Annotated in this window: 79 protein-coding genes and 1 rRNA gene (1 of these 80 cut by a window edge); 54 read left to right on the top strand and 26 right to left on the bottom strand. The window is 56.5% G+C overall.

Annotated features, from left to right (window positions below; all coding sequences use genetic code 11):
* The 5 genes from rrf to aceK form a co-directional block, all read left to right on the top strand.
* Window positions 1–103 (top strand): 5S ribosomal RNA (gene rrf / locus UR289_RS17665); the annotation flags it as partial.
* A gap of 179 nt (window positions 104–282) precedes the next feature.
* Window positions 283–1,212, top strand: coding sequence for a homoserine O-acetyltransferase MetA (gene metA, locus UR289_RS17660; protein WP_024906663.1), 930 nt, complete (start codon window positions 283–285; stop codon window positions 1,210–1,212).
* A 270-nt stretch (window positions 1,213–1,482) separates the two neighbouring features.
* Complete coding sequence (gene aceB / locus UR289_RS17655) at window positions 1,483–3,084, top strand: malate synthase A (protein WP_219940405.1); 1,602 nt, start codon at window positions 1,483–1,485, stop codon at window positions 3,082–3,084.
* Window positions 3,085–3,115: 31 nt separating this feature from the next.
* A complete protein-coding gene (aceA, locus tag UR289_RS17650; RefSeq protein WP_024906665.1) occupies window positions 3,116–4,420 on the top strand; it encodes an isocitrate lyase in 1,305 nt (434 codons plus the stop codon).
* Between the two features lie 51 nt (window positions 4,421–4,471).
* Window positions 4,472–6,211 carry a bifunctional isocitrate dehydrogenase kinase/phosphatase gene (gene aceK / locus UR289_RS17645; RefSeq protein WP_087823754.1) on the top strand — a complete coding sequence of 580 codons (1,740 nt, stop codon included), beginning with the start codon at window positions 4,472–4,474 and terminating at the stop codon, window positions 6,209–6,211.
* A 68-nt stretch (window positions 6,212–6,279) separates the two neighbouring features.
* On the opposite strand, the gene iclR is transcribed toward aceK, so the two are convergent.
* Complete coding sequence (iclR, locus tag UR289_RS17640) at window positions 6,280–7,110, bottom strand: glyoxylate bypass operon transcriptional repressor IclR (RefSeq protein ID WP_045888359.1); 831 nt, start codon at window positions 7,108–7,110, stop codon at window positions 6,280–6,282.
* Window positions 7,111–7,303: 193 nt separating this feature from the next.
* On the opposite strand from iclR, the gene metH reads away from it, so the two are divergent.
* Both metH and UR289_RS17630 read left to right on the top strand, forming a co-directional pair.
* Window positions 7,304–10,987 (top strand): methionine synthase, encoded by a 3,684-nt coding sequence (gene metH, locus UR289_RS17635; RefSeq protein WP_033144373.1) that lies wholly within the window; start codon window positions 7,304–7,306, stop codon window positions 10,985–10,987.
* Window positions 10,988–11,103: 116 nt separating this feature from the next.
* Window positions 11,104–12,735 carry a Na/Pi cotransporter family protein gene (locus UR289_RS17630; RefSeq protein ID WP_064673010.1) on the top strand — a complete coding sequence of 544 codons (1,632 nt, stop codon included), beginning with the start codon at window positions 11,104–11,106 and terminating at the stop codon, window positions 12,733–12,735.
* Here UR289_RS17630 and UR289_RS17625 read toward each other — a convergent pair.
* Window positions 12,732–13,019, bottom strand: a complete 288-nt coding sequence (locus tag UR289_RS17625) for an addiction module antidote protein (protein WP_033144375.1) — start codon at window positions 13,017–13,019, stop codon at window positions 12,732–12,734. The two genes, UR289_RS17630 and UR289_RS17625, sit on opposite strands and share 4 nt — an antisense overlap.
* 2 nt (window positions 13,020–13,021) lie before the next feature.
* Entirely contained in the window at window positions 13,022–13,324 is a 303-nt protein-coding gene (locus UR289_RS17620; protein ID WP_033144376.1) for a type II toxin-antitoxin system RelE/ParE family toxin, read from the bottom strand.
* 197 nt (window positions 13,325–13,521) lie between these two features.
* On the opposite strand from UR289_RS17620, the gene rluF reads away from it, so the two are divergent.
* A complete protein-coding gene (gene rluF / locus UR289_RS17615; RefSeq protein ID WP_033144377.1) occupies window positions 13,522–14,394 on the top strand; it encodes a 23S rRNA pseudouridine(2604) synthase RluF in 873 nt (290 codons plus the stop codon).
* On the opposite strand, the gene UR289_RS17610 is transcribed toward rluF, so the two are convergent.
* The 3 genes from UR289_RS17610 to lysC form a co-directional block, all read right to left on the bottom strand.
* On the bottom strand, window positions 14,395–14,667 hold the full coding sequence (locus UR289_RS17610; RefSeq protein ID WP_023309994.1) for a DUF3811 domain-containing protein: 273 nt from the start codon (window positions 14,665–14,667) through the stop codon (window positions 14,395–14,397).
* A 50-nt stretch (window positions 14,668–14,717) separates the two neighbouring features.
* The gene (gene panS / locus UR289_RS17605; protein ID WP_039264165.1) at window positions 14,718–15,662 is read right to left on the bottom strand and encodes a ketopantoate/pantoate/pantothenate transporter PanS; all 945 of its coding nucleotides are present in this window, start codon (window positions 15,660–15,662) and stop codon (window positions 14,718–14,720) included.
* A 93-nt stretch (window positions 15,663–15,755) separates the two neighbouring features.
* Window positions 15,756–17,105: a lysine-sensitive aspartokinase 3 gene (lysC, locus tag UR289_RS17600; protein WP_023309996.1), complete on the bottom strand. Its 1,350-nt coding sequence runs from the start codon at window positions 17,103–17,105 to the stop codon at window positions 15,756–15,758.
* 374 nt (window positions 17,106–17,479) lie between these two features.
* Here lysC and pgi point away from each other — a divergent pair, with 374 nt between their 5' ends.
* The 6 genes from pgi (at window position 17,480) to psiE (ending at window position 23,859) form a co-directional block, all read left to right on the top strand.
* Complete coding sequence (gene pgi, locus UR289_RS17595) at window positions 17,480–19,129, top strand: glucose-6-phosphate isomerase (protein WP_048977787.1); 1,650 nt, start codon at window positions 17,480–17,482, stop codon at window positions 19,127–19,129.
* Between the two features lie 367 nt (window positions 19,130–19,496).
* Complete coding sequence (gene yjbE / locus UR289_RS17590; RefSeq protein WP_008503423.1) at window positions 19,497–19,739, top strand: exopolysaccharide production protein YjbE; 243 nt, start codon at window positions 19,497–19,499, stop codon at window positions 19,737–19,739.
* Window positions 19,740–19,802: 63 nt separating this feature from the next.
* Window positions 19,803–20,441: a YjbF family lipoprotein gene (locus tag UR289_RS17585; protein ID WP_047059420.1), complete on the top strand. Its 639-nt coding sequence runs from the start codon at window positions 19,803–19,805 to the stop codon at window positions 20,439–20,441.
* Window positions 20,438–21,175, top strand: coding sequence for a capsule biosynthesis GfcC D2 domain-containing protein (locus UR289_RS17580; protein ID WP_069303514.1), 738 nt, complete (start codon window positions 20,438–20,440; stop codon window positions 21,173–21,175). The genes UR289_RS17585 and UR289_RS17580 overlap by 4 nt, the downstream gene beginning before the upstream one ends.
* Window positions 21,175–23,271, top strand: a complete 2,097-nt coding sequence (locus UR289_RS17575; RefSeq protein ID WP_039264160.1) for a YjbH domain-containing protein — start codon at window positions 21,175–21,177, stop codon at window positions 23,269–23,271. The genes UR289_RS17580 and UR289_RS17575 overlap by 1 nt, the downstream gene beginning before the upstream one ends.
* A gap of 177 nt (window positions 23,272–23,448) precedes the next feature.
* Window positions 23,449–23,859 carry a phosphate-starvation-inducible protein PsiE gene (gene psiE, locus UR289_RS17570; RefSeq protein WP_021242727.1) on the top strand — a complete coding sequence of 137 codons (411 nt, stop codon included), beginning with the start codon at window positions 23,449–23,451 and terminating at the stop codon, window positions 23,857–23,859.
* A gap of 97 nt (window positions 23,860–23,956) precedes the next feature.
* On the opposite strand, the gene malG is transcribed toward psiE, so the two are convergent.
* The 3 genes from malG to malE all read right to left on the bottom strand — a co-directional run bounded on the left by malG (window position 23,957) and on the right by malE (window position 27,722).
* Window positions 23,957–24,847 carry a maltose ABC transporter permease MalG gene (gene malG / locus UR289_RS17565; RefSeq protein ID WP_023310002.1) on the bottom strand — a complete coding sequence of 297 codons (891 nt, stop codon included), beginning with the start codon at window positions 24,845–24,847 and terminating at the stop codon, window positions 23,957–23,959.
* 14 nt (window positions 24,848–24,861) lie between these two features.
* Complete coding sequence (gene malF / locus UR289_RS17560; protein WP_029740622.1) at window positions 24,862–26,406, bottom strand: maltose ABC transporter permease MalF; 1,545 nt, start codon at window positions 26,404–26,406, stop codon at window positions 24,862–24,864.
* 125 nt (window positions 26,407–26,531) lie between these two features.
* On the bottom strand, window positions 26,532–27,722 hold the full coding sequence (gene malE / locus UR289_RS17555) for a maltose/maltodextrin ABC transporter substrate-binding protein MalE (protein ID WP_039264157.1): 1,191 nt from the start codon (window positions 27,720–27,722) through the stop codon (window positions 26,532–26,534).
* Between the two features lie 370 nt (window positions 27,723–28,092).
* Between malE and malK the strand changes: the two genes are divergently transcribed.
* From malK to ubiA, 5 genes are all read left to right on the top strand, one after another.
* The gene (malK, locus tag UR289_RS17550; RefSeq protein ID WP_023310005.1) at window positions 28,093–29,202 is read left to right on the top strand and encodes a maltose/maltodextrin ABC transporter ATP-binding protein MalK; all 1,110 of its coding nucleotides are present in this window, start codon (window positions 28,093–28,095) and stop codon (window positions 29,200–29,202) included.
* 71 nt (window positions 29,203–29,273) lie between these two features.
* The gene (locus UR289_RS17545) at window positions 29,274–30,611 is read left to right on the top strand and encodes a maltoporin (RefSeq protein WP_072210885.1); all 1,338 of its coding nucleotides are present in this window, start codon (window positions 29,274–29,276) and stop codon (window positions 30,609–30,611) included.
* A 112-nt stretch (window positions 30,612–30,723) separates the two neighbouring features.
* Window positions 30,724–31,677: a maltose operon protein MalM gene (gene malM / locus UR289_RS17540; RefSeq protein WP_320711086.1), complete on the top strand. Its 954-nt coding sequence runs from the start codon at window positions 30,724–30,726 to the stop codon at window positions 31,675–31,677.
* A gap of 180 nt (window positions 31,678–31,857) precedes the next feature.
* Window positions 31,858–32,355 (top strand): chorismate lyase, encoded by a 498-nt coding sequence (ubiC, locus tag UR289_RS17535; RefSeq protein ID WP_023334136.1) that lies wholly within the window; start codon window positions 31,858–31,860, stop codon window positions 32,353–32,355.
* Between the two features lie 12 nt (window positions 32,356–32,367).
* A complete protein-coding gene (gene ubiA / locus UR289_RS17530) occupies window positions 32,368–33,237 on the top strand; it encodes a 4-hydroxybenzoate octaprenyltransferase (protein ID WP_033144387.1) in 870 nt (289 codons plus the stop codon).
* An 87-nt stretch (window positions 33,238–33,324) separates the two neighbouring features.
* Here the strand turns inward: ubiA and zntA are convergent, their stop codons facing one another.
* Together zntA and UR289_RS17520 are read right to left on the bottom strand one after the other, a co-directional pair.
* Entirely contained in the window at window positions 33,325–35,496 is a 2,172-nt protein-coding gene (zntA, locus tag UR289_RS17525) for a Zn(II)/Cd(II)/Pb(II) translocating P-type ATPase ZntA (RefSeq protein WP_320711085.1), read from the bottom strand.
* Window positions 35,497–35,572: 76 nt separating this feature from the next.
* On the bottom strand, window positions 35,573–36,199 hold the full coding sequence (locus UR289_RS17520; protein ID WP_029741976.1) for a lysoplasmalogenase: 627 nt from the start codon (window positions 36,197–36,199) through the stop codon (window positions 35,573–35,575).
* Window positions 36,200–36,328: 129 nt separating this feature from the next.
* Here UR289_RS17520 and UR289_RS17515 point away from each other — a divergent pair, with 129 nt between their 5' ends.
* Window positions 36,329–36,688, top strand: a complete 360-nt coding sequence (locus UR289_RS17515; RefSeq protein ID WP_087823768.1) for a DUF2500 domain-containing protein — start codon at window positions 36,329–36,331, stop codon at window positions 36,686–36,688.
* A gap of 64 nt (window positions 36,689–36,752) precedes the next feature.
* On the opposite strand, the gene UR289_RS17510 is transcribed toward UR289_RS17515, so the two are convergent.
* Both UR289_RS17510 and rsmD read right to left on the bottom strand, forming a co-directional pair.
* Window positions 36,753–37,034, bottom strand: coding sequence for a DUF1145 family protein (locus UR289_RS17510; RefSeq protein ID WP_010436509.1), 282 nt, complete (start codon window positions 37,032–37,034; stop codon window positions 36,753–36,755).
* A complete protein-coding gene (rsmD, locus tag UR289_RS17505; RefSeq protein ID WP_196355176.1) occupies window positions 37,018–37,620 on the bottom strand; it encodes a 16S rRNA (guanine(966)-N(2))-methyltransferase in 603 nt (200 codons plus the stop codon). The genes UR289_RS17510 and rsmD overlap by 17 nt, the downstream gene beginning before the upstream one ends.
* A gap of 127 nt (window positions 37,621–37,747) precedes the next feature.
* Between rsmD and ftsY the strand changes: the two genes are divergently transcribed.
* From ftsY to livJ, 6 genes are all read left to right on the top strand, one after another.
* Window positions 37,748–39,208: a signal recognition particle-docking protein FtsY gene (ftsY, locus tag UR289_RS17500; protein ID WP_064672999.1), complete on the top strand. Its 1,461-nt coding sequence runs from the start codon at window positions 37,748–37,750 to the stop codon at window positions 39,206–39,208.
* Window positions 39,209–39,210: 2 nt separating this feature from the next.
* Window positions 39,211–39,876 carry a cell division ATP-binding protein FtsE gene (gene ftsE / locus UR289_RS17495; protein WP_025758973.1) on the top strand — a complete coding sequence of 222 codons (666 nt, stop codon included), beginning with the start codon at window positions 39,211–39,213 and terminating at the stop codon, window positions 39,874–39,876.
* Window positions 39,869–40,924 (top strand): permease-like cell division protein FtsX, encoded by a 1,056-nt coding sequence (ftsX, locus tag UR289_RS17490; RefSeq protein WP_032662628.1) that lies wholly within the window; start codon window positions 39,869–39,871, stop codon window positions 40,922–40,924. The genes ftsE and ftsX overlap by 8 nt, the downstream gene beginning before the upstream one ends.
* Window positions 40,925–41,175: 251 nt before the next feature.
* Window positions 41,176–42,033 (top strand): RNA polymerase sigma factor RpoH, encoded by an 858-nt coding sequence (gene rpoH, locus UR289_RS17485; RefSeq protein WP_023310018.1) that lies wholly within the window; start codon window positions 41,176–41,178, stop codon window positions 42,031–42,033.
* 136 nt (window positions 42,034–42,169) lie between these two features.
* Window positions 42,170–43,435, top strand: coding sequence for a 4-aminobutyrate--2-oxoglutarate transaminase (locus tag UR289_RS17480; RefSeq protein WP_029741816.1), 1,266 nt, complete (start codon window positions 42,170–42,172; stop codon window positions 43,433–43,435).
* A 197-nt stretch (window positions 43,436–43,632) separates the two neighbouring features.
* The gene (gene livJ, locus UR289_RS17475; protein WP_074147346.1) at window positions 43,633–44,733 is read left to right on the top strand and encodes a branched chain amino acid ABC transporter substrate-binding protein LivJ; all 1,101 of its coding nucleotides are present in this window, start codon (window positions 43,633–43,635) and stop codon (window positions 44,731–44,733) included.
* A gap of 177 nt (window positions 44,734–44,910) precedes the next feature.
* Here the strand turns inward: livJ and panM are convergent, their stop codons facing one another.
* Window positions 44,911–45,294 carry an aspartate 1-decarboxylase autocleavage activator PanM gene (panM, locus tag UR289_RS17470; protein ID WP_210867590.1) on the bottom strand — a complete coding sequence of 128 codons (384 nt, stop codon included), beginning with the start codon at window positions 45,292–45,294 and terminating at the stop codon, window positions 44,911–44,913.
* Window positions 45,295–45,718: 424 nt separating this feature from the next.
* Between panM and livK the strand changes: the two genes are divergently transcribed.
* The 10 genes from livK to ugpQ all read left to right on the top strand — a co-directional run bounded on the left by livK (window position 45,719) and on the right by ugpQ (window position 55,988).
* Window positions 45,719–46,828 carry a high-affinity branched-chain amino acid ABC transporter substrate-binding protein LivK gene (livK, locus tag UR289_RS17465; RefSeq protein WP_039264148.1) on the top strand — a complete coding sequence of 370 codons (1,110 nt, stop codon included), beginning with the start codon at window positions 45,719–45,721 and terminating at the stop codon, window positions 46,826–46,828.
* A gap of 46 nt (window positions 46,829–46,874) precedes the next feature.
* A complete protein-coding gene (gene livH / locus UR289_RS17460) occupies window positions 46,875–47,801 on the top strand; it encodes a high-affinity branched-chain amino acid ABC transporter permease LivH (RefSeq protein WP_008500099.1) in 927 nt (308 codons plus the stop codon).
* The gene (gene livM, locus UR289_RS17455) at window positions 47,798–49,075 is read left to right on the top strand and encodes a branched chain amino acid ABC transporter permease LivM (protein WP_023310023.1); all 1,278 of its coding nucleotides are present in this window, start codon (window positions 47,798–47,800) and stop codon (window positions 49,073–49,075) included. The genes livH and livM overlap by 4 nt, the downstream gene beginning before the upstream one ends.
* Window positions 49,072–49,839: a high-affinity branched-chain amino acid ABC transporter ATP-binding protein LivG gene (livG, locus tag UR289_RS17450; RefSeq protein ID WP_320711076.1), complete on the top strand. Its 768-nt coding sequence runs from the start codon at window positions 49,072–49,074 to the stop codon at window positions 49,837–49,839. The genes livM and livG overlap by 4 nt, the downstream gene beginning before the upstream one ends.
* A gap of 1 nt (window position 49,840) precedes the next feature.
* Window positions 49,841–50,554, top strand: coding sequence for a high-affinity branched-chain amino acid ABC transporter ATP-binding protein LivF (gene livF, locus UR289_RS17445; RefSeq protein ID WP_008500102.1), 714 nt, complete (start codon window positions 49,841–49,843; stop codon window positions 50,552–50,554).
* Between the two features lie 445 nt (window positions 50,555–50,999).
* Window positions 51,000–52,316, top strand: a complete 1,317-nt coding sequence (ugpB, locus tag UR289_RS17440; protein WP_023310025.1) for a sn-glycerol-3-phosphate ABC transporter substrate-binding protein UgpB — start codon at window positions 51,000–51,002, stop codon at window positions 52,314–52,316.
* Between the two features lie 127 nt (window positions 52,317–52,443).
* Window positions 52,444–53,331: a sn-glycerol-3-phosphate ABC transporter permease UgpA gene (gene ugpA, locus UR289_RS17435; RefSeq protein WP_033144396.1), complete on the top strand. Its 888-nt coding sequence runs from the start codon at window positions 52,444–52,446 to the stop codon at window positions 53,329–53,331.
* A complete protein-coding gene (gene ugpE / locus UR289_RS17430; protein ID WP_028015153.1) occupies window positions 53,328–54,173 on the top strand; it encodes a sn-glycerol-3-phosphate ABC transporter permease UgpE in 846 nt (281 codons plus the stop codon). Before ugpA ends, ugpE begins: the two co-directional genes overlap by 4 nt.
* A gap of 1 nt (window position 54,174) precedes the next feature.
* Window positions 54,175–55,245 carry a sn-glycerol-3-phosphate import ATP-binding protein UgpC gene (locus tag UR289_RS17425; RefSeq protein WP_045888355.1) on the top strand — a complete coding sequence of 357 codons (1,071 nt, stop codon included), beginning with the start codon at window positions 54,175–54,177 and terminating at the stop codon, window positions 55,243–55,245.
* Window positions 55,242–55,988 carry a glycerophosphodiester phosphodiesterase gene (gene ugpQ, locus UR289_RS17420; protein WP_045888354.1) on the top strand — a complete coding sequence of 249 codons (747 nt, stop codon included), beginning with the start codon at window positions 55,242–55,244 and terminating at the stop codon, window positions 55,986–55,988. Before UR289_RS17425 ends, ugpQ begins: the two co-directional genes overlap by 4 nt.
* On the opposite strand, the gene UR289_RS17415 is transcribed toward ugpQ, so the two are convergent.
* Window positions 55,972–56,349: a DUF2756 family protein gene (locus UR289_RS17415; RefSeq protein WP_045888353.1), complete on the bottom strand. Its 378-nt coding sequence runs from the start codon at window positions 56,347–56,349 to the stop codon at window positions 55,972–55,974. The genes ugpQ and UR289_RS17415 overlap by 17 nt on opposite strands.
* 123 nt (window positions 56,350–56,472) lie before the next feature.
* Between UR289_RS17415 and ggt the strand changes: the two genes are divergently transcribed.
* A complete protein-coding gene (gene ggt / locus UR289_RS17410; RefSeq protein WP_072210884.1) occupies window positions 56,473–58,218 on the top strand; it encodes a gamma-glutamyltransferase in 1,746 nt (581 codons plus the stop codon).
* A 106-nt stretch (window positions 58,219–58,324) separates the two neighbouring features.
* On the opposite strand, the gene yhhY is transcribed toward ggt, so the two are convergent.
* A complete protein-coding gene (gene yhhY, locus UR289_RS17405; RefSeq protein ID WP_033144400.1) occupies window positions 58,325–58,813 on the bottom strand; it encodes an N-acetyltransferase in 489 nt (162 codons plus the stop codon).
* Between the two features lie 256 nt (window positions 58,814–59,069).
* Here yhhY and UR289_RS17400 point away from each other — a divergent pair, with 256 nt between their 5' ends.
* The 5 genes from UR289_RS17400 to gntU all read left to right on the top strand — a co-directional run bounded on the left by UR289_RS17400 (window position 59,070) and on the right by gntU (window position 64,020).
* Window positions 59,070–60,107, top strand: a complete 1,038-nt coding sequence (locus UR289_RS17400; protein WP_320711070.1) for an oxidoreductase — start codon at window positions 59,070–59,072, stop codon at window positions 60,105–60,107.
* A gap of 122 nt (window positions 60,108–60,229) precedes the next feature.
* On the top strand, window positions 60,230–60,925 hold the full coding sequence (locus UR289_RS17395) for a pirin family protein (protein ID WP_003861565.1): 696 nt from the start codon (window positions 60,230–60,232) through the stop codon (window positions 60,923–60,925).
* Window positions 60,926–61,026: 101 nt separating this feature from the next.
* Window positions 61,027–62,022, top strand: coding sequence for a gluconate operon transcriptional repressor GntR (gene gntR / locus UR289_RS17390; RefSeq protein WP_021242747.1), 996 nt, complete (start codon window positions 61,027–61,029; stop codon window positions 62,020–62,022).
* Window positions 62,023–62,148: 126 nt separating this feature from the next.
* Entirely contained in the window at window positions 62,149–62,676 is a 528-nt protein-coding gene (gene gntK, locus UR289_RS17385) for a gluconokinase (RefSeq protein WP_008503362.1), read from the top strand.
* 3 nt (window positions 62,677–62,679) lie between these two features.
* Complete coding sequence (gene gntU, locus UR289_RS17380) at window positions 62,680–64,020, top strand: gluconate transporter (RefSeq protein WP_010436459.1); 1,341 nt, start codon at window positions 62,680–62,682, stop codon at window positions 64,018–64,020.
* A gap of 119 nt (window positions 64,021–64,139) precedes the next feature.
* Here the strand turns inward: gntU and plsB are convergent, their stop codons facing one another.
* Complete coding sequence (gene plsB / locus UR289_RS17375) at window positions 64,140–66,560, bottom strand: glycerol-3-phosphate 1-O-acyltransferase PlsB (RefSeq protein ID WP_033144402.1); 2,421 nt, start codon at window positions 66,558–66,560, stop codon at window positions 64,140–64,142.
* Window positions 66,561–66,714: 154 nt separating this feature from the next.
* Between plsB and UR289_RS17370 the strand changes: the two genes are divergently transcribed.
* The 4 genes from UR289_RS17370 to UR289_RS17355 all read left to right on the top strand — a co-directional run bounded on the left by UR289_RS17370 (window position 66,715) and on the right by UR289_RS17355 (window position 69,531).
* On the top strand, window positions 66,715–67,083 hold the full coding sequence (locus UR289_RS17370; RefSeq protein ID WP_048980859.1) for a diacylglycerol kinase: 369 nt from the start codon (window positions 66,715–66,717) through the stop codon (window positions 67,081–67,083).
* A gap of 108 nt (window positions 67,084–67,191) precedes the next feature.
* The gene (gene lexA, locus UR289_RS17365) at window positions 67,192–67,800 is read left to right on the top strand and encodes a transcriptional repressor LexA (RefSeq protein ID WP_023310039.1); all 609 of its coding nucleotides are present in this window, start codon (window positions 67,192–67,194) and stop codon (window positions 67,798–67,800) included.
* Between the two features lie 63 nt (window positions 67,801–67,863).
* The gene (gene dinF / locus UR289_RS17360) at window positions 67,864–69,201 is read left to right on the top strand and encodes an MATE family efflux transporter DinF (RefSeq protein ID WP_221703268.1); all 1,338 of its coding nucleotides are present in this window, start codon (window positions 67,864–67,866) and stop codon (window positions 69,199–69,201) included.
* A gap of 120 nt (window positions 69,202–69,321) precedes the next feature.
* Entirely contained in the window at window positions 69,322–69,531 is a 210-nt protein-coding gene (locus UR289_RS17355; RefSeq protein ID WP_320711103.1) for a CsbD family protein, read from the top strand.
* A 69-nt stretch (window positions 69,532–69,600) separates the two neighbouring features.
* On the opposite strand, the gene zur is transcribed toward UR289_RS17355, so the two are convergent.
* A complete protein-coding gene (gene zur, locus UR289_RS17350) occupies window positions 69,601–70,113 on the bottom strand; it encodes a zinc uptake transcriptional repressor Zur (RefSeq protein ID WP_182072270.1) in 513 nt (170 codons plus the stop codon).
* A gap of 115 nt (window positions 70,114–70,228) precedes the next feature.
* On the opposite strand from zur, the gene UR289_RS17345 reads away from it, so the two are divergent.
* From UR289_RS17345 to pspG, 4 genes are all read left to right on the top strand, one after another.
* Window positions 70,229–70,717, top strand: a complete 489-nt coding sequence (locus UR289_RS17345; RefSeq protein ID WP_023310041.1) for a cupin domain-containing protein — start codon at window positions 70,229–70,231, stop codon at window positions 70,715–70,717.
* A 172-nt stretch (window positions 70,718–70,889) separates the two neighbouring features.
* Entirely contained in the window at window positions 70,890–72,200 is a 1,311-nt protein-coding gene (locus UR289_RS17340) for a conjugal transfer protein TraF (RefSeq protein WP_167818942.1), read from the top strand.
* An 82-nt stretch (window positions 72,201–72,282) separates the two neighbouring features.
* Window positions 72,283–73,278: a tRNA dihydrouridine(20/20a) synthase DusA gene (gene dusA / locus UR289_RS17335; RefSeq protein ID WP_045355242.1), complete on the top strand. Its 996-nt coding sequence runs from the start codon at window positions 72,283–72,285 to the stop codon at window positions 73,276–73,278.
* A gap of 136 nt (window positions 73,279–73,414) precedes the next feature.
* Window positions 73,415–73,657: an envelope stress response protein PspG gene (gene pspG / locus UR289_RS17330; RefSeq protein ID WP_023310044.1), complete on the top strand. Its 243-nt coding sequence runs from the start codon at window positions 73,415–73,417 to the stop codon at window positions 73,655–73,657.
* A 184-nt stretch (window positions 73,658–73,841) separates the two neighbouring features.
* On the opposite strand, the gene UR289_RS17325 is transcribed toward pspG, so the two are convergent.
* Entirely contained in the window at window positions 73,842–74,825 is a 984-nt protein-coding gene (locus UR289_RS17325) for a quinone oxidoreductase (protein ID WP_039264131.1), read from the bottom strand.
* A gap of 66 nt (window positions 74,826–74,891) precedes the next feature.
* Between UR289_RS17325 and dnaB the strand changes: the two genes are divergently transcribed.
* Together dnaB and alr are read left to right on the top strand one after the other, a co-directional pair.
* Window positions 74,892–76,304: a replicative DNA helicase gene (dnaB, locus tag UR289_RS17320; protein WP_023310046.1), complete on the top strand. Its 1,413-nt coding sequence runs from the start codon at window positions 74,892–74,894 to the stop codon at window positions 76,302–76,304.
* Window positions 76,305–76,320: 16 nt separating this feature from the next.
* Window positions 76,321–77,400: an alanine racemase gene (gene alr, locus UR289_RS17315; RefSeq protein ID WP_320711063.1), complete on the top strand. Its 1,080-nt coding sequence runs from the start codon at window positions 76,321–76,323 to the stop codon at window positions 77,398–77,400.
* A 51-nt stretch (window positions 77,401–77,451) separates the two neighbouring features.
* On the opposite strand, the gene UR289_RS17310 is transcribed toward alr, so the two are convergent.
* Window positions 77,452–78,582 carry a hypothetical protein gene (locus UR289_RS17310; RefSeq protein ID WP_032662597.1) on the bottom strand — a complete coding sequence of 377 codons (1,131 nt, stop codon included), beginning with the start codon at window positions 78,580–78,582 and terminating at the stop codon, window positions 77,452–77,454.
* Between the two features lie 317 nt (window positions 78,583–78,899).
* Here UR289_RS17310 and UR289_RS17305 point away from each other — a divergent pair, with 317 nt between their 5' ends.
* Window positions 78,900–79,493 (top strand): response regulator transcription factor, encoded by a 594-nt coding sequence (locus tag UR289_RS17305; protein ID WP_224435039.1) that lies wholly within the window; start codon window positions 78,900–78,902, stop codon window positions 79,491–79,493.
* A gap of 85 nt (window positions 79,494–79,578) precedes the next feature.
* On the opposite strand, the gene UR289_RS17300 is transcribed toward UR289_RS17305, so the two are convergent.
* From UR289_RS17300 to UR289_RS17275, 6 genes are all read right to left on the bottom strand, one after another.
* Window positions 79,579–79,869 (bottom strand): hypothetical protein, encoded by a 291-nt coding sequence (locus tag UR289_RS17300; protein WP_032662594.1) that lies wholly within the window; start codon window positions 79,867–79,869, stop codon window positions 79,579–79,581.
* A complete protein-coding gene (locus UR289_RS17295) occupies window positions 79,870–80,277 on the bottom strand; it encodes a hypothetical protein (protein ID WP_033144411.1) in 408 nt (135 codons plus the stop codon).
* A 65-nt stretch (window positions 80,278–80,342) separates the two neighbouring features.
* Window positions 80,343–80,825, bottom strand: coding sequence for a ribonuclease domain-containing protein (locus tag UR289_RS17290; protein ID WP_081273719.1), 483 nt, complete (start codon window positions 80,823–80,825; stop codon window positions 80,343–80,345).
* An 18-nt stretch (window positions 80,826–80,843) separates the two neighbouring features.
* The gene (locus UR289_RS17285) at window positions 80,844–81,293 is read right to left on the bottom strand and encodes a lysozyme (protein WP_048976345.1); all 450 of its coding nucleotides are present in this window, start codon (window positions 81,291–81,293) and stop codon (window positions 80,844–80,846) included.
* Window positions 81,293–81,895 carry a DUF2589 domain-containing protein gene (locus tag UR289_RS17280; RefSeq protein WP_033144414.1) on the bottom strand — a complete coding sequence of 201 codons (603 nt, stop codon included), beginning with the start codon at window positions 81,893–81,895 and terminating at the stop codon, window positions 81,293–81,295. The genes UR289_RS17285 and UR289_RS17280 overlap by 1 nt, the downstream gene beginning before the upstream one ends.
* A 75-nt stretch (window positions 81,896–81,970) precedes the next feature.
* Window positions 81,971–82,528, bottom strand: a complete 558-nt coding sequence (locus tag UR289_RS17275) for a DUF2589 domain-containing protein (protein WP_023334176.1) — start codon at window positions 82,526–82,528, stop codon at window positions 81,971–81,973.
* Between the two features lie 206 nt (window positions 82,529–82,734).
* On the opposite strand from UR289_RS17275, the gene tyrB reads away from it, so the two are divergent.
* Window positions 82,735–82,751: the 5' end (the start) of an aromatic amino acid transaminase gene (gene tyrB, locus UR289_RS17270; RefSeq protein ID WP_320711057.1), read on the top strand. Its footprint extends 1,177 nt past the window's final position; the window shows 17 of its 1,194 coding nt (coding positions 1–17); it begins with the start codon at window positions 82,735–82,737; the stop codon falls past the right edge of the window.

Here is an 82,751-nt window from a genome sequence, read left to right as displayed (position 1 = left end):
GCGCGGTGGTCCCACCTGACCCCATGCCGAACTCAGAAGTGAAACGCCGTAGCGCCGATGGTAGTGTGGGGTCTCCCCATGTGAGAGTAGGGAACTGCCAGGCATCAATTAGAAGAACCCCGTACCGTAAGGTGCGGGGTTTTTTGCTTTTGTTTTTCCCTCTCCCCCTTCTTGAAACTTTCTCACCTTCTTCTTGCAGACTCGACATTATGCCCGTTTCTGGGTATCGTTAGCTATCTGGATGTCTAAACGTTTATACGTATGCTGTGAGGATATTAAGTTATGCCGATTCGGGTGCAGGACGAGCTACCAGCCGTCAATTTCTTGCGTGAAGAAAACGTCTTCGTCATGACGGCTTCGCGTGCGACAGGTCAGGAAATTCGCCCGCTGAAGGTGCTTATTCTCAATCTGATGCCAAAAAAGATCGAAACAGAAAACCAGTTCCTGCGTCTTCTGTCGAACTCTCCGCTGCAGGTGGATATCCAGCTGCTGCGAATCGATGCCCGTGAATCACGTAACACGCCATCTGAGCATCTGAACAACTTCTACTGTAACTTCGATGACATTCAGGGTGAAAACTTTGACGGATTGATTGTGACCGGCGCGCCGCTCGGCCTGGTTGAATTTAACGATGTCGCCTACTGGCCGCAGATCAAACAGGTTCTGGAGTGGGCAAAAGATCACGTTACCTCCACATTGTTTGTCTGTTGGGCGGTACAAGCCGCACTGAATATTCTTTATGGCATCCCCAAGCAAACCCGCACTGAAAAGCTCTCTGGCGTATACGAACACCACATTCTTCACCCGCACGCTTTGCTGACGCGTGGTTTCGATGACTCTTTCCTGGCCCCGCATTCGCGCTACGCCGATTTCCCGGCCCAGCTGATTCGTGATTACACCGATCTGGAGATCCTGGCCGAAACGGAAGACGGAGATGCTTACCTGTTTGCCAGCAAGGATAAACGCATTGCTTTTGTGACCGGACATCCTGAGTACGATCCGCATACCCTCGCATCAGAGTATTTCCGTGATGTCGAAGCGGGTCTTAATCCGGATGTACCGTACAACTATTTCCCGAAAGACGATCCGCAAAACAAACCGAGAGCAACCTGGCGCAGCCACGGAAATTTGCTTTTCACTAACTGGCTCAACTATTACGTCTACCAGATAACGCCATACGATCTGCGTCACATGAATCCAACGCTGGAGTAATCTTCTGCACTAAACGATCCTAAAGCGTTTCAGCTATTCAAATCAGGCACCTTCGGGTGCCTTTTTTATTTCCGAAATGTCGCCCACCCTCCAGTTAAACTTTAATTTCAATAAAATCAGGCAATTAAATTCAATATTAAATTAAAATGGAAATTGTTTTTGATTTTAGAAAAAATATAGATAGTCTTAATTCTGCTGAGCGAAAACTACCCAACGATCTTTCGTTCGCATCGGGGGCGTGATTTTGGATCTTTGATGAGGAGCAGAGTAATGACTCAACAGGCAACGACGGTCGATGAACTGGCCTTTACCCAGCCGTATGGTGATCAAGAACAGCAAGTTTTGACGGCGGAAGCGGTAGAATTTCTCACTGAACTGGTGACCCGCTTTACGCCGCAGCGTAATAAGCTGCTGGCGGCACGCATTCATCAGCAGCAGGAAATTGACGATGGCAAGTTGCCTGGCTTCATTTCGGAAACCGCTTCCATTCGTCGCGGCGAATGGAAAATCCGCGGCATCCCTGAAGATTTACAGGATCGTCGCGTTGAGATCACCGGTCCGGTAGAACGCAAAATGGTGATCAACGCCATGAACGCCAACGTTAAAGTCTTCATGGCCGATTTTGAAGACTCTCTGGCGCCGGACTGGCGTAAGGTCATCGAGGGGCAGATCAACCTGCGCGACGCCGTGAACGGCACCATCAGCTATACCAACGAAGCCGGCAAAATTTACCAGCTCAAACCAAACCCGGCGGTGTTGATCTGTCGCGTGCGCGGCCTGCACCTGCCTGAAAAACATGTCACCTGGCGTGGGGAAGCCATTCCGGGCAGCCTGTTTGATTTCGCACTCTATTTCTTCCACAACTACAAGAACCTGCTGGCAAAAGGCAGCGGCCCTTATTTCTATCTGCCAAAAACGCAGGCCTGGCAGGAAGCGGCCTGGTGGAGCGAAGTGTTCAGCTACGCGGAAGATCGTTTCAACCTGCCGCGCGGCACCATCAAAGCCACGCTGCTAATTGAAACGCTGCCTGCCGTGTTCCAGATGAATGAAATTCTGCACGCCCTGCGCGACCACATTGTCGGCCTGAACTGCGGACGCTGGGACTATATTTTCAGCTACATCAAAACCCTGAAAAACTATCCCGACCGCGTGTTGCCGGATCGCCAGGTCGTGACCATGGATAAACCGTTCCTGAGCGCTTACTCGCGCCTGCTGATCAAAACCTGCCATAAGCGCGGCGCCTTTGCGATGGGCGGCATGGCGGCATTTATCCCGAGCAAAGACGCAGAACGCAACAATCAGGTGCTCAACAAGGTTAAAGCCGACAAAGAGCTTGAAGCCCGTAACGGTCACGACGGCACGTGGATTGCCCATCCCGGCCTGGCCGATACGGCGATGGAGGTCTTTAACCGCGTTCTCGGCGACAACAAAAACCAGCTGTTTGTCACGCGCGAAGACGATGCCCCAACGGCTGAAGAACAGCTGCTGGCACCGTGCGCGGGCGAGCGTACGGAAGAGGGCATGCGTGCCAATATCCGCGTCGCGGTCCAGTACATCGAAGCGTGGATCTCCGGCAACGGCTGCGTACCTATCTACGGCCTGATGGAAGATGCCGCGACGGCGGAGATTTCACGTACCTCCATCTGGCAGTGGATCCACCATCAAAAAACGCTCAGCAACGGCAAACCGGTGACCAAGACCCTGTTCCGCCAGATGCTGGCCGAAGAGATGCGGGTGATCCAGGACGAGCTGGGCGAGCACCGCTTCAGCAGCGGACGTTTTGACGACGCCGCGCGCCTGATGGAGCAAATCACCACATCAGATGACTTAATCGACTTCCTGACCCTGCCGGGCTACCGCTTCCTGGCGTAACTCACCACATAACAATATGGAGCATCTGCACATGAAAACCCGTACCCAACAAATCGAAGAGTTGAAGAAAGAGTGGACACAGCCTCGCTGGGAAGGCATCCGCCGTCCTTACAGCGCGGAGGAAGTGGTGAAATTACGCGGCTCGGTCAATCCGGAATGCACGCTGGCACAGAACGGTGCGGCGAAAATGTGGAAGCTGCTGCACGGTGGCTCTAAAAAGGGCTACATCAACAGCCTCGGCGCGCTGACCGGCGGTCAGGCGCTGCAGCAGGCGAAGGCCGGTATTGAAGCTATCTATCTCTCCGGCTGGCAGGTTGCGGCGGACGCTAACCTGGCGTCCAGCATGTACCCGGATCAGTCGCTCTATCCGGCTAACTCCGTGCCGTCGGTGGTGGATCGGATCAACAATACCTTCCGCCGTGCGGATCAGATCCAGTGGGCTGCCGGTATCGAACCTGGCGATCCGCGCTTTATTGACTACTTCCTGCCGATCGTCGCGGATGCGGAAGCGGGCTTCGGCGGTGTGCTGAACGCCTTCGAGCTGATGAAATCGATGATTGAGGCCGGTGCAGCGGCCGTTCACTTCGAAGACCAGCTGGCGTCAGTGAAAAAATGCGGACACATGGGCGGTAAGGTGCTGGTTCCTACACAGGAAGCCGTACAGAAGCTGGTTGCCGCGCGTCTGGCCGCGGACGTGCTCGGCGTGCCGACGCTGGTGATTGCCCGTACCGATGCGGACGCGGCGGACCTGATCACCTCTGACTGCGACCCGTACGACAGCGAGTTCATCACCGGCGAGCGTACCAGCGAAGGTTTCTACCGTACCCATGCCGGCATTGAACAGGCGATCAGCCGCGGCCTGGCGTACGCGCCTTACGCGGACCTGGTCTGGTGTGAAACCTCCACGCCGGATCTGGCGCTGGCAAAACGCTTTGCCGACGCCATCCACGCGAAGTATCCGGGCAAACTGCTGGCCTATAACTGCTCGCCGTCCTTCAACTGGCAGAAAAAGCTGGATGACAAAACCATCGCCAGCTTCCAGCAGCAGCTGTCCGACATGGGCTACAAATACCAGTTCATTACCCTGGCCGGTATCCACAGCATGTGGTTCAACATGTTCGACCTGGCGCACGCCTATGCGCAGGGTGAGGGCATGAAGCACTACGTTGAGAAGGTGCAGCAGCCGGAGTTTGCGGCGGGCAAAGACGGTTATACCTTCGTGTCTCACCAGCAGGAGGTGGGGACCGGCTACTTTGACAATGTGACCACGATAATTCAGGGCGGCACCTCCTCCGTCACCGCCTTAACGGGTTCAACGGAAGAAGCACAGTTCTAATCTTTTCCCCCTCTCCCCTCTCGGGGAGAGGGCTGGGGTGAGGGGGAATATATGTCGCGTGGCCTGGAATTGCTGATTGCCCAAACTATTTTGCAGGGCTTCGATGCCCAGTATGGTCGTTTTCTTGAAGTGACATCCGGCGCGCAGCAGCGCTTCGAACATGCAGACTGGCATGCGGTTCAGCAGGCCATGAAGCAGCGTATCCATCTCTATGACCACCACGTGGGTCTGGTGGTGGAGCAGCTGCGCTGTATTACCGACGGTAAAAGCCCGGACGCGGAATTTTTACTGCGCGTGAAAGAGCACTACACCCATTTGTTACCCGATTACCCGCGCTTCGAGATTGCGGAGAGCTTTTTCAACTCCGTCTATTGTCGGTTATTTGACCACCGCTCACTATCTCCTGAGCGGTTATTTATCTTCAGCTCCCAGCCCGAGCGACGCTTTCGAACCATTCCCCGTCCGCTGGCGAAAGATTTCTTTCCCGATCGCGGATGGGAAAAGCTCCTGCACCGCGTGCTAACGGATCTGCCGCTGCGCCTGCCCTGGGAGAATAAAACCCGGGATATCGGCTATATCCACGCCCATCTCAACGAAACCTTCGGCGCGGAGGTGCTCAGCCGCAGCCATTTGCAGGTGGCCAACGAGCTTTTCTACCGCAATAAAGCCGCCTGGCTGGTGGGCAAACTGGTTACGCCGACCGCCATTGTGCCGTTTCTGCTGCCGATCCACCGTACCGACGACGGGGAACTGTTTGTCGATACCTGCCTGACCACCAGCGCCGAGGCCAGCATCGTGTTTGGCTTCGCCCGCTCCTATTTCATGGTGTACGCCCCGCTGCCTGCCGCCCTGGTGGAGTGGCTGCGTGAGATCCTGCCGGGCAAAACCACCGCCGAGCTGTATATGGCGATTGGCTGCCAGAAGCACGCCAAAACGGAAAGTTACCGGGAGTACCTGCGCTATGTCACCGCGGCCGATGAGCAGTTTATCGAAGCGCCCGGCATTCGCGGTATGGTGATGCTGGTGTTTACGCTGCCGGGCTTTGACCGGGTCTTTAAGGTGATTAAAGACAGATTCGCGCCGCAGAAAGAGATGACCGCCGCGCACGTTCGCGCCTGCTATCAGCTGGTTAAAGAGCACGACCGCGTCGGGCGCATGGCGGATACCCAGGAGTTCGAAAACTTTGTGCTGGATAAACAGCAGATCGACCCGGCGCTCATGGCGCTGTTAATGCAGGAAACGCCCGCGAAAATCACCGATCTGGGTGATAAAATCGTGATTAGCCATCTCTACATTGAACGCCGCATGGTACCGCTGAATATCTGGCTTGAGCAGTCCGAAGGCCAGGCGCTGCGGGATGCCATTGAAGAATACGGTAACGCGATTCGCCAGCTTGCCGCCGCCAATATTTTCCCGGGCGACATGCTGTTTAAAAACTTCGGCGTCACCCGTCACGGGCGGGTGGTGTTCTACGACTACGACGAAATTTGCTACATGACCGAAGTGAATTTCCGCGATATACCACAGCCCCGCTACCCGGAAGACGAGCTTTCCGGCGAGCCGTGGTACAGCGTCTCGCCGGGCGATGTGTTTCCGGAGGAGTTTCGCCACTGGCTGTGCGCCGACCCGCGCATCGGGCCGTTATTTGAAGAGATGCATGAGGATCTGTTCCGCGCCAGCTACTGGCGCGGGCTGCAAACGCGGATCAAAAATGGGCATGTCGAAGATGTGTACGCTTACCGCCGCAAGCAGAGGTTTTGCATTAGGTTTGCACCCTCTCTAGCAGGGTGAGGGCATCAGATTTTCTCCCTCTCCCTGCGGGAGAGGGCCGGGGTGAGGGCATCAGGCCGCACTCAATCTCAACGAATCCCACCGTACGCCAGCGTCACCTCTTTCGCCGCCTTAATCACCAGCGCGCCCAGCTCGGTCACGCGGTCGTCGGTCATCCGCGAAATCGGCCCGGAGATGGATATGGCGGCAAACGGCTCGCGGTGCTCGTCAAAAATACAGGCCGCGAGGCAGCGCAGGCCCAGGGCATGTTCTTCATCATCAAACGAATAGCCGCGCTTGCGGGTCAGGGCCAGATCTTCTTTCAGATGCACGGGCGACACCAGCGTGGCGTGGGTATAGGCGTGCAGCCCTTTACGGTGCAGCAGTCCCGTCACCTGCTCTTCGCTCAGCTGCGAAAGAAACGCTTTCCCCGCCCCGGAGGCATGCATCGGCAGCTTGCCGCCAATCGGTGCGGACATGCGCATCAGCTGCGTGCACTGCACCTGGTCGATGATAATCGCCTGGTGGTCGCTCTGGTCCAGCACCGCCAGGTTTACGGTCTCGCCGGACTCCTCCATCAGCTTGCGCAGAATCGGGTGCACAATCGCCAGCAGGTTGCGGCTCTGCAGGAAGCTGCTGCCGACGATAAACGCATGCGCGCCCACCGCCCAGTGCCCCAGCTCGCCGACCTGGCGGACAAAGCCCAGCTGCTGCATGGTGGTCAGCAGGCGGTGCGTCGTGGAGTTCGGCAGGCCAGCCTGCTGGGCCAGCTCGGTCAGGGCCACGCTGCTGTGCGACTCGGCTATCCACTCCAGCAGCTTCAAACCGCGCGTGAGCGATTGAACCTGTCCGCCCTGTTGTGCGGCGGCGGTGGTGGCAGCAGGTTTTCTGCCGCGTTTAGCGGGAACGGTCGCGACCATGACGATCTCCTTTTTCTGTATCGTGGAAATCATTTTCGTTTTATTTGGTGAATTTGCAACCGTTATCCTGACTGATCGGAGGAGTGATGGTGAACATGTCTCATGTTACCGCTGTGCGGCTTTTCCACCCTGCGAGATTATGCCAGTATGGAACGCAGCCTTTTGGCCTTGTTGAGCGTTGTCGGGAGCAAGTGTGAGCAGCAAAGTAGAGCAACTGCGTGCGCAGTTAAATGAACGAATTCTGGTGCTGGACGGCGGCATGGGCACCATGATCCAGGGGTATCGTCTGAGTGAAGACGATTTCCGCGGCGAACGCTTTGCCGACTGGCCCTGCGACCTGAAAGGGAACAACGACCTGCTGGTGCTCAGCAAGCCGTCCGTTATTAAGGATATCCACAACGCCTACTTCGAAGCGGGTGCGGATATCGTTGAAACCAACACCTTTAACTCGACAACTATCGCCATGGCGGATTACCAGATGGAATCCCTGTCGGCGGAAATCAACCTGGAAGCCGCGAAGCTGGCGCGCGCCTGCGCCGACGAGTGGACGGCCCGCACGCCGGACAAGCCTCGCTACGTTGCCGGGGTGCTTGGCCCGACGAACCGCACCGCGTCGATTTCACCGGACGTCAACGACCCGGCGTTTCGTAATATCACCTTCGATCAGCTGGTTGCGGCCTACCGTGAATCGACCAAAGCGCTGGTGGAAGGCGGTTCCGATCTGATCCTGATTGAAACCGTATTCGACACCCTCAACGCCAAAGCCGCGATTTACGCGGTGAAAGAGGAATTTGAAGCGCTCGGCGTTGACCTGCCAATCATGATTTCCGGCACCATCACCGACGCCTCCGGCCGTACCCTGTCCGGCCAGACAACCGAAGCGTTTTATAACTCCCTGCGCCACGCCGAAGCGCTCTCCTTTGGCCTGAACTGCGCGCTGGGGCCGGATGAGCTGCGTCAGTACGTGCAGGAGCTTTCCCGGATCGCGGAATGCTACGTCACCGCCCACCCGAACGCCGGTCTGCCAAACGCGTTTGGTGAATACGATCTCGATGCCGACACCATGGCGGCGCAAATCCGCGAGTGGGCCGAGTCTGGCTTCCTGAACATTGTCGGCGGCTGCTGCGGCACCACGCCGGAGCATATCGCGGCCATGAGCAACGCCGTGGCCGGTCTGCCGCCGCGCAAGCTGCCCGAGCTTCCGGTTGCCTGTCGTCTGTCCGGCCTGGAGCCGTTGACCATCGGCGACGACAGCCTGTTTGTGAACGTGGGTGAGCGTACTAACGTCACCGGTTCCGCAAAGTTCAAACGCCTGATTAAAGAAGAGAAGTACAGCGAAGCGCTGGACGTTGCCCGCCAGCAGGTAGAAAGCGGCGCGCAGATTATCGATATCAACATGGATGAGGGGATGCTCGACGCCGAAGCGGCGATGGTGCGTTTCCTCAACCTGATTGCCGGTGAGCCGGACATTGCCCGCGTGCCGATCATGATTGACTCCTCCAAGTGGGAAGTCATCGAAAAAGGGCTGAAGTGCATCCAGGGTAAAGGCATCGTCAACTCCATATCGATGAAAGAGGGTGTCGATATCTTTATCCACCACGCGAAGATGGTCCGCCGCTACGGTGCCGCCGTGGTGGTGATGGCCTTTGACGAAGTGGGTCAGGCCGATACCCGCGAGCGCAAAATCGAGATTTGCCGCCGCGCGTACAAGATTTTGACCGAAGAGGTGGGCTTCCCGCCGGAAGACATTATCTTTGACCCGAATATCTTCGCCGTTGCGACCGGGATTGAAGAGCACAACAACTACGCCCAGGACTTTATCGGCGCATGTGAAGACATCAAGCGAGAGCTGCCGCATGCGCTGATCTCCGGCGGCGTATCGAACGTGTCGTTCTCGTTCCGCGGCAACGACCCGGTGCGCGAAGCGATCCACGCCGTGTTCCTCTACTACGCCATCCGCAACGGCATGGACATGGGGATCGTTAACGCCGGCCAGCTGGCGATTTACGACGACCTTCCCGCCGAGCTGCGCGACGCCGTCGAGGACGTGATCCTTAACCGCCGCGACGACGCCACCGAGCGCATGCTGGACCTGGCGGAGAAATACCGCGGCAGCAAATCGGATGAGGCGGCAAACGTTCAGCAGGCCGAGTGGCGTTCGTGGGACGTGAAAAAGCGCCTGGAATACTCGCTGGTCAAAGGCATCACCGAATTTATCGAGCTCGATACCGAAGAGGCTCGCCAGCAGGCAGCCCGCCCGATTGAGGTGATCGAAGGCCCGCTGATGGACGGCATGAACGTAGTCGGCGATCTGTTCGGTGAGGGCAAAATGTTCCTGCCGCAGGTGGTGAAATCCGCCCGCGTGATGAAGCAGGCAGTGGCCTATCTGGAGCCCTACATCGAAGCCAGCAAAGAGAAAGGCTCCAGCAACGGCAAGATGGTTATCGCCACCGTGAAGGGCGACGTGCACGACATCGGCAAGAACATCGTTGGCGTAGTGCTGCAGTGTAATAACTACGAGATTATCGACCTCGGCGTGATGGTCCCGGCGGACAAAATCCTCAAGACCGCGCGCGAAGTGAACGCCGACCTGATTGGCCTCTCCGGGCTGATTACGCCGTCGCTCGACGAAATGGTCAACGTGGCAAAAGAGATGGAGCGACAGGGCTTCACCATTCCGTTACTGATTGGCGGGGCGACCACCTCGAAAGCGCACACGGCGGTGAAAATCGAGCAGAACTACAGCGGCCCGACGGTCTACGTGCAGAACGCCTCGCGTACGGTGGGCGTGGTCTCCGCGCTGCTCTCCGACACCCAGCGCGACGATTTTGTGGCACGCACCCGCAAAGAGTACGAAACCGTTCGCATCCAGCACGGCCGTAAGAAGCCGCGCACCCCGCCTGTTTCGCTGCAGGCGGCGCGCGACAACGATCTGGCCTTCGACTGGTCCAGCTACACGCCGCCGGTCGCACACCGTCTGGGCGTGCAGGACGTGACGGCCAGCATCGAGACGCTGCGCAACTACATCGACTGGACGCCGTTCTTTATGACCTGGTCGCTGGCGGGCAAATATCCGCGCATCCTGGAAGACGAGGTGGTTGGCGAGGAGGCGAAGCGCCTGTTTAAAGATGCCAACGATATGCTCGACACGCTGAGCGCAGAGAAAAGCCTCAACCCGCGCGGCGTGGTGGGCCTGTTCCCGGCGAACCGCGTGGGCGACGACATCGAAATCTATCGCGATGAAACCCGCACCCACGTGCTAGCGGTCAGCCGCCATCTGCGCCAGCAAACCGAGAAAGTGGGCTTTGCCAACTACTGCCTGGCCGATTTCGTCGCGCCGAAGCTGAGTGGTAAAGCCGACTATATCGGCGCCTTTGCGGTGACCGGCGGTCTGGAGGAAGACGCGCTGGCGGACGCGTTCGAAGCGCAGCACGATGATTACAATAAAATCATGGTGAAAGCGATTGCCGACCGCCTGGCGGAAGCCTTCGCCGAGTACCTCCACGAGCGCGTGCGTAAGGTGCACTGGGGCTACGCGGCGAATGAAAACCTCAGCAACGAGGATCTGATCCGCGAAAACTACCAGGGGATTCGCCCGGCGCCGGGATACCCGGCCTGTCCGGAACACACCGAAAAAGGCACCATCTGGAAACTGCTGGACGTGGAAGCCCATACCGGCATGAAGCTCACCGAGTCGTTCGCCATGTGGCCAGGCGCGTCCGTTTCCGGCTGGTACTTCAGCCATCCGGACAGCAAGTACTTTGCCGTGGCGCAGCTGCAGCGGGATCAGATTGAAGATTACGCCCTGCGCAAAGGCATGAGCGTGTCTGAAGTGGAGCGCTGGCTGGCGCCTAATCTCGGCTACGACGCCGACTAAAATCACTTTTCCTTACAACAAACAGGGCGCTCATTGGGCGCCCTGTCTCTTTCTTACGTTTAAACCCTTATACTGAACCTATGGAAAACGAATAACGATAAGGAGGAAAACCTTCCGTGCTGACCCTGTTACACCTGCTCTCTGCAGTCGCCCTGCTCGTATGGGGCACCCATATCGTCCGTACCGGCGTGATGCGCGTATTTGGCGCGCGCTTGCGTACCGTTCTCAGCAGCAGCGTTGAGAAGAAGCCGCTCGCCTTCTGCGCGGGCATTGGCGTAACGGCACTGGTGCAGAGCAGTAACGCCACGACACTGCTTGTGACCTCCTTTGTGGCGCAGGATTTGGTGGCGCTGGCCCCGGCGCTGGTGATTGTGCTGGGTGCGGATGTAGGTACCGCGCTGATGGCGCGTGTTCTGACGTTCGATCTCTCCTGGCTGTCGCCGCTGCTGATTTTTATCGGTGTTATCTTCTTCCTCGGCCGCAAACAGACGCGCGCCGGGCAGCTCGGGCGCGTAGGGATTGGCCTCGGGCTGATCCTGCTGGCGCTGGAGCTGATTGTGCAGGCGGTCACGCCAATCACCGAGGCCAATGGCGTTCAGGTCATCTTCGCCTCCCTGACCGGGGACATCATGCTGGACGCGCTCATTGGCGCGGTGTTTGCTATCGTCAGCTACTCCAGCCTGGCGGCGGTCCTGCTGACGGCCACGCTTACCGCCGCAGGGGCGATCTCTTTCCCGGTAGCGCTGTGTCTGGTGATCGGGGCCAACCTCGGCTCCGGCCTGCTGGCGATGCTTAACAACAGCGCGGCCAATGCCGCCGCCCGCCGCGTGGCGCTGGGCAGCCTGCTGTTTAAGCTGGTGGGCAGCCTGATTATCCTGCCCTTTATCCACCCGCTGGCGAACCTGATGGACAATCTCCCGCTGCCGAAGGCGGAGCTGGTGATCTACTTCCACGTGTTCTACAACCTGGTGCGCTGCCTGGCGATGGTGCCTTTTGCCGGGCCGATGGCCCGCTTCTGCGAGCGTCTCATTCAGGACGAACCGGAGCTGGATGCGCGCCTGAAGCCGAAGCACCTGGATACGTCCGCTCTGGATACCCCGGCGCTGGCGCTGGCGAATGCCGCGCGCGAGACGCTGCGCATGGGCGACGCAATGGAAACCATGCTCGAAGGCCTGCAAAAGGTGATGCACGGCGAGCCGCGTGAAGAGAAAGAACTGCGCAGACTGGCGGACGATATCAACGTGCTCTATACCGCCATTAAGCTTTACCTGGCGCGTATGCCGCAGGACGAGCTGGCGGAAGAGGAGTCCCGCCGCTGGGCGGAAATCATCGAGATGTCGCTTAACCTTGAGCAGGCCTCGGATATCGTGGAGCGTATGGGCAGCGAGATCGCCGACAAATCCCTTGCCGCGCGTCGTGCGTTTTCAGGTGAAGGCCTGAAGGAGCTGGAAGCGCTGCACGAACAGCTGGTCAGCAACCTCAAGTTGGCGATGCTGGTCTTCTTCTCCAGCGACGTGCCGAGCGCGCGCCGCCTGCGACGCAACAAGCATCGTTTCCGCATTCTGAACCGCCGCTACTCGCACGCCCACGTTGAGCGTCTGCACCAGCAGAACGTGCAGAGTATCGAAACCAGTTCGCTGCACTTGGGGCTGCTGGGGGATATGAAGCGTCTCAACTCGTTGTTCTGCGCGGTGGCGTACAGCGTGATGGAACAGCCGGATGAAGACGACGAGCGGGATGAGTATTAATCTCCAGCGTGTTTGATTGTTAGCCCAAGACCCAATGCTTTCATGACCGCCAGAGTGGTTTTAAGCGTTGGGTTTCCTTTATCACTGAACGATCGATACAGTTGCTCTCGTGATAGGCCAGTTTGCTGTGAAATGGTCGACATTCCTTTCGCTCGCGCGATGACGCCCAGAGCTTTAGCAATATACGCTGAATCGCCCGTTTCTAAGGCATCAGCCATAAACACGGCGATTTCCTCGTCATCCACCAGCGCATTGGCTGGATCGTAGGGTGTTAATTTATGCATGCTCATTCACTCCTGCCATTGGGATTGCTCAGCATTTTTGCCATAAGTATGTCTCTGGCCTGGCTGCTTTTGTCACCACCACACAACAGCACGATGATGCAATTGCCCTGGTCTTTAAAATAGATTCTGTAGCCCGGACCATAGTGGATCCTCAGCTCACTTATACCTTCGCCCACGGGTTTAATGTCGCCCGCTAAACCATTTGCCAACCGAAAGAGGCGGGAAGCGATAATGGTTTTCGCTCGCCGATCTTTTAAGTTTTGCTCCCAGCGTTGGAAGGATTCTGTCTGAACGATCTCCTTCATATTACTCCATGTGATTTATAAACTACAAATAATTGTCTCTGGAGAGTAAAGCTAAAAGGAGTTAGCTCAAGGATAAATGGCCTGACGCTAAATCCTGAAAGCGTCTCGCAAAATAAAAAACCCGTCTCAGTAACCGTCGGCTAATCTTTTTTTCCAGCCCATACCTAAGGTATATTTCGCCCTTCACAGGAGAAACTATGCTGCCAACTCAATCAACCCGATTAAACAAATACATTAGCGAGAGCGGGATCTGCTCACGTCGCGAGGCTGACCGTTACATTGAACAGGGTAACGTGTTTCTTAACGGCAAACGCGCCACCATCGGCGACCAGGTGGTCCCTGGCGATGTGGTTAAAGTGAATGGTCAGGTCATCGAACCGCGTGATGCTGAAGACCTGGTGTTTATCGCGTTGAACAAACCGGTTGGGATTGTCAGCACCACGGAAGACGGTGAGCGGGACAACATCGTTGATTTCGTGAACCACAGCAGCCGTATCTTCCCGATTGGCCGTCTGGATAAAGACTCTCAGGGGCTGATTTTCCTCACCAACCACGGCGATCTGGTCAACAAAATTCTGCGTGCCGGTAATGACCACGAGAAAGAGTATGTCGTTACGGTGAACAAGCCGGTTACGGACGAATTTATTCGTGGCATGGGCGCGGGCGTGCCGATCCTCGGTACCGTCACGAAAAAGTGTAAGGTGAAGAAAGAAGCGCCGTTCGCGTTCCGCATTACGCTGGTGCAGGGCTTAAACCGCCAGATCCGCCGTATGTGCGAGCACTTCGGTTATGAAGTGACGAAGCTGGAACGCACGCGCATCATGAACGTCAGCCTGTCCGGCATCCCGCTGGGCGAGTGGCGCGATTTAACGGATGACGAGCTGATTGAACTCTTCAAGCTTATCGAGAACTCCTCGTCCGAAGCGAAGCCGAAGGCCAAAGCCAAACCGAAAACCCAGGCGATTAAGCGCCCGGTGGTGAAGGCGCCTCAGGCGGAAGATAAGGGGCGAGGCAAGCCGGGTAATGGAAAACGCTTTACCCAGCCGGGGCGCAAAAAGAAAGGGCGCTGATTAGCGCCTTCCACGGGTAGACGTTGTGGCCGACCAGGAAAAGGTCGCCTCTGCATCGGGTTTATAAGCCTGCTCTTTTTTAAGCTTGCGGGCTTTTTTCGCCGCGGCGTCACGCTGCGCCATCAGCTTATCGATGTACTCTTTTTTCACCTGATTGGTTTCGGCGTTCGTCAGCGTGCGGCCATGTGCGATACGGGCACGGTCGAGAAGCGTTTTCAGTTCGCGCTGCTCGGCTTCCGTCATGTCTTTCTGGGTCAAACGTGGTGTAGCCATTGCTGAAGCCTCCTGATAGAGAGGCTTCAGTGTAAAGCAAGCCGCGCAAATTAACCCTGCTTCACCGCATCTTTTTTCGTTTGTTCATCAATCGGTTTGCCGGACCAGTAGCCCGCCAGCAGCGAGCCGGAGAGGTTATGCCAGACGGAGAACAGCGCGCCAGGCAGGGCCGCCAGCGGGGAGAAGTAAATTTTACCGAGCGCCGCCGCCAGGCCGGAGTTCTGCATGCCTACCTCGATTGCCAGCGTGCGGCAGGTCGATTCGTCAAAACCGAACAGCTTCCCGCCCCAGTAGCCGCCCAGCAGGCCAATCGTGTTATGCAGCACCACGGCGATAATCACGACAAAGCCCACGGAGGCAATGTGCGATGCGGAACCCGCCACCACGGCGCTGATGATTGCCAGAATGCAGACCATCGAAAACGCGGGCAGGTACGGCTCAACGGCCTTCACCACGCGCGGGAAAAGATGGTGAATGACCAGCCCCAGCGCAATCGGGATCACCACAATCTGCAGAATGCTGAGCAGCATGCCCGTCACGTCCACCTGAATATGCGCGTCCACGTACAGACGGGTTAACAGCGGCGTGGCAACGACGCCAACCAGCGTCGAAACGGACGAGATCGTGACGGAGAGCGCCACGTCGCCTTTCGCCAGGTAGATCATGACGTTGGACGCCGTGCCGCTGGCCACGCTGCCTACCAGCACCATCCCGGCGGAGAGATCGGGCGGCATCTTAAAGGCCATCGCCAGCAGCCACGCCGCAAGCGGCATCACCAGGTAGTGCAGGAAGATCCCTGCCGCGACGGGCGCAGGGCGAGACAGCACGCGTTTAAAGTCGTCGACTTTCAGATGCACGCCCATACCGAACATGATCAGCATCAGCAGCGTGGCGACCCACGGACCAATGCCCGTGAACGTGGCGGGGGTGTAATACGCGAGTACGGAGAGCAGCAGCGCCCATAACGGGAACAGCCGCGTAACGGCGGATAACATAGTGGATTCCTTGCAGTATTGTCGTGTTGTTTAGTTATGAAAAAGCCGGGTCTGTGCCCGGCTTATAGGTATTGTTTATCGTGCTAACGAATTTTATTCAAACAAATTCTGATGAAGTTTCTGCACGACCTGCTCGGCCTGATCGGCAGGCACCAGGAAGCAGAGGTTGTAGCTGGATGCGCCGTAGCAGATCATGCGGATGCTGAACGGGTCGAGCACGCCGAACACTTCTTTACCCACGCCGCAGGCGCGCGACAGCTTGTTGCCGATGATGGCAACCAGCGCCAGGTCTTCTTCTACTTCCACGCGGCACAGCTCAGACAGCTCAATCAGCAGCGACTGCGTCAGCAGCGTGTCGCCGGTGGAGGTAGAGCCTGTGGTGTCCAGCGTAAGCGCAATGCTCACTTCAGAGGTGGTGATCAGATCCACCGAGATATTGTGGCGCGCCAGAATGCCAAACACTTCCGCCAGGAAACCGCGTGAATGCAGCATATTGTGGCTGTGGAGCGTCACCAGCGTCTGGCGACGGCGCAGGGCCAGGGCGCGGAACAGCGGTGGGTTTTCCGTTTTTTTGCAGACCAGCGTCCCGCCCGCTTTCGGATCTTTACTGGAGCCGACGAAGACCGGAATATCGCTGCGCACTGCCGGCAGCAGCGTTGCCGGGTGCAGCACTTTCGCACCGAAGGTGGCCATTTCAGCCGCTTCTTCAAAGGCGATCACATCAATACGTTTAGCCGCAGAAACGACGCGCGGGTCGGTGGTGTAAATTCCCGGAACGTCAGTCCAGATATCCACGCGCGTTGCATGCAGGGCTTCGCCCAGCAGCGCGGCGGTGTAGTCGCTGCCGCCGCGGCCAAGCGTGGTGGTGCGGCCTTTTGCTTCACTGCCGATAAAGCCCTGGGTGATCACGATACCGTCTGCCAGGCGTGGTGCCAGCTGCTGATTGGTCAGCTCCGCCAGCGCCTCAACGTCCGGCTCGGCGCGGCCAAAGCGATCGCTGGTACGCATCACTTTACGCACGTCAAACCACTGCGCCTGAACGTTACGCTCGCGCATGATTTCAACAAACAGCAGGGTGGACATCAGCTCGCCGTGGCTGACCAGTTCGTCTGTCAGGGCGGTGGAGGTAGCCAGAGAGGCCGCTTCTGCCAGAGTGGTGATATTTTCCAGCAGACGTTCCACTTCCTCGCGGATGACGTTCGGGTTCTGCAGACGTTCAAGGATGTCGAACTGAATTTTGCGCAGTGCATCCAGCTTCACGAAACGTTCTGTCGCTTCCAGTCCTTCAGACAGAGAAACCAGCAGGTTCGTCACGCCGGCGGAGGCAGACAGCACCACCAGGCGGGTATTCGGATCGGCCAGCACCACATCGGCGCTGCGGTTCATGGCATCGTAATCGGCCACACTGGTGCCGCCAAATTTGGCGACCACAAAACTCGTCATAACAACCTCGTGTCAGGGAATGAATAAGCGACCATGGCACAAGAATGAAATGAAAACAGGTGCAGGCGCAAAATACGGCCCTATAAATAAAATGCGAGGGAGGTCCTGTCAATGCTGGGATTATGCGGATTTTTTATGGGGGGGTACCCCTGAGAAACAGGACTTATAACAGCGCCAGATTTTATGCTCCGTTTTAGGGCTTTTTGACCGACATTTCGCCGCCCCGGGAGGGCGCTTCAGTAGCTATACTTTTCGGGTCTTTTCACCTGTGTTTGATGCAGGCCAGGGCAATGGCATAAAAACCATCACAATTTTTATTTGCAGGCGCTACAATCGACCGCAGTCACAATTCTCAAATCAGAAGAGTATTGCTAATGAAAAACATCAACCCAACGCAGACCGCTGCCTGGCAGGCACTCCAGAAACATTTTGATGAAATGAAAGACGTCACCATCGCGGATCTGTTCGCGAAAGATGCCGATCGTTTCTCTAAGTTCTCCGCGACCTTCGACGACCTGATGCTGGTGGATTTCTCCAAAAACCGCATTACCGAAGAGACGCTGGCAAAACTGCAGGATCTGGCGAAAGAAACTGAGCTTGCCGACGCCATCAAATCCATGTTCTCCGGCGAGAAGATCAACCGTACCGAAGACCGTGCCGTGCTGCACGTGGCCCTGCGTAACCGTAGCAATACGCCAATCATCGTTGACGGCAAAGACGTCATGCCGGAAGTGAACGCGGTGCTGGAAAAGATGAAAACCTTCTCCGAAGCGATCATCTCCGGTAGCTGGAAAGGCTACACCGGCAAAGCAATCACCGACGTGGTGAACATCGGTATCGGCGGTTCTGACCTCGGTCCGTTCATGGTGACCGAAGCGCTGCGCCCGTACAAAAACCACCTCAATATGCACTTTGTGTCTAACGTCGATGGTACCCACATCGCCGAAGTGCTGAAGAACGTGAACCCGGAAACCACCCTGTTCCTGGTTGCGTCCAAAACCTTCACCACTCAGGAAACCATGACCAACGCCCACAGCGCGCGCGACTGGTTCCTGAAAACCGCAGGCGACAACAAGCACGTGGCGAAACACTTCGCGGCGCTGTCTACCAACGGTAAAGCGGTCAGCGAGTTCGGCATTGATACCGCGAACATGTTCGAGTTCTGGGACTGGGTCGGCGGCCGCTACTCCCTGTGGTCTGCGATCGGTCTGTCCATCATCCTGTCCGTGGGCTTCGACAACTTCGTCGAGCTGCTCTCCGGCGCGCACGCGATGGACAAACACTTCTCCACCACCGCACCAGAGAAAAACCTGCCGGTGCTGCTGGCGCTGATCGGTATCTGGTACAACAACTTCTTCGGCGCTGAAACCGAAGCGATTCTGCCATACGACCAGTACATGCACCGCTTTGCTGCTTACTTCCAGCAGGGCAACATGGAATCCAACGGTAAGTACGTTGACCGTAACGGCAACGCGGTGGATTACCAGACTGGCCCAATCATCTGGGGCGAGCCGGGCACCAACGGCCAGCATGCTTTCTACCAGCTGATCCACCAGGGCACCAAAATGGTACCGTGCGATTTCATCGCCCCGGCTATCACCCATAACCCGCTGTCCGACCACCATCCGAAGCTGCTGTCCAACTTCTTTGCGCAGACCGAAGCGCTGGCGTTCGGTAAATCCCGAGAAGTGGTTGAGCAGGAATACCGTGACCAGGGTAAAGATCCGGCAACCCTGGACCACGTTGTGCCGTTCAAAGTGTTCGAAGGCAACCGCCCAACCAACTCCATCCTGCTGCGCGAAATCACGCCGTTCAGCCTGGGCGCGCTGATTGCCCTGTACGAGCACAAGATCTTCACGCAGGGCGCCATCCTGAACATCTTCACCTTTGACCAGTGGGGCGTTGAGCTGGGCAAACAGCTGGCAAACCGTATTCTGCCAGAGCTGGGTGACGATAAAGCGATTGCCAGCCATGACAGCTCGACAAATGGTTTGATCAACCGTTATAAAGCCTGGCGCGCGTAATTAAAGCGTCATGAAAACGTGCCGGCTTAATGCCGGCATTTTTTTATCGGATAATTCCTGATGTCTGTTAGTTAACTCAAATTCTGAATCTGAGTTTAATCCGAAAAAGACGCTTAACCCGTTAATTGCTGCGGTTTATTTTAAGAAAATACGTAGTAGTCTATAAATATTTATATATTATAACTTATTGATTTTTATCTATTATATATTTATGTTATTTGCCTTTCTTTTCCATTTTAACCATTAGTCCGAAAACCCTCTCCCTATTTCCCCTTACGGCAAACCCACGGCAGTAGTTGTGTATACTCGATTCCGCCTGAAATTCTTTTCGGGCAAATCTCCATTCATTCATTGAAGGGAAATTGTTATGAAGAAAGTACTGTATGGCATTTTTGCCATATCTGCGCTTGCGGCGACATCTGTCTATGCAGCTCCGGTTCAGGTCGGGGAAGCGGCAGGTTCGGCTGCGACGTCTGCGTCTGCGGGAAGTTCTACCGCAGCCAGCGCCAGCACCGTAAGTTCAGCCGTGGGTGTCGCGCTGGCGGCAACCGGTGGCGGTGATGGCTCCAATACCGGAACCACGACCACCACGACAACCAGCACCCAGTAGTAGCGGGTGTTTTAATCATAACCACACTTCGGTGTGGTTATTTCGCCCCTTCGGAGAAGAGTCGTGAAGCGACCTGCAATCATTCTGATTTGCCTGCTGCTGCAGGCGTGCTCGGCCACCACCAAAGGGCTGGGAAACTCACTGTGGGAAAGCATGTTCGGCACACCGGGCGTGCATTTGACCGATGACGAACTTCAAAACATGCCCTATGCCAGTCAGTACATGCAGCTTAATGATGGCCCGCAGCTGTTTGTGGTGCTCGCTTTCGATGAAAACGGGCAGCAGAAATGGGTGACGCAGGATCAGGCCACCATCGTGACGCAGCATGGTCGTATCGTGAAAACCCTGTTGGGCGGCGACAACCTGCTGGAGGTGAATAACATCGCTGCCGATCCGCTGATCAAGCCGAACCAGATCGCCGACGGCGCAAGCTGGACGCGCACGATGGGCTGGACCGAACATAAGCAGGTGCGTTACGCCACGGCACGCTCGACCTTCCGCTGGGACGGCACGGACAGCGTGAAAGTCGGCAGCGACGAAACGCAGGTTCGCGTGCTGGATGAAGAAGTCACCACCGACCAGGCCACCTGGCACAACCGCTTCTGGATCGACGAGGAAGGGCAGATCCGCCAGTCCCTGCAGTATCTCGGTGCCGGATTCTTCCCGGTGAAAACCACCCTGATCAAGGCGGCGAAATCATGAAAACGCTCATCCACGTTGCGCTTCTCGCCAGCCTTGCCGCGCCGCTGGCATGGTCCGCAGGGACGGTGAAGGTCTACACGCCGGACAGTGAAAAACCCAAAACCTTAACCCACGCTGAGCATCTGCTCGATCTCGTCGGACAGCCAAGGCTCGCCAACAGCTGGTGGTCGGGGGCAGTGATCGCTGAACGGCAGAAGACCGCTGAAGCGGAACAACAGCACAAGGCGCTTCTTGCCAGGCTGACGGGATTAGCGGAGCAGGAAGATGGCGACGACGCGGCGGCGATTAACAGCGTTCGCCAGCAGCTGCAGGCGCTGAAAGTGACTGGCCGTCAGAACGTGAACCTGGATCCCGACGAAGTGCGCGTCACGGAAAAGGGCAACCCCACGCTTGAAGGGGAGTATACGCTCTGGCTGCCGGAGAAGCCGACGACGGTGACCGTAATGGGGCTTATCAGCAGCCCGGGTAAAAAGCCCTTCACGCCCGGTCGTGACGTGGCGAGCTACCTCGACGAGCAGAGCCTGCTGAGCGGTGCCGATAACAGCTACGCCTGGGTGGTTTACCCTGACGGGCACACACAAAAAGCCCCCGTCGCTTACTGGAATAAACGGCATATCGAACCTATGCCGGGCAGCATCATTTTTGTCGGTTTTGCCGACCATTTCTGGACGAAGGCGTATGACGGGCTTAACGCCGATATCCTTCACTCCCTGATTCAGCGGATACCGGAATAATGAAAAGAACCTATCTCTACAGCATGCTGGCGCTCTGCGTGAGTGCCGCCTGCCATGCAGAAACGTATCCGGCACCCATTGGCCCGTCTCAGTCAGACTTCGGCGGCGTCGGTTTACTGCAAACGCCCACCGCGCGTATGGCGCGCGAAGGGGAAATTAGCCTTAACTACCGTGATAACGACCAGTATCGCTACTACTCCGCCTCGGTGCAGCTGTTCCCGTGGCTTGAAACCACGCTGCGCTATACCGACGTGCGTACTAAACAATACAGCAGCGTAGAGGCGTTCTCCGGCGATCAGACCTACAAAGATAAAGCCTTCGACGTCAAGCTGCGCCTGTGGGAAGAGAGCTACTGGATGCCGCAGGTGTCCGTGGGCGCCAAAGATATCGGTGGTACCGGTCTGTTTGATGCGGAATACATCGTGGCCAGTAAAGCCTGGGGGCCGTTCGACTTCTCGCTCGGCCTGGGATGGGGCTATCTCGGCACCAGCGGCAACGTGAAAAACCCGTTTTGCTCCTACAGCGATAAATACTGCTACCGCGATAACAGCTATAAGAAAGCGGGCTCCATCAACGGAGACCAGATGTTCCACGGTCCGGCGTCGCTGTTTGGCGGCGTGGAGTATCAAACGCCCTGGCAGCCATTACGCCTGAAGCTGGAATATGAGGGGAATGACTACTCGCAGGACTTCGCCGGAAAGATTGAGCAGAAGAGCAAGTTTAACGTCGGCGCCATTTATCGCGTCACCGACTGGGCCGACGTTAACCTCAGCTACGAGCGCGGCAATACGGTGATGTTTGGCTTCACGCTGCGCACCAACTTTAACGACATGCGGCCGCACTACAATGATAACGCGCGCCCTGCATACCAGCCGGAGCCGCAGGATGCGATTCTGCAGCACTCCGTGGTGGCAAACCAGCTGACGCTGCTGAAATACAATGCCGGCCTGGCGGATCCGAAAATTCAGGTGAAAGGCGATACGCTGTACGTGACCGGCGAGCAGGTGAAATACCGCGACTCGCGCGAAGGGATCGAACGCGCTAACCGGATCGTTATGAACGATCTGCCGGAGGGGATCCGCACGATCCGCGTGACGGAGAACCGTCTCAACCTGCCGCAGGTCACAACCGAAACGGATGTTGCCAGCCTCAAGCGCCATCTGGAAGGTGAGCCGCTCGGGCATGAAACCGAGCTGGTGCAAAAACGCGTAGAGCCTATCGTGCCGGAAACCACCGAGCAGGGCTGGTATATCGACAAATCGCGCTTCGATTTCCATATCGATCCGGTGCTGAACCAGTCCGTGGGCGGGCCTGAAAACTTCTACATGTATCAGCTGGGCGTCATGGCGACGGCGGATCTGTGGCTCACCGACCACCTGCTGACCACCGGCAGCCTGTTCGGCAACATCGCCAATAACTACGACAAGTTCAACTACACCAACCCGCCAAAAGACTCGGCGCTGCCGCGCGTGCGTACCCGCGTGCGTGAGTACGTACAAAACGATGCCTACGTGAATAACCTGCAGGCCAACTACTTCCAGTACTTCGGCAACGGCTTCTACGGCCAGGTGTACGGCGGGTATCTGGAAACCATGTACGGCGGCGCGGGGGCGGAAGTGCTTTATCGTCCTGTCGACAGCAACTGGGCGTTCGGGGTGGATGCCAACTACGTCAAACAGCGTGACTGGCGCAGCGCGCAGGACATGATGAAGTTCACCGACTACAGCGTCAAAACGGGCCATCTGACCGCCTACTGGACGCCGTCGTTCGCCCCTGACGTGCTGGTGAAAGCCAGCGTCGGCCAGTACCTGGCGGGCGATAAGGGCGGCACGCTCGATATCTCTAAACACTTCGACAGCGGCGTCGTGGTGGGTGGCTACGCCACTATCACCAACGTTTCGCCGGACGAGTACGGGGAAGGGGACTTCACCAAAGGGGTCTACGTGTCGATTCCGCTGGATCTGTTCTCGTCAGGCCCAACCCGCAGCCGTGCGGCAGTGGGCTGGACGCCGCTGACGCGTGACGGGGGTCAGCAGCTTGGACGTAAGTTCCAGCTGTATGACATGACGAGCGATAAGAACATTAACTTCCGCTGATGCTTCTTTGCCCGGTGGCGCTGCGCTTACCGGCCTACGTTAGTGTTTTTGTAGGCCGGGCAAACGCAGTGCCGCCCGGCAAGAATGCTCATGCGGACAAAACATAAACAAAAAATATAGATCCCCGTCACATTTTTGCGTTATACAGGAACCTCGCCCTGGAGAATGAGGTGCTGTATGACATCCCTGACTCGCCCGCGCGTTGAGTTTATCTCAACAGTCCTCCAGACCGTGCTGAACCTCGGTCTGTTGAGCCTTGGCCTGATACTGGTCGTCTTTTTGGGTAAAGAGACAGTGCATCTTGCGGATGTACTGTTCGCCCCTGAACAAACCAGCAAATATGCGCTGGTGGAAGGCCTGGTGGTCTACTTTCTCTACTTTGAATTTATCGCCCTGATTGTGAAGTACTTTCAGTCCGGCTTTCACTTCCCGCTGCGTTATTTTGTCTACATTGGGATCACTGCGATAGTGCGGCTGATCATCGTCGATCATAAATCCCCGCTCGACGTGCTGATCTACTCGGCGGCGATCCTGCTGCTGGTGATCACCCTCTGGCTGTGTAATTCGAAGCGGCTGAAACGCGAATAAAAAAATGGCGGCCCGGAGGCCGCCTAACAACAGTCACAAGTTGGGTCAATACAATACGTCTAAAGTTGAGGGTTGCAGTGGCATAACAAAATGAAACTTAACCTTTCACACCGCCCGCCGTCAGGCCGTTGACCAGCCAGCGCTGCGCCAGCAGGAACACCACGGTAATCGGGATGGCGGAAAGTACGGCCGCCGCGGCAAAGTCGCCCCACAGGTAGTTTTGCGGGTTGAGGTATTGCTGCATACCTACGGCCAGGGTGTAGCTGTTCACATCACGCAGTAACAGTGAGGCAACCGGTACTTCGGTGATCGCAGCGATAAACGACAGGATAAACACTACCGCCAGAATCGGCACCGACAGCGGCAGCAGCACCAGGCGGAACGCCTGCCAAGGGGTTGCGCCATCCAGCGCCGCTGCTTCTTCCAGCGAGCCGTCGATAGTTTCGAAATAGCCTTTGATGGTCCACACATGCAGTGCGATACCGCCAAGATAGGCGAAGATCACGCCGCCGTGGGTGTTCAGGCCGATAAACGGTACGTACTGGCCCAGACGGTCAAACAGGGCATACAACGCCACCAGCGACAGTACGGCCGGGAACATCTGGAAAATCAGCATCCCTTTCAGCAGCGTCGCTTTGCCCGGGAAACGCATGCGGGCGAAGGCATAAGCACAGGTGGTGGAAAGCGCCACGATACCAATGGCGGTAATGCCTGCGATTTTCACCGAGTTCCACAGCCACAGCAGGACCGGGAACGGCGGCGGCGTGACGCGGCCATCCGCGTGTTCCACGCTGAAGCCCAGCGCGAGCTTCCAGTGCTCCCAGGAGATTTCGTCCGGGATCAGGCTCCCCGTCGCGAAGTTACCCGAACGCAGGGAGATGGCGATAACCATCAGCAGCGGGAACATGATCGCCGCGATGAAAATCAGCAGGCCTAAGTGCGTCGCCAGGAGGCGCAACTTCTGAGATTTGGGTTGTACCATTGCCATGATTGATGCCCTCCTTAATCAAATTTCATACGTGTGGCTTTTAGGTTCACAATCGCCAGAGCGCCTACCAGCAGGAAGATCAGGGTGGCAATCGCTGCCGCCAGACCGAAGTCCTGGCCGCCGCCGCCTTCGAAGGCGATACGGTAGGTGTAGCTCACGAGCAGGTCGGTATAGCCTGCTGGCGTCGTGGTGCCAAGGCGGTCCGGGCCGCCGTTGGTCAACAGCTGAATCAGCACGAAGTTGTTAAAGTTAAAGGCGAAGCTGGCAATCATCAGCGGCGTCAGCGGCTTAATGAGCAGCGGCAGCGTAATTTTAAAGAAGTTCTGGAACGGGCCCGCGCCGTCCATCGCCGAGGCTTCGTACAGATCGTCCGGGATAGCCTTCAGCAGGCCCATGCACAGGATCATCATGTACGGATAACCGAGCCAGGTGTTCACGATGATAATCATCGAGCGAGCGGTGGTCGGGTCGCTGAACCAGGCCGGTTTGATGCCGAACAGGGCGCTCAGCATCATGTTGATTTCACCGAAGCTCTGGTTAAACAGCCCTTTGAAAATCAGAATCGAGATAAACGACGGTACGGCATACGGCAGGATCAGCAGCACGCGGTAAATCGCTTTGCCTTTCAGGGATTCCCACTGGACCAGACAGGCCAGAACCATGCCCACGGCCACGGTCAGGATCACCGTCAGCACCGAGAAGACCACCGTCCAGACGAAGATGGCGAAGAACGGTTTCTGAATGCCTTCATCGGTAAACACGCGGGTAAAGTTGTCCCAGCCGATGGTGACGGTATAGCCCGGGCTGAGCTTGTCATCACCCCATTTGCCGTCGGCAGTAATGGACTGATAGAAACCAATGTCGTTATTCGGACGATATTTCACGCCGCTCTGGTTGTTGGTCAGCGTGCCGTCGTCCGCCAGGGTATACAGCGGCTGCGTGCCGGAGAACTGGCGCAGCGAGCTCATGGTCACCTTGCTTTCGTCTGGCAGCACGGCGGTGAGCTGTGTCAGCGCCTGACGATTCTGGGTAATAACGCGCAGGTTGGCACGTTCACCTTCCGGCAGGGCCTGTGCCTCTTTTAAGGCCAGCTTCTGCTCGCCGCCAAATTTGAACGCGTCGGAGACATAGTATTTGCTGCTTGCTTCGTCAGTAAGCGCTAACTTCCACTCGTTACCGGCAGGATACAGGCCGAAGTTAAAGGTCTTGCCTGCCTGATATGAGCGATCCAGCAGGACCTGCTGCGCACGTTCCTGCGCAAGCTGGTTGGTGCTGCTGTAGTTGGTAAACGCAATGGCGATGGTACAAATCAGCGGGAACAGGACAAACAGCCCCATCCCGGCCACGCCCGGGTAAACATAGCGCCAGGCATAGGCTTTACGATTAGCGAAAATATACAGGCCAGCAGAGCTTAAAATCAGCGTCATGATGGCAAACAGATATTCCCCTTGTACGTACATTAAAACAACAAGGTAACCCACCAGCAGACACAGCAGACCTATCGCTGACCACTTCAGCGCGTCGCTTTGCCACCAGCGTTTCTTTTTAATGACATCCATGGGGTTTTTCCTCTACAACGTTTGATCTTTTCTCCCTCTCCTGGGGGAGAGGGCCGGGGTGAGGGCGTGCGGATAGCGCCAACCCTCACCCTAACCCTCTCCTAAAGGGAGAGGGGACTACGTCATTACTTAGTAATACGACCCTGAGCATCTTTCAGCGCGGCATCGACAGTCTGACGACCGCTTGCAGCGTTGATGACCGCGGTACGCGTGGCGTACCAGAACGCAGCCATCTGTGGGATGTTCGGCATGATTTCGCCTTTCTGGGCGTTATCCATGGTGGCCGCGATACGTGGATCTTTCGCCAGCTGATCCTGGAAGGATTTCAGCGCGACGGCGCCCAGCGGTTTGTCCTTGTTCACTTCATCCAGACCCTGATCGGTCAGCAGGTAGTTTTCCAGGAACTCTTTCGCCAGCTCTTTGTTCGGGCTGGCGGCGTTGATGCCCGCGCTCAGCACGCCAACGAACGGTTTAGACGGCTTGCCTTTGAAGGTTGGCAGCAGCGTCACGCCGTAATTGACTTTGCTCTTGTCGATGTTGGTCCAGGCCCACGGACCGTTGATGGTCATCGCGGTTTCGCCTTTGTTGAACGCCGCTTCCGCGATGGAGTAGTCGGTATCCGCGTTCATGTGTTTGTTCTTGATCAGATCCACCAGGAAGGTCAGGCCCGCTTTCGCGCCAGCGTTGTCCACGCCCACGTCTTTCACGTCATATTTGCCGTTTTCAAACTTGAACGCGTAACCGCCGTCGGCAGCGATCAGCGGCCAGGTGAAGTACGGCTCTTGCAGGTTGAACATCAGCGCGGATTTACCTTTCGCCTTCAGCTCTTTATCCAGTTTCGGGATCTCTTCCCAGGTTTTAGGTGGGTTTGGTACCAGGTCTTTGTTGTAAATCAGAGACAGGGCTTCAACCGCGATAGGGTAAGCGATCAGCTTTCCGTTATAGCGAACGGCATCCCAGGTGAACGGGAACAGTTTGTCCTGGAAGGCTTTATCTGGCGTCACTTCAGCCAGCAGACCAGACTGCGCGTAACCCCCGAAACGGTCATGCGCCCAGAAAATAATGTCCGGGCCGTCGCCGGTTGCTGCAACCTGCGGGAACTTCTCTTCCAGCTTGTCCGGGTGTTCTACGGTAACTTTGATGCCGGTATCTTTTTCGAATTTTTTGCCCACTTCGGCCAGGCCGTTATAGCCCTTGTCGCCGTTAATCCAGATAACCAGTTTGCCTTCTTCAATTTTGGCGAGCGCCGGTGCGGAAATCATCATTGCTGCGAGGGCGGACAATGCGAAAACGCGTGCGCCAGTCTTGATATTCATAGCTGCCATCCTTTTTGGTGATGTCTCATGGTATGACTTCAGTGGTTCAACGTGTCTCAGTCTCCTTATTTGACATCCTCTTTCCATCCTCCCAACCCCTACGCCCCACCCCCCGTTTGTGTGATCTCCGTTGCATAAATTTAAGTTATGAGTGCTGGCGCACATAAAAACCCACCGAATTTTGCAGGCGGCTTCACGAATTTTGCCTCAGCCCGCCCATGGCGGTCGCAGAGCCTGCTCCCTCATCCTCCCGCCTCCTCCCCCATAAAAAAGGCGGGGGGTGGAGGATTCGGGAAAGTAATGGATACCCCATAGTGAACTTATCTTGAATGTTTCTGTCGGTGACAGGTTGTAACGAAGGGAGAAGGGCATGGCGAGCGTACAGCTGCGTAATGTAACGAAAGCCTGGGGTGACGTTGTGGTGTCGAAAGACATCAATCTGGACATCAACGAAGGCGAATTCGTGGTGTTTGTTGGCCCATCAGGCTGTGGTAAATCTACTCTGCTGCGTATGATTGCCGGTCTTGAAACGATTACCAGCGGCGACCTGCTGATTGGTGATACCCGAATGAACGACATCCCGCCTGCCGAACGTGGCGTCGGTATGGTGTTCCAGTCTTATGCACTCTATCCACACCTTTCCGTTGCCGAAAATATGTCCTTTGGCCTGAAGCTGGCCGGCGCGAAGAAAGAGGTCATTAACCAGCGCGTGACGCAGGTGGCGGAAGTGTTACAGCTGGCCCACCTGCTGGAGCGTAAACCAAAAGCGCTTTCCGGTGGTCAGCGTCAGCGTGTGGCGATTGGCCGTACGCTGGTGGCCGAACCGCGCGTGTTCCTGCTCGATGAACCTCTTTCTAACCTGGATGCCGCCCTGCGCGTCCAGATGCGTATTGAAATCTCCCGTCTGCACAAGCGTCTTGGCCGCACGATGATTTACGTCACCCACGATCAGGTGGAAGCGATGACCCTCGCCGACAAAATCGTGGTGCTGGATGCCGGCCGCGTGGCGCAGGTGGGTAAACCGCTGGAGCTGTACCACTACCCGGCAGACCGCTTTGTTGCGGGCTTCATTGGCTCGCCAAAGATGAACTTCCTGCCCGTCAAAGTGACCGCGACAGCCATTGAACAGGTACAGGTGGAGCTGCCAAACCGCCAGCAGGTCTGGCTGCCGGTCGACAGCGCCAACGTACAGGTCGGGGCAAACATGTCCCTCGGTATTCGTCCTGAGCACCTGCTGCCGAGCCACATCGCTGATGTGACCCTGGAAGGTGACGTTCAGGTCGTCGAACAGCTTGGTCACGAAACACAGATTCATATCCAGATCCCCGCCATCCGTCAGAACCTGGTCTACCGCCAGAACGACGTGGTGTTGGTAGAAGAGGGTGCCACATTCGCTATCGGCTTGCCGCCAGAGCGTTGCCATCTGTTCCGTGAGGATGGCACTGCATGTCGTCGGTTGCACAAAGAGCCAGGCGTTTAAGCAATCCCAAAAGAAGACACGAAACCGACAGGTGAAGTGTTCAAAGAAAAGCAATGATCTCAGGAGATAGAATGATGATTACTCTGCGCAAACTTCCTCTGGCAGTTGCCGTCGCAGCGGGCGTAATGTCTGCTCAGGCAATGGCCGTGGATTTCCATGGTTATGCTCGTTCCGGTATCGGCTGGACGGGTAGTGGCGGCGAACAACAGTGCTTCCAGGCAACCGGTGCTCAAAGTAAATACCGTCTGGGTAACGAATGTGAAACCTATGCGGAACTGAAACTGGGCCAGGAAGTGTGGAAAGAAGGCGATAAGAGCTTCTACTTCGACACCAACGTTGCGTATTCCGTGGCGCAACAGAACGACTGGGAGGCCACTGACCCGGCGTTCCGTGAAGCCAACGTGCAGGGTAAAAACCTGATTGAGTGGCTGCCAGGTTCGACTATCTGGGCCGGTAAGCGCTTCTATCAGCGTCATGACGTCCACATGATCGACTTCTACTACTGGGATATTTCAGGTCCTGGTGCAGGTCTGGAAAACATCGACGTAGGTTTTGGTAAGCTCTCTCTGGCTGCAACCCGTTCTTCTGAAGCCGGCGGTTCTTCATCCTTCGCCAGCAACAGCGTTTATGACTACACCACTCGCACGGCGAACGATGTCTTTGACGTGCGTTTAGCCCAGATGGAAATTAACCCGGGCGGTACCCTGGAGCTGGGGGCTGATTACGGCCGTGCAAACCCACGTGATGATTATCACCTGATCGACGGCGCATCTAAAGACGGCTGGATGTTCACTGCTGAACACACGCAGAGCATGCTGAAAGGCTACAACAAATTCGTTCTGCAATATGCAACTGACTCTATGACCTCTCAGGGTAAAGGTCTGTCGCAAGGTTCGAACATTGGCACCACTGACGATATCAACTACGGCATCAACAACAACGGGCACCTGTGGCGCGTACTTGACCACGGTGCTATCTCGCTGGGCGATAGCTGGGATCTGATGTACGTCGGTATGTACCAGGATATCAACTGGGATAACAACAACGGTACGAAATGGTGGACCGTAGGCGTTCGTCCTATGTACAAATGGACGCCTATCATGAGCACTCTGCTTGAAGTGGGCTACGACAACGTCAAATCTCAGGAAACTGGCGAAACCAACAACCAGTATAAAATCACCCTGGCACAACAGTGGCAGGCTGGCGACAGCATCTGGTCACGTCCAGCAATCCGCGTCTTCGCCACCTATGCCAAGTGGGATGAGAAATGGGGTTATGCGCCTTCAGGTAAAAACTCCGTTGCGGGTTACACCCCAGGCATGGCCTATAGCGATACCACTGCGAAAAGCTTCAGCCGCGGCGACAACGATGAGTGGTCCTTCGGCGCCCAGATGGAAATCTGGTGGTAATCCCGTCTTAACCTGACGTAATGACCAAACTGAGGGGCGCAAGCCCCTCAATCCTTGGGACGGCGCGCTATTGCCTGGCTACCGCTGACCTGTGCATTTTGAGGTGATAACAATGAAAATGAACAAAACTCTCCTTGCCCTTTGTTTAACCGCAGGGCTGCTGGCAAGCGCGCCTGCTGTAACGCTCGCTAACGTCAATTTCGTTCCGCAAAACACAACATCCGCGCCAGCCATTCCGACAGCTGCATTGCAACAGCTTGTCTGGACCCCTGTCGATCAGTCTAAAACCCAGACCACCCAGCTCTCAACGGCTGGTCAGTCACTTAATGTTCCGGGTATTACCGGCCCTGTCGCTGCGTATAGCGTACCCGCCAATATTGGTGAACTGGCCATTACCTTGACCAGTGAAGTTAATAAGCAGACGAGTGTATTTGCACCAAACGTGTTAATTCTCGATCAGAACATGACGCCATCTGCCTTTTTCCCAGGTGAATACTTTACGTATCAGGAACCCGGCGTGATGAGCGCCGACCGTCTGGAAGGCGTCATGCGCCTTACGCCAGCGCTGGGCCAGCAAAAACTCTACGTTCTGGTCTTTACCACTGAGCAAGATCTTCAGAAGACTACCACGTTGCTCGATCCGGCTAAAGCCTACGCAAAAGGTACCGGTAACGCGATTCCTGATATTCCAGACCCGATTGCTCGTCACGTCACCGACGGAATGTTAAAGCTGAAGGTGAAAACGAACAGCGGTTCAAGCGTGCTGGTCGGCCCGCTGTTTGGCTCTTCCGGTTCCGGCCCTGTCACTGTAGGTAACACAGCTGCTCCTGCCTATACCGCGCCAGCTGCCACGGCAGCCGCACCGGTAGCGACCGCAGCGCCTGCCCCGGCGAAGAAAGCCGAGCCGGTACTGAACGACACCGAAGAGTACTTCAACAACGCCATTAAGCAGGCGGTGAAGCGCGGCGATGTCGATAAAGCGCTGAAACTGCTTGATGAAGCCGAACGTTTAGGTTCAACCACTGCCCGTTCCACCTTTATCAGCAGTGTAAAAGGCAAGGGGTAACCGTTTCCCCACAGTGCTGATTTGTTAGTAGTTTGGTGCGCCTGAGTGGGCGCACTTTTTTTCGTAGCCGCCAGGCTGTTGCGCCCATGTTGCGATCGTGATCGTTAAATAACGTTTGGCCCCCCTCAATCCGTGTTTCTGCGATACAATGCCATTACGTTATGTATCGGAGAGTCTGGCATGTCACACCCTGCGCTAACGCAACTGCGTGCGCTGCGCTATTTCGACCAAATACCTGCGCTTGATCCGCAGCAACTGGACTGGTTGTTGCTGGAAGATTCCATGACGAAACGTTTTGAGCAACAGGGTAAAACGGTCACGGTGACCCTGATTCAGGAAGGGTTTGTCTCTGGCGATGAGATCGCCAGCGAGCTGCCGCTGCTGCCGCAAGAGCCACGCTACTGGCTGCGCGAAATTTTACTCTGTGCTGATGGTGAGCCGTGGCTTGCCGGGCGGACGGTGGTCCCCGAGTCCACCCTTTCCGGGCCAGAGCTCGCGCTGCAACGTCTGGGGAAAACGCCTCTGGGGCGTTACCTTTTTACCTCGTCTGAGCTTACCCGGGATTTTATTGAGATTGGTCGTGATGCCGAACTCTGGGGGCGTCGTTCCCGCCTTCGCCTGAGCGGTAAACCGTTAATTCTGACGGAGCTTTTTTTACCGGCATCACCGTTGTACTAAGAGGAAGAAAAAATGGAGTGGAGCCTGACGCAGAATAAGCTGTTGGCGTATCACCGCTTAATGCGTACCGATAAACCCATTGGCGCGTTACTGCTGCTGTGGCCGACCCTGTGGGCGCTGTGGCTCGCCACGCCGGGCGTGCCGCCGCTGTGGATCCTGGCTGTGTTCGTTGCCGGCGTCTGGCTGATGCGTGCGGCTGGCTGCGTGGTGAATGACTATGCCGATCGTAAATTCGACGGTCATGTTAAGCGTACTGCCGGTCGTCCGTTACCCAGCGGGCAGGTCACCGGGAAAGAAGCCCGCGTGCTGTTCATTGTGCTGGTGCTGCTCTCTTTCATGCTGGTGCTGACCCTCAACACCATGACCATTCTGCTTTCCGTTGCGGCGCTGGCGTTGGCCTGGGTGTATCCGTTTATGAAGCGCTATACCCACCTGCCTCAGGTGGTGCTGGGCGCGGCGTTTGGCTGGTCGATTCCGATGGCGTTTGCGGCGGTTAGTGAGTCCTTACCGCTCAGCTGCTGGCTGATGTTCCTGGCGAATATTCTCTGGGCCGTGGCGTATGACACGCAATACGCGATGGTAGACCGCGACGATGACCTGAAAATTGGCATCAAATCCACCGCCATCCTCTTTGGTCGTCAGGACAAGCTGATTATCGGCATCCTGCAGGTCGCGGTACTGGCGCTGATGGTTGCGATCGGCCGCCTGAACGGGCTGAACTGGGAGTTTTACTGGTCCGTGCTGGTGGCGGGACTGCTGTTTGCGTACCAGCAAAAGCTGATTGCGAAGCGTGAACGTGACGCCTGTTTTAAAGCGTTTATGAACAACAACTACGTCGGTCTGGTGCTGTTTTTAGGCCTGGCGATGAGCTATGTCTTATAAAAAAGTCGGGTGGCGGCTTCGCCTTACCCGACCTACGAGTTAGCAGGACATCTAGGCCCGGTAAGCGTTAGCGCCACCGGGCTTTTTTTATCGCCGACGCAGCAGCCGGAGCGCGTTCGCCGTCACCAGCACCGTTGCCCCGGTATCCGCCAGCACCGCCAGCCACAGTCCGGTCATGCCGAGCAGGGTCGTCACGAGGAAAATCCCTTTCAGACCGAGCGCAATGCCGATGTTCTGACGGATGTTGGCCCGCGTCGCCCGCGCCAGGCTAATCATCTGCGCCAGCCCGGTCAGGCGGTTGTGCGTCAATGCCGCGTCGGCCGTTTCCAGTGCCACGTCGGTCCCGCTGCCCATCGCAATACCAATGGTGGACGCTTTCATCGCCGGGGCGTCGTTAATCCCGTCACCGACCATTGCCAGCGGCCCGCGAGCGTTCAGTTCCGTCACGGCGCTGACCTTATCCGCAGGCAACAATCCGGCTTTAAACTCCAGCCCCAGCTCACCGGCAATCGCTGCCGCCGCGCGAGGGTTATCACCGGTGAGTATAATGCCCTGCACGCCCAGCTTGTGCAGCGCCGCTACGGCTTCTTTGGCGTCATCGCGCAGGGTATCGCGCAGCGCCAGCATTCCCTTCGCGACACCGTCCTGCAGGACGGTCACGACGGTTTGTCCGGTCTGTTCTAACGCCTCAACCTCTGGACTGGAAGACTTGCCTGCCGCGACAATCAGCACATTTTTACCGTCAACGGTGGCCTCAATCCCTGACCCGACCAGCGCCCGCTGGGCGGTTGCCGGAGGGATGTTCAGCCCGCGCGACTGCGCTTCTCGCACAATCGCCTGCGCCAGCGGGTGAGTGGACCCCTGTTCAACGGCGGCGGCCAGTGTAAGCAGCTCATCTTCACTGGTTTCCTGAGGATACACGCCGGTCACCTGCGGCTTGCCCACGGTCAGCGTACCGGTTTTATCGAAGGCGATATGCTGAACCTGGCTCAGCTGCTCCAGCGCCGCGCCGCCCTTAATCAGCGCGCCGCGCCGCGCCGCCGCCGCCAGACCTGAGGTAATCGCCGCCGGGGTGGAAATCACCAGCGCGCACGGGCAGCCAATCAGCAGCAGCGTCAGCCCTTTATAAATCCAGCCCTCCCACGGGGCGCCAAAGAACAGCGGCGGGACGACGGTGACCAGCAGGGCAACCAGCATGATGGCAGGGGTATAAATCCGACTGAAGCGATCGATAAAGCGTTCGACCGGCGCGCGGCGCTCCTCCGCCTCTTCAATCAGCTTCAGGATACGGTCGATGGCGCTGTCGCCCGGCTCGGAAAGCACGGTGAGCTGCACCAGACGGTCGACGCTGGTGGCGCCAGCAGGTACTTTTTCACCCTCGGCGCGCTCTACCGGAATGGATTCCCCGGTCAGGGCGCTTTCATCAAAGCTCGCGGTGGCGCCAAGCAGCGCGCCGTCTGCGGGCAGACGCCCCCCTGCGGCCACTTCAATCACGTCGCCCGGGCGCAGCGTGTTGATGGCGATCGTTTCACGCGTGCCGTTTATGACGCGAGTGGCGGTTTCCGGCTTCAGCGCCATCAGCGCGCTGACCCCTTTACGCGCCCGGCTCGCCGCCCAGCCCTCAAGGCGTTCGCCGATTAAGAACAGCAGCAGCACCATCGCCGCTTCTGCCGTCGCGCCAATGAACAGCGCGCCGATTGCCGCCACGCTCATCAGCGTTTCGATGGCAAACCAGCTGCCGCTTTTCATCAGGCGCAGCGCCTGACGGGCAATCGGGAACAGGCCGACCAGCGTGGTGGCGATAAACGCCAGATTGCCGAACGGATGGTTAATCTGCTCCAGACCCCAGCTCAGGGCCATCATGATGATGAGGGTAATGAGCGGCAGGTTTTCTTTCAGGGAGGAGGCTTTTTCAACGGGCGCCGTTTCGCTGCGCAGGGTATAGCCCGCCTGGCTGACGGCGGCTTCGACCTGCTTGCTGACGTCGCTATCGGCGCTGACCAGCAGCTTTTCGGTGGCGAACAGCACCTGAACGTGACTCACGCCCGGCACTTGTTTGACGGCGTTTTCCACCTTGCGGGCGCAGGCCGCGCAGTCCATGCCGTTGACGACCCAGCTGTAGCGGTTGCCGCTTTCAGGAAGAGGTTGAGCTTGCGTTTCGCACGCGCCTTCGCAGCAGCAGTCGTCTTTCGACGGCACCGGGCTGAGCTTAAGTGCCGAGAATTGAGGAACTTTTTTAGGTATTTCTGGAGTCGACATGGCAGTCTCCGGCAATGATAATTTTCTCATTAACCGCAGCATACACTCTGGAGTCGACTCCAGAGTCAAGCGCTATTTAGATATACAGCGAACGCACAATCAGGAAATGCCCGGCAAAGTAACACGCGGAGGCTATCGCGTTATCCGCCCGGAAGCGGCGGCGATAGTGGCTGCCCAGCCAGACGACATTCCCGATCAGCAGCAGCGCGGCGCCGAAGAACGCGGACATCGCCGGAGCGGTCGGACGGAAGAACCACAGTTCACCTGCCAGCCACACCATCACCAGCGTCATGGCGATAAACGTACAGACCGGCAAACGCATCTCTTCCAGTCGTGACCAGATCACCGCAATCAGCAGGGCGCCAATCACCAGCAGCACCAGCGGCAGCGGCCAGAAGAAGGAGAGCGTCATCTGGCTGGCAAAGTAGATGGTATACAGCAGATGGGAGAGGAAGAACGCCCCAACGGCGTACAGCAGGCGCTGGCGCGGCAGCAGGGTTAAGGCATCGCCAATCAGGGATGCACACAGCCCGGCGAGCACCAGATAGCTGACGGCGTTAAACATCGGCGCTTGCCAGGCCAGCAGCAGCAGGAGCAACAGCGTGACCGGTTTAAACAACCAGCGCTGCCAGGTGGGACCGCGATACGACGCATCGACATAAAGCCATGCGGAAAAACAGACAGCGATAAATGACCAAAGCATATTAACTCCCTGTATCTGTTAAGTCTGAATAATCAGTTTCTGATCCAGTGTAGTGACGCGGGCGGGCGTTTGGCAATGGCGGGGGAGGCAAGGTATCCTGAATTCCGCAAAATCTGATGGGATTGTCGAATGAGCAAGATGCCGCTTTTTTTCATTATCGTGGTGGCGATTATCGTCATTGCCGCCTCGTTCCGTTTCGTGCAGCAGCGCCGCGAGAAGGCGGATAACGATGCCGCACCGCTGATGCAAAAGCGCGTGGTGGTGACCAATAAACGCGAGAAACCGCTCAACGACCGCCGCTCGCGCCAGCAGCAGGTGACGCCTGCGGGCACAGCAATGCGCTATGAAGCGAGCTTTAGACCGGAAACGGGCGGCCTGGAGATGACCTTCCGCCTGGAGGCGCAGCAGTACCATCAGCTGACGGTGGGTGAGAAAGGAACGCTGAACTACAAAGGGACGCGGTTTGAAGGGTTTGAACCGGAGCGGTAATTTTCCCCTCACCCCGGCCCTCTCCTACAGGGAGAGGGTTAGGGTGAGGGCATCAGGCCGCGCCTTACTTCTTCACCTGCGCCTTAAACTTCTTCATCCACACCAGCAGTTCAAACACGCCGAAAATAAACACGCGCAGCTGCTGCCAGCCCGTCATCTGCGGGCCGTCTTTCGGCAGACCGTTTTTCAGCATCACCATCTGCAGGGCGTGCATGAACGACGTGAAAATCAGCGCGACGTTAACGAAAATATTCATCGGGCGCGGGAAGGGGTGTACCAGGTTGAGAATTAAAAACGCCCAGACGCCCAGCATCAGCAAACGTCCCAGGTTAATCAGTACCGGCATCGGAGCCTCCTTGTGCCTGACGGTGATAAAGACGATAAGCGACCTGGCCGGCGACCTTTTCGCGGTGCAGATCCCAGTACGCGGGAACCGGCGGTAAACCGTTTTCCACTTCGCTTTCAACGTAAATTAGCGCGTCATCCGCCAGCCAGCCGTTTTGCTCAAGCAGGGATAACGTCTCTTCCAGCAGCCCCTTGCGGAACGGCGGATCGACAAACACCACGTTATGCGGCGTGCCTTTCTGCGCAAGAAAACTCAGCGTGTTGGTGTTCACGACTTTAGCGTTGCTCGCTTTCAGCGTCGCCAGATTTTGCTGCAGCGTCTGCGCAACGCCGCGCTCCATCTCCAGCAGCGTGGCGCTGGCGGCATAGCGCGACAGCGCTTCAAGCCCGAGCGCGCCGCTTCCGGCGAAGCAGTCCAGGCAGTGGGCGTCTACCATTGACGGGGCCAGCCAGTTAAACAGCGTCTCGCGCACGCGGTCGGTGGTAGGGCGTAAACCGGGGCTGTCCGGCACCGGTAATTTCCGGCCTCGCCACTGACCGCCGATAATACGAATTTGACCGGCCGGGGCGCGGTTGGGTTTCTTCATCTCAGGAAAGCTCTGTTAACAATTGGCCTGCGATTGCGGGCGGTGATGTCAATTAAGTAAAGTGTTAGACTATTTCATCATTTTTTTAGCTTCCATGTATATAGCGCCGCGAGGAGTGTAGTCGCAGATGGCAAAACAAAAAAAACGTGGCTTCTTTTCCTGGCTGGGCTTCGGTGAAAAAGAGCAAGAAACAGAACAGAAAACCGAAGAGCAACAAGCCGTTGAAGAGCAGTCACAGCCTGAAACGCCTGTAGAAACCGCCGCGGTTGTCGAAGCGGAAGAAACGGCGCACAGCAAAGAAGAGATTGAAACCTTTGCACAAGAGGTTGTTGAGGTCACGGAACAGGTTCAGGAGAGCGAGAAGCCAGAGCCGGTTGTCATTGAGGCCCTTGCCGAAGCGCCGCAGGCCGTTATCGAACACGAAGAGCTGCCGCTGCCGGAAGAGGTGAAAGCCGAAGAGGTTTCTGCCGAAGAGTGGCAGGCCGAAGCGGAAACCGTTGAAATTGTTGAGGCGGTGGAAGAAGAAGCGGCACTCGAGCCAGAGCTGACCGATGAAGAGTTGGAAGCCCAGGCGCTGGCGGCAGAAGCCGCGGAAGAAGCGGTCATCGTCGTGCCGGTAGAAGAGCAGGCCGAAGAAGAGAGCGTCCAGGAGCAGGAAAAACCGACCAAAGAAGGTTTCTTCGCGCGCCTGAAGCGCAGCCTGCTCAAAACCAAAGAAAACTTAGGTTCCGGATTTATCAGTCTGTTCCGCGGCAAGAAGATCGACGACGATCTCTTTGAAGAGCTGGAAGAACAGCTGCTGATTGCGGACGTCGGCGTGGAAACCACCCGTAAGATCATCGCCAATCTGACCGAAGGGGCGAGCCGCAAACAGCTGCGCGACGCCGAAGCGCTGTACGGCCTGCTGAAAGACGAGATGGGTGAAATTCTCGCAAAAGTTGACGAACCGCTTAATATTGAAGGCAAAACGCCATTTGTTATTCTGATGGTTGGCGTGAACGGCGTGGGTAAAACTACCACCATCGGCAAGCTGGCGCGTCAGTTCGAGCAGCAGGGCAAATCGGTGATGCTGGCGGCGGGCGATACCTTCCGCGCGGCAGCGGTTGAGCAGCTGCAGGTTTGGGGCCAGCGTAACAACATTCCGGTGATTGCCCAGCATACCGGCGCGGACTCCGCGTCCGTGATCTTCGACGCCATCCAGGCGGCGAAGGCGCGCAACGTGGACGTGCTGATTGCCGATACCGCAGGGCGTTTGCAGAACAAATCGCACCTGATGGAAGAGTTGAAGAAAATCGTTCGCGTCATGAAGAAGCTGGACGAAGACGCGCCGCATGAAATTATGCTGACCATTGATGCCAGCACCGGACAGAACGCCATCAGTCAGGCGAAGCTGTTCAATGAAGCGGTAGGACTGACGGGGATCGCGCTGACCAAGCTGGACGGCACCGCGAAAGGCGGGGTGATCTTCTCCGTGGCCGACCAGTTCGGTATTCCTATCCGTTACATCGGTGTGGGCGAGCGTATTGAGGATTTGCGTCCGTTTAAAGCGGACGACTTTATTGAGGCATTATTTGCCCGAGAGGACTAACAATGATTCGCTTTGAACACGTCAGCAAGGCCTATCTCGGTGGGAGACAAGCGCTGCAGGGGGTAACATTCCACCTGCAGCCGGGCGAGATGGCATTCCTGACCGGCCATTCCGGCGCGGGGAAAAGTACCCTGCTCAAGCTTATCTGTGGGATCGAGCGGCCAAGCGCCGGGAAAATCTTTTTCGGCGGCCATGAGATCAGCCGCCTGAAAAACCGCGAAGTGCCGTTCCTGCGTCGTCAGATCGGCATGATTTTCCAGGATCACCACCTGCTGATGGATCGCACCGTTTTCGATAACGTGGCCATTCCGCTGATTATTGCCGGCGCCAGCTATGACGATATCCGCCGTCGCGTCTCTGCGGCGCTGGATAAGGTCGGGCTGCTGGACAAAGCGAAGAACTTCCCGATCCAGCTCTCCGGCGGTGAACAGCAGCGCGTGGGCATCGCCCGCGCGGTGGTGAACAAGCCTGCCGTACTGCTGGCGGATGAACCAACCGGTAACCTGGACGATGCCCTGTCCGAAGGGATTTTGCGTCTGTTTGAGGAATTCAACCGCGTAGGAGTCACCGTATTGATGGCCACGCACGACATCGGGCTCATTTCCCGTCGTTCGTACCGCATGCTGACCCTGAGCGACGGGCATTTGCACGGAGGCCACGGTGAATAAGCGTGATGCAATAAACCAGATTCGGCAGTTCGGAAACCGGTTTGACCGTTTCCGTAAGCCGCAGGGCGGTGGTGACGGCAATCGTAATGCGCCGAAGCGCCAGAAGGCCGCGCCAAAACCGGCCTCCCGTAAAACCAACGTGTTTAACGAGCAGGTGCGCTACGCCTTCCACGGCGCACTGCAGGACCTGAAAAGCAAGCCGCTGGCGACGTTCCTGACGGTGATGGTGATCGCCATCTCCCTGACGCTGCCAAGCGTCTGCTATATGGTCTATAAAAACGTCAACCAGGCGGCCTCACAGTATTATCCGTCTCCGCAGATCACGGTCTATATGGATAAAGCGCTCGACGATAACGCCGCGGCACAGGTGGTCGGGCAAATCCAGGCCGAGCAGGGCGTGGAGAAGGTCAACTATCTCTCCCGTGAAGACGCGCTGGGCGAGTTCCGTAACTGGTCTGGTTTTGGCGGCGCGCTGGATATGCTCGAAGAGAACCCGCTGCCCGCCGTGGCGGTGGTGATCCCGAAGCTGGATTTCCAGGGGACCGATTCGCTTAACACCCTGCGCGATCGCATCACGCGCATTAAGGGCATTGATGAAGTGCGCATGGACGACAGCTGGTTTGCGCGCCTTGCTGCCCTGACCGGGCTGGTAGGACGCGTCGCGGCGATGATTGGCGTGCTGATGGTGGCGGCGGTCTTCCTCGTCATCGGCAACAGCGTGCGCCTGAGCATCTTTGCCCGTCGCGATACTATTAACGTGCAGAAACTGATTGGTGCGACGGATGGTTTCATCCTCCGACCGTTCCTTTACGGTGGCGCATTGCTCGGTTTTTCCGGTGCATTTCTTTCACTGATATTGTCAGAAATTTTGGTGATGCGGCTCTCTTCTGCCGTGACTGAAGTGGCGCAGGTTTTCGGAACGAAGTTTGATATCAGTGGCTTAGGCTTCGATGAGTGTCTGTTGCTGCTGCTGGTTTGTTCGATGATTGGGTGGGTGGCAGCCTGGCTGGCAACCGTTCAACATTTACGTCACTTTACTCCCGACTAATAAAAGCGTGATATAATCTTTCCCTGCACCGAGATGCTCGCTCTGCAGGGAAAGCGTCCCTGTTGTCGCTTCCCCTGTTATCATCTCCATGTCACAATTTGTGCGTAATTTATTCACCGTTGCACCTGGAACTTGTGGATAAAATCACTGTCTGATAAAAGAGTGAATGCTAATCTCGTTGCTCAAACGCTTTGGCATGGTTGTTGCCTGACGGGGACGACCAGGACCAGAAGAAACATTGAGAGGAATGAATGACCAAAGAAATGCAAACTTTAGCTTTAGCCCCTGTTGGTAACCTGGAATCTTATATCCGGGCTGCGAACACCTGGCCGATGTTAACGGCCGAGGAAGAAAAGGAGCTTGCTGAAAAGCTGCATTACCAGGGCGATCTGGAAGCAGCGAAAAAGCTGATCCTGTCTCACCTGCGCTTTGTTGTTCACATTGCTCGTAACTATGCGGGCTATGGCCTGCCGCAGGCGGACTTGATTCAGGAAGGTAATATCGGCCTGATGAAGGCTGTGCGTCGCTTTAACCCGGAAGTGGGTGTGCGACTCGTCTCCTTCGCTGTGCACTGGATCAAAGCAGAAATTCATGAATACGTGCTGCGCAACTGGCGTATCGTGAAAGTCGCCACGACAAAAGCGCAACGCAAACTGTTCTTCAACCTGCGTAAAGCCAAGCAGCGTCTGGGCTGGTTCAACCAGGATGAAGTGGAAATGGTGGCGCGCGAGCTGGGCGTAACCAGCAAAGACGTGCGTGAGATGGAATCCCGTATGGCCGCGCAGGACATGACCTTTGATATGTCCTCCGACGACGACGCATCTGACAGCCAGCCAATGGCGCCGGTTCTGTATCTGCAGGATAAAACCTCTAACTTTGCTGACGGCATCGAAGAGGATAACTGGGAAGATCAGGCCGCGAACAAGCTGACCCATGCGATGGAAGGCCTCGATGAGCGTAGCCAGGATATTATCCGCGCCCGCTGGCTGGACGAAGACAACAAGTCCACGCTGCAGGAGCTGGCTGACCGCTACGGCGTTTCTGCGGAACGTGTCCGTCAGCTTGAAAAGAACGCCATGAAAAAACTTCGCGCCGCTATCGAAGCGTAATTTTCGCGAAGTACACCGAGAACCCCTGGATGAAAGTCTGGGGGTTTTGTTTTTTTAGCGCCCGCTCTGGCGAATTCCCTCCCCCTGGCAAACACTTACTGATGCGCTAAGCAGGCGACTTTCTCAGGGGGACAGGGTGAAAAATAACGAACTGAACGACCGGCGTTTACAGGCGACGCCGCGCGGCATCGGCGTGATGTGTAACTTCTATGCTGATAAAGCTGAAAACGCCACGGTGTGGGACGTGGAAGGTAACGAGTACATCGACTTCGCCGCCGGGATCGCGGTGCTGAATACCGGCCATCGCCATCCAAAAGTCATTTCCGCTATTGAAAAACAGCTCCACGCGTTTACCCATACGGCGTACCAGATTGTGCCGTACGAAGGCTATGTGGCGCTTGCCGAGCGCATCAACCAGCGCGTGCCCGTTGACGGTCCGGCCAAAACCGCGTTCTTCTCCACGGGGGCAGAGGCGGTCGAAAACGCGGTCAAAATTGCCCGGGCGTACACTAAACGTCCCGGCCTAATCACCTTCGGCGGCGCGTTCCACGGCCGCACCTTTATGACCATGGCGCTGACCGGCAAAGTTGCGCCGTACAAGCTCGGCTTTGGCCCGTTCCCCGGTTCGGTGTATCACGCGCAGTATCCGAATGAACTGCACGGCGTCAGCACGGCGGAAGCGTTGAAAAGCCTGGAACGCATCTTTAAAGCGGATATCGCACCCGACCAGGTCGCGGCCATTATTCTCGAACCGGTTCAGGGAGAGGGCGGTTTCAACATTGCGCCAGCTGATTTTATGCAGGCGCTGCGCGCCCTGTGCGACACCCACGGTATTTTGCTGATTGCCGACGAGGTGCAAAGCGGCTTTGCCCGTACCGGCAAGCTGTTCTCGATGGAACACCATTGCGTGAAGCCCGATCTGATCACCATGGCGAAAAGCCTGGCGGGCGGGATGCCGCTCTCAGCGGTTTCTGGCCGTGCGGAGGTCATGGACGCCCCTGCACCGGGCGGGCTGGGCGGTACCTACGCCGGGAACCCGCTGGCGATTGCGGCGGCGCATGCCGTGCTCGACGTGATTGATGAAGAGGATCTCTGCACGCGCTCGGCGCATCTTGGCCATCACCTGGTGGAAGTGCTGAACAAAGCGAAGGAACACTGCCCGTATATCGCTGACATTCGCGCGCAGGGATCGATGGTGGCGGTGGAGTTTAACGACCCGCAAACGGGCCAGCCTTCGCCGGAATTTACTCGACAGGTGCAGGAGCGCGCGTTGCAGGAAGGGCTTCTTCTTCTGAGCTGCGGCGTCTACGGCAACGTCATTCGTTTCCTGTATCCGCTGACTATCCCTGAAGCGCAGTTCCGTAAAGCGCTGGACATTATCTCCGCGTCGCTGACACGTTAAAGCCATATGCCCGGCGAAAATCCCTGCCGGGCTTATCATATATTCATTTCAAATTAGCTATTCCAAAATCATAAAAATCGGGTATGTTTTAGCAGAGTATGCTGAAAAAGCGCGGACAGCACACCTATAACTGATATAAAGCGCTGCACAACAACATCACAACAATCGTAATAACCATAATAATGGGGAATCTCAGGATGAACATGAAGGGTAAAGCGTTACTGGCAGGATGTATCGCGTTGGCATTCAGCACCATGGCACAGGCAGACATCAAGGTGGCTGTGGTTGGCGCAATGTCCGGTCCGGTAGCACAGTACGGCGACCAGGAATTTACCGGCGCTGAACAGGCGGTTGCAGACATTAATGCTAAGGGCGGTATCAAGGGCGAAAAACTGCAGATCGTAAAATATGATGATGCCTGTGACCCGAAACAAGCGGTCGCGGTCGCGAACAAAGTGGTGAACGACGGGATCAAATACGTTATCGGTCACCTGTGCTCTTCCTCGACTCAGCCTGCGTCTGACATCTACGAAGACGAAGGTATTCTGATGATCACCCCGGCAGCGACCGCACCGGAGCTGACCGCGCGTGGCTACAAGTTGACCCTGCGCACCACCGGTCTGGACTCTGACCAGGGCCCAACCGCGGCGAAATACATCGTTGAAAAAGTGAAGCCGAAGCGCATTGCCATCGTTCATGACAAGCAGCAGTACGGTGAAGGTCTGGCGCGTTCAGTGCAGGATAACCTCAAGAAAGCGAATGCCGACGTGGTGTTCTTCGACGGGATCACCGCCGGTGAGAAAGACTTCTCCACCCTGGTGGCGCGCCTGAAGAAAGAGAATATTGATTTCGTTTACTACGGTGGCTACCACCCGGAAATGGGCCAGATCCTGCGCCAGGCGCGCGCTGCGGGCCTGAAAACCCAGTTTATGGGCCCGGAAGGCGTGGCGAACGTTTCCCTGTCTAACATTGCGGGTGAATCAGCCGAAGGCCTGCTGGTAACCAAACCGAAGAACTACGATCAGGTCCCTGCGAACAAACCTATCGTAGATGCCATCAAGGCGAAGAAACAGGATCCAAGCGGCGCGTTCGTCTGGACCACCTACGCGGCGCTGCAGTCTCTGCAGGCGGGCCTGAACCAGTCAGCCGATCCGGCTGAGATTGCCACCTGGCTGAAAGCGAACACGGTCCAGACCGTCATGGGACCACTCTCCTGGGACGCGAAGGGCGACCTGAAGGGCTTCGAGTTCGGCGTGTTTGACTGGCATGCGAACGGCACGGCGACCGACGCCAAATAATTTTCCCGTCGCCTTTCGCGCCGCAGGTGCGTTGGCTGCGTTATTCAACCCCGGTCACTTACTTATGTAAGCTCCCGGGGATTTCATAACTTGCCGCCTTCCTGCAACACGAAATGCTTGGGAAAATGCGGCAGATAATGTAGGCCGGGTAAGGCGCAGCCGCCACCCGGCTTTCTTTTAGCGCTTCTCCCACCCGCTTTCCTGCGCCGTAAACCCTAACGCCTGCATAAACGCCGCCATCACGCCGCGGTCTTCCACGCCCACATCAGCCATCCACCATGAGGTCACGCTCGGGTTTTCGCGGATCACTTCTTCAATTAAATACTGTCCCACACCGCGACGACGGGTGACGTCACGCACGCGCAGCGAGTCCAGCGCCCCTTCCGTACCGCTCAGGGTTACGCGAACCGCTGCCAGCAGGCGTTCGTTAAAACGCGCGGCATAAATGCGGTGGGTCTCATCAACGTGCAGCGACGAAGGGGAATATTCCGGCCAGATCTTGCCCAGGTCGATATGATCCTGGTCGCTAAAGGTCACCAGACGCACGATAGTCAGTTTCATTAGCCACTTGTCCAAATCAGATTGAGTAGGGGCAGTGTACTCAATTTATTCACTCAGCGGCTTCCTCTTTTTATTCTCATTAACCAGGTGATTAGTTTTTTGGCAACGCGATGGGCAGTTTGAAAACACATGGATCGAAAAATAAGCAGAATTTTAACCTGAACGGTAGTGATTTATTCGGCGCTTTGTACCGTTATTTTATGCTGCAAACTGCACTTTTATTTGTTTATCTCTGCCTGATTTCAGAATATTATCTTTGCTTAATCGCCTGAAAAATAGAGATTTTAGTCTGGTTTTTGACAAAAAACTGCGCTAAACCATTAAAGGCACTGGTAAAAATAGCGTTGTTCATTAAAAGTACAGAATGCTTTTTAACCATAATAAAACAAAATATAAACACGACATCACGAATGGGGATTCAGAGATGAAAAGGAACGCGAAGACGTTAATCGCGGGGATGGTCGCACTGTCGATCTCGCATGCCGCTATGGCAGACGACATTAAAGTTGCGGTAGTGGGCGCGATGTCCGGCCCTGTTGCCCAGTGGGGTGACATGGAATTCAACGGCGCGCGCCAGGCCATCAAAGACATCAACGCTAAGGGCGGCATCAAAGGCGACAAGCTGGTGGGCGTGGAATATGACGACGCCTGCGATCCTAAACAGGCCGTCGCGGTCGCCAACAAAATCGTCAACGACGGTATTCAGTATGTGATCGGCCACCTGTGCTCATCCTCCACGCAGCCTGCGTCTGATATCTACGAAGACGAAGGCATTCTGATGATCACCCCAGGCGCAACGAACCCGGAACTGACCCAGCGCGGCTATCAGCACATCATGCGTACCGCCGGTCTGGACTCCTCGCAGGGCCCCACCGCCGCCAAATACATCCTCGAGACCGTTAAGCCACAGCGCATTGCCATTATTCATGACAAACAGCAGTACGGCGAAGGCCTGGCGCGCTCCGTGCAGGACGGCCTGAAAAAAGGCGGCGCGAACATCGTCTTCTTCGACGGCATTACCGCCGGTGAGAAAGACTTCTCCGCGCTGATTGCCCGTCTGCAAAAAGAGAATATCGATTTCGTTTACTACGGCGGCTATTACCCGGAGATGGGGCAGATGCTGCGTCAGGCGCGCGCCACCGGTCTGAAAACCCAGTTTATGGGGCCAGAGGGCGTGGGCAATGCCTCCCTGTCAAACATCGCGGGGGATTCTGCCGAAGGCATGCTGGTGACGATGCCAAAACGCTATGACCAGGATCCGGCCAACAAGGCTATCGTGGATGCGCTCAAGGCGCAGAAGAAAGATCCGAGTGGTCCGTACGTCTGGATCACCTACGCGGCCGTACAGTCTCTGGCCACCGCGCTGGATCGCTCCGGCAGCAAAGAACCGCTGGATCTGGTGAAAGATTTAAAAGCACACGGGGCGAACACCGTGATTGGGCCGCTGAACTGGGATGAGAAAGGCGATCTGAAGGGATTTGAGTTTGGTGTCTTTAAGTGGCACGCCGACGGTTCATCCTCGGCCGCCAAATAATTATCCCACCGCCCGGCATGACGGGCGGGTATAAAAAGGTTTGCATATGTCCGAGCAGTTTCTCTATTTCCTGCAGCAGATGTTTAACGGCGTTACGCTGGGAAGCACCTACGCGCTGATCGCCATCGGCTATACGATGGTTTACGGCATTATCGGCATGATCAACTTCGCCCATGGCGAGGTGTACATGATCGGTAGCTACGTCTCCTTTATGATTATCGCCGCCCTGATGATGATGGGCATCGACAGCAGCTGGCTGCTGGTCGCCGCCGGGTTTGTCGGCGCGATCGTGATTGCCAGCGCCTACGGCTGGAGCATTGAGCGCGTGGCCTACCGGCCGGTGCGCAGCTCCAAGCGCCTGATTGCGCTTATTTCCGCGATCGGGATGTCGATCTTCCTGCAAAACTACGTCAGCCTGACCGAAGGCTCGCGCGACGTGGCGCTGCCAAGCCTGTTCAATGGCCAGTGGATTGTGGGGGCCAGCGAAAACTTCGCGGCCTCTATCACCACCATGCAGCTGGTTATCTGGGTCGTGACCTTTATTGCGATGCTCGCCCTGACGCTGTTCATCCGCTACTCGCGTATGGGACGCGCCTGCCGCGCCTGCGCGGAAGACCTGAAGATGGCGAGCCTGCTCGGCATCAACACCGACCGCGTGATTGCCCTGACCTTCGTGATTGGCGCCGCGATGGCGGCGGTGGCGGGCGTCCTGCTCGGCCAGTTCTACGGCGTGATCAACCCGTACATCGGCTTTATGGCCGGGATGAAAGCCTTCACCGCGGCGGTTCTGGGCGGTATCGGCAGTATTCCGGGCGCGATGATCGGCGGCCTGATCCTGGGCGTGGCCGAAGCGCTCTCCTCGGCGTACCTGAGCACGGAGTATAAAGACGTGGTGTCGTTTGCCCTGCTGATTCTGGTTCTGCTGGTGATGCCTACCGGTATTCTGGGCCGTCCGGAGGTAGAGAAAGTATGAAACCGATGCATTTTGCAATGGCGCTGCTCTCTGCCGCCATGTTCTTCGTGCTGGCCAGCGTCTTTATGGGCGTCCAGCTTGAGCTGAATGGCACCAAACTGGTTGTCGATACCGCAGCTGACATCCGCTGGCAGTGGGTGTTTATCGGCACGGCCGTAGTGTTCCTGTTCCAGCTGCTGCGTCCGCTGTTCCAGAAAACGCTGAAAAACGTCTCCGGTCCGAAATTCGTCCTGCCGGCAATCGACGGTTCTACGGTTAAGCAGAAGCTGTTCCTCGTGGCGCTGCTGGTGGCCGCCGTGGCGTGGCCGTTCGTGGTGTCGCGTGGCACCGTGGATATCGCCACCCTGACCATGATCTACGTGATTCTCGGCCTCGGTCTGAACGTGGTCGTGGGGCTCTCGGGCCTGCTGGTGCTGGGCTACGGCGGCTTCTACGCCATCGGCGCCTATACCTTCGCGCTGCTGAACCACTATTACGGTCTCGGCTTCTGGACCTGCCTGCCGCTGGCGGGGTTGGTCTCTGCCGCTGCTGGCTTCCTGCTTGGCTTCCCGGTGCTGCGCCTGCGCGGTGACTACCTGGCGATTGTGACCTTAGGCTTCGGTGAAATCGTCCGTATCCTGCTGCTCAATAACACCGAAGTGACCGGCGGCCCGAACGGCATCAGCCAGATCCCGAAACCGACCTTCTTCGGGCTGGAGTTCAGCCGTACCGCCCGCGAAGGCGGCTGGGATACCTTCAGCAACTTCTTCGGCGTGAAGTATGACCCGTCCGACCGCGTGATCTGGCTCTATCTGGTGGCGCTGCTGCTGGTGGTGATTACCCTGTTCGTGATCAACCGCCTGCTGCGCATGCCGCTGGGTCGCGCGTGGGAAGCGCTGCGTGAAGATGAGATCGCCTGCCGCTCCCTGGGCCTGAACCCGACCCGCATCAAGCTGACCGCGTTCACCATCAGCGCCGCGTTTGCCGGTTTCGCCGGAACGCTGTTTGCCGCGCGTCAGGGCTTCGTTAGCCCGGAATCGTTCACCTTCGCCGAATCCGCCTTTGTGCTGGCGATTGTGGTGCTCGGCGGGATGGGCTCGCAGTTCGCCGTTATCCTCGCGGCCATCCTGCTGGTGGTCTCCCGCGAGCTGATGCGCGACTTTAACGAATACAGCATGCTGATGCTGGGTGGTTTGATGGTGCTGATGATGATCTGGCGTCCGCAGGGTCTGCTGCCGATGACCCGTCCACAGCTGAAGCTGAAGAACGGGCAAGCGAAAGGAGAGCAGGCATGAGTCAGCCATTATTATCCGTTAACGGCCTGATGATGCGTTTTGGCGGCCTGCTGGCGGTCAACAACGTGAATCTGGATCTGCACAAGAAAGAGATTGTCTCCCTGATTGGTCCGAACGGCGCAGGGAAAACCACGGTCTTTAACTGCCTGACCGGTTTCTACAAGCCGACGGGCGGTACCATCATGCTGCGCGACCAGCACCTGGAAGGGCTGCCGGGCCAGCAGATCGCCCGTATGGGCGTGGTGCGTACCTTCCAGCACGTGCGTCTGTTCCGCGAGATGACGGTGATTGAGAACCTGCTGGTGGCCCAGCATCAGCAGCTGAAAACCGGGCTGTTCTCCGGCCTGCTGAAAACCCCGGCCTTCCGCCGCGCGCAGGATGAAGCGCTTGACCGCGCCGCCACCTGGCTCGACCGAATTGGCCTGCTGCAGCACGCCAACCGTCAGGCGAGCAATCTGGCCTACGGTGACCAGCGTCGTCTGGAGATTGTGCGCTGCATGGTGACGCAGCCGGAAATCCTGATGCTCGACGAACCGGCGGCAGGGCTCAACCCGAAAGAGACCAAAGAGCTGGACGAGCTGATTGCCGAGCTGCGCGACAGTCACGACACCACCATCCTGCTGATTGAGCACGACATGAAGCTGGTGATGGGCATTTCGGACCGTATCTACGTGGTAAACCAGGGCATGCCGCTGGCAAACGGCACGCCGGAAGAGATCCGCAACAACCCGGACGTGATCCGCGCATACCTGGGTGAGGCATAAGATGGAAAAAGCGATGTTAACGTTCGACAAGGTCAACGCGCACTACGGCAAGATCCAGGCGCTGCACGACGTCAGCCTGCATATCAATCAGGGTGAAATCGTGACCCTGATTGGCGCCAACGGCGCGGGCAAAACCACGCTGCTCGGCACCCTGTGCGGCGACCCGCGCGCCACCAGCGGGCGGATTGTGTTCGATGGTAAAGACATTACCGACTGGCAGACCGCCAGAATCATGCGCGAGGCGGTGGCTATTGTTCCGGAAGGGCGCCGCGTCTTCTCCCGCATGACGGTGGAAGAGAACCTGGCGATGGGCGGGTTCTTCGCTCACCGCGATGAATACCAGACCCGCATCAAGTGGGTATATGAACTCTTCCCGCGCCTGTGGGAGCGCCGCATCCAGCGTGCGGGCACCATGTCCGGCGGTGAGCAGCAGATGCTGGCGATTGGCCGCGCGCTGATGAGCCAGCCGCGCCTGCTGCTGCTGGACGAACCGTCGCTCGGTCTGGCGCCGATCATCATCCAGCAGATTTTCGACACCATCGAGCAGCTGCGCAAAGAGGGGATGACCATCTTCCTCGTCGAGCAGAACGCCAACCAGGCGCTGAAGCTCGCCGATCGTGGCTACGTGCTGGAGAACGGCCGCGTGGTGCTGGAGGATACCGGCGACGCGCTGCTGGCGAACGAAGCGGTGCGGAGCGCGTATCTGGGCGGATAGGTAAAAGCAAAAAGGCAACGCAAGTTGCCTTTTTTAATGTTTTCTCCCTCTCCCCGTGGGAGAGGGCCGGGGTGAGGGCACCAGACCGCACGAGGTAAAAGCAAAAAGGCAACGCAAGTTGCCTTTTTTAATGTTTTCTCCCTCTCCCCGTGGGAGAGGGTCGGGGTGAGGGCACCAGACCGCACGAGGTAAAAGCAAAAAGGCAACGCAAGATGCCTTTTTTAATGTTTTCTCCCTCTCCCCGTGGGAGAGGGTCGGGGTGAGGGCACCAGACCGCACCTAAACCACACCCCCAGCCCCTTTCACACAACCATCATCCCCCTGACGCCTGGCTGTCACTTATCTGTAAACAAACAGTTATTTTTCTGTAATTCGAGCATGTCATGTTACCTCGCGAGCATAAAACGCGTGATATCGCGCATCCGGCACAATAAGAGAGATGACAATGACATCGTTACGACACACAGCTTTGGGTCTGGCACTGGGTCTGGCTTTTGCGACGAACGCAATGGCTGTCACCACCATTCCGTTCTGGCATTCCATGGAAGGGGAGTTGGGTAAAGAAGTTGACTCCCTGGCGCAGCGTTTCAACGACACCCATCCGGATTACAAAATTGTGCCGGTGTACAAAGGCAACTACGAGCAGAGCCTGAGCGCGGGCATCGCCGCCTTCCGTACGGGTAACGCACCGGCCCTGTTACAGGTTTATGAAGTGGGTACCGCCACCATGATGGCCTCTAAAGCCATCAAACCGGTGTATGAAGTGTTCAAAGAAGCGGGCATCAACTTCGACGAGTCGCAGTTCGTGCCGACCGTAGCGGGTTACTACACCGATTCCAAAACCGGCCACCTGCTGTCTCAGCCGTTTAACAGCTCCACGCCGGTGCTGTACTACAACAAAGACGCCTTCAAAAAAGCCGGTTTAGACCCGGAGCAGCCGCCCAAAACCTGGCAGGACCTGGCGGAGTACACCGCGAAGCTGAAAGCGGCGGGGATGAAGTGCGGCTACGCCAGCGGCTGGCAGGGCTGGATCCAGATTGAAAACTTCAGCGCCTGGCACGGTCTGCCGGTGGCGACCAAAAACAACGGCTTCGACGGCACCGACGCGGTCCTGGAGTTCAACAAGCCTGAGCAGGTGAAGCATATCGCGCTGCTTGCCGATCTGAACAAGAAGGGCGACTTCAGCTACTTCGGACGTAAAGACGAATCCACCGAGAAGTTCTACAACGGCGACTGCGCCATTACCACCGCCTCTTCCGGCTCGCTGGCGGATATCCGTCACTACGCCAAATTCAACTACGGCGTGGGCATGATGCCGTACGACGCTGACGTGAAGGGCGCGCCGCAGAACGCCATCATCGGCGGGGCGAGCCTGTGGGTGATGCAGGGTAAAGACAAGGGCACCTACAAAGGCGTAGCCGAATTCCTCGACTTCCTGGCCAAGCCTGAAAACGCCGCCGAATGGCATCAGAAGACCGGCTACCTGCCGATCACCAAAGCCGCGTACGACCTGACCCGCGAGCAGGGCTTCTACAGCAAGAACCCGGGCGCGGACATTGCGACGCGTCAGATGCTGAACAAGCCGCCGTTGCCGTTCACCAAAGGCCTGCGTCTGGGCAACATGCCGCAGATCCGCACCATCGTGGATGAAGAGCTGGAAAGCGTGTGGACCGGGAAGAAAACGCCACAGCAGGCGCTGGACTCTGCGGTAGAGCGCGGGAATCAGCTGCTGCGCCGCTTTGAGCAGTCGACCAAATCGTAATTCAAACCTGCCCCTCACCCTAACCCTCTCCCCATAGGGGAGAGGGGACTGCGCGGAGCCGTCTTTTCTCCCTCGCCCCTTTGGGGAGAGGGCCGGGGTGAGGGGTGAATACCTACAGAGCAAACCTATGTCATCATCCCGTCCGGTGTTTCGTTCCCGCTGGCTGCCCTATCTTCTGGTCGCACCGCAGCTGGTCATCACCGTTATCTTCTTTATCTGGCCTGCGGGCGAAGCGCTGTGGTACTCGGTACAAAGCGTCGACCCGTTCGGGCTTTCCAGCCAGTTTGTTGGCCTGGACAACTTTACCGCACTGTTCCACGACAGCTACTACCTGGACTCCTTCTGGACGACGATGAAGTTCAGCGCGCTGGTGACCGTCAGCGGTCTGGTTGCCTCGCTGTTTTTCGCCGCGCTGGTGGACTACGTGGTGCGCGGCAGCCGTATTTATCAAACCCTGATGCTGCTGCCTTACGCCGTGGCTCCCGCCGTCGCCGCCGTACTGTGGATCTTCCTGTTTAACCCCGGTCGCGGGTTGATTACCCACTTCCTGGCCGAGTTCGGCTACGACTGGAACCACGCCCAGAACAGCGGTCAGGCCATGTTCCTGGTGGTGTTCGCCTCGGTGTGGAAGCAGATCAGCTACAACTTCCTGTTCTTCTTTGCCGCGCTGCAGTCCATTCCGCGCTCGCTGGTGGAAGCCGCGGCGATTGACGGGGCAGGGCCTATTCGTCGCTTCTTCAGGCTGTCGCTGCCGCTGATCGCCCCGGTGAGTTTCTTCCTGCTGGTGGTTAACCTCGTGTACGCCTTCTTCGACACCTTCCCGGTGATCGACGCGGCGACCGCAGGCGGCCCGGTGCAGGCGACCACCACGCTGATTTACAAAATCTACCGCGAAGGCTTTGCGGGGCTGGATCTCTCCGCCTCCGCCGCGCAGTCGGTCGTGCTGATGTTCCTCGTCATCATCCTCACGGTGGTGCAGTTCCGCTATGTCGAAAGTAAGGTGCGCTACCAATGATTGAGAACCGTCGCGGGCTGACGATTTTCAGCCATACCATGCTGATTTTAGGGATTATCGTCATCCTCTTCCCGCTATACGTGGCGTTTGTCGCCGCCACGCTGGACACCAAAGCGGTGTTCGACACGCCGATGACGCTGATCCCCGGCGGGCATCTGTTCGAGAACATGAAGACCATCTGGACTCAGGGCGTGGGCGCCAACAGCGCGCCGTTCTGGCTGATGATGCTCAACAGCTTCATCATGGCGTTTGGCATTACGGTCGGCAAAATTACGGTGTCGATGCTTTCGGCCTTCGCCATCGTCTGGTTCCGCTTTCCGCTGCGTAACCTCTTCTTCTGGATGATTTTTATCACCCTGATGCTGCCGGTAGAGGTGCGTATCTTCCCGACGGTAGAAGTGATTGCCAACCTGAAGATGCTCGACAGCTACGCGGGCTTAACCCTGCCGCTGATGGCCTCGGCGACCGCCACCTTCCTGTTCCGCCAGTTCTTTATGACCCTGCCGGACGAGCTGATTGAAGCGGCGCGTATCGACGGCGCGTCGCCGATGCGCTTCTTCCGCGACATCGTGCTGCCGCTGTCGAAAACCAACCTCGCAGCGCTGTTTGTGATCACCTTTATCTACGGCTGGAACCAGTACCTGTGGCCGCTGCTGATTATTCAGGACGTTAACCTCGGTACCGCCGTGGCGGGCATCAAAGGCATGATCGCCACCGGCGAAGGCACCACCCTCTGGAACCAGGTGATGGCGGCGATGTTGCTCACCCTTATCCCACCCGTAGTCATTGTTTTAGCCATGCAGCGCGCGTTTGTCCGCGGCCTGGTCGATAGCGAGAAATAAGATGGCAGGTTTAAAACTTCAGGCAGTAACCAAAAGCTGGGATGGCAAAACCCAGGTTATTCAGCCGCTGACGCTCGACGTGGCGGACGGAGAATTCATCGTGATGGTCGGCCCGTCCGGCTGCGGCAAATCCACCCTGCTGCGCATGGTGGCGGGGCTGGAGCGCGTGACTTCCGGGGATATCTGGATTGACCGCCAGCGCGTCACCGAGATGGAGCCGAAAGACAGAGGCATCGCGATGGTGTTCCAGAACTACGCTCTCTATCCGCACATGAGCGTGGAAGAGAACATGGCCTGGGGGCTGAAAATCCGCGGCATGGGCAAAGGCCATATCGACGAGCGGGTGAAAGAGGCGGCGCGCATTCTCGAGCTGGACGGCCTGCTGAAGCGCCGACCGCGCGAGCTCTCCGGCGGCCAGCGCCAGCGCGTGGCGATGGGGCGCGCCATCGTGCGCGATCCGGCGGTATTCCTGTTCGACGAGCCGCTGTCTAACCTCGACGCCAAGCTGCGCGTGCAGATGCGTCTTGAGCTGCAGCAGCTGCACCGTCGCCTGAACACCACCTCCCTGTACGTGACCCACGATCAGGTCGAAGCCATGACCCTCGCCCAGCGCGTGATGGTGATGAACAAAGGCATCGCCGAACAGATTGGCACGCCGGTGGAAGTGTACGAGAAACCGGCCACCCGCTTTGTGGCGAGCTTTATCGGCAGCCCGGCAATGAACCTGCTTGAAGGGCGTATCAGCAGCGCGGGCACGCATTTTGAGCTGGAAAGCGGGATGGCGTTGCCGATCAACTGGTACTATCGTGGCTACGCCGGGCGTAAGATGACGCTCGGTATCCGCCCCGAGCATATCGTTTTAACCTCTCAGGCGGACGGCGGCGTGCCGCTGGTGATGGACACGCTGGAGATGTTGGGTGCAGATAACCTGGCGCACGGGCGCTGGGGCGAACAAAAAATGGTGGTGCGCCTGGCACATCAGGAGCGCCCGAAAGCAGGCAGCACGCTGTGGCTGCACCTGCCGGAAAACCATCTGCACCTGTTTGACGGTGAAACAGGACAACGAGTATGAGCAACTGGCCTTATCCCCACGTCGTCGCCCACCGTGGCGGCGGTAAGCTGGCGCCGGAGAACACCCTGGCGGCGATTGACGTTGGCGCGCGCTACGGTCACACGATGATCGAGTTCGACGCCAAGCTGTCGAAAGACGGCGAAATTTTCCTGCTGCATGACGATAACCTCGAACGCACCAGCAACGGCTGGGGCGTGGCGGGCGAGCTGCCGTGGCGCGATCTGCTGAAAGTGGACGCCGGAAGCTGGTACAGCGGCGAATTCAAAGGCGAACCGCTGCCGCTGCTGGCGGAAGTGGCCGATCGCTGTCGCCAGCACGGCATGATGGCCAATATCGAAATCAAACCGACCACCGGCACCGGGCCGCTGACGGGCAAAGTCATTGCCCTGGCCGCGCGCGAACTGTGGGAAGGGATGACCGCGCCGCTGCTGTCATCATTTGAAATCGATGCGCTGGAGGCCGCACAGGCGGCCGTACCGGAACTGCCGCGCGGGCTGCTGCTTGACGAGTGGCGCGAGGACTGGCGCGAGCTGACGACACGCTTAGCGTGCGTTTCTATCCATCTCAACCACAGGCTGCTGGATGAGGCGCGGGTGAAGATGCTGAAGGACGCAGGCCTGCATATTCTGGTCTACACGGTTAACAAACCCCAGCGCGCAGCCGAACTGCTGCGCTGGGGCGTGGACAGCATCTGTACCGATGCAATCGACCTGATCGGCCCGGACTTTAGTTCTGCGGATTAAGCATACTGCCATTCGACTGCGGCGGAAGCATGTGCTGCTGTCCGCTGCCTGACGACGTCATTCCTCCTAACATCCCGCCGTTTTTATTCGGCAGCGGCTGCTCGCGTACCTGCCCCTGCTGCACGCGCTGGGTGTTGGCGTTCATCTGATTTTGCAGGCTTTGCTGCTGCATCTGGGTCTGCGTTTTAAGCTGCTGATTAAGCATTCCTTTCTGCTGCTGTTGCTGGCTCATCATCTCCGTCTGCATACGCTGCTGGCTCGGGATAACGTAACCCTGCTGGTTCGGGTTGTTCAGGGTGTTGAGTGGCTGTGCGAGCGCGGCAAACGGGATCAGCGCCGTAAGGATCCATAAGCGTTTCATTGTCATTTCCTCCTTTTGAGGTCTCTCTTAAGTTTACCCCGATTTCACCATGACGATGATTTTTTAGGAGTTGTGAACCAGGCTTAAGCGGGGAATATGGATCCCTTCACCTGGAGAACAATAATGATGAAACCAACGTTTTTGCGCTGGGTCGCCATCGCCGCGCTGATGGCAGGCGGTACATTTAGCGTGGCGGCCAACCCGCCAGCGGCGCCTCCGGTCTCTTACGGCGTGGAGGAAGATGTTTTTCATCCCGTGCGGGCAACCCATGGCATGGTGGCGTCGGTGGATGCGCTGGCAACCAAAGTGGGCGTCGATATTCTCAGGCAGGGCGGTAACGCGGTGGATGCAGCGGTCGCCGTCGGCTATGCGCTGGCGGTGACGCATCCGCAGGCGGGGAACCTGGGCGGCGGCGGCTTTATGATGCTGCGTACCAAAGACGGCAAAACCACCGCCATCGATTTCCGCGAAATGGCGCCTTCTCAGGCGTCCCGCGATATGTTCCTCGACGATCAGGGTAACCCTGACAGCAAAAAATCCCTGACTTCGCACCTCGCCACCGGCACGCCGGGCACCGTTGCGGGCTTCTCGCTGGCGCTGGAAAAATACGGCACGATGCCGCTGAACAAGGTGGTGCAGCCTGCCATCAAGCTGGCGCGCGACGGCTTTGTGGTAAACGATGCGCTGGCGGACGACCTCAAGACCTACGGTAGCGAAGTGATTCCGAATCACGAAAACAGCAAGGCCATCTTCTGGAAAGGCGGTGAGCCGCTGAAGAAGGGCGATAGGCTGGTGCAGAAGAACCTCGCCAAAAGCCTGGAGCTGATTGCGGAGCACGGCCCGGACGCCTTCTACAAAGGGGCAATTGCCGACCAGATTGCGGAAGAGATGCAAAAGAACGGCGGGCTCATCACCAAAGCGGATCTGGCGGAATACAAGGCGGTGGAGCGCGAGCCGATTAGCGGTACCTATCGCGGATACGAGGTCTTCTCCATGCCGCCGCCGTCCTCCGGTGGGATCCACATCGTGCAGATCCTCAATATTCTCGAAAACTTCGATATGCACAAGTTCGGCTTCGGCAGCGCGGACGCCATGCAGGTGATGGCGGAAGCGGAAAAACGCGCCTACGCCGACCGGTCGGAATATCTCGGCGATCCGGACTTCGTGAAGGTGCCGTGGCAGGCGCTGACCAACAAGGCGTATGCCAAATCCATTGCCGATCAGATTGATATCAACAAGGCCAAACCGTCGAGCGAGATCCGCCCCGGCAAGCTGGCGCCGTACGAAAGCAACCAGACCACCCACTTCTCGGTGGTGGATAAAGACGGTAACGCGGTGGCGGTGACGTACACGCTCAACACCACCTTCGGCACCGGGATTGTGGCGGGCAACAGCGGTATTCTGCTGAACAACGAGATGGATGACTTCTCTGCCAAACCGGGCGTGCCGAACGTCTACGGGCTGGTGGGCGGCGATGCGAATGCGGTAGGGCCTAAGAAACGTCCGCTGTCGTCCATGTCGCCCACCATTGTCGTAAAAGACGGAAAAACCTGGCTGGTGACCGGCAGCCCTGGCGGCAGCCGTATTATCACCACTGTGCTGCAGATGGTGGTGAACAGCATCGACTTTGGGATGAACGTCGCCGAAGCGACCAACGCTCCGCGTTTCCATCACCAGTGGCTGCCGGACGAGCTGCGCGTGGAGAAGGGCTTTAGCCCGGACACCATCAAGCTGCTTGAACAGCGCGGGCAGAAGGTGGCGGTGAAGGAGGCGATGGGCAGCACCCAGAGCATTATGGTCGGGCCGGACGGGGCGCTGTTTGGCGCGTCGGATCCGCGGTCGGTGGATGATTTGTCGGCGGGGTATTAACGATTCCCCTCACCCTAACCCTCTCCCCGCAGGGGAGAGGGGATTGCACGGTGCGGTCTTTTCTCCCTCGCCCCTGTGGGGAGAGGGCCGGGGTGAGGGGAGTGTGTCACTTCATTCGCGCCATATAATACGCGTCCACATATTCACCGTTGCGCAGGGCATAGCGTTTGCCGGTGCCTTCAATTTCGAACCCGTGTTTTTTGTACACCGCAATCGCCGGTTCGTTATCGACAAATACCGTCAGCTCAATGCGGTCAACGCGCAGCCAGTTATCGCACATATCAATCATGGTGCGCATCAGAGCGCTGGCAACGCCCCGGTTTTGCCACTGCGCGCCGACACAAATCCCAAAATCAGCCACATGGCTGCGGCGCGGGCGTTGCGCGACGACGATGCACAGATGGCCGGCGACATGACCTTCTATGCAGGCGACGAGCTGCTTGATGCCGGGCTGGTCGGATAGCCGTTCTTGCCACATTTGCTCAGAGGGATGAGGAACCTGTAGTGTGTTGTGGTACACCTCCGGCTGGGCGTGGATCTGACGAATGGCGTCATAATCTTTCGGTTCCGCATGGCGTATCACTATCTCACTCATTCCTTGTTCCTCAGTCAGTTAAACGTCCCTTTCAACATCAATGACTTTAAAATTTGAGTCAACCGCTATTTTTTGCAAAAAGTATTGGACAAGTGCGAATGAGAATGATTATTATTGCTCTGCATTCAGGAAGACCGCTACGGGAACCTGAAAGCACGACATTGCTCACATTGCTTCCAGTATTACTTTAGCCAGCTTTTAGCTGGCTTTTTTTTTGTTATGGTTAGACTCAGTAACCTTCCAAAAGGACTGAGCCATGACACTACATTGCGCATTTATTGGATTTGGTAAAAGTACGACCCGCTACCACCTGCCGTATGTTCTCAACCGTAAAGACAGCTGGCACGTCGCGCACATCTTCCGCCGCCGCGCGAAGCCGGAAGAGCAATCCCCGCAGTATTCCCATATCCATTTCACCAGCGATCTTGATGAAGTGCTTAACGACCCGCTGGTCAAACTGGTTGTTGTCTGCACCCATGCCGACAGCCATTTTGACTATGCGAAACGCGCGCTGGAAGCGGGCAAAAACGTGCTGGTGGAAAAACCGTTCACCCCGACCATCGCCGAAGCAAAAGCGCTGTTCGCGCTGGCGAAAAGTAAAGGCCTGACCGTTACGCCGTATCAGAACCGTCGCTTTGACAGCTGCTTCCTGACGGCGAAAAAGGCGATTGAAAGCGGCAAGCTGGGCGACATTGTGGAAATCGAAAGCCACTTCGATTACTACCGTCCGGTGGCGGAAACCCAACCAGGCCTGCCGCAGGACGGCTCGTTCTATGGTCTGGGCGTGCATACGATGGACCAGATCATCTCCCTGTTTGGCCGACCGGACCACGTGGCGTATGACATCCGCAGCCTGCGTAATAAAGCCAACCCGGACGACACCTTTGAAGCGCAGCTGTTCTACGGCGACCTGAAGGCCATCGTCAAAACCAGCCATCTGGTGAAAATCGACTATCCGAAATTTATCGTTCACGGCACCAAAGGATCGTTCATTAAGTACGGCATCGACCAGCAGGAGACCAGCCTGAAGGCCAACATCATGCCGGGTGAACCGGGCTTTGCGGCGGATAATTCCGTGGGCGTGCTGGAGTATGTGAACGATGAGGGCGTAACGGTCAGGGAAGAGCTGAAACCGGAAACTGGCGACTATGGCCGCGTCTACGATGCGCTGTATGAAACTCTCACAACTAGCGCGCCGAATTACGTCAAGGAATCTGACGTTCTGACCAACCTGGAAATCCTCGAGCGGGCCTTTGAGCAGGCTTCTCCTGCCACGGTAACCCTCGCGAAATAAGCAAAAACGGCTCCTCTGTGCTTGTTCATAATTTTTGAACAGAGGAGTCAATTTTCACCCTCTATGATCCCGGGCAGTTTGCGTCCACACTTACTCCATCGAAACGAACTGAGGGTGAAACAATGATCTACTTACGCAAAGCAAACGAACGTGGTCACGCGAATCATGGCTGGCTGGACTCATGGCATTCATTCTCGTTTGCCGACTACTACGACCCGAACTTCATGGGCTTCTCCGCACTGCGCGTGATTAACGACGACGTGATTGATGCAGGCCAGGGCTTCGGTACCCACCCGCACAAAGACATGGAAATCCTGACCTATGTGCTGGAAGGGGCGGTGGAACACCAGGACAGCATGGGCAACAAAGAGCAGGTTCCGGCGGGCGAGTTCCAGATTATGAGTGCGGGTACCGGGGTGCGTCACTCCGAGTACAACCCGAGCAAAACGGAAAAACTGCACCTGTATCAAATCTGGATCATTCCAGAAGAGACCGGCATCACGCCGCGCTACGAGCAGCGCCGCTTCGACGCGAAACAGGGCAAACAGCTGGTGCTGTCCCCGGATGCGCGTGAAGGTTCCCTGAAGGTGCATCAGGATATGGAGCTGTACCGCTGGGCGCTGGCGAAAGACGAACAGTCTGTGCACCAGATTGCCGCCAACCGCCGCGTCTGGATCCAGGTGGTGAAAGGTGAAGTGTCCATCAACGGCACCAAAGCGACAACCGCCGATGGCCTCGCCGTCTGGGATGAGCAGGCGCTTTCCGTGCATGCCGACAGCGAAAGTGAAATTCTGCTGTTTGACCTGCCGCCGGTGTAATAAATCATAAATAAATGCCCATCCTTCCCTTTGACAGGGGAAGGATGGGCTTTGTCCGTGATAAACTGAGCAAATCTCTCACTTCAAGATTTCTCAGGACGATGAAAAAGAAACGCCCCGTACTTCAGGATGTCGCCGATCGCGTCGGTGTGACCAAAATGACGGTCAGCCGTTTTTTACGTAACCCGGAACAGGTTTCCGTGGCGTTGCGTGGCAAGATTGCCGCGGCCCTTGATGAACTGGGTTATATCCCCAACCGCGCACCCGATATTCTCTCCAATGCGACCAGTCGTGCGGTGGGCGTCCTGCTTCCTTCCCTGACCAACCAGGTTTTCGCCGAAGTTTTGCGCGGCATTGAAAGCGTCACCGATGCTTTTGGCTATCAAACCATGCTCGCCCACTACGGGTACAAGCCGGAACTGGAAGAAGAACGTCTTGAATCGATGCTTTCCTGGAACATCGACGGCCTGATTTTAACCGAACGTACCCACACTGCCCGCACGCTCAAAATGATTGAAGTGGCCGGTATCCCGGTGGTGGAGCTGATGGACAGCCAGTCGCCGTGCCTCGACATCGCCGTTGGGTTCGATAACTTCGAAGCGGCGCGCCAGATGACGGCGGCCATCATCGCCCGTGGGCATCGTCATATCGCCTATCTGGGTGCGCGTCTTGATGAACGTACTATCATCAAACAGAAGGGATACGAGCAGGCGATGCTCGACGCGAACCTAACTCCGTACAGCGTGATGGTGGAGCAGTCTTCTTCCTATACGTCGGGTATTGAGCTGATGCGTCAGGCACGACGCGAGTATCCACAACTGGACGGTATTTTCTGCACCAACGATGACCTTGCGGTCGGCGCGGCGTTTGAGTGCCAGCGTCTGGGGCTCAAGATCCCTGATGATATGGCAATTGCCGGTTTCCACGGCCACGACATTGGCCAGGTGATGGAGCCGCGTCTGGCGAGCGTCCTGACCCCGCGTGAACGTATGGGCCGCATTGGCGCAGAACGCCTGCTGGCGCGCATTCGTGGCGAGACGGTTACCCCAAAAATGTTAGATTTAGGTTTCACCTTGTCACCGGGTGGATCTATTTGAACTGACAAATTTGAAGTAGCTCACACTTATTCACTTCGCGCACGTTTGGATATTGCTTCTCTTTTGCCCCGGCAGGACAATGTTACCGATAACTGTTACCCGTAACAATTGACTGAGGGACACCCTTTGAGCACGACTAATCACGATCACCACGTCTACGTCCTGATGGGCGTTTCCGGTAGCGGGAAATCAGCCGTAGCCAGCGAAGTGGCGCATCAACTCCAGGCTGCGTTCCTTGATGGCGACTTTCTCCATCCGCGCAGCAACATCATGAAAATGGCCTCCGGCGAGCCGCTGAACGACGACGACCGCAAACCGTGGTTGCAGGCGCTGAATGACGCCGCGTTCGCCATGCAGCGTACCAACAAAGTCTCCCTGATCGTCTGCTCTGCGCTGAAAAAAACCTACCGCGACCTGCTGCGCGACGGTAACCCGAACCTCTCTTTCATCTACCTGAAGGGGGACTTCGAGGTGATTGAAAGCCGCCTGAAGGCGCGTAAAGGTCACTTCTTCAAAACCCAGATGCTGGTGACGCAGTTCGAAGCGCTGCAGGAGCCGGGTGAAGATGAGAAAGACGTCTTAGTGGTTGATATCGATCAGTCACTGGAAGGTGTTGTTGCCAGCACCATCGAGGTCATTAATAAAAGGCAGTAAGTTTTGAGTACATTAACGCTAGTTTTGACAGCAGTGGGTTCCGTGTTGCTGCTGCTGTTTTTAGTGATGAAGGCGCGTATGCACGCTTTTGTCGCTTTGATGGTGGTTTCTATAGGTGCAGGTCTCTTTTCCGGTATGCCGCTCGACAAGATCGCCGCGACAATGGAAAAAGGGATGGGAGGCACGCTGGGCTTCCTGGCGATTGTGGTCGCCCTTGGCGCGATGTTTGGCAAGATTTTGCACGAGACGGGCGCGGTCGACCAGATTGCCGTCAAGATGCTGAAATCCTTTGGCCACAGCCGCGCGCACTACGCGATTGGTCTGGCTGGCCTGATTTGCGCGCTGCCGCTGTTCTTCGAAGTGGCCGTTGTGCTGCTGATAAGCGTCGCGTTCTCCATGGCGCGCCATACCGGCACTAACCTCGTGAAGCTGGTTATTCCGCTGTTTGCGGGCGTGGCGGCAGCCGCAGCGTTTCTGCTGCCTGGGCCTGCGCCGATGCTGCTGGCGTCCCAGATGCACGCTGACTTTGGCTGGATGATCCTGATTGGCCTGTGCGCGGCAATCCCGGGGATGATTATTGCCGGTCCGCTGTGGGGCAACTTCATCAGCCGTTACGTTGAGCTACACATTCCGGATGACATCACCGAGCCGCACCTGGGCGAGGGCAAAATGCCGTCCTTCGGCTTCAGTCTGTCGCTGATCCTGCTCCCGCTGGTTCTCGTGGGACTGAAAACCATCGCCGCGCGCTTTGTGCCGGTGGGTTCCAGCGCCTACGAATGGTTCGAGTTCATCGGTCATCCGTTCACGGCGATCCTGGTGGCGTGTCTGGTGGCGATTTACGGCCTGGCGATGCGTCAGGGAATGCCAAAAGACCGGGTGATGGAGATCTGCGGTGCCGCGCTGCAGCCGGCGGGCATTATCCTGCTGGTGATCGGCGCTGGCGGCGTGTTCAAGCAGGTGCTGGTGGATTCCGGCGTAGGCCCAGCTCTGGGCGAAGCGCTGACCGGGATGGGCCTGCCGATTGCGGTCACCTGCTTCGTGCTGGCCGCGGCGGTGCGCATCATCCAGGGTTCCGCAACCGTGGCGTGCTTAACCGCCGTGGGTCTGGTGATGCCGGTGATTGAACAGCTGAACTACTCCGGTGCGCAGATGGCCGCGCTGTCTATCTGTATCGCGGGCGGTTCGATTGTGGTCTCTCACGTTAACGACGCGGGCTTCTGGCTGTTCGGTAAATTTACCGGCGCCACCGAAGCGCAAACCCTGAAAACCTGGACGCTGATGGAAACCATCCTTGGCACAACGGGCGCCATTGTCGGGATGATTGCTTTCACACTGCTGAGCTGAATGCGGTGATTTAACAAGGCTCAAAAATAAGGCCCGGTAGCGTTAACGCTTACCGGGCCTTTATATTATGCAGAACGCCAGGCCGGGTCAGGTGAAACCACCAACCCGGCTTTTTCACATCACTCGCCCTGCGTCGCGCTCTCGATCGTCAAACGCACATCTGACGTAATGAGTTCGGCCAGCATCTGGTACACCTTCAGCGTCTCTTCCGGCTCGGCATCGCCCGTATCGCTGATGTAGCCTTCGTCACGCAGCGTCAGGACCAGAGAGCTGAAGACCGCTTTGTCGAAGAACTCAGGGGCGTTAATGCCGTGCAGAACGGACAGGCGCTGTGCCAGCGTCCGGCTCTCTTTCTCCAGCGTGCCGCGGTTGATAGACGGGTTCGCACTCAGCAGCCAGAACGTAATGGCGTAGCGCTGCAGCGTTTCGCGCGCACCGGCCGCAAGCAGTTGCAGGGTTCGGGAACGCGACGGATTGATGTGCAGCTCGTCGTTTGAGACGGTGATCAACCCCTGACGACGCAGCTCTTCCGTCAGTTTGTCCAGTTCGCCCGCCAGCTCGTCTTTGCTCCAGCGCAGGAACAGCTCCGCTTTCAGCATCGGATAGAGCGTCTCAACGTGACGCAATAGCTCCTGACGCGAAATACGGCGATGCTGGGTGATGATAGCCGCCATGAGCGACGGCAGCATCAGCATATGGGTGATGTTGTTGCGGTAGTAGGTCATCAGCACTGCCTGCTCGCGCGGCAGAATAATGATGTCGCCGATCGTGTCCTTTTCGACTTCAAACTTGTTCATCTGCAGCGCGTGATCGATAAGCTCACTGGCGGTAGCAGAAGGCACGGTTGAATCAACGGAATACGGCACGTTGCGCATCATGTCCAGATAGCAATCCAGCTGCTCCGTGAGCTGTTCGCGGGTCAGCGAGCGCTGACGCGAAGCCAGAAGCGCCGTACAGCACAGGTTCATGGCGTTAGCCGCACCGGCGTTGTTAATGCGCACCATCAGCTCGGACGCGATGCCGTTGACCGTTGGCGTCAGCCAGGCCGGACGAATCGCTTCGATAGGATCGATGGACTCGCGCCACTCGGGAACGTGATGGTTCAGATACGTCATCAGCGGCATCGGTTCGCCGAAGTTCACGTAGCCCTGACCGAGGTTGCGTAGCTTGCTCAAACCGCGCAGCATCTGCGGCAGGCTCTCTTTCTCTTTGGTCGCACCGCGCAGCTCTTTGGCGTACGTGCCCACTTCCATCACGTGCTCATAGCCAATGTAGATTGGCACCAGCGTGATTGGACGGGTTCCTCCGCGCAGCATCGCCTGAATGGTCATCGACAGCGTGCCGGTCTTCGGATCGAGCAGACGTCCGGTACGGGAACGACCGCCCTCCACGAAGTACTCCACGGAATAGCCGCGGCTGAACAGCTCGCCCAGATATTCGCGGAACACGGTGGAGTAGAGCTTGTTGCCCTTGAAGGTGCGACGGATAAAGAACGCGCCCAGGCGGCGGAAAATCGGACCTGCTGGCCAGAAATTCAGGTTGATACCGGCAGCAATGTGCGGCGGTACCAGCCCCTGGTGATAGAGCACGTAGGAAAGAAGCAGGTAGTCCATGTGGCTGCGGTGGCAGGGAACATAGACAATCTCATGGCCATCGTGCGCCAGCTGACGCACACGTTCAGCATTATGAACGTTGATGCCCTGATACAGGCGGTTCCAGGTAAAGCCGAGAATACGATCGGACAGGCGAATCATCTCGTAAGAGAAGTTCGCTGCAATCTCTTCCATCAGCGCAATGGCGTTCTGCTGGGCTTTCTCATGCGATATTTTCTTGCTGCGCGCTTCGTCTTCAACGGCGCGGGCAATCGCTTTGGAGGCCAGCAGCTTGTTGAACAGATCCTGACGCGCCGGGAGACGCGGCCCTACGGCAGCGAGGCGCTGGCGGGCGAAGTGCATACGCGCCACGCGCGCCAGTTTTTGCGCGATGATCTTGTCGGTACCGTGCTCGTCCGCCATACGACGCAGCGAAACGGAAGGGGAGAAACGCACAAAGCTGTCGCGTCCCAGCCAGGAGACCGCGAAGAACTTCTGGATGCCGTTAAGCATGCGCAGCGGCGGATTCTCTTCACCTTTTTCACGGCCCGGACGACGACCAAACATCACCGATACCGGCACCATCTGCACATCCAGATCGGGGTTGCTGCGGTGCAGGTCAAGATAGTCGTGGAACAGCTTGATGGACTCTTCTTTTGGCGTGTAGTAGGTAAACACGCGCGGTCCACCGTGAATGAACACGTAGCGCGGCAGCAGCGTACCGTCAACTTCAAGCGGTTCAAGCGGGTCCGGTAAGTCATGCGCCAGACACTGGGCGCGAAGCGTCAGTAAGTCTGCCTTCGAGTTATAAGGCAAAACGTACATAATAGGACGCGAGGTATCGAGCCCCAATTCCAGCGCGGGTTCTGCTGGGATAGACTTGCTTTTTACCAGGATGCTTAATGGTAAATTAAGTAATTTGTAGTAAATTCGTGGCCAGCCGGACATAAACGATGTAAAGCCTCTGGTTAATAATGCAATTGCGGCGCAAGGATAACAGAAAGCGCGCAAAATTTCTGTTGTTACCCGTCATACTTCAGGCTGTAGCGAAACGCGCTACAGTTCCTGTTACTGACGCTTTTTTTCATAAAAGGTTCTTTTAATGGCCAATAATACCACTGGGTTAACGCGTATCATCAAAGCCGCCGGCTATTCATGGAAAGGTTTCCGTGCCGCGTGGATCAACGAAGCCGCCTTTCGCCAGGAGGGCGTCGCCGCTATCATCGCGGTGATCATCGCCTCTTTCCTTGATGTTGATGCTATTACCCGCGTACTTCTAATCGGTTCCGTGCTTCTGGTGATGATAGTGGAAATTCTTAATAGCGCTATTGAAGCCGTTGTTGATCGCATTGGTTCAGATTTCCACGAGCTTTCTGGCCGCGCAAAAGACATGGGCTCTGCTGCCGTGTTGCTGGCGATTATCACTGCCGTTATCACCTGGGTCACGCTGCTTTGGTCACATTTCCGATGAGCCTCGAGGAATAATTAAGTCCCTGGTTTTTTGTGCAGTTTTTGGTTCCAAAATCGCCTTTGACTGTATATACTCACAGCATAACTGTATATACACCCAGGGGGCGGAATGAAAGCGTTAACGACCAGGCAGCAAGAGGTGTTTGATCTCATCCGGGATCATATCGGCCAGACGGGTATGCCACCCACGCGTGCGGAAATCGCGCAGCGTCTGGGCTTCCGTTCTCCGAATGCTGCCGAAGAACACCTGAAAGCGCTGGCGCGTAAAGGCGTGATTGAGATTGTTTCAGGCGCGTCACGTGGTATCCGCCTGCTGGTGGAAGAAGAGACGGGCATTCCGCTGATAGGCCGTGTTGCCGCCGGTGAGCCTTTACTGGCACAGCAGCATATTGAAGGCCACTACCAGGTTGATCCTGGCATGTTCAAACCGAGCGCAGATTTCCTGCTGCGCGTTAGCGGTATGTCGATGAAAGACATCGGTATTCTTGACGGCGATCTGCTTGCGGTGCACAAAACGCAGGATGTGCGTAACGGTCAGGTGGTTGTCGCGCGCATTGATGATGAAGTTACCGTCAAGCGTCTGAAAAAACAGGGTAACACCGTTCAGTTGCTGCCTGAAAACAATGAGTTCTCCCCGATTGTGGTCGACCTCCGCGAACACAACTTCTCTATCGAAGGACTGGCGGTTGGGGTCATTCGCAACGGTGAATGGCTGTAATCTCTTCCTGACAGGCTATGGCGCCGCTGTAGCCTGCTTCATTCTCCACTCCCGGTATTTTTCATGTCACTGCTGACGGAATCAGATAAGGCATTGTGGCGTCTCGCTCTGCCGATGATTTTCTCTAATATCACCGTGCCCTTGCTGGGGCTGGTCGATACTGCCGTTATTGGTCATCTTGATTCGCCTGTTTATCTTGGCGGCGTGGCGATTGGCGCGACGGCAACCAGCTTCCTGTTTATGCTGCTGCTCTTTTTGCGCATGAGCACCACCGGGCTCACGGCACAGGCTTATGGTGCAAAAGATCCGCTGCGTCTGGCGCGCGCGCTGGTCCAGCCGCTGATCCTTGCGCTTGGCGCGGGAGTGTTAATCGTTTTATTACGTACGCCCCTGATCGACCTTGCGCTCCATGTTGTCGGCGGCAGCGAGGCGGTACTGGCGCAGGCGCGACGTTTCCTTGAAATTCGCTGGCTCAGCGCGCCCGCCTCGCTGGCAAACCTGGTTCTGCTGGGGTGGCTACTGGGCGTACAGTACGCCCGTGCGCCAGTGATTTTGCTGGTGGCAGGCAACCTTCTCAACATTGTGCTGGATGTCTGGCTGGTAATGGGCCTGCATATGAACGTGCGGGGCGCGGCGCTGGCGACGGCAATTGCCGAATACGGAACCTTGATTATCGGTCTGTGGATGGTCTGGCGCGTGCTGGCGATGCGCGGGATCTCCCTGGCGCTGCTCAAAACCGCATGGCGCGGCAATATCCGTAAGCTGCTGGCGCTCAATCGTGACATCATGCTGCGCTCGCTGCTGCTTCAGCTCTGCTTCGGCGCGCTGACGGTTTTCGGGGCCCGACTGGGGCCAGAAATCGTCGCGGTCAACGCGGTATTGATGACGCTGCTGACCTTTACCGCCTACGCGCTGGACGGATTTGCCTATGCGGTAGAAGCGCATTCCGGGCAGGCGTACGGGGCGCGCGAAAGCGGGCAGCTTAGGGGCGTCTGGCGGGCAGCCTGCCGCCAGTCTGGGCTGGTGGCGCTGGCGTTTGGCCTGGTATACGCCTGCTTTGGTGAGCAAATTGTCGCGTTGCTTACGTCTCTTCCTGCGCTGCGCGAGCTGGCGAGTCACTATCTCATCTGGCAAGTCATCTTACCGGTGGTCGGCGTCTGGTGTTATCTGCTGGACGGCATGTTCATTGGTGCGACGCGCGGAGCGGAAATGCGTAACAGCATGGCGGTCGCGGCGGCCGGGTTTGGTCTGACGCTGCTGACGCTTCCCTGGCTGGGTAATCACGGTTTGTGGCTGGCCCTGGCCGTTTTCCTCTCGCTGCGAGGGATATCGCTGGCTTTTATCTGGCACCGCCACTGGCAAAACGATACCTGGTTCCCTTCACGTCACGATATATCGTGACGGTTAAAGATTCCGAATATCAAATCAACTGCCGAATCCTTAACTACAATAATTATCACGTCCAGCAGAAAAGAACGTAACGGACGTTACGACCCGACGCTTAACTAAGAGGACACGATGATGAATAAAGACGAAATCGGCGGCAACTGGAAGCAGTTCAAAGGTAAAGCGAAAGAACAGTGGGGTAAGCTGACCGATGACGATATGAACGTCATTGAAGGTAAACGCGATCAGCTTGTCGGTAAAATCCAGGAGCGTTACGGCTACGCAAAAGACCAGGCGGAAAAAGAAGTGGGCGACTGGGAAAAACGCAACGACTACCGCTGGTAACCGGGCTATACCCGCAAGTACAAGGAAGTACACCCTGAGGGCGGCCATGAGCCGCCTTTGCTTTTACTGCTAACGCGGTTTTTTCTTCACAAGAATAGAGTGGTCGTGCTGACATGCGTCCTGATGACGGCAGGCTTCCACTTCCACGCAGGCACAGCACAGCCCGTGCGCTTCAATCACGTTATGACGCAGGGCAAAACCCATTTTCGCCGCCAGCGTATGCATAATATCTTCCACGCCTTCCGCAGCTTCTTCTTTCACCACGCCGCAGCGGTCACAGATAAACATCGCCGATGTATGGGTGGGCTGATCGAACAGATGGCACAACACGTAGCTGTTTGTGGACTCAACTTTATGCACGAATCCTTGTTCCAGCAGGAAATCCAGGGCGCGATACACGGTCGGTGGTTTCGCCTGCGGCTCGCTTTCGCGGAGCAGGTCCAGCAGATCGTAAGCGCTGATGGCACCCTGCTGCAGGCTCATCAGACGTAAGACTTCAAGGCGCTGCGGAGTCAGGCGCACATTGCGTTGCGCACACAGCTTTTCGGCCTGCGCTAACAGCTCTTTTGTGGACTTATCCATTTAGCACCCCGGATGTTATAGGACGGAAAACCCTCACTTTATCATGTTCTGGTAAAAACGCCGAGATCCGCCAGTCTGTGCTATACCTGACCCATTGCAAACCGGGAAATAAACAATGAAAAAACCTGACTGTATTCGGCACTGGCGCGACGTTGAAGGCGCGGATGATTCGACCTATCCAGATAGCGATGAGCGTTTTTCTATCGGCGCCCCGTTGGCTCGCAAGCTTGGGCTCGGGCGCATTGGTATCCATCACGAGCGTTTACCGCCAGGGCGCAGGACGTCCTATCCGCACGCGGAAAGCGATGAAGAAGAGTTCGTTTATGTGCTCGAAGGTCATCCAGAAGCGTGGATCAATGGCTATTTATGGAAACTTGAACCGGGCGACAGCGTGGGGTTTCCTGCCGGAACCGGTATCTGCCACACCTTTATCAACAACACGGACGAAGAGGTGCGGTTACTGGTCGTTGGCGAGGCCAACAAAAAGCACAACCGCATCTACTATCCGCTTAACCCCGTGTATGCCGCCACGCGTGAGGATCGCTGGGTAGACCACCCGCCCCAGTTTTTTGGACCGCATGATGGAAAACCTGGGAAAAAATAATTTCCTCTTCTATAAATATTGAGGGCCGTCACAAAATATAACAGGCCGTAAGGGAGTTTTACTTAGGGATAGAAATAGCGGGTCTTTTACTACTTATTCACAGCAATAGTTCGTTCCTGTTTGGGTGATAACAGACAGGGGTTATTTCATAACAGACTATAACGGGCATACTGTGAAAAAAAATTTTAAATTTTCGGTGGTTAGTATCGCTGTTTCCTTGTTTATGGCAAATCAGGCGGGAGCAGCCAATACCTGGACAGAATCACGTAGCGACGCAATGGGTGGCACTGGCGTTGCCTCCGGGAGCTATGGTAGCGGGGCGTTAATCAACCCCGCGTTGCTGGCAAAGGCAAAACCGGACGATGATGTGACGGTCATTTTGCCGTCCGTTGGCGTACAGGTGACGGATGAGGACAATCTTCAGGACGAGATTGATACCATCAACGACAAAATCAATCACTATAAGGATGTGGTTGATGACCTCACGCCAAGGGAGATCATCACCAATCCGTTAGGTTCCATTAATCAATTCCAGGGCGCGGCCAAAGATCTGGCCGATGAGCTGGACTATCTCAAGGGTAAAACCGCACGCGCGACGGCAGGTGCCGGGCTTGCCGTGAGTATCCCTAACGATGTGCTTTCCGTGGCCTTTATGGCGAAAGGCTACGCCCATGGCCGGGTGAGTTCGTCTATCGATCAGCAAGATATTGATTATCTGCGCGGTATTCAACAAAGCAAGGTGGTGGCTGCCGGTGTTGCCCTGGACGCTGCGCTGAACGGCACGGATCAGATCACTAAAAATCTCAACTCAACGGCGTCTGGCCGGGCAGCGATTGTGTCCGACTATGGTGTTGCCGTTGCCCGTCAGTTTAACCTCGGCGGCGTCCCGGTTTCCGTAGGCGTGACGCCAAAGCTGCAAAAAACCTGGGTCTATAACTACACCACGTCAATCTACGATTACGACAGTAACAAGTGGAACGACAGCCGCTACCGCACGGACGACACGGGCTTTAACGTCGATGCCGGTATTGCGGCTGATTTCGGCGAACACTGGACGGTTGGCGTGAGCGGGCAAAACCTGATGTCGCGCGATATCGACACCAAAGATATCCGTATCCGTAACGGCCGGACGGGAGAAGTGGTGAGCTACAAAGACACCTACCAGATCCGTCCGCTGGTAACCGCCGGCGCCGCCTGGCATAACGACCTGGTGACGCTGACCGCCGATGGCGATCTGACGGAAACCAAAGGCTTCAAGAGCGAAGATACGTCGCAGTACGTGGGCGTCGGTGCTGAGGTTACGCCGCTCAGCTGGCTGGCGGTGCGTGCGGGTTATCGCGCGGACGTGAAGGGTAACGACAGCAATGTCTTTACCGGCGGTGTCGGCTTCGCGCCGTTCAGTACCGTTCATGTTGACCTGATGGGCCTGTACGGCGAGGACGAAACCTGGGGCGCCGGGGCTCAGCTGAGCATGACGTTCTAAAGTCCACCGGAGGCGCTGCGCCTCCGGCTTTTCTTTGTGCTATAGTAGCGCCCCTTTTCCACCAGATGCTTAAAACTTCGCCATGTCGTCAGAATTACAGACCGCTTTCCCTGCACACCGTTTCTCCATTGCGCCGATGCTCGACTGGACGGACAGACACTGCCGCTATTTCCTGCGCCAGCTCTCCCGCCATACGCTGCTGTACACTGAAATGGTGACCACGGGCGCAATCATTCACGGGAAGGGCGACTATCTGGCCTATAGCGAAGAAGAGCATCCGGTTGCCCTGCAGCTGGGCGGCAGCGATCCGGCCGCGCTGGCGCAGTGCGCGAAGCTGGCGGAAGAACGCGGCTACGACGAGATCAACCTGAACGTTGGCTGCCCGTCCGACCGCGTGCAAAACGGCATGTTTGGCGCCTGTCTGATGGGGAATGCACAGCTGGTAGCGGACTGTATCAAGGCGATGCGCGATGTGGTCTCCATTCCGGTCACGGTCAAAACCCGTATCGGCATTGACGACCAGGACAGCTACGAATTCCTGTGCGACTTCATCAACACGGTATCCGGGAAAGGCGAGTGTGAGATGTTCATCATCCACGCGCGAAAAGCCTGGCTCTCCGGCCTCAGCCCGAAAGAGAACCGTGAGATCCCGCCGCTGGACTATCCGCGCGTGTATCAACTGAAGCGTGACTTCCCGCACCTGACGATGTCCATCAACGGCGGCATCAAGTCGCTGGAAGAGGCCAAAGCGCATCTGGCGCATATGGATGGCGTGATGGTCGGCCGCGAGGCGTATCAGAATCCGGGCATTCTGGCGACGGTCGATCGCGAAATCTTTGGCATCGAAGGCGCGGACACCGATCCGGTTGCCGTCGTGCGTGCGATGTACCCCTACATTGAGCGTGAGTTGAGCAATGGCACCTATCTCGGTCATATCACCCGCCATATGCTTGGCCTGTTCCAGGGTATTCCGGGCGCGCGTCAGTGGCGCCGCTACCTGAGCGAGAATGCGCATAAAGCCGGAGCCGATATTGAGGTGCTGGAACATGCGCTGCGACTGGTGGCGGACAAGCGATAACTTTCGCTAAAAGTTCGTCAAATTCACCACGCCCTGCGAACGTTAGCGGGGCGTTTTGCTTTAATAACAACAGGTTAATGCTGGCATGATTCTTGTAATGCTGAGTGCATTACTCGGGAACTAGTGGGAGAGCACCATGCTGGAACTACTTTTTGTGATTGGCTTTTTTGTCATGCTGTTAGCGACTGGCGTTTCGCTGCTCGGCATTCTGGCGGCTATCGTGGTGGCGACGGTGGTCATGTTTATTGGCGGACTGTTTGCGCTGACGATCAAACTGTTGCCGTGGCTACTGCTGGCCATTGCGGTCGTGTGGGTGATTCGGGCGATTAAAGCGCCAAAAGTGCCCAGTTATCAGCGCAATAACCGCTTCCGTTACTAAGGTATTGAGGGGTTCGTCACATACTTGTAACTTTTCCGGCGGCATGGCTTAGAACAGAATAGGATTTAGTTATCGAATCTGTCACTATGGCTGCCGTTAAAGAATTCATCGAGCTGTACCCTACATACAGCCGAACTAAAAAAAGAAAGGGCTTCCCACGGGAAGCCCAATTTCTTTTTGGGGCTCAGGGAATCAACAAGCTCGACCCCTGCGTCGCCCGGCTCTCCAGCACCTCATGCGCGCGCTGCGCATCGGTCAGCGCGAATTTCTGCGCATCTGCCACATCCACTTTGATGACGCCGCTGGCGATCAGCGAGAACAGCTCGTTGCTGGCTTCCTCAAGTTCTTCCCGGTTGGTGATGTATCCTTGCAGGGAAGGGCGAGTCACATACAGCGAACCTTTCTGATTCAGAATACCGAGATTAACGCCGGTGACCGCGCCAGACGCATTGCCGAAGCTGACCATCAGACCACGGCGCTGCAGACAGTCCAGCGACGCTTCCCACGTGTCTTTCCCCACCGAGTCATACACCACGCGCACTTTTTTGCCGCTGGTGATCTCCTTCAGCCGCTCAACAATGCTCTCTTCACGATAGTTAATCACCTGCCAGGCGCCCGCCTGCAGCGCGCGCTGCGCTTTTTGTGCATTTCCGACGGTGCCGATCAGCTTCGCGCCCAGCGCCTTTGCCCACTGACAGGCGATGAGCCCGACGCCACCCGCTGCGGCATGGAACAGGAACTGCTCGTCGGGCTTAATTTCATAGGTTTTGCGCAGCAGGTAGTAAACCGTCAGACCTTTCAGGAACGAGGCCGCCGCCTGCTCAAAGGAGATGGCGTTAGGCAGCAGGGCGGCTTTATCCGCCGGAACGTTGTGGACGGAGCTGTAAGCGCCCAGCGCAGACTGCGCGTACACCACGCGGTCGCCCTCTTTAATATGCTTAACCGCGCTGCCCACTTTGACGACGACCCCGGCTGCCTCGGTGCCCAGGCCGCTCGGCATTGACGGCGGCGGGTAGAGACCGCCGCGAATATAGGTGTCGATGTAGTTTATGCCTATGGCTTTGTTTTCAACCTGCACTTCGTTTTCGCCAGGCGCGGCAGGGGTAAACTCCACCGCTTTCAGTACGTCTGGCCCACCGTGTTTCTGGAATTCAATGCGCGTTGCCATGCTCCCTCCGTAAGAAAAATATGGTAATCTTTCGACCCACTCTTTATCTCGGTAACTCCATTCACTATGGCAGGAAACAAACCCTTCAACAAACAGACTGAACCTCGCGAGCGTGATTTCCAGGTCGCAGGGTTAAAGGTCCCGCCGCACTCGATTGAAGCGGAACAGTCGGTGTTGGGCGGTTTAATGCTGGATAACGAACGCTGGGACGACGTCGCCGAGCGCGTCGTGGCGGAAGATTTCTACACCCGCCCGCACCGCCACATCTTTACCGAAATGGCGCGCCTGCAGGAGTCGGGCAGCCCAATCGACCTGATCACGCTCGCGGAATCGCTGGAGCGTCTTGGTCAGCTCGACAGTTGCGGCGGGTTTGCCTATCTGGCGGAACTGTCAAAAAACACGCCTAGTGCGGCGAACATCAGCGCGTATGCCGATATCGTGCGCGAACGAGCCGTCGTCCGCGAGATGATTTCGGTGGCGAATGAGATCGCCGAAGCCGGTTTTGATCCGCAGGGTCGCACCAGCGAAGACCTGCTCGATCTGGCTGAATCCCGCGTCTTTAAAATCGCCGAAAGCCGCGCCAATAAAGACGAAGGTCCAAAAAACATCGCCGATGTCCTCGACGCCACCGTTGCCCGTATCGAACAGCTGTTCCAGCAGCCGCACGACGGTGTGACCGGGGTAAACACCGGCTATGACGATTTGAACAAGAAAACCGCCGGTCTGCAGCCGTCGGATTTGATTATCGTCGCCGCGCGTCCGTCGATGGGTAAAACTACCTTTGCGATGAACCTCGTCGAAAACGCGGCGATGTTGCAGGATAAGCCGGTATTGATCTTCAGCCTTGAGATGCCCTCCGAGCAGATTATGATGCGTTCTCTGGCGTCGCTGTCGCGCGTGGATCAGACCCGCATTCGTACCGGCCAGCTCGATGATGAAGACTGGGCGCGCATTTCCGGCACCATGGGCATTCTGCTGGAAAAACGTAACATCTATATCGATGACTCCTCCGGCCTGACGCCGACGGAAGTGCGCTCCCGCGCGCGCCGTATTGCCCGTGAACACGGCGGCATCGGCCTCATCATGATTGACTACCTTCAGCTGATGCGCGTCCCGTCGCTTTCCGACAACCGTACGCTTGAAATTGCGGAGATTTCCCGCTCGCTCAAGGCGTTAGCCAAAGAGCTGCACGTACCGGTCGTCGCGCTGTCGCAGCTGAACCGCTCTCTGGAACAACGTGCCGACAAGCGCCCGGTCAACTCTGACCTGCGTGAGTCCGGCTCCATCGAGCAGGATGCCGACTTAATCATGTTTATCTACCGTGATGAGGTTTATCACGAGAACAGCGACCTGAAAGGGATCGCCGAAATTATTATTGGTAAACAACGTAACGGCCCAATCGGGACGGTGCGTCTGACCTTTAACGGACAGTGGTCGCGTTTCGACAACTATGCCGGTCCTCAATATGATGATGAGTAATTTCTAAGGAATTCAAATGCAAGCGGCAACTGTTGTTATTAACCGCCGCGCTCTGCGACACAACCTGCAACGTCTGCGTGAACTGGCGCCTGCCAGCAAGCTCGTTGCAGTCGTGAAAGCGAACGCTTACGGACACGGTCTTCTTGAGACCGCGCGAACGCTCCCCGATGCCGACGCCTTTGGCGTCGCCCGTCTCGAAGAAGCCCTCCGCCTGCGCGCGGGCGGCATTACTCAACCCATACTGCTCCTCGAAGGCTTTTTCGAAGCCAGCGATCTGCCGACCATTGCTGACCAGCATCTGCATACCGCGGTACATAACGAAGAACAGCTCGCCGCACTCGAAACCGCCAAGCTGAGCGAGCCGGTGACCGTCTGGATGAAGCTCGACACGGGCATGCACCGTCTGGGCGTGCGTCCGGAAAGCGCGGAAGCGTTTTATCAGCGTTTATGCCGGTGCAAAAACGTGCGTCAGCCGGTGAATATCGTCAGCCACTTCGCCCGCGCCGATGAGCCCGAGTGCGGTGCGACCGAGCGCCAGCTGGATATCTTTAACACCTTCTGCGAAGGCAAGCCGGGGATGCGCTCGATTGCGGCATCCGGCGGTATTCTGCTGTGGCCGCAGTCGCATTTCGACTGGGCGCGACCGGGCATCATTCTCTACGGCGTGTCGCCGCTGGAGAACAAACCCTGGGGGCCGGACTTTGGCTTCCAGCCGGTCATGTCGCTGGTCTCTAACCTGATTGCCGTGCGTGACCATAAAGCGGGCGAGCCGGTGGGCTACGGCGGTACCTGGACCAGCGAGCGTGATACCCGTCTCGGCGTGGTGGCGATGGGCTATGGTGACGGCTATCCGCGCGCCGCGCCTTCGGGCACGCCGGTTCTGGTCAACGGTCGCGAGGTGAAGATCGTCGGCCGCGTGGCGATGGACATGGTTTGTGTCGATCTGGGGCCTGAAGCCCAGGATAAGCCCGGCGACGATGTCGTGATGTGGGGTGAAGGTTTGCCCGTCGAACGCATTGCTGAAATTACGAAAGTGAGTGCTTACGAACTTATCACGCGCCTGACGTCAAGGGTGGCGATGAAGTACATCGATTGAGACTCGCAGATAGTCGTCCAACGGCATTAGCTGCCGTTGGACGCGTAACGCTTATTTCAACACGTTATAGATCGCCTGATTAGTCAAATAATCCGACGCGAGCCCTGACTCCGGACTGAAGCGCGAACCCTGGATGGACGAGAACCGTTTTCCGGTGCTACCCAACGAGACATAACGCTCCCCCCCATCGTTTTCCGAAATGGTGTACACCGTTTTCTGCATCTCGGCGAATAGCGGAGCGTTACGCTGAATGGCCTGATGCAATTCCAGCAGCTGCACTCCATCCAGATTGAGCTTTTTATCCAGCGTGACGCCCCATCTTTGCAGGCAAACTTCGGCGAAATGACGCACGATCGTGCCGGGCTCATGGACCACTTTTTCCCCGCTATTCCCATTGGCCGAAGCATTCCCTACCAGCGTAGCGTGGCGACCAGACATGGGATAAATATGGACTTTTGTCGCGCTATCGGTCTGTGGAATGACGCACGAGAAACCTTTTGATCGCTCATGTCTGGCATAGAAAGCCACATACTCCTTCACGTTGCTGCCCAGAGTGACTTTGTCCGCCTGGAAATTACCCATACCCGGAACCGGATCGACCGCAAAAATATTCACCGGAATCGTCGTTAAAAGGGGATCGGCAAGCATTGCATTGGCAAGCATATGGCAGCTAATTCCGCCCCGGCTCCACCCAACAAGGTTCACCTGAGTGGGCAGGATCTGACCCTGGCGGAAGGTTTTGATGATTTGCTGCTGCAGCGCCTGCTGGGTCACTTTACGATCGCCATAGTCATATTTGCGCCACCAAAATGAGCCGGTAACCTCAACGTCCTGAATCGGTACACCCGCCTTTTTAAGCTGCTCATAGTTTTCTTTTGTGAGCTTCTCACGCTGCCAGTCAACGTGTCCTTTGATAATATTGATCGCATGCTGAACATTCTCATTCCAGCCGCTGCCCAGAAGCTGGGCGCGAAGCTGAGAATATTCTCCGCTTTTGACCCAAAGCTCATCGCTTTGTAGATTGCCGCTCCCCGGACCATCAAGAATGACCCATTCGGCGAACTCTTTACCCTTGTTATTGGCTGCCAGAGAAGAGATGAGCTCGCCGTTCCAGTAATTAGCATGAGACTCATCAAATTTATTAGATCCAGTACCACAGAAATACACTGTTAGTATTGTCATAAATGACCTCATTGAAATATTAATATGTAGGTGGATGGCACGCGTGCAGTAAAATAATACGTGTCAGCAATATTTCTGGGAATATGCTATTGAGCCCAGGCTGTTTTTAATAACGATAAGATCGTTCTTAATTAAACATGGCTATGTTTAATGTGTAGTACTGCTTAACTTTTTGCTTTGGATATATGACATTTGCCTTATGCCGAATGCTGTTTTTACAGTTTTGTAATAGCACGCATACTTAATTTCGGAATAAGTTGGTTGAATAACCTAAGAAAATAGATTTCACACGGGGTTATGCTACGATGAATATATTAATGATCGATGAATTACCGATCTTCATTCACGGTATGAAAACAGAGCTGGAACGCGTCATGCCGGAATGCACTGTTTTTGCAGCGAGCAATTTTGAAGATGCACACGCAATTTTAACCTCTATGCCGGTCAGCATTATTTTGCTGGATGGTGAAATGAAGTGCCGTGATTTTATCACTAATTTGATGACAAACTGGCCTGAGCTACCGATCGTGGTGATGTTACGAAAAACGACGGATAAGATATTCAACTTCTACATCCGCCAAAGCATTAAGGGCATTTTTACCAAGGATCTCCCCGCCGAGAAAATCAGCCAGATACTTTGCATGGTTTCCTCGGGGGTGGTCTGTTTTCCGGAGCAAGCCGTGGTCCAGCGAGAACAACCCACTGGCGGGTTGCCGATCTACTCCCTGAGTCGTCGGCAGAAGGAAGTTCTTAAGCTGCTGGCGAATGGAGGAACAAATAAGCAGATCAGCCGGCAATTGAATATCAGCGCAGGTACGGTCAAAGTGCATCTGGAATCCATCTTTCACCGACTACAGGTCAACAATCGAACGCAGGCCGCAATGCTCTATTTTAAATATATGTCTAATTAGCCGATTTTCAGCAAAGCGAAGGGCTGCAGTCAAAATGCGTTAAAAGAAAAGCGCAACAGACAGACCTCTGTTGCGCTTTGTTTTTTTAACGGTACTGAGATTTGAAATAATATATCACCACCACCAGCGTTCCGAAGTCCTGCAATAGCCAAAATGGAAAGCTGTCACTCAGTATATCAGCACCGGTAAGAATAAATTTCATGTTTAAGCTGCTCTCACCAAAAAAACCAAAGGCGAGGGCGGCTAAGCCAATTTTACACATTACCGGCAGGGCATGGACTCTTCGGCTATAGGCGGCAAACAAAATCAGCAGCGATGTTATCAGGTCGACGAAGATAATAAAGGGAAGCACCCAGCCATTCATTATGTTAAGCATTTATTCTCCATCGGGCTTGTTGTGGGTTAAATCTGGCGGAGAAAGTGACTCATGTCTGACTTTACTTTTAATGACGCTTGCAACATCAAAAATATCGCGCTGCTCATGCCGGCGAAAAAAGTTTGCCAGCCAGACGATCAGGCCATTACTCATTGCCCCGAGGATATACCCTAAACCAAGCGTGATATCGGCCTGATTAAGGTCTATCTTTAACCAGCGGGCTGCTAATCCACCTAATGCGACGGCCGCGCCCATGCTGATTCCACCAAAAATAATGCCTGCCATAAATCGGCTGTGCTGGTGCAATCGCTGCGGTTGCCAGAAAAACGAGATACTGACGCCGCCAAATAAACCTGAAAAAGCCAGCAAGGCTTCACTGATGAGGGTCGGGAGATAGATGTCAGACATATGTTCATCCTCTGCAAGGATAAATCCCCTCGGAAAAGGGGACTTATTATCGTAACGGGCGCTTATTATTGGCAGGGATCCAGCTCAACAATATGCTGATACTTATCGGTCGTAATAAAGCGCTGCTGCCCTGACAGGCTGTAAATCAGACGCTTGGGAGAGCGATACCCCTTCACGACATCGACATCCGCGCTAAGCCAGGGCTGACTGGAAGGAAGAGCGCGATCGCTGTATTTATCGCCACCGATCCATTTTTGATTGGTGGGTTTAAGACCCCAAAGCGATTCGCTTTCACTTCCCGACCAGCCGAGGCGTTTGGCCTCATCCGAGGTAATATAGCGGTCGGGCAGGCGCCCAAAATTTTTTATATGACGAAGCGTTGTCGCCAGATCGGTCACGTTATTGACGGGCACCATACCCTGAGAAGATAAAAAGGCGTTGGCTTCCTTTATTTCCTCTTCGCAGGTTGGCATGGCGGCGGTTGCCTGTAACACGTTGAATAACGAAACAGACAGTACGGCCATTTTCACTATGTAAAGTGGTTTCATTGTAATTTTCCTGTTGAATTAACTAAGAAATAGCTTCATTTCCGCCTCGCGGCGTCGGGTAAGCCCGGTCAAAACCTTACCGCCTGCCTTATTCCAGCTTTTGAACTGCAGTGCGGCGCCCTGGATATCGCCTGCGTTGAATTTTTTGAGCAGCGTGGATTTCTTTAAATTGCCCACGCCAAGGTTGAAGGCGAACGAAACCAGCGCGTCGAATTGGTTCTGCGTCGAAGCGTTGTTCAGCAGTTTTTTCACGCCGTCCTCGGTGCGTTTCAGATCTTTGCGCAGCAGATCTTTGGCTTCACCGGTGGTAATTTTGGTGAGCTTTTCCATCTCCTCTTTGAGGATCAAATGGCCGTAGCCGATGGTCCATAAACCTACGGCATCGCGATAACGCTCCAGCCTCAGCCCTTCAAACTGGCAAATAAGCTGAATGCCCCTGTCACCTGTACGTTCTGGTTGTTTTTGCATTACGGAGTCTCCTCTGCTTTCGGGCGGGGAATCACCTTGTTGGTGTATTCGTCAATCAAACGCATGACGCTTTCCGGTGGCTCAAGTGCGGTAAATTGCATCTCTACATCGACGTGGCGGCTGTCACGCCCGCCTTTGTTATCGCTGGAAGGCGAAAGGCTGACGTGAAAGCGGCCAAATTCGTTTTCACCGGACTGGCGGGAAGGCGCCTGCATGCCTTCCGTGCGGATCGTCAGGTTGACCTTCATCTTTTCCAGCATCAGCCCGCGCGGTGTCGAAAGCGCGACCAAGGGCAGGTCAAAGTAATGCTTTTCATCCAGCGCCAGCTGTACCGTGCGTGGAATTAACGAACCGTCTTCTGCGGGTTCGAAAAAGGGATCCAATGCCTTCATATACTGCTGAGCAATCAGTTCGTTGGCCGCAGTGGCCGCGTACTGCATCCCACGCGTGATATCTTCAAGCGAGATCGGCACGCCGGGAATATCGGCTGGAGGCGCTGGAGGCGTGTTTTCCTGTACCGGTGGCGTGCCTTCATCCTCTTTGCCCGCCCTGTTTTCCGGCTCCTCATCCTTGCCGCCGCGCAGCCATTTTTTAAAAGACATATTTCGCTCCTGGAAAAAGGGCTACCCGGGTAGCCCCTGCGTTACGGAATCGCACGTATGTCGCGGCGTGGAAGATTATTGCGCGGCGACAGGCTTGGTTTTGGCGTTGGTCAGGTAATCAATCACGCGCTGCAGAGCTTCAGGTGGCTCCTGGCGTTTAATCTGGGTATGAATGGAATATTTCGCGCGTGTATCGGTCGAACGGGTCTGCTCCGATTTATGGGAGACCTTGCCGGTCATTTTCGCTTTGAAAACGCCCCAGCCGACGGACGCTTCCACGGAGGCCTCCGCTTCGGTGCTGCTGGAACTGGCTTCGCTCTGGCTCACTTCCAGCTCAAAGTCGATGGTACCGTCCTCGATACAGATGATGGGGTGGGTGACAGCCGCCAGGAGCGGAATACTCATCTTACGGGTCACGCTGCCTTTATTGACCCCCTGTTCGTCTACCACGGTTTCGTCGTAATCGAACTCGATCGCGACAGCTTTGCCGTCTTTAATACAGACGGAGAGCAGGAAGTCGGTATAGGCCTTGCTCGCCTGGACCTGTGCTTTGATCATCGCCTGCAGCGGACCGCCGATCATATGTTCCAGCGGCAGGGCGTTAATAACTGAACCAATAAATTGTGAATCCATGATGTGAACTCCTTGAATCAGTGAATGCGCGGTTGCGCAGGAGCCACATTACGGAAAGCGAGAAGGGGAAAATATTGGGTAAATGTCATGGCGAGAGGACGCAAAAAACCTATGCCGATCGCAGGATAATCTTAAGGGGTGGTGTTGAGTGATGTTCCGGTTTATTGTTGAAATCCCTGCCTCATCGAATTCCGGAGAACCATCGCGTGTTTCAGAAAGTTGA

Origin of the sequence: Enterobacter sp. 302C9, from assembly GCF_034106085.1 — a bacterium.
GTDB lineage: Bacteria > Pseudomonadota > Gammaproteobacteria > Enterobacterales > Enterobacteriaceae > Enterobacter > Enterobacter asburiae_B.
The sequence above is the reverse complement of the archived record's forward strand: the minus strand, read 5'-3'. Positions and strand labels throughout refer to the sequence as shown.

Bases quoted from the DNA above. Each gene is read 5' to 3' on its own strand.
- UR289_RS17395 (WP_003861565.1), top strand. From the start codon at position 60,230: ATGATCTACTTACGCAAAGCAAACGAACGTGGTCACGCGAATCATGGC.
- malK (WP_023310005.1), top strand. From the start codon at position 28,093: ATGGCGAGCGTACAGCTGCGTAATGTAACGAAAGCCTGGGGTGACGTT.
- UR289_RS17415 (WP_045888353.1), bottom strand. From the start codon at position 56,349: ATGAAACGCTTATGGATCCTTACGGCGCTGATCCCGTTTGCCGCGCTC.
- livG (WP_320711076.1), top strand. From the start codon at position 49,072: ATGAGTCAGCCATTATTATCCGTTAACGGCCTGATGATGCGTTTTGGC.
- UR289_RS17510 (WP_010436509.1), bottom strand. From the start codon at position 37,034: ATGCCGGTACTGATTAACCTGGGACGTTTGCTGATGCTGGGCGTCTGG.
- livM (WP_023310023.1), top strand. From the start codon at position 47,798: ATGAAACCGATGCATTTTGCAATGGCGCTGCTCTCTGCCGCCATGTTC.
- malG (WP_023310002.1), bottom strand. From the start codon at position 24,847: ATGGCAATGGTACAACCCAAATCTCAGAAGTTGCGCCTCCTGGCGACG.
- ugpB (WP_023310025.1), top strand. From the start codon at position 51,000: ATGACATCGTTACGACACACAGCTTTGGGTCTGGCACTGGGTCTGGCT.
- aceA (WP_024906665.1), top strand. From the start codon at position 3,116: ATGAAAACCCGTACCCAACAAATCGAAGAGTTGAAGAAAGAGTGGACA.
- ggt (WP_072210884.1), top strand. From the start codon at position 56,473: ATGATGAAACCAACGTTTTTGCGCTGGGTCGCCATCGCCGCGCTGATG.
- UR289_RS17425 (WP_045888355.1), top strand. From the start codon at position 54,175: ATGGCAGGTTTAAAACTTCAGGCAGTAACCAAAAGCTGGGATGGCAAA.
- dusA (WP_045355242.1), top strand. From the start codon at position 72,283: ATGTCGTCAGAATTACAGACCGCTTTCCCTGCACACCGTTTCTCCATT.
- panM (WP_210867590.1), bottom strand. From the start codon at position 45,294: ATGAAACTGACTATCGTGCGTCTGGTGACCTTTAGCGACCAGGATCAT.
- UR289_RS17620 (WP_033144376.1), bottom strand. From the start codon at position 13,324: ATGAAGGAGATCGTTCAGACAGAATCCTTCCAACGCTGGGAGCAAAAC.
- malE (WP_039264157.1), bottom strand. From the start codon at position 27,722: ATGAATATCAAGACTGGCGCACGCGTTTTCGCATTGTCCGCCCTCGCA.
- livK (WP_039264148.1), top strand. From the start codon at position 45,719: ATGAAAAGGAACGCGAAGACGTTAATCGCGGGGATGGTCGCACTGTCG.
- dnaB (WP_023310046.1), top strand. From the start codon at position 74,892: ATGGCAGGAAACAAACCCTTCAACAAACAGACTGAACCTCGCGAGCGT.
- rluF (WP_033144377.1), top strand. From the start codon at position 13,522: ATGCTGCCAACTCAATCAACCCGATTAAACAAATACATTAGCGAGAGC.
- yhhY (WP_033144400.1), bottom strand. From the start codon at position 58,813: ATGAGTGAGATAGTGATACGCCATGCGGAACCGAAAGATTATGACGCC.
- livJ (WP_074147346.1), top strand. From the start codon at position 43,633: ATGAACATGAAGGGTAAAGCGTTACTGGCAGGATGTATCGCGTTGGCA.
- alr (WP_320711063.1), top strand. From the start codon at position 76,321: ATGCAAGCGGCAACTGTTGTTATTAACCGCCGCGCTCTGCGACACAAC.
- ftsE (WP_025758973.1), top strand. From the start codon at position 39,211: ATGATTCGCTTTGAACACGTCAGCAAGGCCTATCTCGGTGGGAGACAA.
- UR289_RS17290 (WP_081273719.1), bottom strand. From the start codon at position 80,825: ATGAAACCACTTTACATAGTGAAAATGGCCGTACTGTCTGTTTCGTTA.
- UR289_RS17285 (WP_048976345.1), bottom strand. From the start codon at position 81,293: ATGCAAAAACAACCAGAACGTACAGGTGACAGGGGCATTCAGCTTATT.
- ugpE (WP_028015153.1), top strand. From the start codon at position 53,328: ATGATTGAGAACCGTCGCGGGCTGACGATTTTCAGCCATACCATGCTG.
- dinF (WP_221703268.1), top strand. From the start codon at position 67,864: ATGTCACTGCTGACGGAATCAGATAAGGCATTGTGGCGTCTCGCTCTG.
- UR289_RS17625 (WP_033144375.1), bottom strand. From the start codon at position 13,019: ATGCATAAATTAACACCCTACGATCCAGCCAATGCGCTGGTGGATGAC.
- UR289_RS17275 (WP_023334176.1), bottom strand. From the start codon at position 82,528: ATGGATTCACAATTTATTGGTTCAGTTATTAACGCCCTGCCGCTGGAA.
- UR289_RS17575 (WP_039264160.1), top strand. From the start codon at position 21,175: ATGAAAAGAACCTATCTCTACAGCATGCTGGCGCTCTGCGTGAGTGCC.
- UR289_RS17545 (WP_072210885.1), top strand. From the start codon at position 29,274: ATGATGATTACTCTGCGCAAACTTCCTCTGGCAGTTGCCGTCGCAGCG.
- iclR (WP_045888359.1), bottom strand. From the start codon at position 7,110: ATGGTCGCGACCGTTCCCGCTAAACGCGGCAGAAAACCTGCTGCCACC.
- metA (WP_024906663.1), top strand. From the start codon at position 283: ATGCCGATTCGGGTGCAGGACGAGCTACCAGCCGTCAATTTCTTGCGT.
- lexA (WP_023310039.1), top strand. From the start codon at position 67,192: ATGAAAGCGTTAACGACCAGGCAGCAAGAGGTGTTTGATCTCATCCGG.
- pgi (WP_048977787.1), top strand. From the start codon at position 17,480: ATGAAAAACATCAACCCAACGCAGACCGCTGCCTGGCAGGCACTCCAG.
- aceK (WP_087823754.1), top strand. From the start codon at position 4,472: ATGTCGCGTGGCCTGGAATTGCTGATTGCCCAAACTATTTTGCAGGGC.
- malM (WP_320711086.1), top strand. From the start codon at position 30,724: ATGAAAATGAACAAAACTCTCCTTGCCCTTTGTTTAACCGCAGGGCTG.
- UR289_RS17610 (WP_023309994.1), bottom strand. From the start codon at position 14,667: ATGGCTACACCACGTTTGACCCAGAAAGACATGACGGAAGCCGAGCAG.
- UR289_RS17345 (WP_023310041.1), top strand. From the start codon at position 70,229: ATGAAAAAACCTGACTGTATTCGGCACTGGCGCGACGTTGAAGGCGCG.
- ugpA (WP_033144396.1), top strand. From the start codon at position 52,444: ATGTCATCATCCCGTCCGGTGTTTCGTTCCCGCTGGCTGCCCTATCTT.
- livF (WP_008500102.1), top strand. From the start codon at position 49,841: ATGGAAAAAGCGATGTTAACGTTCGACAAGGTCAACGCGCACTACGGC.
- livH (WP_008500099.1), top strand. From the start codon at position 46,875: ATGTCCGAGCAGTTTCTCTATTTCCTGCAGCAGATGTTTAACGGCGTT.
- panS (WP_039264165.1), bottom strand. From the start codon at position 15,662: ATGTTATCCGCCGTTACGCGGCTGTTCCCGTTATGGGCGCTGCTGCTC.
- psiE (WP_021242727.1), top strand. From the start codon at position 23,449: ATGACATCCCTGACTCGCCCGCGCGTTGAGTTTATCTCAACAGTCCTC.
- UR289_RS17355 (WP_320711103.1), top strand. From the start codon at position 69,322: ATGAATAAAGACGAAATCGGCGGCAACTGGAAGCAGTTCAAAGGTAAA.
- ugpQ (WP_045888354.1), top strand. From the start codon at position 55,242: ATGAGCAACTGGCCTTATCCCCACGTCGTCGCCCACCGTGGCGGCGGT.
- lysC (WP_023309996.1), bottom strand. From the start codon at position 17,105: ATGACGAGTTTTGTGGTCGCCAAATTTGGCGGCACCAGTGTGGCCGAT.
- ubiA (WP_033144387.1), top strand. From the start codon at position 32,368: ATGGAGTGGAGCCTGACGCAGAATAAGCTGTTGGCGTATCACCGCTTA.
- UR289_RS17295 (WP_033144411.1), bottom strand. From the start codon at position 80,277: ATGTCTGACATCTATCTCCCGACCCTCATCAGTGAAGCCTTGCTGGCT.
- zur (WP_182072270.1), bottom strand. From the start codon at position 70,113: ATGGATAAGTCCACAAAAGAGCTGTTAGCGCAGGCCGAAAAGCTGTGT.
- UR289_RS17400 (WP_320711070.1), top strand. From the start codon at position 59,070: ATGACACTACATTGCGCATTTATTGGATTTGGTAAAAGTACGACCCGC.
- malF (WP_029740622.1), bottom strand. From the start codon at position 26,406: ATGGATGTCATTAAAAAGAAACGCTGGTGGCAAAGCGACGCGCTGAAG.
- rsmD (WP_196355176.1), bottom strand. From the start codon at position 37,620: ATGAAGAAACCCAACCGCGCCCCGGCCGGTCAAATTCGTATTATCGGC.
- yjbE (WP_008503423.1), top strand. From the start codon at position 19,497: ATGAAGAAAGTACTGTATGGCATTTTTGCCATATCTGCGCTTGCGGCG.
- UR289_RS17305 (WP_224435039.1), top strand. From the start codon at position 78,900: ATGATCGATGAATTACCGATCTTCATTCACGGTATGAAAACAGAGCTG.
- UR289_RS17300 (WP_032662594.1), bottom strand. From the start codon at position 79,869: ATGCTTAACATAATGAATGGCTGGGTGCTTCCCTTTATTATCTTCGTC.
- zntA (WP_320711085.1), bottom strand. From the start codon at position 35,496: ATGTCGACTCCAGAAATACCTAAAAAAGTTCCTCAATTCTCGGCACTT.
- pspG (WP_023310044.1), top strand. From the start codon at position 73,415: ATGCTGGAACTACTTTTTGTGATTGGCTTTTTTGTCATGCTGTTAGCG.
- rpoH (WP_023310018.1), top strand. From the start codon at position 41,176: ATGACCAAAGAAATGCAAACTTTAGCTTTAGCCCCTGTTGGTAACCTG.
- UR289_RS17520 (WP_029741976.1), bottom strand. From the start codon at position 36,199: ATGCTTTGGTCATTTATCGCTGTCTGTTTTTCCGCATGGCTTTATGTC.
- UR289_RS17310 (WP_032662597.1), bottom strand. From the start codon at position 78,582: ATGACAATACTAACAGTGTATTTCTGTGGTACTGGATCTAATAAATTT.
- ftsY (WP_064672999.1), top strand. From the start codon at position 37,748: ATGGCAAAACAAAAAAAACGTGGCTTCTTTTCCTGGCTGGGCTTCGGT.
- UR289_RS17580 (WP_069303514.1), top strand. From the start codon at position 20,438: ATGAAAACGCTCATCCACGTTGCGCTTCTCGCCAGCCTTGCCGCGCCG.
- plsB (WP_033144402.1), bottom strand. From the start codon at position 66,560: ATGTCCGGCTGGCCACGAATTTACTACAAATTACTTAATTTACCATTA.
- gntR (WP_021242747.1), top strand. From the start codon at position 61,027: ATGAAAAAGAAACGCCCCGTACTTCAGGATGTCGCCGATCGCGTCGGT.
- UR289_RS17515 (WP_087823768.1), top strand. From the start codon at position 36,329: ATGAGCAAGATGCCGCTTTTTTTCATTATCGTGGTGGCGATTATCGTC.
- aceB (WP_219940405.1), top strand. From the start codon at position 1,483: ATGACTCAACAGGCAACGACGGTCGATGAACTGGCCTTTACCCAGCCG.
- UR289_RS17325 (WP_039264131.1), bottom strand. From the start codon at position 74,825: ATGGCAACGCGCATTGAATTCCAGAAACACGGTGGGCCAGACGTACTG.
- UR289_RS17280 (WP_033144414.1), bottom strand. From the start codon at position 81,895: ATGTCTTTTAAAAAATGGCTGCGCGGCGGCAAGGATGAGGAGCCGGAA.
- UR289_RS17370 (WP_048980859.1), top strand. From the start codon at position 66,715: ATGGCCAATAATACCACTGGGTTAACGCGTATCATCAAAGCCGCCGGC.
- ubiC (WP_023334136.1), top strand. From the start codon at position 31,858: ATGTCACACCCTGCGCTAACGCAACTGCGTGCGCTGCGCTATTTCGAC.